The following is an 86,863-nucleotide window of genomic DNA, read 5'->3' as shown; positions in this document are numbered from 1 at the left end:
CCACCTCCCCCCCCCCCCCAAAAACCCCCCCCCCCCCCCCCCCCCCCCCCCCCCCCCCCCCCCCCCCCCCCCCCCCCCCCCCCCGCTGCAGTTTTCGCCCCTGTGCCGGATTGGTTGCGCCGGTTTTCGGCCGCGTGCGGCGGGCTGCGGCGGTCGTGCCGGGGCGCGGCGACGTGCGGTGGGGTTTCATTGGAGTTTCAGCGGATTTCCGGTGCTGTGTCGGCGGGGTCGAGGGTGGCTTGAAATCGACTATGGATCCGCTGAAGGCCCGCGCGCTCAGGCCTTGCCGAGGGCCCGGGTGAGCGCGATCTCGATCACCACGCGCGTGGGCCTCGGGCCCGGCGTGCGCTCGTAGCGCTCCGCGTAGCGCCGTACCGCCTCCGCGATCCGGTCCGGATCGGTCCGCACGAAGGCCCGGCCCTCCAGCGCCGCCCAGCGCCGCCCGGCCACCTGGCAGACGGCCACCGGCGCCCCGTCGGGCCCCGCCGCCCGCACGTGCCGCGCCTTCGCGCTCGACCCGTCCGTGATCACCCGCGCCAGCCGGGCCGCCGGGTCGTAGGTCACCCCCACCGGCACCACGTGCGGGGTGCCGTCCGGACGGAGGGTCGTCAGCGTGCACAGGTGCCGCTCCCGCCAGAAGCTGAGATACGCCTCGTCCGGGGCACCCGGGTCCAGGGAGTACGTCGTCGTGGTGGTCATGGTCCGTCAAGCTAGCCGAGCCCTCGTCTTCACGCCGCCTCCCCTCCCGCACCGACCTTGAGTGGAATAGACTCAAGTTTGTGTACGTTGCCTCAGTCAGCCATGACCCGGGGCGACCGACAGACGCTCACGCAAGGAGGAGAACGGACCCGTGGACGCCGAGCTGACCAACCGGAGCCGGGACGCGATCAACGCGGCCGGCAACCGGGCCGTGACCGAGGGGCACCCCGACCTCACCCCCGCGCACCTGCTCCTGGCTCTGCTCGAGGGGCGGGACAACGAGAACATCACCGACCTGCTCGCCGCCGTCGACGCCGATCAGGCCGCCGTGCGCGCAGGCGCCGAGAAGGTCCTCGCCCAGCTGCCCAGCGTGACCGGGTCCACCGTGGCGCCGCCGCAGCCCAACCGTGAGCTGCTCGCCGTCATCGCGGACGCGCAGTCGCGGGCACGGGAGCTGGGCGACGAGTACCTCTCCACCGAGCACCTGCTGATCGGCGTCGCCGCGAAGGGCGGCGCGTCCGGCGAGGTGCTGGCCCGGCAGGGGGCCACCGACAAGAAGCTGCTGGACGCGTTCCGCAGGGCGAGGGGAGGACGCAGGGTGACGACGGCGGACCCGGAGGGCCAGTACAAGGCCCTGGAGAAGTTCGGCACCGACTTCACCGAGGCGGCGCGCGAGGGCAAACTCGACCCGGTCATCGGGCGGGACCAGGAGATCCGGCGCGTCGTGCAGGTGCTGTCCCGCCGGACCAAGAACAACCCCGTCCTCATCGGCGAGCCCGGCGTCGGCAAGACCGCCGTCGTGGAGGGCCTCGCCCAGCGGATCGTCAAGGGCGACGTGCCGGAGTCGCTGAAGAACAAGCGGCTGGTGGCGCTCGACCTGGGCGCCATGGTCGCCGGGGCCAAGTACCGCGGCGAATTCGAGGAGCGGCTGAAGACCGTCCTCGCCGAGATCAAGGGCTCGGACGGGCAGATCATCACCTTCATCGACGAGCTGCACACCGTCGTCGGCGCGGGCGCCGGCGGCGACTCCGCCATGGACGCGGGCAACATGCTCAAGCCGATGCTGGCCCGCGGCGAGCTGCGCATGGTGGGCGCCACGACCCTGGACGAGTACCGCGAGCGGATCGAGAAGGACCCGGCGCTGGAGCGGCGCTTCCAGCAGGTGCTGGTGGCCGAGCCGTCCGTCGAGGACTCCATCGCGATCCTGCGCGGGCTCAAGGGCCGTTACGAGGCCCACCACAAGGTCCAGATCGCCGACAGCGCGCTGGTCGCCGCGGCGACCCTGTCCGACCGGTACATCACCTCCCGCTTCCTGCCCGACAAGGCCATCGACCTGGTCGACGAGGCCGCTTCCCGGCTGCGCATGGAGATCGACTCCTCCCCGGTCGAGATCGACGAACTCCAGCGCGCCGTCGACCGGTTGCGGATGGAGGAGCTGGCGCTCGCCAAGGAGACGGACGCCGCCTCCCGCGAGCGCCTGGAGAAGCTGCGCCGCGACCTCGCCGACAAGGAGGAGGAGCTGCGGGGCCTGAACGCCCGCTGGGAGAAGGAGAAACAGTCCCTCAACCGGGTCGGCGAGCTGAAGGAGAAGCTGGACGACCTGCGCGGCCAGGCCGAACGCGCCCAGCGCGACGGCGACTTCGACACCGCCTCCAAGCTGCTGTACGGCGAGATCCCGGCCCTGGAGCGGGACCTGGAGGCCGCCTCCGAGGCCGAGGAGGAGGTCGCCCGGGACACCATGGTCAAGGAGGAGGTCGGCGCCGACGACATCGCCGACGTCGTCGCCTCCTGGACCGGCATCCCGGCCGGACGGCTCCTGGAGGGGGAGACGCAGAAGCTGTTGCGCATGGAGGACGAGCTGGGCACGCGGCTGATCGGCCAGACCGAGGCGGTGCGCGCGGTGTCCGACGCGGTGCGCCGCAGCCGGGCCGGGATCGCCGACCCCGACCGGCCGACCGGGTCCTTCCTCTTCCTCGGCCCGACCGGCGTCGGCAAGACCGAACTGGCCAAGGCGCTCGCCGAGTTCCTCTTCGACGACGAGCGGGCGATGGTCCGCATCGACATGTCGGAGTACAGCGAGAAGCACAGCGTGGCCCGGCTGGTGGGCGCCCCGCCCGGTTACGTCGGCTACGAGGAGGGCGGCCAGCTCACCGAGGCGGTGCGGCGGCGGCCGTACTCCGTCGTCCTGCTGGACGAGGTGGAGAAGGCCCACCCGGAGGTCTTCGACATCCTGCTCCAGGTGCTGGACGACGGGCGGCTCACCGACGGACAGGGCCGCACGGTGGACTTCCGCAACACGATCCTGGTGCTGACGTCCAACCTGGGCAGCCAGTTCCTGGTGGACCCCCTCACCACCGAGGCGGAGAAGAAGGAACAGGTCCTGGAGGTGGTCCGCGCCTCCTTCAAGCCCGAGTTCCTCAACCGGCTCGACGACCTGGTCGTCTTCTCCGCGCTGACCAAGCCCGAGCTGGAGCGCATCGCCAGGCTCCAGATCGACCGGCTGGCCAGGCGCCTCGCCGAGCGCCGCCTCACCCTGGACGTCACCCCGGCCGCCCTGGCCTGGCTCGCCGACGAGGGCAACGACCCGGCGTACGGCGCCCGCCCGCTGCGCCGCCTGATCCAGACGGCCGTCGGCGACCGCCTCGCCAAGGAGATCCTGTCCGGCGAGATCAAGGACGGGGACACGGTGCGGGTGGACACGTTCGAGGACGGGCTGATCGTGGGGCCGGCGGCGGGGAAGACGCTGTAGCGCGGGCGGGCGCGGCGCCGGGCGGGGCCGACCGTGCGGCTTGGCACCGGGCGGGCCCGCCTCCGTCCGGCGCCGCGCCGGACGGGCCCGTTCCGGCGACCCGCCGGCGCCCGCGCTCGAGGCCCGTCCGTCCGGCCCGTCCGTCCCCCGACCGGCCGGATCGTGTCACCGGACGGCGGACAGGGTACGCCGGGGGTTGCCACCCCCCTCCCCGCATGGGGGAGGATGGCGGAATCCGTACGAAGGGAAATTCACGGTGACCATCGACCCGTCCTCGATTCCGAACTTCGGGGGCAAGCCCCAGCCGCAGCCCCAGGGCCCGGCAGGCCCCGTCGTCCCGGATCAGGACCTTGTGAAGCAGCTCCTGGACCAGATGGAGCTGAAGTACGTCGTCGACGAGGAGGGGGACCTCGCGGCGCCGTGGGAGCAGTTCCGTACGTACTTCATGTTCCGCGGTGAGGGCGAGCAGCAGGTCTTCTCCGTGCGGACGTTCTACGACCGCCCCCACCCGATCGACGACAAGCCCCAGCTGCTGGAGTCGATCGACGACTGGAACCGCCGCACCCTGTGGCCGAAGGTCTACAGCCACACGCACGACGACGGCACCGTCCGTCTCATCGGCGAGGCGCAGATGCTCATCGGCACCGGCGTCAACCTCGAGTACTTCGTGTCCTCGACGGTGAGCTGGGTGCGCGCGGCGATCGAGTTCGACCGCTGGCTGGTCGAGCAGCTCGGCCTCGAGAAGGAGATCGACGACGCCGACGGCACGGACAAGCCGGAGGGCGACGACGCGTAGCCGTCGCCGCACCCCGAGAGGGCTCCCCGAAGGGGGCGCGGACGGCGGTCAGCCGCCCAGCGCCCCCTTCAGCCGTTTCACCGCCTCGGCCAGCACGGCGGGCTGCTTGCAGAACGCGAACCGCACGAACGGCGCGCCCGCCTCGCGGTGGTCGTAGAAGACGGCGTTCGGGATGGCCACCACGCCCGCGCGCTCCGGCAGCGAGCGGCAGAAGGCGAAGCCGTCGCTCTCGCCGAGCGGGCGGATGTCGGTGGTGACGAAGTACGTGCCCGCCGGTCGGAACACGCCGAAGCCCGCCTCGGCCAGCCCCGCCGCCAGCAGGTCCCGCTTGGCCTGCATGTCCGTGCGGAAGGCGGCGAGGTAGTCGTCGGGCAGCGCGAGCGCCTCCGCGACGGCGTACTGGAACGGCCCCGAGGCGACGTACGTCAGGTACTGCTTCGCCGACCGCACCGCCGTCACCAGCGCCGCCGCCGCGGTGATCCAGCCGACCTTCCAGCCGGTGAACGAGTACGTCTTCCCCGCCGACCCGATCGTCACCGTCCGCTCCCGCATCCCCGGCAGCGTCGCCAGCGGCACGTGCTCGGCGTCGTCGAAGACCAGGTGCTCGTACACCTCGTCCGTCACGACCAGCAGGTCCCGCTCGACGGCCAGCTCCGCGATCGCGGTCAGCTCGGCGCGGGAGAGCACCGTGCCGGTCGGGTTGTGCGGGGTGTTGATCAGCAGCAGCCGGGTCCGGCCGGTGACGGCGGCGCGCAGCTCGTCGAGGTCCAGGCGGAACGCCCCGCCGTCCGGGCGCAGGGTCACCGGCACGCGCGTGCCGCCCGCCATGGCGATGCAGGCCGCGTACGAGTCGTAGTACGGCTCCAGGGCGATCACCTCGTCGCCCGGCTCCACCAGCGCCAGCAGCGCCGCCGCGATCGCCTCCGTCGCGCCCGCGGTCACCAGGACCTCGCTGTCCGGGTCGTACGCGAGCCCGTACCGCCGTTCCTGGTGCGCGGCGACGGCCGCCCGCAGCTCGGGCACGCCCGGACCCGGCGGATACTGGTTGCCCCGGCCCTCGCGCAGCGCCCGCACGGCCGCCTCACGGATCTCCTGGGGGCCGTCCGTGTCGGGGAAGCCCTGGCCCAGGTTGATCGACCCGGTCCGCAGGGCCAGCGCGGACATCTCGGCGAAGATCGTCGTCCCGAACTCGGCGAGGCGGCGGTTGAGGAAGGGGCGCGCGGCAGAGGTCATGACGGCCATCCTGCGCCGAGGGCCGGGGGTTCCTCAACACGCGGGGGTGCCGCGCGCCGTCCGGAGCCGGTCCTTCCCCACAGGTCACGTCCTGTTGCCCGGCCGGAACCCTCTGAAGTTGCTCAACTCTGCTTTCGCCGCGTTCCGCCGCGGGCAATTCCCCGTCACGCTGGACACGAGGCGCCCACGGGGGGCCGCTTCGGGGGACGTTCGGAAGAACGGGAAGGAGGGTGACGCCATGATCCTGGGCATCATTCTGACGGCTGCGGTGATCACGGGTGCGCTCGTCCTGGCGGGACGGGTGAGCGGCGGGGGGTCGCGGACCACGACCGCGCGCCGGCGCCGGGGCGGCGCGGGGAGCAGCGGCTCGGGCGCGGAGTCCGGCAGCTGGTGGGCCGGCGGCGGGGACAGCTCGGGCGGCGGCCACTCCTGCGGAGGCGGATCGTCGTCCTGCGGGGGAGGCGGCGGTGGATGCGGTGGAGGCAGCTGACACGGGGCAGCCGAGCTCCTGAAGGGGGAACCGCATCCTCCTCCGCGGGCGCCCGCCGGTGAAAGAACCGGCGGGCGCTCCGCTTTTTCCGGCCGCCCCCGGCGCACGCCGTTCTCGGACGGGCGTGCGCCCCGGTTGAACAGATGAGCTGAGTAGCCCACCGAGGGATGGAAAGCCCACGAAGTTGGGTAAAAACGCTGTGGTGGGGCCTCAGTTCATGATTCGCTCTCTTCACCAACGCAGCCCTCGGACGTCCTGCGGACCGCTCCTTCGACGGAGCTCCTGACTGGGGCTGACCGGGCAGATTCCCCGGCGTCGACCGGTGCCGACCGGTGGCGACCGGGGTGCGCCGACCTACACCGCCTTAACTTTTGCGTGCCAGCGGAGCCGATCCATGCTCACCACCCTCAAGACCTCCTACACCGATACGCGGGCGGCCGACCTCGCCTGGGCGCTCGGCCGCGAGCCGCTGCCCGCCCTCGCCACCCTTGATCTCGAACTGGCCGGGGCCCGGCTGCAGTTGAGGCTCCTCGGCGCCTCACACCAGGTACTGCTCGAAGAGGAGCAGGGCAGCTGTTCGGAGACGGTGGCGTGCATCGCGGGCAGCAGCACCCCGCTGCCGCTGGGCGTCGCCAAACGCGTCGGGAACTGGGAGTACGAGTTCGCCGCCCGCGTCGAGATGCTCTCGCCCGGCGCCTTCGCGGGCCGCGCATCCGAGCTGCTCGCCCTGGTCTGCGACCACCCCCACGGGCTCGCCGGGGTCTTCCCCGGCAGTCCGCACGCCTTCACCGCCCTGCTCGCCCAGCGCCACGAGGGCCAGTTCCACTGGCGCACCTGGCACGCCTATCCGCAGGACGGCCAGTTGGTGGCGACGCGCACCCGGGTGGGGGTGAGACAGCACGCCGACCGCCCGGGCCTGTTCGCCGGGTCAGGGGCCGGGTGACGGGCCGGGTCAGGGACCGGGTGGGGTCGGAGACGGACCGGGCGCGGGAGCGAACCCCGGGCGGGTGCGGACTCGGGTCACGGGGCGCGTGCGGGGGCGGGGCCTCGGGCGGGTGCGCACTCGGGTCACGGGGCGGGCGCGGACTCGGGTCATGGGGCGCGTGGGGAACGGGTGCGCGGCCAGTCCGGTCGTCGTCGCCGCACCGGCGCTTCGCGCCCTCGACATCACACGTGTGGGGGACAAGGCGTCGTGTTCCGGTGACGTAACGTCGCAGTCGTGATCGAACCGTCCACGCCGGCCCCGCCCCAAGCACCGCCGCCGTGGCGCGGTCCCCGTCCCGCACGGCTTCCGGTCGGTCCGGCCACGGGGCGGTTCCTGGTCCTGGCGGGCGTCTTCGTCTGCGCCGCCTGCGGGCTCGTATACGAACTGGAACTCGTCGCGCTCGCCTCGTACCTGATCGGCGACTCGGTCACCCAGGCGTCCATCGTGCTCTCCGTGATGGTGTTCGCGATGGGCATCGGCTCCCTCGCCGCCAAGCGGCTGCGCCGGCACGCCGCCGCCGGGTTCGCCGCCATCGAGGCGGTGCTCGCCCTGGTCGGCGGCACCAGCGCGATGGCCCTGTACGCCGTCTTCGCCTGGACCGGGCACTGGGGCGGCCTGTGGACCGACGGGCCGCGCTGGCTGCTGGTCGCCTACTCCCTCGCCATCGGGCTGCTGATCGGCGCCGAGGTGCCGCTGCTGATGGAGCTGATCCAGCGGGTGCGCCGGCAGGACGCGGGCGGCGCCGTCGCCGACCTGTTCGCCGCCGACTACGTGGGCGCGCTCGTCGGCGGACTCGCCTTTCCCTTCCTTCTCCTGCCGCTGCTGGGCCAGTTGACGGGGACGCTGCTGACCGGCGCGGTCAACGTCGTGGCGGGCGGCGCCCTCGTCCTCGGCCTGTTCCGCGGCGACCTGTCCCGCCGGGCGCGCCGGCTGCTGCTCGCCGCCAACCTCGCCGTGCTCGGCATGCTCGCCACCGCCGCGGTGCTCGTGGACGACTTCGAGCGGGCGGCGCGCGACGCGGTGTACGGCGGCGACGTCCGGGCGGTGCTGCACACCGACGTGCAGCAGGTGGTGCTCACCGGCGGCGTCGAAGGACGTCCCCTCGGCCTGTTCCTCGACGGACGGCTGCGGGTCGCCGCGGGCGACGAACTCCGGTACCACGAGGCGCTGGTGCACCCGGCGATGACCGGACCCCACGCGCGCGTGCTGATCCTCGGCGGCGGCGACGGGCTGGCCGCGCGGGAGGTGCTGCGCCACCCGGGGGTGCGGCGGGTGGACGTGGTCGAACTCGACGCGGAGCTGGTGCGGTTGGCGCGCGCGGACCGGGCGCTGTCCGCGCTCAACGGGCACGCCCTGGACGACCCGCGGGTGCGCGTGCACACCTCCGACGCGTTCGCCTGGCTGCGCGGGGCGCCGCGGGCGGCGTACGACGTGGTGGTCTCGGACCTGCCCGACCCGGGCATCACGGCGAGCACGAAGCTGTACTCGCAGGAGTTCTACGGCCTGGCCCGCCGGGCGCTGGCCGACGGCGGGCGGCTGGCGGTGCACGCCGGGCCGGTCGACTCCCGGCTGCGCGTCTTCTGGACGGTCGACACCACCGTGCGCGCCGCCGGACTGCACACCGCCCCCTACCGGGTCACCGGCCGCGCCTCCGCCTACACGCCCGGCCCCGACCACAGCACCGACGCCTCCCGCGCACCCCGCGACTGGGGATTCGTGCTGGCCGCCGCGGAACACCGCCCCCGCCTCGCCCTCGCCGCGGACGGCCCCGCCCCGCGCACCCTCACCCCGGCCCGCCTCGCCGCGGGCGCCCGCACGGCGTGGCGCACCCGGATCGCCCCGCTGCCCGCCTCCACGCTGGTGCATCCCCGCTACTGAGCGGCCCGCTGGTTGCCGCAGAGGGGGCGTACTCGCGGGCCGCGCTGGGTAGGCTGCGCTGACATGGAGCATGAGGTGTTCGTTCCGGTTGCGGCCGAGCGGCTCAAGGAGGCGCTCGCCGACCCGACGCGGGTCGCCCGGGCGGTTCCCGGGCTCCAGCAGGACGCCGGCGCCGAGCCCGTCGCCGGGCGGCTGAAGGTGCGCGTCGGCAACCACTCCATCACCTACCGGGGCACGCTGCGGCTGACGCCGGGCGGGGACGGCGGGTACGCCGTCGAGGGCGACGCCGCCGAGACCCGCGGCACGGGCACGGCCAAGCTGGCCCTGAGCGTCTCCGTCCGCCCCGCGTCCGGGCCCGAGGCCGGCTCCACCCTGACCTTCACCGGCACGGCGACGGCGGACGGCCGCATCACGGAGCTGCCCCGGGAGACGGTCGCCTCGTCGCTGACACGCCTGCTGACCCGGTTCGCGGAGAACCTCGGGGAGGGGGAGCGGGAGCGGGCGGCGGCAGCGGAACCGGCCGAGGAAGAGCCGGCGTCCGGGCCGGACGCCCCCGCCCCTTCGGTCTTCGACGCCGAGATCCCCCCGCCCGCCCTCGCCGGGGACCTGGACGAGGACGACGACGGTGACCTCGACCTGGACGCCGACGCGGACGACGGCCTGGTGGACGACATCATCGACGTGGACGACGCCTCGGTCCTGGACGACGCCTCGGTCCTGGACGACGACCTCGACGACGAGCCGCCCGCCGAGGCGGCGCACGCGCGGCGGACCATGATCGGCCGCAGCGCCGAGGAGGTCGACCACGCCCCGCCCCGCGGCCGGTACGCGCCCGTGCCGGCGCCGCAGACCGTCGTCCCCGGCACCACCCTGCGCTGGGCGGCGCCCGCCGCGGCGCTGATCGTGGCCTCCGCGATCCTGGTCGGCCGGGCGCTGCGGCGGCGCAGGTGACCGGAGCGGGTGACCGGACGGCGCTCTTGATCGCCCCAGTAGGGTCGTCCCGTGAGTAACGAAGACATCACGCTGACCGCGGGCGACGCGGAGGTGACCGTGCAGCCGGGCAACGGCGGCCGGGTCGGAGGGCTGCGGGTCGGCGGCATCGAGCTGCTGCGCCAGGGGGAACGGTTCGGCTGCTTCCCGATGGCGCCCTGGTGCGGGCGCATCCGCGACGGACGGTTCCGCGACGGGGCGACCGTGCACCGGATGCCGCTCAACGCCCCGCCCCACGCCATCCACGGCACCGTGCGCGACGACGCCTGGCGCACCGCCCGCGTCAGCGCCGACGAGGCGGTGATGACGTACGACCTGGTCGACCCCTGGCCCTACCCCGGCCGCGTCACCCAGGTCGTCGCCCTCACCCCGGACGCCCTGACGCTGACCATGTCGGTGGAGACGTACGAGTCGTCCTTCCCGGCGCAGCTCGGCTGGCACCCCTGGTTCAACCGCACCCTGCAAGGGGCGTCCGTGGAGCTGGACTTCGCCGCCGCCTGGCAGGAGGAGCGGGGCGCCGACCACCTGCCCACCGGCAACCGCGTCGACCCGAAGCCCGGCCCGTGGGACGACTGCTTCGGCATGCCCGACGGCGTCGACGTCACCCTCACCTGGCCGGGGCTGCTGGAGCTGAAGGTGACCAGCCCCGAGGAGTGGGTCGTGGTCTACGACGAGCAGGAGGCGGCCGTGTGCGTGGAGCCGCAGACCGGCCCGCCCAACGGACTCAACACCCTCCCGCGCCTGGTCACGCCCCTGGAGCCGCTGGAGGCGACGACGACCTGGAGCTGGACGCGCATCTAAGCTGGTCGGCATGACGGACGACGTGCGCGGCGCGCTGCTGCAGCAGATCAAGAACAAGGCCGTGGTGCACGGCAAGGTGACGCTCTCCTCCGGTCTGGAGGCCGACTACTACGTCGACCTGCGCCGCGTCACCCTCGACGGCGAGGCGGCGCCGCTGGTCGGCCAGGTGCTGCTGGACCTGACCGAAGGGCTGGAGTTCGACGCGGTCGGCGGCCTCACCATGGGCGCCGACCCGGTCGCCGCCGCGATGCTGCACGCGGCCGCCGCGCGCGGGAGGCGGCTGGACGCGTTCGTCGTCCGCAAGGCCGCCAAGGCGCACGGGCTGCAGAAGCGCGTGGAGGGCCCGGACATCAAGGGCCGGCGCGTGCTCGTGGTCGAGGACACCTCCACCACCGGCGGTTCGCCGCTCACCGCCGTGGAGGCCGTCCGCGAGGCAGGCGCCGAGGTGGTGGCCGTCGCGACCATCGTGGACCGGGCGACCGGGGCCGCGGAGAAGATCCGGGAGGGCGCGGGGGTGCCGTATCTGTACGCGTTCTCGAAGGACGAACTGGGCCTGGACTGAGGGTCCGCCGAGGGTCCGGGGTCCAGCACTCGGACAACCCCGGGCCGTCTGGAAAGATGGGGCCGACGATGACGTCGCACCCAAGGTCTAGGTCAGGGCCGTAACCGCAGAACACCACCCGCACACCAAGGAGCGGACAGATGCCCATCGCAACCCCCGAGGTCTACAACGAGATGCTCGACCGGGCGAAGGCAGGCAAGTTCGCCTACCCGGCCATCAACGTCACCTCGTCCCAGACCCTGCACGCGGCTCTGCGCGGCTTCGCCGAGGCCGAGAGCGACGGCATCATCCAGATCTCGACCGGCGGCGCCGAGTTCCTGGGCGGCCAGCACAACAAGGACATGGTCACGGGCGCCGTCGCCCTGGCCGAGTTCGCGCACATCGTCGCCAAGAAGTACGACGTGACGGTCGCGCTGCACACCGACCACTGCCCGAAGGACAAGCTCGACGGGTACGTCCGTCCGCTGCTCGCCGTCTCCGAGGAGCGCGTCGCCCGCGGCGAGAACCCGCTGTTCCAGTCCCACATGTGGGACGGCTCCGCGGAGACCCTCGCCGACAACCTCTCCATCGCGCAGGAGCTGCTCGCCCGCGCCGCCGCCGCCAAGATCATCCTGGAGGTGGAGATCACCCCCACCGGCGGCGAGGAGGACGGTGTCACCCACGAGATCAACGACGAGCTGTACACCACCGTGGACGACGCGCTCCGCACCGCCGAGGCTCTCGGCCTGGGCGAGAAGGGCCGCTACCTGCTGGCCGCGTCCTTCGGCAACGTCCACGGCGTCTACAAGCCCGGCAACGTGGTGCTCCGCCCCGAGCTGCTCAAGGAGCTGAACGAGGGCGTCGCCGCGAAGTACGGCCGCCCGGCCGGCGACAAGGTGTTCGACTTCGTCTTCCACGGCGGCTCCGGCTCCACCGAGCAGGAGATCCTCACCGCGCTGGAGAACGGCGTGGTCAAGATGAACATCGACACGGACACGCAGTACGCGTTCACGCGTCCCGTCGTGGACCACATGTTCAGGAACTACGACGGCGTCCTGAAGGTCGACGGCGAGGTCGGCGCGAAGAAGACCTACGACCCGCGCACCTGGGGCAAGCTCGCCGAGGCGGGCATGGCCCAGCGCGTGGCGGAGGCCTGCCAGCACCTGCGCTCGGCGGGCGCGAAGCTGAAGTAGTCCGGCTGGTCGGGCTCGGCCGACGTAGTCCGGCCGAGCCGGAACGGTCCGGCTCAGGCCCGGTTCCACCGGCAGGCCCGGCGCGATCCGCGCCGGGCCTGCCGTGTGTCCGGGCCTGCCGTGTGTCCGGGCCTGCCGTGTGTCCGGTCTGCCGCATTCCCGGTCCGCCGTGCCCCCGGTCCCCTGCCGCCCGCGCATCCCCCAGACTGGACCCATGTCCATTCACGAGAACCTCCTCGGGGGCCCGCCCCCGACGCACCTCCCCGACGACCCCGAGCCGCGCGAACTGCTCGCGGCCGGTACCGCGCCCGCCGAGGTGGCGGCGAAGCACCCCACCTCGTCGCTGGCCTGGGCCCAGCTGGCCGACGACGCCTTCGAGCGGGGCAGCGTCGTGGAGTCGTACGCCTACGCCCGCACCGGCTATCACCGCGGTCTGGACGCGTTGCGCCGCAACGGCTGGAAGGGCCACGGGCCGGTCCCGTGGGAGCACGAGCCGAACCGCGGCTTCCTGCGCGCCCTGCACGCCCTCGCCCGCGCGGCCGGCGCGATCGGCGAGCAGGCGGAGTACGAGCGCTGCACGCAGTTCCTGAAGGACTCCTCGGAGACGGCGGCGCGGACGCTCGGCTGAGACCCTCGCGAGGCCCGCCCGGTGGTGTGACCAGGCGGGCCTTGCGATGTGCGAGGGGATCGCGGAGGATCGAGTGGGGACCGGGGCCCCCGTGTCGACAAGGCAGGGGCGGACCGCTACCCGGAGTAATTGCAGGAGACAGCGATGTCCCACGAGGCTCATGAGCCCGAGACCCCGCATCTCGACTTCCAGGGCACGACGCCGTACGAGGACTACGTCAAGGCGGACGTGCTCACCCACCTCCAGCACACCCTCTCCGACGATCCCGGAGAGATGGTCTTCCTGGTCACGACCCAGGTGATGGAGCTGTGGTTCACCGTCATCGTCCACGAGTGGGAGACGGCCGCGCAGGCGCTGCGCCGGGACGACGTGCCGACGGCGATCGCCGCGCTGAAACGTTCGGTGCGCGAGCTGGAGGCGCTGGACGCCTCCTGGAAGCCGCTCGGCCAGCTCACCCCCGCGCAGTTCAACTCCTACCGCGGCGCCCTCGGCGAGGGATCCGGGTTCCAGTCGGCGATGTACCGGCGGATGGAGTTCCTGCTCGGCGACAAGTCCGCGTCCATGCTCGTTCCGCACCGGGGATCGCCGCGGGTGCACGCGGAACTGGAGAAGGCGCTGCACGAGCCGAGTCTGTACGACGAGGTGCTGCGGCTGCTCGCCCGGCGCGGGCACGCCGTCCCGGAGTCGGTGCTGCGGCGCGACGTGTCACGCAAGTACGAGGAGTCCGAGGCCGTCGAGGCGGTCTGGGCGGCGGTCTACTCTGGCGACGAGAACGACGAACTGGCGCGGCTGGGAGAGGCGTTGACGGACGTGGCGGAACTGGTGTGGCGATGGCGCAACGACCATCTGGTCGCCACCCGGCGGGCGATGGGCGCCAAGCCGGGCACGGGCGGCTCGGCCGGCGTCGCCTGGCTGGAGAAGCGGGCCCGGAAGAACGTCTTCCCCGAGCTGTGGACGGCCCGGTCGCATGTCTGAGCCCACCCCGAAAGAGCCCACCCCGAAAGAGCCCACCCCGAAAGAGTCCGCCCTGAGCGATCCCGCCCTGAGTGATCCCGCCCTGAGCGATCCCGCCCTGAGCGATCCCGCCCTGAGCGATCCGACCCGGAAAGCGAAGGAACTGGACGCCTCCGACGAACTCGCGTCGCTGCGCGAGCGGTTCGTCCTGGACGACGCCGTCTACCTCGACGGCAACTCGCTGGGCGCGCTCCCGGCCGCCGTTCCCGGACGGATCGAGGACGTGGTGCGCCGCCAGTGGGGCGAACTGCGCATCCGGTCCTGGACGGAGAGCGGCTGGTGGACCGCGCCCGAGCGGATCGGCGACCGGATCGCCCCGCTCGTCGGTGCGGCGGCCGGGCAGATCGTCGTGGGCGACTCCACGAGCGTCAACCTCTTCAAGGCGCTGGTGGGCGCGGTGCGGCTCGCCGGGGACGGGCGGGACGAGATCCTCGTCGACGCGACCACGTTCCCGACGGACGGCTACATCGCCGAGTCCGCGGCCCGGATGACGGGCCGGACGCTGCGCCCGGTCACACCGGCCGAGGTGCCCGCGGCGCTGTCGGACCGTACGGCGGCGGTGCTGCTCAACCACGTCGACTACCGCACCGGCCGCCTGCACGACCTGCCCGCGCTGACGGCCGCCGTCCACCGGGCGGGCGCGCTCGCCGTCTGGGACCTGTGCCACAGCGCGGGCGCGCTGCCGGTCGGGCTGGACGAGCACGGCGTCGACCTGGCGGTCGGCTGCACCTACAAGTACCTGAACGGCGGCCCCGGTTCACCGGCGTACCTGTACGTCCGCGCCGGCCTCCAGGACCGCTTCGACTCGCCCCTGCCCGGCTGGAACTCGCACGCCGACCCCTTCGGCATGCGCGCCGACTACGAGCCCGCGGCCGGTGCGGTGCGCGGCCGGGTCGGCACGCCGGACATCCTCTCCATGCTCGCCCTGGAGGCGGCCCTCGAGGTGTGGGACGGGGTGTCGGTCGAGGCGGTGCGCGCCAAGTCGCTGGCCCTGACGGACTTCTTCCTGGAGTGCGTCGAGCGGTACGTCCCCGAGGGCCGCGTCGAGTCGCTGACGCCGGCCGCGCACGCGGAGCGTGGCTCCCAGGTGGCGCTGCGCTGCGCGGACGCCGGGGAGGTCATGGGGCGGCTGATCGAGCGGGGGGTGGTCGGCGACTTCCGGCGCCCGGGCGTGCTGCGGTTCGGCTTCACGCCGCTGTACGTGGGGTTCGCGGACGTGGAGCGGGCGGCTCGGGTGCTGGGGGAGACGTTGGGGGCCTGACGGCGAAGGCGCCCGGTCCCGGGCCGGGCGCCGGTCAGGCGGTGACGTAGACCCCGGCCACCGCCGCCGCGTGGGCCGCACGGGCGGCGCGTTCCGCGGCGGCGGCATCGGGGGCGGCGCCGGTCGTCAGCAGCCCGTAGTACAGGGGCGCCGACACCGCCCGCACGACCGCCGCCGCGTCCGTTCCCCGCGGCAACTCCCCGCGGACCACGCCCTGTTCGACGCACGGCGCCCACTCGGCGACCCGCACCTCGTAGAACCGGCGCAGCGCGTCCGCGGTCCGTTCGTCGCAGGTCGCGGCGGCGATCACCGCCTTGAACAGCGCGCCCTGCCGGGGATCGGCAAGCGTGCGCCGTACCAGGTCGGCGTTGGCGAGCAGGTCGCCGAGCACGGACCCGGTCTCCTCCCTGGGCAGGGACTGCTCGGCCATGTCGGCCAGCAGATCGGCCACCAGCCCCGTCACGGAGCCCCAGCGGCGGTAGACGGTCGTCTTCCCGACCTCCGCGCGGCGGGCGACGTCCGTGAGATCGAGGTGGGCGAACCCGTGCTCCGCCAGCACGTCGCCGGCCGCCCGCAGTACGGCGGCGCGGACACGGGCGGTGCGGCCTCCGGGGCGTACGGTGCCGGGCTCGGCGGACATTTCGGTCTCCTCGGCGCGGGTGCGGGCGGTCCTGCCAGCGTAACGGCACGACAGGACCGTTTGCCCTTCACCCAGCGTGACATCCGCATGTGGGGCGCACGTCATCCGCCTGATACCGTCCCGGCGAACGGCCCCTGTTCCCCCACCTGGTCCGCCGTACCCGCCCTTCCAAACCCGTTTCCCCGCTGAGAGGTTGGAGCATGCCGGACGACGCCGCCGCAGCCAGGGCCGCCGCCGAGGAGCGGTCGGCCTTCTCGCACGCCCCGGTCGCCCCCGACGCCACCGCCGCGTACGGCGAGCACCCCGACCAGGTGATCGACCTCTACGCCCCCCGCGCCGCCGAGCCCGCGGGCCCGACCGCGCAGGCGCCGCTGGTCGCCGTCCTGCACGGGGGTGCGTGGCGGGCGGGGTACGACCGGCGGCACATCAGCCCGTTCGCGGACTTCCTGGCGCGACGGGGGTTCGTGGTGGCGAGCGTGGAGTACCGGCGGGGGGCCGACGGGAAGGCGGCCGGGCGCTGGCCGGACACCCTCGACGACGTGGCCGCCGCGCTGGACGCCCTCCCCGGCCTCGTACGCGGCCTCCTGCCCGCCGCCGATCCGCGCCGCATCGTGATCGGCGGCCACTCGGCGGGCGGCCACCTGGCGCTGTGGGCGGCGTCCCGGCATGTGCTGCCCGCAGGCTGCCCGTGGCGGCTGGACCGGCCCGCACCGCTGCGCGGCGTCGTCGCCCTCGCCCCGATCGCGGACCTCGCCGTCGCCGACAAGCTGGAGGTGTGCGGCGGCGCGGTGCGCCAGTTCCTCGGCGACGACGGCTTCGCCGAGCGGCTGCCGTGGGCCGACCCGGCACTGCTGCTGCCGACGGGCATCGCGACGACCCTGGTCCAGGGCCGCGCCGACACCGTGGTGCCGCAGGCGGTCGCCGAGTCGTACGCGGACGCGGCGGCGAAGGCGGGCGAGGTCGTGGGCCTGACGCTGCTGGAGGACGTCGGCCACTTCCCGCTGATCGACCCGGCGGCGGACGCGTGCGCGGTGGCGGCGGAGGAGATCGCGCAGTTGGCGTGGTGAGTGGGGGCGCCGCCCCTGTGGTGGGGCGTCGTGCCCGTAGTACTTGAGACGGACCCGGTACTCGCGACGGACCCGTGAGGACCCCTCTCACTGCTGACGACCGCCCCCGCCGCCCGGCTCTACCGTTGGCACGTGACCGAGACGACCCGGACCCCACTTCCCCCGGCTCAGGCGCGGAGCCCCGAGTTCCGGCTGGCCATGGACGCCCTGCGGGGCCTGCGGCAGGACCTGCTCCATGACGTGTTCGCCTACCGCCCCCTGCCCCCGATGGGCGTGGACGGCCCGCTGAGCCGCCGGCTGCGGGGCAGGCTGCGGGAGTACGCGGCGTGGACCCCGCACGCGGCGGTGGGTGCGGCGGGGGTGCTGGCGATGCTCGTCGCCTTCGCCGACGAAGGCGGCGGCGTGGTCTCCCTGCTGTGCGGTGTGTTCGTGCTCGGCCCGGTGCTGCTGACCCTCCTCCGTCCGGTCGGTGCGTTCTGGCTGTCGTTCGGGGCGGCGGCGGCCGTCTCGGTGCTGGGCGACCCCTGGGGCGACCGGCCCTGGCCTCCGGGCAGCTTCCTCTCCCACCTGACCGTGGCGACCGTCGTGGCGCTGCGCACCCGGCCCCGCACGGCGGCCTGGATGTGGGTGGCGACGGCGCTGTACGGCTTCTTCGCCGAGGCCGGCTTCGGCGGCTACGGCTACTCCGCCAACACGGGCCCCATGCTGGTCGTCCTGGCCCTGCTGCTGCTCGTCGTCACCGTCTGGCACATACGCCGGGACGCGGAGCAGGAGGTCACTGCCCAGCAGACGGTCACCGAGCACGAGCGCTCCCGGCGCACGCTGCTGGAGGAGCGCACGACGATCGCCCGTGAGCTGCACGACGTCGTCGCCCATCACATGTCGGTCGTCGCGATCCAGGCGGAGGCCGCGCCCTACCGGGTGGAGAACCCGCCGCCGGAGCTGGAGCGCGCCTTCGCGACGATCCGGGAGAACGCGGTGGCGGCCCTGACCGAGCTGCGCCGCGTGCTGGGCGTCGTACGCGCCGAGGACTACGAGGCCCCGGACGCCCCGCAGCCGACCCTGGCCGACTTGGACGCGCTGCTGGCCAACGTCCGGGACGCGGGCCTGGACGTGGACAAGGCGGTCACCGGAGCCGTCCGCGAACTCCCGCAGGGTGTCGAGCTGTCGGCGTACCGGATCGTGCAGGAGGCGCTGAGCAACACCCTGCGTCACGCACCCGGCGCGAACGCCCGCGTGGAGATCGGCTACGTCCTCGGCGGCCTGGGCCTGCGCGTCGTCAACGGACCGCCGCCCGCACCGGCGCCGGCCAAGCCCTCGCCCGGCGCGGGACACGGCCTCACCGGCATGCGCGAGCGCGTCACGATGCTCAACGGCGAGATGACGGCGGGCCCGTCGCCCGACGGCGGCTACGAGGTGACGGTGTTCCTGCCGGTACCGTCGACGCCCGCCGAGACCGAGGACGGGGCATGACGATCCGCGTACTGATCGCCGACGACCAGATGATGGTCCGCGAGGGCTTCTCGGTCCTGCTGAACGCGATGCCGGGCATCGAGGTCGCGGGGGAGGCGGTCAACGGCCGCGATGCGGTCGAGAAGGTCCGCGAACTCGCCCCGGACGTCGTCCTGATGGACATCCGCATGCCCGAGTTGAACGGCATCGAGGCGACACGGGAGATCATCGCGGCGGACGGCGACGCGAAGGTGCTGGTGCTGACCACCTTCGACCTGGACGAGTACGTCTACCAGGCGCTGCGCGCGGGAGCGTCGGGCTTCCTCCTCAAGGACGCCTCGGCCCGCCAACTCGCGGAGGGCGTACGCGTGGTGGCGGCGGGCGAGGCCCTGCTGGCCCCGTCGGTCACCAAGCGCCTGATCACCGAGTTCGCCGGCCTCTCGGACGGCCCCCGACCCCTGCGCGCGGCCCAGTCGGCCTACGGCGACCTGACCGAGCGCGAGACGGAGGTCCTGGTCCTGATCGCCCAGGGCCTGTCGAACGCGGAGATCGCGGAGCGGCTGGTGGTGGCCGAGTCGACGATCAAGACCCACGTCAGCCGCATCCTGGTCAAGCTGGGCCTGCGGGACCGTACGCAGGCGGCGGTGTTCGCGTACGAGGCGCGCCTGGTGACGCCGGGGTGACGACGGCGGCTCCCACCAGCTCGCACCACACGTACTTCCCCCCGTTGCCGTACCGGGAGAGCGCCATAGCGATACGAGATTCGAAGGTCCCTGCTTACGGCAGCATCTCAGTTCCCGCCGCGTCTTTCGCCACCTTCGTCAGAGCGCTGAAGGGCAGCCGCGCCATGCGGTGCCGACCGAAATGAGGCAAGGCGTGCCCGAGGCCATACGCTGGCGAAAGTCCGCCTACTCCGTTCGGGGGTGAGGGTGACACCCGCGTCGAGATAGGCCCTGCCCACGGATCACTGGGCACCGAACAGAGTGCCCCCGCACCCCCCCGGCACCCTGTCGTGCGGGGGCACCGTCGCACGACCTGCTACTTGCAGTACTGGTTCACCCGGGTCACGGACACTCCGTTGACGGAGCCGTAGACGTCCACACAGGATCCCTGCGCGTACGTGTACACAGGGCCCGCGTACGAGGTGTACGTGCCTTCGTCCTTGACCCAGGAGCTTGCCGAGCTCCGCTTGATCCCTGCTCCCAGGGGTACGGGTTTGCCCAGGTCGTTCACCGTGACAGCGCACTTGTAACCGTTGGAAGTGTTGTACGTCAGGTACAGGGTCGCCATGGTGGAACCGCTCTTGGACTTGATGTCCCACGACAGGGCTGTTCCGTATCCGGCGCCGCATGCTCCGTTGTAAGAAGCCGCCGATGCAGGCGACGACGTTGCGAGAACACCAGCAGCGGCGAGTGTGACGGCCGCGAGTCCTGCGGTCGCGACTCTTGCGGTGACGTGCCTTCGTGGTCTCACAGCCACAGCCCTCCCCTTTCGTCGACAGGCCCCGCCCACAGAGACAGCGCCCGACCAGGACATGTCGCGCCGGCACTCGTTCCGGGCGACGGCCTGCCCCCGGACACGGTCCCGGACACGTTCATCACCAGGGTCCCGAGACAGCGCGCCCGGAAAAAGAGGCACATCAGCCAGTTCGCCTCGGAGTCCCCTTTCTGCCTCCCGCGTCACGGGAGGTGCCGGGCGCCCCCGTCCGCATGTCTGCGGATTGACGACACCTGCTCTATTCCACTTCCGCCAGCACACCGTCCCTGTCCATGAACCAGCTTCCACGTTCGACGCCGTACACCTTCTTGCCCTAGAGCCACTTCCAGGACATGTGCTGCAGGGTCTGGGCGGGCTTGCGTTCCCAGACCGGGTTGTGGTCCCAGTCCTGGACGCGGAACATCAGCTTGTCGGCGCCGGGGATCGCGGCGTAGAGCTTCGGGACGGAGAAGTGCAGTACGGGGCCCATCTCCGGTGGCGTGTTGGCCGTCCTGTCCTGGTCGCCGTAGACGATGCACACCGGCACGGTTTTGCCGAGCGTGGGGCCGTGCGGCGCTGTGCTGGTGTTCCAGCCCCACCAGTAGGAGTTGCGCCATCGCATGACGCCCTCGGGTGTCGCGGTCGAGCCGCCCCACTTCCGGCCGACGCCGTCGCAGTCCATGATGAGCCGCCACACGTCCTCGGCCAGCGCCTTGTCGCTGATGCCGCCTTGGACGCCCGCCTTGCTGGTCAGGTTCATCGGGAAGCCGAAAACCGCGGGCGGCTCGGTCACGGGCTTCGTGGGCAGGGGCGTTCCGGGAGGCGGGGCGAAGGGATCGGAGGGCTTGGTCGACCAGCGGCCGTTCGGGGGGAACATGGGCGCGAGAAGGAAAACGCTCGCCACGTCTCCGGGCTTTTGCAGGGCGTACGGGCCCATGACGAACGATGCCGCGGACCAGCCGACGAAGGCGACCTTCTCGTTGTTGCACCGCCCTCTGATGAACTTGACGACTGTCGCCAGTTCGTCCCATTCGCTTTTGGAGTTTCCCAGTTGGGCCGCGTAGTTCGCTCCCGGGCCGCAATTCGCCGTGCCGGGATGGGTTTCCAGGAGTCCGCGCTGAGCCGGGTTGGCGTTGCACGGATCGTCCATCTTCGGGCGGGGGGACAGGCCGGATCCCTGGAGATCCATGAGGTACACGTCGTAGCCCTTGCCCGCCAGCGTCTGCGCCCAGCTCAGGCTGGTGTCCGGGTGCGGGGAGCCGCCCTGCGCGGGGCGCACGAGGTCGAATCCGGGGAGCGCCGGAACACTCCTGCCGTGGAGCATGAGGACCGGCTTGGGGGTGCCGCCGGATCCGGCGGTGTTGTATTCCCGTACGAAGAGCTCGATCTCGTCGCCGAAATTCGCCGGGATGGTTGAGGGGTGCTTCACCTTGTGGTCGGTGGGAGTGAGGTGCGACATGGTTGCTCCGGTGACTGCTCGCCCTGAGTGACTGTTGTCCCGGGGTTGGCCGATACCTCCGCCGTCCCCGGGAGACGGGGAGCGGGACGGGTTCGCAGGCCGGCCTGACGGGCATGTGCGGCGAGCGGCGGCGGCAGATGCGTTCCTGCCCGACCGGCGCGGGTCGTCTCGACGGGCACAGAGCATGGAGTCACACGCGAGCGGCGCGTCCGGCGCCGCGAACCTGGTGAGGGCATGAAGCCCTGCCCTCACCAGCCTTCACCCGTTCGGCGTAGCGGGCAACTTCGGCGGCGGTCCCGGTGGTCCCGGCGGTCCCGGTGGTCCCGGCGGTCCCGGTGGTCCCGACGGTCCCGGTGGTCCCGACGGCGGGCGCTGGGCCGTCCGCGGGTGTCAGTTGCCGACGATGGCTGACCACCCGGCGGATGAAACGAATCAACCTCCGCTCTGGAGAAGTGTGTGCACGAGTCTTGACGTCACCTCCCGGCGGCGGACAGGCTCCCCTCCCATGGAATGCGCTTTCTAGCGGCAGGTTCGACGAGGTTGATGAAACGTTTCATCGCGTCACCTTCTGCGGCCGGTCGGCGGATCCCTGCCCGAACCCCCGTCCCCACCCCACCCCACCCAGAGGAGTACCGATGGCCACGTCACCCGCACGCCGTCCGGCTCGCCGTAGAGGCGCGGCCGTCGGAGCGGTCGCGGTCGTGCTCGCCGCCTGTGCCGCCGGGCTCGCCGGGCCCGCCATGGCCGAGACCGGCGAGAGCACGGACACCGCCGCCTCCGCCGCCACGACGGTGAAGCGCCTCATGGAGCAGCTCGACCGCGCTCCCGTCGCCCTGAAGACGGACGACGGCGTCTTCGTCTCCTGGCGTCTGCTCGGTCTGGACCGGGAGGACGTCGCCTTCCACGTCCTGCGCGACGGAAAGCGGATCACCGACCAGCCGCTGACCGAAGCCACCAGCTTCACCGACCCCGACGGCACGGCCGGCTCCCGGTACCGGATCGAGGAGGTGCGCAAGGGCGAGGTGACCGGGCGCACGCGTGCCTTCGGCGTGGAGGCGCAGCCGTACAAGGACATCCCCGTGGACCGGCCCGAGGGGGGCACGACCCCGGACGGCAAGGCGTACACCTACCACCTCAACGACTCGTCCGTCGGGGACCTGGACGGCGACGGCCGGTACGAGATCGTCCAGAAGTGGTATCCGAGCAACGCCCAGGACAACTCCCGGGCCGGCTACACGGGCAACACCGTCATCGACGCGTACACGATGGACGGCGAGAAGCTGTGGCGCATCGACCTCGGCCGCAACATCCGCTCGGGCGCGCACTACACGCAGTTCATGGTCTACGACCTGGACGGTGACGGCCGTTCCGAGGTGGTCATGAAGACCGCGGACGGCACGGTCGACGGCCAGGGCAGGACCATCGGCGACGCGGACGCGGACTACCGCAACACGCGGGGGTACGTGCTGGAGGGCCCCGAGTACCTGACCGTCTTCGACGGCAGGACCGGTGCGGCCCGCCACACCGTCGACTACGAGCCCGGGCGCGGCAACGTGTGCGACTGGGGCGACTGTTACGGCAACCGCGGCGACCGCTTCCTCGCGGGCGTCGCCTACCTGGACGGCAAGAAGCCCTCCGTCGTCTTCGCCCGCGGCTACTACACGCGCACCGTCCTCGTCGCCTACGACTACGCGGACGGCCGTCTCAAGAAGCGCTGGACGTTCGACTCGAAGGACGCCGGCGCGCAGTGGGCGGGCCAGGGCAACCACCAGCTGTCCGTCGCCGACGTCGACCAGGACGGCAGGGACGAGATCGTCTACGGCTCCATGACCCTGGACGACGACGGCACCGGCCTCTACTCCACCAGGCTGGGCCACGGCGACGCCCTGCACGTGAGCGACCTCGACCCCGCCCGCGAGGGCCTGGAGGTCTTCGCCAGTCACGAGTCGATGAGCGCCTCCGGCAACCGCGGCGGGACGTTCCGCGACGCGCGGACCGGCGAGGTGCTGTGGTCCATGCCGGGCACCCGGGACACCGGCCGAGGCGCGGCGGGCGACATCGACCCGGCCCACCCGGGCGCCGAGTCCTGGGCGGTCACGGCGACCGGCGCGTGGAACTCCCGCGAGGGCGACCTGCGCGCCGCCGACGGCACGCGGATCGGCACCGCCATCCCCTCCGCGAACCACATGATCTGGTGGGACGGCGACCCGCTGCGCGAGATCCTCAACCACGAGTACGACGAGGCCAACCCCGCGCCGGGCGGCGCCCCGTACATCGCCGAGTGGAACCCGGCGACGCAGCGGGAGGAGAAGATCCTCACGCCGCAGGGCGTGTACTCGAACAACGGCACCAAGGGCAACCCGTCCCTCCAGGCCGACCTGCTCGGCGACTGGCGTGAGGAGGTCGTCCTGCGCACGTCGGACGAGTCGGCGCTGCGGATCTTCACCACCACCGCCGAGACCGGCCTGCGCCTGCCCACCCTGATGCACGACCCGGTCTACCGCCTCGGCGTGGCCTGGCAGAACGTCGGCTACAACCAGCCTCCGTGGACCGGCTACTTCATCGGCCAGGACATGGACCGGCCGGCCCGCCCGGCGATCCGCTACGCGGGCGAATGACGCGAATGACGCGAATGACGCGACTGACGGGCTGACGCGACTGACGAGCTGACGGGCGCCGCACCGGGGAGGGGCCGGGACCGCGGCACCGGCACCGGCACCGGCACCCCGAGGATGGCGGCGCGCACGGCGAGATCATCGCCGCGCGCGCCGACATCCGTGCCGTCCGTGCCGTGCGCGCCGTCCAATCGGTCCGTGCCGCGTCCGTTCCCCCTGGTCACACCCCCACCCACCCGGCTAGCGTCCCCCCATGGCAGCCTTCGACCCCTGGGACCCGGCGTTCGTCTCCGACCCGTACCCCGCCTACGCCGAGCTGCGCGCCCGGGGCCGGGTGCACTACTTCGAGCCCACCGACCAGTGGCTGGTCCCGCACCACGCGGACGTCTCGGCGCTGTTGCGCGACCGGCGGCTCGGGCGGACGTATCTGCACCGCTTCTCGCACGACGAGTTCGGGCGGACGCCCCCGCCCCCCGAGCACGAGCCGTTCCACACGCTCAACGACCACGGGATGCTCGACCTCGAACCACCGGACCACACCCGCATCCGGCGTCTGGTGTCCAAGGCGTTCACCCCCCGCACCGTCGAGAGCCTGAAGCCGTACGTCGACGCCCTCGCCGGCGACCTGGTCGACGCGCTGGTCCAGGCGGGCGGCGGGGATCTGCTGACCGACGTCGCCGAGCCGCTGCCCGTCGCCGTGATCGCCGAGATGCTCGGCATCCCGGAGACCGACCGCGCGCCCCTGCGGCCCTGGTCGGCCGACATCTGCGGGATGTACGAGCTGAACCCCTCCGAGGAGACGGCGGCGAAGGCGGTACGGGCGTCGGTCGAGTTCTCCGACTACCTGCGCGAGCTCATCGCCGAACGGCGCAAGCGGCCCGGCGACGACCTGATCTCCGGCCTCATCGCCGCCCACGACGAGGACGACCGCCTCACCGAGCAGGAGATGATCTCCACCTGCGTCCTGCTCCTCAACGCCGGTCACGAGGCCACCGTCAACGCCACGGTCAACGGCTGGGCGGCCCTGTTCCGCAACCCCGGCCAGCTCGCCGCCCTGCGCGCCGACCACTCCCTCGTCCCCACCGCGGTCGAGGAGCTGATGCGCTACGACACCCCGCTCCAGCTGTTCGAGCGCTGGGTGCTGGACGACATCGAGGTCGACGGCGTCACCATCCCGCGCGGCGCCGAGATCGCCCTCCTCTTCGGCTCCGCCAACCACGACGACCGGGTCTTCGCCGACCCCGGCCGACTGGACCTGGCCCGCACGGACAACCCGCACATCTCCTTCAGCGCCGGCATCCACTACTGCATCGGCGCCCCGCTGGCCCGCATCGAGCTGGCCGCCTCCATGCGGGCCCTGCTGGTACGGGCGCCCACCCTGGCCCTCGCGGAGGAACCGGTGCGCAAACCGAACTTCGTCATCCGGGGGATGGAGGGGTTGCGGGTGGAGGTGGGCTGACGGGGGAGTCCGGACACGGGAGCCGGTCAGTCGTCGCCGCCACCGACGAGACGCACAGAGGGCCCGCCGTGAACGAGCAGAGCCGGACAGAGGGGCTGCCTCACGCCCGCCCCGTCGGCAGTACGAGCCCCCACGCCCCCTCCCGCACCGCCCACGTCCGCGTCCCCACCGGCCCCCGCACCGCCGCGTCCGCGCGGTAGCGGAAGTGCGCCCCGGACACCGTCACCGTGCGCCCCTCGGTCAGCAGCGGCGAAGCCTCCGCGCCCACCGACGCCGGCCGCACCTCCACCCGCGCCCGGCCACCGGGACCGCCCGGCGTCACCGACACGCCCTGCACCGGCTGGTCCAGGTCGACGAGGGTCCGCCCGTCCACCTCCACCCGCAGCCGCGAGGGACCGTCGCCCGGGGCGGCGGCGAGGCGGGACGGATGGCGGGCCGGGACCAGGGTGCGGACGAGCGACTGGCAGGTGCGCAGCCAGGGGTGCCCCGCCTCGGCGGACCGCTCCTCCCGGGGCGCCCCCACCGGCGGGATGCGCAGCGCGCCGAGCACCACCCCGTCGCTGTCGTCGACGAGCAGGTCCAGCCGCCGTTCCGCGCCCTCCAGCACGGCCCGCGCCGCCGCCACCGCTCCCGTCGGCACCCCCAGCGACCGGGCGAGGGCGAGCGCGCCGCCCACCGGCACCACCGACAGCGCGCATCCGGCCAGCTCGCGCCGGCGGTGCAGCAGGGACACCGCCCGCAGCAGGGCCCGGTCGTCGCCCACCACGACCGGCCGCCGCGACCCCCGGCGCTCCAGCGCCCGGGCGAATTCCTCCGGCCCCTCCGGCACGCACACCTTGGTCGCCGCACCCGCGCTGAGCACGTCTTTCGCGATTCGGGCGGACTCCCCGTCGGCCCGCAGAGCAACCGGATCGATGATCACGAGCAGCCGTTCGGACGTCCGGGAAGTCGCCACCTCGGTCATGCCTCGCTTCCTCGGGTAGCATCTTTGTGCAAGAGCCCCTTGCGCTATTGCGCCAGGGGCTTCGTCTATTCCGGGGCACCCGGTCCGACGGTTGGCGGCCAATGACGGTCGCGGTGCACGCGGTGGAACGCTCCGCCGCGTACGCCCCCGACCTTGGACATGCCCCGCCCGGAAGGGGTGTACGCGCGTGCCCGCACTTGTGCTGCTCGGTGCTCAGTGGGGTGACGAAGGCAAGGGAAAGGCGACGGACCTGCTCGGTGGATCCGTCGACTACGTGGTGCGTTACCAGGGCGGTAACAACGCCGGCCACACGGTGGTCGTGGGCGATCAGAAGTACGCCCTGCACCTGCTCCCTTCCGGGATCCTGTCCCCCGGCTGCACGCCGGTCATCGGCAACGGAGTCGTCGTCGACCCCTCGGTCCTGCTCTCCGAGCTGAGCGGTCTGAACGAGCGCGGCGTCGACACGTCCAAGCTCCTGATCAGCGGTAACGCCCACATCATCACGCCGTACAACGTGACCGTCGACAAGGTGACGGAACGCTTCCTCGGCAAGCGCAAGATCGGGACCACCGGCCGCGGCATCGGCCCGACCTACGCGGACAAGATCAACCGCGTCGGCATCCGCGTCCAGGACCTGTACGACGAGTCGATCCTCACCCAGAAGGTGGAGGCGGCGCTCGACGTCAAGAACCAGATCCTCACCAAGCTCTACAACCGCCGCGCCATCGCCGTCGGCCAGGTGGTCGAGGAGCTGCTGGCCTACGCCGACAAGCTGGCGCCCTACGTCGCCGACACGGTGCTGGTGCTCAACCAGGCCCTGGAGGACGACAAGGTCGTGCTCTTCGAGGGCGGCCAGGGCACGCTGCTGGACATCGACCACGGCACGTATCCCTTCGTCACCTCCTCCAACCCGACCGCGGGCGGCGCCTGCACGGGCGCGGGCGTGGGACCGACGAAGATCAGCCGGGTCATCGGCATCCTGAAGGCGTACACGACCCGCGTCGGCGCCGGCCCGTTCCCGACCGAGCTGTTCGACGAGGACGGCGAGGCCCTGCGCCGGATCGGCGGCGAGCGCGGCGTCACCACCGGGCGCGACCGGCGCTGCGGCTGGTTCGACGCGGTCATCGCCCGCTACGCGACCCGCGTGAACGGCCTGACCGACTTCTTCCTCACCAAGCTCGACGTCCTCACCGGCTGGGAGCAGATCCCGGTCTGCGTGGCGTACGAGATCGACGGCAGACGCGTCGAGGAACTGCCGTACTCGCAGACCGACTTCCACCACGCGAAGCCGGTCTACGAGATGCTCCCCGGCTGGAGCGAGGACATCAGCAAGGCGAAGTCGTTCTCCGACCTCCCGAAGAACGCCCAGGCCTATGTGAAGGCCCTGGAGGAGATGTCCGGCGCCCCGATCTCCGCGATCGGCGTGGGCCCGGGCCGGGACGAGACGATCCAGATCAACTCGTTCCTGTAGGACGACCATGCCCCGCCCCTCCGGCGGCCGGTCCGCACTGACGGCCGGCCGCCGGAGGGCGTCCGGGGCTTGTGGCGGCGGCGTTCCCGGCCCACGCCGGGCTCACGCCGCTCGTTCGGGTGATCCACTGCGCGAACGGCGGGGTGCGACAGCCCGGGGGCCCGTTCAGCACGGGCGACCTGTGGTCCGCGGGACCCAACACGCTGGCGACCGTCGAGGCCGGAGCGCCTCTCAGGTTCTGGGACGTCCGGGAGAGCAGGCACGTCCACGGCTCCGGGAGCGGCCGGGTCACCTTCGTCCTCGACTTCGACACCGACCGCCGCTACGACCGGATGTGCGCCGCGTACCCGCTGGACGTTCCGGCGGGCCAGGGGGACGCCCTCTTCCCGCACCTGGAGCACCGGCGCTCCTGCGGCCGACCGCCCCTTGCCGACATAACGGGCATATCCTGATCCCGTGCCCTGCGCGTCGTCCGGAAGAGGTGATCGCGATGCGCGTGATGATCAAGGCCAGTCTGGACACGGACCAGTCGAACGAAGTGTTCCGCAGCGGCAAGATGCCCGAACTCATGGGCGAGATCCTCGACCGGATCCAGCCGGAGGCCGCCTACTTCGGGCCCCACGGCGGATGCCGGACCTGTTTCCTCGTCTGCGACATGCAGGACAGCTCGGAGCTGCCCCCCAAGCTGGAGCCCCTCTTCGACCGGCTCGGCGCCGACGTCGAGGTGTTCCCGGTCATGAACCGCGACGATCTGCAGAAGGGAATCTCCCAGCTGCGCTGATCCCCTGCCCCCGCAGTCCTCAACTGAAGACGATCATCGACCCCTGCGCCAGACTCCGCGTCGCCGCCGCGTGCAGACCGAGCCACACATGCCGTTCGCGGGCGAAGGGGCTGGGGTCGTACGGGGGCGGTACGGCGGGCTCCTCCAACTCCGTGGGAGCGGGCGGGGCCTGGGGTGCCGCGGGCGGGTTGGCCGGGTCGATGCCGATCGACGGGGCCACGAACTCCAGCTCCCGCAGCAGCGCCTGGGACGAGCCCAACGGGCCGCCGCCCGCGAGGAGTTCGTCGTCGGCGAGCGGGTGCGGGAAGTCGAGCGGGACGTATGCCCCGGCGTGGTCGTAGTGCCAGACAAGGTGGGAGCGCTGGGCCGTCGCCTCGAACATCTCCAGCAACTGCTCGTAGTCGCCGCCCAGTTCGTCCACCGGCGTCACCGCCAGACCGCACACCTGGAGCAGATACGCGCGCCGCAGGAAGTGCAGCGCGTCGTAGTCGAACCCGGCCACCGGGGCGACCTCGCCGGACAGGCCCGGCATGTACTGGTACACCGGCACCGGCGGCAGCCCGGCCTCGGCGAGCACCTTGTTGTATTGCGCGAGTTCCTCGGCGAAGGGGTTGTCGGGGGTGTGGCACAACACGTCGACGAGCGGTACCAGCCACAGGTCACAGGCCAAAAGGGGGCTCCTCGGGGCGGTCGTCCGGTGATCGCACGATGGTTCTGGGCAGCGTAATGGCTGGGGACCGCACAGGTCCCCTCCCGTGCACCTCCCATACCCACCGGCCGGGCCGGTCAGCCGGAGGCGAGCCGTTCGATCAGTTCGAGGGCGTACGCGTTGTGCCCGGCGACGACCGACCGCGCGGCCTCGGGGTCCCGGCTCATCAGGGCGTCGACCAGCTCCGTGTGCCCGGCCCACAGCCGTCCGCGCAGGTCGGTCATCCGGCGCAGGTGCTGGACCGTGCACGCCCACGTCTGCACCCGCGTCCGGTGCAGGAACTCGGCGAGGTAGGCGTTGCCGTACAGATTGCTCAGCTCGCGCCAGAAGCGCAGGTCGTAGCCGATGAGGACGGTCAGGTCGCCGGCGAGGGCGGCGCGCTGGGCCTCCTCGCCGCGGCGGCGCACCACGGCGAATGCGGCGGCCATGCTCGCCTCCTCGGCCTCCGGGTAGTCCGGGTGCCGTGAGCCGAGGGCCTGGAACATGGCGCCGGTGACCAGGGAGCGGGCCTGGATCAGGTCGCGGAAGTCGTCGACGGAGTACTCGCGGACGCGGAAGCCCCGGTGCTGGTCGGCCTCCAGCAGCCCCTGCGCCGACAGGTCGACCAGCGCCTCGCGCACGGGCGTCGCGGAGACGCCGTACTGGTCGGCGATCTCCTTGACCGTGAACGCCTTCCCCGGCTCCAGCCGCCCGGCCAGCACCTCGTCCCGCAACGCGTCCGCGATCTGCTGCCGCAGGGTGCTACGGGTGACAGCGCCGTTGCCGCCGGTGCCGGGCATGGTCGGGGGACTCCTCTACGCGTATACGACGTGCTCGTACATGTCTACGAGCACGCCACCATACGCGGTCGTATGCCCCCTTGTACTTACGCCGTATGCCCCCCGGTGCTCACTGCGTGTACGCGTCGGCGACCGACAGGGCCGCGTCCAGCGCCGCGAGGCCCTCCTTCAGCTCCGCCTCGCTCGCGTTGCAGGGCGGCACGAAGTGGGTGCGGTTCATGTGGACGAAGGGCCAGACGCCGTGCGCCTTGGCCGCCGCCGCGAACGCGGCCATCGGGGCGTTCGCCTCTCCGGCCGCGTTGTACGGCACCAGCGGCTCGCGGGTGACGCGGTCGCGCACCAGCTCCAGCGCCCAGAACATGCCGACGCCCCGCACCTCGCCCACGCTCGGGTGGCGCGCGGCCAGCTCCCGCAGCCCCGGTCCGACGACGGACGCGCCGAGCCGGGCGGCGTTCTCCACGACGCCCTCCTCGGCCATCACGTTGATCGTGGCGACGGCCGCGGCGCAGGCCAGCGGGTGCCCGGAGTAGGTGAGCCCGCCGGGATACGGCCGCCGGGCGAAGGTCTTCGCGATCTCCTCGGAGACGGCCACGCCGCCCAGCGGGACATAGCCGGAGTTGACGCCCTTGGCGAAGGTCATCAGGTCCGGCACGACCCCGAACAGGTCCGCCGCGAACCACTCGCCGGTCCGCCCGAACCCGGCCATCACCTCGTCCAGCACGAACACGATCCCGTACTTGTCGCAGATCTCCCGCACCCCGGCCAGATAACCGGCCGGCGGCACCATGATCCCCGCCGTCCCCGGCACCGTCTCCAGGATGATCGCGGCGATGGTCGCCGGCCCCTCGAAGGCGATCGTGGTCTCCAGGTGCTCCAGCGCCCGGGCGCACTCCTGCTCCTCGGTCTCCGCGTAGAAGCGGGAGCGGTACAGGAACGGCGTCCAGAAGTGCACGACCCCGGCCGAGGCGCCGTCGGAGGCCCAGCGGCGCGGGTCGCCGGTGATGTTCACGGCCTGCTGGGTGCCGCCGTGGTACGAGCGGTACGCCGACAGCACCTTGGGCCGGCCGGTGTGCAGCCGGGCCATCCGCACCGCGTGCTCGACGGCGTCGGCGCCGCCGTTGGTGAAGAAGATCCGGTCCAGGTCGCCCGGGGTGCGCTCGGCGATCAGCCGGGCCGCCTCGGACCGGGCCTCGACCGCGAACGCGGGCGCGAAGGTCGTCATCCGCGCGGCCTGCTCCTGGATCGCGGCGACGACCTTCGGGTGCTGGTAGCCGATGTTGGTGAAGACGAGCCCGCTGGTGAGGTCGAGGTAGCGCCTGCCGTCGTAGTCCCAGAAGTAGGAGCCCTCCGCGCCGGCGACGGCGAGCGGGTCGATGAGCTCCTGGGCGGACCAGGAGTGGAAGACGTGCGCGCGGTCCGCCGCCTTCACGGCGGCACCGGCCTGCGGGTGGACCTCGTGGACCTGGTGGGCCTGCTGGGGCTGGTGGGGCTGAGGGGTCATGCGGGCGAGCGTAGGCGTCGGGGCGGGGGAGGCGGTATCGGCGTCCTGTCTGCGGTGCGGGGGTTTCCGCGACAGGTTGTCGACGGGCAGGCCCGTCCGAGCCCGCCGACCACTGTTGACAGGAAGCTGTCGAAATGACAGTCTTCTGTCATGAGGGCGATGGTCCTCACCCCCAGGAGGAGCCATGAGCAGCAGCGGCCGTATCGACAAGCCCGTCCATCTCGCCGTCTACGACACGCTCGCCGACTGGGAGACCGGCCACGCGACGGCGTCCCTCGCCCGCGCCGGGTACGACGTGCGCACCGTCGGCCCCTCCGGCGACGAGGTCCGCAGCATCGGCGGACTGCGCATCCGTCCCGACCTCGCGCTGGCCGACCTGCGCCCCGGGGACAGCTCCCTGCTGATCCTGCCGGGCGCCGACCTCTGGGAGGCCGGCGACGACCTCGCCCCCTTCGCCCGCGCGGCCCGCGCCTTCCTGGACGCCGGGGTGCCCGTCGCCGCGATCTGCGGCGCCACCGCCGGGCTCGCCCGCGAGGGCCTGCTCGACGACCGCGACCACACCAGCGCCGTCTCCTTCTACCTCGCGGCGACCGGCTACCGGGGCGGCGAGCGGTACGTCGACGCCGACGCGGTCGCCGACCGCGGTCTGATCACCGCCGGGCCGACCGAGCCGGTCGCCTTCGCCCGGGAGATCCTCGGACTGCTGGGGGTGTACGAGGCAGAGGTGCTCGACGCCTGGTACCGGCTGTTCCACGACTCCGACGCCGAGGCGTACGCCGTCCTGGAGGGGGCCGAGGCGCGGTGAGCCGGGAACGACAGGACCTGTTCAGCCGTGGCGCGCTCGGCGTGTTCCGGCTGAACGGGCAGTTCCTCGCCGTCGCCGAGGAGCTGGCGCGGCCGGCCGGGCTGACGGCGGCCTGGTGGCAGGTGCTCGGCGCGGTGCTGCGCGAGCCGCTGCCGGTGGCCGGGATCGCCCGCGTCATGGGCATCACCCGCCAGAGCGTGCAGCGCGTCGCCGACCTGCTGGTCGACCGGGGACTCGCCGAGTACCGGCCCAACCCGGCCCACCGCCGCGCCAAACTCCTCGCACCGACGCAGGAGGGCCTGGCCGCCGTCGCCCGCATCGGCCCCGGCCACGCCGCCTACGCCGACCGCCTCGCCGAGGCGCTGGGCGACGACGGGCTGGCGGAGGCCGTACGGGCGCTGGAGCGGCTGTCGCGGGCGCTGGAGGAGGCGGGGCTTCCGGCGGAGGCCGCCGGGGACGGGGGCTGACGCCGGGGACGGGGCGGGGACGGAGGCGGGGCGGGGGCTGACGCCGGTCGGGCCGGGAACCGCGGACCCGGTCCCGGCCGACTCTTCATCCGGCGGCATTATGGTCGGGCTGTGGGCGGCGGCGCCCACGCACGGGGAGGATGACGCGGCCATGGAGAAGCTCGGGCCTGGGGATCCGCCGCGCATCGGCGCGTACCGGCTGCTGGCACGGCTCGGCGCCGGCGGGATGGGGCACGTCTATCTCGCGCGGTCGGACCGGGGCCGTACCGTCGCGGTGAAGCTCGTACGCCGGGAACTCGCCGCGCGGGAGGAGTTCCGGGCGCGGTTCCGCCAGGAGGTGCAGGCGGCGCGGCAGGTCGGCGGCCACTGGACGGCGCCCGTGCTCGACGCCGACACCGAGGCGCCGGTGCCCTGGGTGGCCACCGGCTACGTCGCCGGGCCCAGCCTGGAGCGGGTCGTCGCGCGGCAGCACGGGGCGCTGCCCGAGCGGTCGGTGCGCATCCTGGCCGCCGGGCTCGCGCACGCCCTGCGGGACATCCACGCCGCCGGCATCGTCCACCGCGACCTGAAGCCGTCCAACGTGCTGGTGACCATCGACGGGCCGCGCGTCATCGACTTCGGCATCGCGCGGGCCATGGAGACCGTGTCCGAGGGCGGCCTCACCCGCACCGGCGCCCTGGTCGGCTCCCCCGGCTTCATGGCGCCGGAACAGGTGCGCGGGGACCGGATCACGCCGGCGTGCGACGTGTTCTGCCTCGGCTCGGTGCTCGCGTACGCCGCCACCGGCGCGATGCCCTTCGGCGACGCCGACAGCGGGGTGCACGCCCTGATGTTCCGCATCGCCCAGGAGGAACCCGACCTCTCCCGGGTCCCCGAGGGCCTCGCCGACCTCGTACGGGACTGTCTGCGCAAGGACCCGGCCGCCCGGCCGACGCTGGAGCGGATCCTGGAGCGCACCGGCGCGGAGGACACCGTCTCCGACGGACGCTCCCGCGACCCCTGGCTGCCCGGCGCGCTGGTGGCCCAGCTCGGCCGGCACGCCGTTCGGCTGCTGGACACGGAGGACCCGCAGACGGCGAGCCTCACCCTGCCCCGCTCCCCGTCGCCGGAGCACGCCTCCCCCTCGCCGGAACACTCTCCCGCCCCCGACGAGACGCCCGCCGCCACGCCCGGCCGCCCGGCCCCGACGGCCGTGCCCCCCGGGCCCGGCGCCACGCCCCCGTCGCACCCCGCCTACGGCTACCCGCACCAGGCGTACGGCCACCCGCAGCAGCCCCAGGGTCCCGCCGGGCCCGGCGGATACGGGCAGCCGGCGCCCTACAACCCCTACAGCACCGCCGCCACGCCGCCCTACGGTCCTCCGCCCTACGGTCCTCCGCCCGAGGAGTCCCGGCGCAGCGGGCGCGGTACGGCCGCGCTGGTCGCCGTCGCGCTGGTCGTCGCCCTCGGCGCGGGCGGCTCGGTGTACGCCCTGCTCAGCGGCGACGGCGACGACGACGTCAAGGCCGGGCCGACCGCCACCGCCACCGCCGACGGCGACCGCGTGACCTCCGGCCCGACCGGCGCCTCGTCGCCGCCGCCCTCGCCGTCCCCGTCGCCCTCCGCGTCACAGGACGGCGCGATACCCGCCGACTACGTGGGCGCCTGGGCCGCGGACACCGGCGCGGACGGGAGCGACACCCGGCGGCTGACGCTGCGGCAGGGCGAGGTCGGCGACACGGTGCTGACCCTCGTCGCCGACGGACCTGCCGAGGGCGGCGGGCGCTACCACTGCGAGTTCGAGGCGGACCTGGCGGCGGACCCGGGCACGGACGGCCCGGTGCGCATCGGCCCTTCCCGGGTGACGGCCGGTGAGGCGCCCACCTGCGCGCCGGGCCCCGCCACCGAGATCACGCTGCTGCCGGACGGCACGCTGGAACGCGTGAACACCGCGACCGGGGAGACGGTCACCTACAACGAGCAGTGAAGTGACGTACGGGGGAGGTGAGTTGAACGACGGGCCAACCTCCCGGACGGGGAGCTGACGGCCTGTTCGGACAGCCGTACGGTTTCCGGCCGTGGGGGAACTTCTCAGGGCCGAGAACGTCGTCGCCGTGGTCACCGCGCTCCTCGGCATCGTCGCGTCGGGCGTGATGCTCTGGTACGAGCACCGGGTGGGACAGCTGCCCGTACCGGGGCGTCGAGTACGCCTACACCTACGGCGACCCGCCCCCCGGCACCCTCGCGCACAGCTTCCTCGCCCACCTCGACGAGAACACCAGCCGGAAGACGATCAGGGACCACGGCCACATCCCCTGCGGCCAGCGCCGGGACCTCTGCCGCTGACCCGAGCCGAGGAGCCCCGCCCCCGCGCCGCCAGACTTCATCCCCGCGCCTCCGGGGGCCGCTGGCGCGGCATGTTCGGCCGGGCCGGACCCGGGGGGACCGGGAAACGGCCCGGCGGCGGACCCGGCTCCGCCCGCGCGCCGGGCGCCATCGCCGACCGGACGCCGAGCGGAGCGGACCGCGCGCCGAACTCCACCATCCAGTCCGCCGTCTCCGCCCGCACCAGCTCCGCCATGTCCTCCGCGAACCGCCGCAGCACCCCCAGGCACCGCTCCGCCGCCTCCCCTGCCGTGCCCTCCGCCGGGCCCAGCACCTCGCGCACGCTCTCCGCCGCCCACTCGAACTGCAACGCCTGCAACCGCCGCTGCGCCGCCTGCGCGGTCGCCATGTCCCGCATCCAGCCCGACGTCACCCCGAAGAACCGGTCCACCGCCACGCAGGACACCGCCAGCAGCAGCGCCGGACACCCCCACGGGGCCGCCCCGCCCAGCACCCCGGTCAGATCCAGCAGCGGCAGCGCCGCCCCGGTCACCGCCCCGGCCGCCGCCCCGCAGCGCAGCGCCCGCGCCCCGCGCCGCTTGCGCACCCGGTCGGCGAGATACCAGGCCGCCGTGTCCAGCGCCCCGCGCTCCACCCAGCGGTACAGCTCGTCCAGCCGCCGGGCCGGATCGCCCCAGTCGCCGAGCGGAAACGCCCGTCCGGCCAGGTCGCCCGGCCGGGGACCGGCCGGGTCCTCGCGCCGCCCCTCGTCCGGCGGTCTCTCGTCCGGCGGTCCCTCGGGCTGCGTCTCCGGCTGACCCACCCGGCACTCCCTACTGATCACTGCTGATCACGGCTGATCCGATGCGCCGGACCCCTTCCTACCGCCCAATGGGTGGCGAAGCTGCGGGTTTCGTCACTTTTCCGCCCGGAAGAGGGCCTTGATCAGGTATAGGACGGCGCATCGCCTCACTCGAAAGAGTGCTGGGGCGACGGCCGCGCGGACCACGTAGGCTCGTGCTGAACAGCCGTACCGAGCGGTGCCAAGGAGCTGATCGTGATTCCCGGTGGTGGCCAGCCGAACATGCAGCAGCTGCTGCAGCAGGCCCAGAAGATGCAGCAGGACCTGGCGAACGCCCAGGAGGAACTGGCGCGGACCGAGGTCGAGGGACAGGCGGGCGGCGGGCTGGTGAAGGCGACCGTCACCGGCGCCGGAGAGCTGCGCGCCCTGGTGATCGACCCGAAGGCGGTGGACCCGGAGGACACCGAGACCCTCGCCGACCTGGTCGTCGCGGCCGTCCAGGCGGCCAACGAGAACGCCCAGACGCTCCAGCAGCAGAAGCTCGGCCCGCTGGCCCAGGGGCTGGGCGGCGGCGGCATTCCCGGACTGCCCTTCTAAGAAGGCCCGCGGGAAACTACCGTACGAACAGAACGTCATACCCCGGAAGGACGGCAGTCCGTTGTACGAAGGCGTGGTCCAGGACCTCATCGACGAGCTGGGGCGGTTGCCCGGCGTCGGTCCCAAGAGCGCGCAGCGGATCGCCTTCCACGTCCTCCAGGCGGAACCCGCCGACGTACGACGCCTCGCCCACGCCCTGATGGAGGTGAAGGCGAAGGTCCGCTTCTGCGCGGTGTGCGGCAACGTCGCGCAGGAGGAGCGGTGCAACATCTGCCGTGACGCCCGCCGCGACCCCTCGGTGATCTGCGTCGTGGAGGAGCCGAAGGACGTCGTGGCCATCGAGCGGACGCGTGAGTTCCGCGGCCGTTACCACGTCCTGGGCGGGGCGATCAGCCCGATCGAGGGCGTCGGACCCGACGATCTGCGGATCAGGGAGCTGCTGGCCCGCCTCGCGGACGGCACCGTCACCGAGCTGATCCTGGCCACGGACCCGAATCTGGAGGGCGAGGCCACAGCGACGTACCTCGCCCGGATGATCAAGCCCATGGGCCTCAAGGTCACCCGCCTGGCCAGCGGCCTCCCGGTGGGTGGCGACCTGGAATACGCGGACGAGGTCACCCTCGGCCGCGCCTTCGAGGGGAGACGACTCCTAGATGTCTGAGATGTCTGACGCCACGCTGCACGTCGCCACGCGCGACCCCGACGACTTCGCGGTCCAGATCGCCGACCAGATCGAGAGCTTCCTGGTCGCCGTCACCGAGGTCGCCCGGGGCGACGAACCGGACTCGGCCGTTCCCTTCCTCCTGCTGGAGGTCTCCCAGCTGCTGCTGGCCGGCGGCCGGCTGGGCGCACACGAGGACATCCTCCCCGACGAGCGCTACGAGCCCGACCTGGGCCCCGAGCCCGACGTGGACGGCCTGCGCGAGAACCTGGCCCGGCTGCTGGAGCCGATCGACGTCTACTCCGAGGTCTTCGACCCCTACGAACCGCGCCGGGCTCCGGTGCCCGCCCGCATCTCGGACGACCTCGCGGACGTCATGACCGACCTGCGCCACGGCATGGCCCACTACCGGGCCGGCCGCACCACGGAGGCGCTGTGGTGGTGGCAGTTCTCCTACTTCTCCAACTGGGGCGGCACCGCCTCCGCGTGCCTGCGCGCCCTGCAGTCGGTGGTCGCGCACGTCCGCCTCAACCAGCCCCTGGAGGAGCTGGACGGCCTGGACACCGACCAGAGCGTCGGCGACGACACCCTGGAGTTCGAGGCCGGCAAGGTGATGGCGGAGGAGATCGGCGGCCCGCTGGGGCTGCGCCCGGCCACATGAGGCGCCGCGCGTACGCGGTGAGACGGCCCGTACGGCCCGCGTCCCTGTGACCCGGCGCACTTTCCGAGTGGTCCGCGCGCGGCCCGGGCATGAGCCCGCCTGGACGGACGTCCGGCGGAAATCTCACCATGCGGTATCACGGAGGGGTTTTTCGGACGCTCGTTAGACTGAGCCGACCGCACCGCATATGCGTACGTGCGGAAAGAGACGGAATGAGCGAGGAGCGCACGTGGGCCTTGTCGTGCAGAAGTACGGAGGCTCCTCCGTAGCCGATGCCGAGGGCATCAAGCGCGTCGCCAAGCGGATCGTGGAAGCCAAGAAGAACGGCCACCAGGTGGTCGCCGTGGTTTCCGCGATGGGCGACACGACGGACGAGCTGATCGATCTCGCCGAGCAGGTTTCCCCGATCCCTGCCGGGCGCGAGCTCGACATGCTGCTGACCGCCGGAGAGCGTATCTCCATGGCGCTGCTGGCCATGGCGATCAAAAACCTGGGCCACTCCGCCCAGTCGTTCACCGGCAGCCAGGCGGGTGTCATCACCGACTCGGTCCACAACAAAGCCCGGATCATCGACGTCACGCCGGGCCGCATCCGCGACTCGCTCGACGAGGGCAACATCGCCATCGTCGCCGGCTTCCAGGGCGTCAGCCAGGACACCAAGGACATCACCACGCTGGGCCGCGGCGGCTCCGACACCACCGCGGTGGCCCTCGCCGCCGCGCTCGACGCCGAGGTCTGCGAGATCTACACCGACGTCGACGGCGTGTTCACCGCCGACCCGCGCGTGGTGAAGAAGGCCCGGAAGATCGACTGGATCTCGTTCGAGGACATGCTGGAGCTGGCCTCGTCCGGGTCGAAAGTGCTGCTCCACCGGTGCGTGGAGTACGCCCGCCGGTACAACATTCCGATCCACGTCCGCTCCTCCTTCAGCGGGCTCCAGGGCACGTGGGTCAGCAGCGAGCCGATCGAGCAAGGGGACAAGCAGGTGGAGCAGGCCATCATCTCCGGTGTCGCGCACGACACCTCCGAGGCCAAGGTCACGGTCGTCGGCGTGCCGGACAAGCCGGGCGAGGCCGCCGCGATCTTCCGCACGATCGCCGACGCCGAGATCAACATCGACATGATCGTGCAGAACGTGTCCGCGGCCTCCACGGGCCTGACGGACATCTCCTTCACGCTGCCGAAGGCCGAGGGCCGCAAGGCGATCGACGCGCTGGAGAAGAACAAGGGCGGCATCGGCTTCGACTCGCTGCGCTACGACGACCAGATCGGCAAGATCTCCCTCGTCGGCGCCGGCATGAAGACCAACCCGGGCGTCACGGCCGACTTCTTCAAGGCGCTGTCGGACGCGAGCGTGAACATCGAGCTGATCTCGACCTCCGAGATCCGCATCTCGGTCGTCACCCGCGCCGACGACGTGCCCGAGGCGGTGCGCGCCGTGCACACCGCCTTCGGACTCGACTCCGACAGCACCGAGGCCGTCGTCTACGGGGGCACCGGCCGCTGATGGCCTACCGGGCCGAGCGTGCCGGCCGCGCCGGCGGTGTCGGCCGTGCGGGTGGTGCGGACCGTGCTGGCGGTGTCGGCGGTGCCGGTCGTGCCGGTCGTGCCGGTGGTGTCGGCGCTGCAGGTCGTGCCGGTGATGCGGACCGTGCCGGTCGTGACGACCGGGCCGAGCGTGCCGGCCGCGCCGGGCTCGCCCGGCCCGCCGAGCACGCCCGTCCCGTCGCCGGCCGTACCGGCAGGCCGACGCTCGCGGTCGTGGGAGCGACCGGGATCGTCGGCACCGTCATGCTCCAGATCCTGTCCCAGCACGCGGACGTCTGGGGCGAGATCCGGCTGATCGCCTCGCCCCGCTCGGCCGGCCGCAAGCTGGCCGTGCGCGGCGAGCAGGTCGAGGTGGTCGCCCTGTCGGGGGACGCCTTCGACGGGGTCGACATCGCCATGTTCGACGTGCCGGACGCGGTCGCCGCCGAGTGGGCGCCGCGCGCCGCGGCCCGGGGCGCGGTCGTCGTGGACGGCTCGCCCGTCTTCCGGGCCGACCCGGAGGTGCCCCTGGTGGTGCCCGAGGTCAACGCGCACAAGGTCCGCGCCCGTCCGCGCGGGATCGTCGCCGGCCCCGACTGCACCACCCTCTCCATGATCGTCGCCCTGGGCGCGCTGCACGCCGGGTTCGGGCTGCGGGAGCTGGTCGTCTCCTCGTACCAGGCGGTGAGCGGGGCCGGACGCGCGGGCGTGGAGACGCTGCGCCGGCAGCTGTCCCTGGTCGCCGGCACCGAGCTGGGGACCGGTCCGGGGGACGTACGGCGGGCGGTGGGGGACGACACCGGGCCCTTCCCGGAGCCGGTCGCGCTCAACGTCGTGCCGTGGGCCGGACAGCCGCGCGAGGACGGCTGGTCCTCGCAGGAGCTGACGCTGCGCGACGAGACCCGCAAGGTCCTCGGGCTGCCGGGGCTCCCGGTGGCGGTGACGTGCGTACGGGTGCCGGTGGTGACCGCGCACTCCCTGACCGTGCACGCCCGATTCGAGGGCGAGGTGACGGTCGGCCGGGCGCGGGAGATCCTCGCGACGGCGCCCGGCGTGGTGCTCTTCGACGATCCGGCGGCGGGGGAGTTCCCGACGCCCGCGGACGTGGTCGGCACCGATCCGACCTGGGTGGGGCGGGTGCGGCGGGCGCTGGACGACCCCACGGCGCTGGAGCTGTTCGTCTGCGGCGACAATCTGCGCAAGGGGTCCGCGCTCAACACCGCGCAGATCGCGGAACTGATCGCCGCCGAGTGGTCCGGCGAAAACATGTTCCGATCATGAGTCGATCGGTTTGTAGGATCTCCGGAAGAGATGTGAGTCGGACGATGATCCGCAGCTCTTGATCCGCGCCCAGCGACGTTCGAAGATTTTCTCCCCGCCCCCGCAACCGCGCGGAAGGCGGGGCGCGTCTTTGCGGTCGCCCTTCCGGGTGTGGTTGCCAGGCGTGGGGACGCCGAGAGCGGGCAAGGGGACGCCCGCTCGTACGGGACATAGGGGAAGAGCGGGATGTATGAGGGCGAATGAGGCACCGTCGGCCGTGCTGCCTGACGAGGCGCGAGCGAACGTGACGTCCGGCACGTACAACCCTCACCCGGTCGGACGTGTCCAACTGGCGTGGCAGACGTACTCGACTTCCCCGTGGCGGCCCGCGGCACGGCCCTCCGGCCGCCCCGGCGCCCGCCGCACCTCCGTGCGTCCGGCGCGCCCGGCGGCATGCCGGTGATCGCGCCCATGCCCGCAGCGCGGCCCGCCCGCATCCCCAGTCCGCGTGACGGCGCCGACAGCGTCGACGGCGTCGTGGCCGCCGGCACCACCGTCGACCACCTCACCGAGACCTACCGCACCCACTACCGCTCCCTGCTGGGCCTCGCCGCCCTGCTGCTGGACGACACCGCTTCCTGTGAGGACGTCGTCCAGGAGGCCTTCATCCGCGTCCACTCCGCGCGCAAACGCGTCCGCGACCCGGAGAAGACCCTGGCCTATCTGCGCCAGACGGTCGTCAACCTCTCCCGCTCCGCGCTGCGCCGCCGCATCCTCGGCCTCAAGCTGCTGTCGAAGCCGATGCCGGACATGGCGAGCGCGGAGGAGGGCGCGTACGACCAGCTGGAGCGCGACTCCCTGATCAAGGCCATGAAGGGCCTCCAGCGCCGCCAGCGCGAGGTGCTGGTGCTGCGCTACTTCGCGGACATGACCGAGGCCCAGGTCGCCGAGACCCTGGGCATCTCGCTGGGTTCGGTGAAGGCGTACGGCTCGCGCGGCATCGCGGCCCTGCGCGTCGCCATGGGGGCGCCGGCATGACCGACGACGACAAGGGGCGGCGGCACCCGCACGCGCCGCACGAGCCGTACGAGTGGCGCGAGCCGACGCGCGACGGCGAGCCCCGTGCGGGGGACGACCCGGCCGGTCCCGTCCCCGCGGGGGGCGGCCCGGCCCGTCCGGTCGGTGCGGACGACTCCGGTACATTGCGGGAGCCGACCGAGGCGCAAGAGGAACAGCCGAACCATTCGCACGCTGGGAACGGAACTGTGAACCACGGCCCCGACGACCAGGGCCCCGACGGTCAGGGACCCGCCGGGCTCGACTCGGACGAGCTGGCACTGCGCAGGCTGCTGCACCAGGCGGTGCGGGACATCGAGCCTCGCGACGGCACGCTGGACCATCTGCGCCGGGCGGTTCCCGCCCGGAAGGCACGCAAGCGGCAGGCCGCCGTCGGCATGGTCGCCGCGGCGCTGTTCGTCTGCACCGCCGTACCGGCCGCCGTGCAGATCTCCCACTCCTCCGGCTCCGACGCCAACCCCTCGATCGCCGGCCACGGCTCCCAGGCGCAGGGCGGCTCGGGCGACGGCCTCAGCACCGAGGGCGCGCAGCAGACCTCGGGCGGGTCCGGCGAGCAGAAGGACCACGGCGAGGCCGACGGCGGGAGGACCGAGGGCGCGGACGGCGAGAGCGGACGGCCCGTGGACGAGGCGGAGAAGGCCGCCGACGCGTACCCCTCGGCGACCGCGGCCATGACCGCCCCCGTCTGCACGGCCGACCAGCTCGGCTCGGCCACCGCCACCACGGAGGTCCCCGATTCCGCGGGCTCCGTCTACGGCACCTTCCGCATCACCAACGTCTCCGAGGCGGGCTGCACGGTCGGCGGCGCCGGCACGGTCAGCCCGCTCGCCCAGGGCGCGGCCGACCCGACCCGGATCAGCGTGCTCGCCCACACCTCGGGCGACGCGGCGGCCGCACTGCCCGACCCGTCCACCGAGGTTCCCCAGCTGGTCCTCCAGCCGGGCTCCTCCTACGAGGTCAGGTTCGCCTGGGTGCCCTCACAGACCTGCCCCACGGACTCCGGCGAGACCGACGGCGGCGACACGGGCGGCCCCTCGCCCGCCCCGTCGCCCACGCAGAACCCCGGCACCACCACGGACGGCAGCTCCACCGGCGGCGACACCGGGGTGGCCCCGCAGCTGTTCGGGGCGGACGGCACCCAGGACGGCAGCGTCGTCGTCTCCTACACGGCGGAGGCGGGTTCCCCGACGGTCTCGGCGACGGTGACGAACGCCTGCGCGGGGACGGTGTACCGGACCGGGGTGCTGGCGGGCGTTTAGGCCCGGAGGGCCCGGAGGAACCGAGGGCTTGGTGGACCCGGAGGGCCTGGTGGAGCGTTGGAGGGCCGGGGGCTAGGCCTGGACGTCGCTGGGGGCCGGCGTCCGCCGGTCCTCCTGCGGTTCGTGCGACCCCCGGGAGTCCGGCGCTTCCGGGGTTTCCGGGGTTTCCGGGGTTTCCCGGGGATCCTGGGCCTCCTGGGGGAGCAGCCCCATCTCCGCGTCCCGGACGAACTCCGCCTCGCGGCGGAACAGCCGGAACCACATGAAGACGACGAAGCCCGCGAACACGAACCACTCGCCGGTGTAGCCGAGGTTCTGGAACGCCTTGAGGTCGAGGCCCGTGTCGGGCGCCGCGCTCACCGGCACGGCCCGCATCCCCGAGTCGCCCTGGTTGAGGGTGACCCAGGCGTCGTGGACGTCGTAGGGGACGAGGTTCACCAGCGACGCCGCGCTGATCGCGCCGGTCTGCCCGGCCGGCAGACCGCTCTTGGCGGGCACGCCGTTCTCGCCGGGCAGCTCCGAGGCCTGGAGCGCGCCGGTGACGGTGACCTTCCCGGCGGGCGGCGCGGGGGCCTTCGCGCGGTCGGCGGCGCCGGGCAGCCAGCCGCGGACGACGGGGAGGGCCTTGCCGTCGCCGGTGCGCAGCAGGGTCAGGACGTAGAAGCCGCGCTCGCCGTCCAGCTCGCGGTCGGGGACGAGGAGCTGCTCGCCGTAGCGGCCGGTGGCGGTGGTCTGGTCGCCGGAGGTCTTCTTGTCCACGGGCAGCAGCTCGGCGAGCGGCCGGGCGGCCTGTTCCCGGTCGGTGGCGGCCTGCTCGCGGGCGCTCTCGTGGTCGGCGACCCGGTCCTCGAACCGGCTCAGCTGCCAGGACCCCATGAAGACGCAGAAGGGGATGGCGAGGAGCACGAAGACGTTGATCCCCCACCAGCGGGGCGTCAGCAGAAACCGGTACACGCCCTCAACGGTACGGGTCCGGCTGTGGACGGCCGGTCGCGGGGGTGGGGGCGCGGTGGAAGAGCGAGGGAGTTTTCCACAGGCTGGGGAGCGGGCCAGCGGACTGTCGGTGCGGGCAGGCAGTATGGGGCCATGACTGAGAGCAACGGGTCCGCCTCGCGGAACGATCAGATGCCGGACTGGGAGAAGCGGTTCAGGGCGCCGCGGGTGTCGCTGCCCGACTGGGCGTGGGACGCCCCGGACCGCTCCCTGTTCGTCTCGAACGCGACGGGGACGTACGAGTTGTACGCCTGGGACCGCGCGACCGGTGAGCAGCGCCAGGTCACGAACCGGCCGAACGGCACGACGGACGGTGTGCTCTCCCCGGACGGCGCCTGGATCTGGTGGTTCGACGACAAGGACGGCGACGAGTTCGGCATCTGGCGCCGGCAGCCCTTCACCGGCGGCGCGGACGAGCCGGCCGTGCCCGGCCTCGAGCCCTCCTACCCGGCGGGCCTCGCGCTCGGCCGGGACGGGCGGACGGCGGTCGTCGGCCGCTCCACCGACGAGGACGGCACGACGATCCACCTCGCGCGCCTCGGCGAGGGCGAGCCGGTGGAGATCTACCGGCACCGCGAGTCGGCGGGCGTCGGCGACCTGTCCCACGACGGTTCACTGATCGCCGTCGAGCACACCGAGCACGGCGACGCCATGCACTCGGCGCTGCGGGTGCTGCGCCCCGACGGCACGACGGTCGCCGAGCTGGACGACACCAAGGACGGGACGCTGGAGCTGGGCCTGGAGGTGCTCGGTTTCGCGCCGGTCGACGGCGACACGCGGCTGCTCATCGGGCATCAGCGGCGGGGCCGCTGGGAGCCGCTGGTGTGGAACGTGGCCTCGGGCGAGGAGACGGACCTGGCGCTGGAGCTGCCGGGCGACGTCAGCGCCGAGTGGTACCCGGACGGCTCGGCGCTGCTGATCGTCCACAGTCACGAGGCGCGCAGTGAGCTGTTCCGGTTCGACCTGGCCACGCGGGAGCTGGGCCGCATCACGACCCCGCAGGGCACGGTGTCCGGGGCGACGGCCCGCCCGGACGGCACCGTGGAGTACCTGTGGTCGTCGGCCGCGCAGCCGTCCGCGGTGCGCTCGACGGCGGGCGGGGTGGTGCTCGACCCGCCCGGCATGAAGTCGCCGGGGTCGGTGCCGGTGGAGGACGTGTGGGTGGAGGGCCCCGGCGGCCGGATCCACGCGCTGGTGCAGAAGCCGGCGGGGGCGACCGGCCCGCTGCCCACGGTGTTCGACATCCACGGCGGCCCGACCTGGCACGACAGCGACTCCTTCGCCGCCGGCCCGGCTGCCTGGGTGGACCACGGGTACGCGGTCGTCCGCGTCAACTACCGCGGCTCCACCGGCTACGGCCGCGCCTGGACGGACGCCCTCAAGCACCGGGTGGGCCTGATCGAGCTGGAGGACATCGCGGCGGTCCGGGAGTGGGCGGTCGCCTCCGGCCTCGCCGACCCGGCCCGCCTGATCCTCTCGGGCGGCTCCTGGGGCGGCTACCTCACCCTGCTCGGCCTGGGCGTCCAGCCCGAGGCATGGACGCTCGGCATCGCGGCGGTCCCGGTGGCCGACTACGTCACCGCGTACCACGACGAGATGGAGGCCCTGAAGGCCCTCGACCGCACCCTCCTCGGCGGCACCCCCGAGGAGGTGCCGGAGCGCTTCGAGGCGTCGTCCCCGCTGACGTACGTCGACCGGGTCAAGGCGCCGGTGTACATCTCGGCCGGCGTGAACGACCCGCGTTGCCCCATCCGCCAGATCGAGAACTACGTCAAGCGCCTGGAGGCGAGAGGCGCGGTCCACGAGGTGTACCGCTACGACGCGGGCCACGGCTCCCTGGTGGTGGACGAACGCATCAAGCAGGTCCGCCTGGAGCTGGACTTCGCGGAACGGCACCTGAAGGGACTGGCGGTCTGAGGGCAGCCCGTGCCGGGGCCCGGCGGGGGAGCGGCCCGGACTCAGGCCGAGCCTGCTGAGCCTCCTGGGGACGCCGGGACGAGGGTGCCGGGGGTGCGGGACCACGGGTGCGGGCACGCCGGGGCGCGGAACACCGCCGCCGGCATCCCGCGCCCGGCATCCCGCGCCCGGCATCCCGCGCCCGGCATCCCGCGCCCGGCATCCCGCGCCCGGCATCCCGCGCCCGGCATCCCGCGCCCGGCGTTCGTCAGCGGCGGTGACGCCGGTGGTCGGGAGGTGACGCTGCCGGTCCGGCGGCGATCGCCGGCTGGTCCAGCGGGCGGTGACGCCGGTGGTCCGGCGGCTGCGCCCTGGCCGGTGGCTGCGGCCCCGCCGGGTGGCTGGGTTCCGGCCGGTGGGTGGGTTCCGGCCGGGTGGCTGGGTTCCGGCCGGTGGGTGGGTTCCCGCCGGGTGGCTGCGCTCCGGCCGGTGGCTGCGCTCCCGCCGGGTGGCTGTGCCCCGGCCGGTGGCTGCGCTCCCGCCGGGTGGCTACGCCCCCGCCCGCTCGCTTCGCCTGCGGCCCAGCAGTTCCGCCAGGCCCTGCCTGGTCGCCGCCAGGACCACGCGGTCGCCCGGCTTGAGGACGTGGTCGGGGCCCAGGGCCCAGACCGGGGCCGAGCCGGGGGACGTGAGGTCCGGGGCGTCCGGCCGGTGGGCCGCGTCCAGGGCGAGGACGCGCCACGCGCCGGGCTTGAACGCCTCGGCGACGGTCCTGCCCTCCAGTTGGTGCTGGCCCCGGACCTCGAGGGCGACGACGAGGAGGACCCGCCGCTCGACGGGGATCGCGCCGAGGACGTGCCGCCCGTACATCGCCCCGGCGAACGCGGGCGCCGCGAGGTGGGTCACGCTGCGGCTGCGGGTAAGCGCGCCGGGGTGCGCCGCGCGCAGGGTGCGGTAGACGGCGGTGGCGAAGTCGTCGTCGTACAGCCGCAGCACGACCCGCAGGTCGGGCCGCAGCGCGCGGGCGTAGAGGACGGCCTCCAGGTTGGTGGTGTCGGCGCTGGTGAGGGCGAGCAGCGCGTTCGCCCGGTGGATCTTGGCGGATTCCAGGACGCCCTCCTGGGTGACGTCCCCGAGCACCACCGGGACCCGTAAGCGCCGCGCCGTCGCGAGGCCGCGGGCCTCGGGGTCGGACTCGACGCACACCACGGGGATCTGCAGCTCCCGCAGCCGGGTCAGCACCCGGGTGCCGATCTTCCCCAGCCCGAGCAGCACGACGTGCCCGCTCAGCCCGCGCGGCGGCTTGCGCAGGGCGGACGCGGTGCGGAAGGTGCCGAGCGCCTCCAGCACGGCGGCCAGCAGCACGGGCATGAGCAGCAATCCGAGGAGCCCGGTGAGGAGTTGGAGGATCTGCCGCGCGGTGGCCTCCTGTGTGGCGGCCTCGTTGATGGCGAAGAGGTCGAGGAGGGTGAGGTAGGTGGCGCGCAGCGGATGGTCCCCGGTGACCACGGTCAGCGCGACGGACAGCGCGACCACGCACGCCACCAGCCCGGCCAGCGTCCACCGCAGCCGCCGCGAGAAGAGCGAGGCCAGCGGCGGCACCCCGGCGCGCTGGGCGGGCACGGCGGGCCCGGCGTACGACACCTGCTCCAGGACGACGGTCCCGCGCCCGGTGGCGGCCTGCACGGTGGCCGCGTCCGGCAGCAGCTGCGGCCCCTGCGCCCCGCTGCTCTCCGAGCCGTCGGCCCCGGCCGGGTCGTTGCTGGTGGCGGAGAGCAGGGCCAGTGTGACGAGCCCCGGCTCGGCCACCAGCCCGGGCTCCGGGGGCTGCCGTTCCACCGCGCGCAGTATCAGCCCCTGCGTCTGGACGACCTTGCTGGTCCCGGCGAGCGCGGTGGCGGCCAGCGCCGGCGCGGCGGTGTCGGCGTCGGACAGGACGGTGGTGGAGGCGTCGAGCCCGGACGCGGCGGGCGTGCCGTCCGGCCCGGCGACGGCCAGCAGGGAGGCCTGGTCGAGGAGTTCCTCTATGTGCTGGCCCAGCCGGCGGTTGTACAGCCGCAGGACCAGCCGCAGCCGGGGGTTGAGCCGGCGGGCGGTGAGGGCGGCGCGGATGTTGGTCTCGTCGTCGTCGTACACGAGCGCCAGCGCGGCCGCCCGCTCCACACCGGCGTCGGCCAGCACGGACTCGGTCGGCTCGGCGGCCTCGACCACCCGTACGTTCCCCGCGCCCTCCCCGTCCCCGCGGGCGGCGCCGCCGTTGCCGCCGCCCCGCCCCGCGGCGCCCACGACCCGCACCCGGTCCAGGAACGCCGCCGACGCGGCCCGGGCCCGCCCCACCACCGGCTGCCGCACCCGCCGCCCGGACGGCGGCACGACCAGCGTCACCTGCTCCTCGTACACCCCGCGCAACTCGCCCGCGAGCCGGTGCGCGAGCCCGTCGTCCCCGCACACCACCATGTGCGCGGGCGCCCCGCCCGGCAGACCCTGATACGTCACGCTCCCCATGAGGGAGAACACTGCACCGGCGGGGCGGTTGGTTCCACGGCGACGACGGGCCGACGACCGCCCACGAAGGACCGAAGACCGCCGCCGACGACCCGACGACGGCCGAAGTGTGACGTTTGAGGCTGACGTTGCGCTGGGTACAGAGGCGCGGCTCCGTTCGCCGCGCTGCGTCGACGAGTTGGGGGAAGAGTGGCTCCGCGTGCAGCACGTCACCGGCGTTCGATGAAGCGCCGGTTCCTGGCCGGGATGTCCGTCGCGGCGGCGGCCGGCCTGGCGCTGACCGCGACGGTCACCCTGAACGCACAGGCGGCGTGGACCTCGACGTGGAACGTCTCCGCCTCGGGCTGGACGGCCGACGACTCGCCCCGGGTCGCGGTGGACCGGCAGGGCGACGCGCTGCTGACGTGGCGGGCCTGCGACACCTCCACGACCTACTGCCACTACCGCATCCAGACCCGGACCAGGACCGCGAGCGGCACGGCCGGAACCGTCCGCAGCCTCTCCCCGGAGGGCGCCTCGGTGGCCTGGCCAGAAGTCGACTCCGACGACACCGGCGACTCGGCGGTGGTCTGGGAGCAGGACGGCCACGTGGTCGGCCGCCGCGTCGCGGCGAGCGGCACGGTCACCGGCTCGGTCCGGCAGCTGTCCACCTCCGCCCCGGCGACCGGCCCCGTGGTGGCGGTGACACCGGGCGGCACGGCGATGGCGGCGTGGACGGAGATCCGCGACGGCAGCTGGTACGCCGTAGCCCGCCGCCTCATGCTCGACGGCACCGTGGGCGCGCCCATCACCCTCGGCAGCGCCTCGTCCGAGAAACCCGCCATCGGCGTCGGCCGCGACGGCAGGTTCGTCGTGGCGTGGGTGCGCGGCTCGGAGGTGGTGGCCCGCCGGGTCGCCTCCGGCTCGATCTCGTCCACCAAGGTCCTGACGTCGTCCATCGCGTCGTACGGCGGCTTCGGCATGGTGCGGGTCGGGGTGGACCGGGACGGTGACGCGGTCGTCTCGTACCGTTCCGGCGGCGGCGACCGCCCCCAGGTCTGGGCCTCCCGCATGAGCCGTACCAACGCCCTGGCGTCGCCGCTGCGCATCTCGGCGTCGACGGACCGGGCAGGCTTCCACCACGCGCCGGCCACCGACCTCGACGGCGACTCGGTGATCGTCTGGACCCGCTACAACAGCACCGGCAAGCTCGAACTCCTCGGCCGCCGCCTCTCCGCCTCCGGCTCCCGCGGCGCCACCACCGTCCTCGGCCTCGGCGACCGCCCCGACCTGGCCCTGGACGACGACGGCGACGGCATGGTGGCCTTCCACACGGTCGTGCCGACGTCCACGACGCCGTACAGCTACACCAAGGCGACGGCCCGCCCGGTCAGCCGTTCCGGCGCGTTCGGCACGGCGAAGACCGTCACGTCGGACGGCCGGGTCCCCCAGCTCGACACCCGCCCGACCGCACGCTTCACCCTCGTCTGGCAGCGCGCCACCCACCCGTACACGATCAAGTCGGTGACGGGTCCCTGACCTCTTTCCGCCGCACCTCGGACAGCATCCGCACCTCGGACAGCAGCCGCACGTCGGAGCGCAGCCGGTCGAGCGCGCCGCGGTACAACTGCGGCCCCACGGAGACCCGTACGACGCCGATCGTCCGAAGTGCGTCCAGCGTGCCGCCGACCTGCGAGCCGCCGTTGAGTGGGAGACCGGCGTTCAGGGGAGCGCCGGTCGCGGCGGCGACGGCGCGGAGGTCGTCCGGTCCGGCGCCGGGCGGGAAGACGCAGTCCGCGCCGGCCGACCGGTAGGCCGCGGCCCTGGCGATCGCGTCGACGCGCTTGTGGTCGTCGGCCAGGCGCGAGGTGGGGAGGAAGGAGTCGATCCGGGCGTTGACGACCAGCGGCACGCCGATCCGGTCGGCGGCGGCGCGCATTCCCGCGACGTAGGACGCGCGGGCGTCGACGTCGAGCAGACCGCCGTGCGCGTGATCGCTGTCCTCGATGTTGCAGCCGGCGACTCCGATGCCGACGAGCTGTTCGACCAGTTCCTCCGGCGTCATCCCGTAGCCGGCCTCGACGTCGACGGTGACCGGCACGTCGACCGAGGCGGCGATGCGCTGGGCGACGAACATCATCTCGCCGCTCGGGGCCCGTTCGCCGTCTTCGTAGCCGAGGGCGGCGGCGATGGCGTTGCTCGTGGTGGCGACCACGGGGAAGCCCGCGGCGACGACGAGGCGGGCGCCGGCCGCGTCCCAGACGTTCGGCAGCACGAGCGGGTCGCCCGGGACGTGCAGGGAGCGCAGCAGTTCGGCCTTGTCGACCAGATCGGACACAGCGGATCTCCTGTCCTCGTGTTCCTGTGTTCCTGTGTTCCCGCGTTCGGCCGTCGGTCGTTCCGGCCGTCGGGGTGTGCCGGTGGCCGGTTGTTCCGCTGGGCGGGTTGTTCCGGTGGCCGGTTGTCCCGGTCGTCGGGCCGCTGTTCCTGGCGTCAGTCGACGAGTGCGCCGGCGGACAGATTGGCGACGGTCCCGGTCATGGCGCCGGCGCGGTCGGACGCGAGAAACGCGGCGGTCTCCGCGATCTCGCAGAGCGTGGGCAACCGCTTCAGCAGCGTCCCGTCCACCATCCCCCCGTCCGTGAGCATCTCCTCGACCGACTGCCCGCCCGCGGCCGCCATCGGTGCGAAGAGGTCCTTGGTGTACGACCCCGCGGCCGGCCCGTCCACGACGGCGTGCGGCCGGATGCAGATCACCCGAACGTTGGCGGGCGCCAGCTCCGCGGCCAGCACTCGCGAGAAGGCCTCCTTGCCGGCCGCGCTCACGCTGTGCCCCAGGATGCCGCCCACCGCGAGCTTGGAACCCGGCTCGGAGAGGGTCAGGATCACGCCGGGACGCTCCCCGCCCATGTGCCGCGCCACGGCCTTGCTGGTGATGAACAGCGTCCGCAGGAATCCGTCGACCGGCCGCATGAACTCCTCGAGCGACAGGTCGGCCAGCGGGGTCCCCTGGTCGTGCATGACGCTGACGGCGTTGAGGGCGACGTCGATGCCGCCGGCCCGCGCCGCGATGTCGTCGGCGTGCTTCTCGACGGCCTGCTGGTCGAGGACGTCGACCTGCGCGGTCTCGACGGTGCCGCCCGCCGCGGTGATGTCGTGCGCGACGGCGTCGAGCCGGGCCTGCGTCCGCCCGGCGAGGAAGACCCGGGCGCCTTCCCGGGCGAACACCCGCGCCACGGCGCCGCCGATGGCGCCTCCGCCTCCGTAGACCACGGCGTTCTTGCCGTCCAGCAGCAACCCGTTCATGACCGTCCTCGCTGGATCTCTTCGGCGATGCGCTTGATGCGGTTGAGCCGTGCGTCCCATGTCCTGCCGACGTCGTTCAGCTGTCGTACGGCCCGGGCGAGTTGGGCCTCGTCGACTTCGTAGCGCCGCTCGCGGCCCTGCTGCGTCGCGTGCACGAGGCCGACGCGGCCGAGGACGCCGAGGTGTTTGGTGACCGCCTGCCGTGTGATGGGAAGACGGTCGCTCAGGCTGGTCGGCGTGCCGACGCCTTCCGCGAGCAGGATGTCGAGCAGCCGCCGCCGGATCGGGTCCCCGATCGCCGACCAGAGTTCGTCGTCGACGGCGACGCTCATCGCGCCACCACCGAGGCGGCGTACTTCTGCAGCCGGGGCAGGTACAGGTCCCAGCCGCGCTCGTGGTCGTGGAAGGCCTGCTCGAGTACGGCGGCCTCCCAGCCCCTCTCCCGCCAGCCGCTCTCGGTCAGCCGCAGGATCGTGCCGTCGCCGGAGGGCTCCAGCTCGAAGGTGACCAGGAGGGAGTTGCTCGGCTCCGGCGTCTCGCCCTGGGGCGCGACCCAGAGGAAGGCGAAGCTGCGCGGCGGATCCACGTCCACCACGGTGATCGCCTCCACCCCCGCACGGTCCCCCCACACCAGCTCGCCGACCGACCCCGTTACGGGCTCGAACGTCGCGTCGTCGGGCCACCACATCTTCATGTGCTCCGGCCGGCTCACCACCTCGAACACGATCTCCGGCGACGCGTCGATGCGAATCTCGCGCTCCAGCTTTCCGAACTCCCGCTCCATGACGGACCTCCCGTGAGAATTGGGCAACTATCGGTTGCGTATGACTCTAGGCGCCGCCTCGGGGATTCGCAACTTTTCGTTGCGGGTTGCTGGTGGCCGCCCTATCTGGAGTCCGAGGCCTCTTCTTCGCGGGCGGGAGGCGTGAACGGCCCGGTCGCGGGGGCGACGCACTTGTCCACGAGGGTCTCCTCGCCGGCCGCCGAGCCGTCCAGGCAGAGCCGTCCGCCCCGGTCACGCAGGTCGAGGAAGAACCGCGTGGCCGGACCGGACTGCTTGAGGCCGTGGATGCGGTCATCGGGGTAGCCGAGGTCGTTCAGGATCTTCCTGACCTTGACGGGTGTGGGGTCCGCCAGCTTCCAGAGCCCTTGGGCGATGTGCTCCTCGTGGAGGGCGCTCGCGCACCAGTCGCGGGCGTTCAACTCCACCTCCGGCCCCGAGGTCGGGGCGATCGGCTCGACCGCGTCGCCCGGCAGTGTCTCCGCCGAGCCGGACGGCAGCGTCTTCGCCGACGGGCCCGCCGCCGGTGCCTCCGCCGGACCGCTCGGGGGACAGCGCTGTTCGATCCGGCTCTGGATTTCGGCCGAGACCGTGCCGGGGCGGGCCTGGGCGGTGTCGGATGCGGTGCCGGAGGGGGTGCTTCGCGGTCCGCCGGCGTCCGCCTTCTCGGTGCCGCAGGCGGTGAGCGCGAGCCCGAGCGCGGCGAGAGCTGCGGCCGCGAGTGGGCGGTGGGGGCAACGCGTGCGGCGCGGGGGGTGGATAACAGCACTGGTGAGGGCGGGGTTTCGTCTCATGGAGCCAAGTCTGTGATCAAGCCGGCGCCTTGACGTGAGTGCGCGTACTCAGGTGAGTGGGTGTACGTGCTCGGACTTCGATGACGCGGACTGGCCGAACCGGGGATCGGCCACCTCAACCCGCCGCCCGGTTCTTTGAGGGGTACGGCGACCCGCCGGACCCTCGCGCACGAGGTCCCGGCGGGTCCCGGCGGGCCTCGACCAGGGGCCATGACCGGTGCGTGGCGGGCTGGGGGGCGGTGTGGTGGTCCGGCGTGCAACCGGACAGGCCGGCGTCGGACAGGCCGGCGTGCAACCGGGCAGGCCGCGCGGTTCAGCTCTCGACGTCCCGGATGCGTCGTCGGACGTCCGTCGTCAGCTTCTCCAGCAGTCCGATGAGCGAGTCCCGCTCCTGCGCCGACAGATCACTCACGAGTGAGGCCTCGCGGCCGAGGACGGCGTCGACGGACCGCTCGATGAGCGCGTGCCCCTCGGCGGTCAGTGACACCTCCACCGCCCGGCGGCCGGTGGTTCCGGGCGCTCTCCGGACGAGACCCTCCGCCTCGGCCCGGGCGACGCGCTGCGAGATCGCTCCGGCGGTCACCAGAGTCCGCTGCGCGATCTCTCGGGTCGTGAGCGTGTAGGGCGGCCCGGAGCGGCGGATGACGGAGAGCAGGTCGAGGGTGGCGGCGTCGATCCCCGCTTCGCGCAGGACCCGGCCGCGGTCGTCGGCGAACAACTTCGCCAGCCTCCAGATGGGCGTGACGATCTCGATCGACTCGGTCGGGGTGCCGGGGCGTTCCCGCCGCCAGGCCGCGGCGATCTCGGCGGCGGGGTAGGGGGGCGCGGAGTCCGCGGATGCGTCGGCGGCGTCGTCGGCCACGGTGTCGTCCTCTCCCGGGCGTCGGCTACGTTTAGACCTAAACGTAGCAGCGAGGAGGGGGATCCTCATGGCCCGCACCGTGCTCGTCACCGGAGGGACCAGCGGTATCGGCCGTGCCATCGCCGCACGGTTCGCCGCCGACCACGACGACGTCTTCATCACCGGACGCCGTCCCGACACCGTCGATCAGGCCGCCGAACAGCTGGGCGTGCACGGCGTGACCTGCGACGCCACCGACCCCGGCCAGGTCGCTGCACTGGCCGCCCGGTTCAGCGCAGTCGACGTCCTGGTCAACGCGGCCGGCGGCCTGCCCGAGACGGCGCCCGACGACGTACCGGCCCTGGAAGCGGTGCTGGCCCAGTGGCACGCCAACCTCGCCCAGAACCTTCTCACCGCTGTCCTGACCACCACCGCCGTGCGGGACGAGCTCGCCCCGGGCGGCTCCGTCATCAGCATCGGCTCGATCGGCGCCGAGCGCCGGGGCGGCTCGTACGGCGCGGCGAAAGCGGCACTGGCCGCCTGGAACGCCTCCCTGTCCGCCGAACTCGCCCCGCACGGCATCACCAGCAACGTCATCTCCGCGGGCTACATCACCGGCACCGACTTCTTCCGCGGCCGGATGACCGACGAGCGCCACAACGCGCTGGTCCAGGAGACGCACAACAAGCGCGCGGGCACGGTGGAGGACATCGCCGAGATGTCGCACTTCCTCGCCTCCCCGGGCGCCCGGCACGTCACCGGCCAGACCCTTCACGTCAACGGCGGGGCCTTCACGACGCGGTGAGCTTCAGGCCGCCCATGAAGGCTGTCCAGGGGGGGGTGGAGAAGCGCGGTGCGGGGCCGTGGGGGTCTTGCTCCTGCAACGAAGGAGGCAGGCCGAGGCCGAGACTGGAAGGGTGCGATCGAGGGCATCGACCTCACCCTCACCTTCCTCCGCGCGAGGCGCGACGAGACCCAACGCCGAGGTCAGAGACCGGCCTTCCACCTCGGCATCCCCGCACACCGCCGTCCGCAGGAGTCCGAGTGACGCTCTCCGGAGCGATGCCTCGAAGCAACGAGTCGTCAGGGCCTGCGACCGAACCCCAGTCCGCCCGGATCACTCCGTTACGGGCAGGCACTCGGCGAGCAGGTCGACGACGTCCCGCCAGGCTCGCCGCGCGTGCTGAGGGTGATGACCGACCCCGGGAAGCACGATGTGGTCGACCGGTGGGTGATGGAAGGCGTGCAAGGCGCCGCCGTAGACCACGAGGCGCCAGTCGACGCCCGCAGCCTGCATCTCGGCGGTGAACGCGTCCCGTTGCGTGGGCGGCATGATCGGGTCTTCCGACCCGACCCCGGCCCACACCGGGCAGTGAATGCGCGCCGTCTCGCCCGGTCGGCCCGTGGTCAGTCCGTTGACTGTCGCGATCGCGCGCAGGTCGACGCCGTCGCGCCCGAGTTCCAGCGCGATGGCGCCCCCGGTGCCGTAGCCGACGGCGGCGATCCGGTCCGGGTCGGTCCGCGGCTCGGCGCGGAGCACGTCGAGCGCCGCGTGGCCGATGCCTCGCATCCGGTCGGGGTCGGCGAGCAGCGGCATGCAACGGGCCGACATCTCCTCGGGGTCGCCCAAGTAGCGCCCGCCGTGGAGGTCGAAGGCCAGCGCCACGTATCCCAGCTCGGCGAGCGCATCGGCGCGGCGGCGTTCGACGTCGCTGAGCCCCACCCCCTCGGGCCCGACCAGGACCGCGGCCCGGCGGTCGCCACCGGCCGGGAGCGCGAGGTGCCCGATCATCGTCAGGCCGTCGGCCGCGTATTCGATCGTGCGCGTGGCAACTGCCGTCATGAGCCTGGACTGTAGTGATGGCCGAGCCCGGTCGGGCCGGTGTTCTGCCGCTGGCAGAAGGCAGGTCTCTGGCGCGTTCCGGAACCACCCCGCGGTGCCGCCCGGGTGCTCGGGCGCCCCGTGGCGAGGGTCGGCGAGGCCGCCGCCCGCCCTCACCAACTGCTCTTGGTCACCCCCGGCAGCTCCCCCGCGTGCGCCATCTCCCGCACGCGGATGCGGGACAGGCCGAACGTGCGCAGGTGGCCGCGCGGACGGCCGTCCACGGCGTCGCGGTTGCGGACGCGGGTGGCGCTGGCGTCGCGGGGCTGGCGGCGCAGTTCCCGCTGGGCGGCGTCGCGTTCGTCGTCGGAGGTGCGGGGGGAGGCGATGACGGCCTTCAGCGCGGCGCGGCGGGCGGCGTAGCGCGCCACGACGAGACGGCGCTGCTCGTTCTTCGCGATCTTGCTCTTCTTCGCCATCAGACCTTCCCTCCCCGGGCGCGGATGCGCGCGACCGCGGCCTCGACGCCGATGACGTCGACCGTCTTGAGGCCCTTGGCGGAGAGGGTGAGGCGGACGTAGCGGCCCTCACTCGGCAGCCAGTAGCGCTTGCGCTGGATGTTCGGGTCGAAGCGGCGCTTGCTGCGCCGGTGGGAGTGCGAGATCTGGTGCCCGAAGCCGGGCTGCCGGCCGGTGAGTTGGCAGTGGGCGGACATGTTTCCTCCTTCTGGAGCGTGGGGTGCGGTGCGTGGCGGTCAGCACACTACCCCTAGATGAAAATGAAAACCAATAACGTATGCTGCTGCCCATGGCCCGAAACGAACTCCGCCCGATCATCAAACTGAGGTCCACCGTCGGCACCGGTTACACCTACGTCACCCGCAAGAACCGCCGTAACAACCCCGACCGCCTGACGCTGCGCAAGTACGACCCGGTCGCCGGGCGGCACGTCGACTTCCGTGAGGAGCGCTGAGAGCCGTGAAGCGCGGAATCCACCCTGAGTACTGCCCCGTCGTCTTCCGCGACCGGGCCGCCGACTACGCGTTCCTCACGCGGTCGACCCTCACCAGTGACAAGACCGTCGTCTGGGAGGACGGCAACACCTACCCGGTCGTCGACGTCGAGATCTCCTCCGCGAGCCACCCCTTCTACACCGGCACCCAGCGCGTCCTGGACACCGCGGGCCGCGTCGAGCGCTTCGAACGGCGCTACGGAGCCTCCGGCCGGAGTGAGCGGAGTGCGCGGAACGAGCGGAACGAGCCCAGCGACCGGAGCGAGCGCAGCGCACGCAGCGACGGGAGCGAGCGGTGAGCGGCGGCCGTGCGCGGCTGCCCGTCGCGATCGTCGCCGGGCTGCACGCCGACGCCCGCCGGGCCGCCGTCGAGGAGATCCTGCGCACGGTCCCCGGCTCCGTGGCGCTGCACCACGACCTGACGCACGCCGTCGACGGCACGGTCCACCGGACGGTACGCGACGCCGTCGGCCTGCTGGACAGCGGTGAGGCCCCCCTGGTCAACGACTGCGCCTGCTGCGCCCTGCGCGAGGACCTCGTCCCCGAACTGCTGCGCATCGCCGAGGCGGACGGGCACCGGCTGGCCGTCGTGGAACTGTGGGATTCCGTCGAACCGCACTCCATGGCCCCCGTCATCACCGCCGCGGGCGCCCCCCTGGCCCTGACCGGCGTCGCCACCGCCGTCGATCCGGCGCTCGTGCTGCCGTACCTCTCCAACGGCGACGACCTGTCCGACGCCGGCCTCGCCGCCGCCCCGACCGACCGGCGCACCGTCGCGGACACCTTCGCGCGGCAGCTGGAGTACCCGACCGTGATCGCTCTCGCCGAGGACACGGCATACGGGGAGACCGCCGACGGGACCGATCACGCGCTGCTCGCCCAACTCACACCGGGGGCAAGCAAGGTGGGGGTGGCGAGCCCCTTCGGTCCCGCCCTGCTGGCCGGCTTCGACGCGGACGCGGCGGCCGCCCGGGTGCACCCCGCCTCCGCGCTGCTGCCGCAGGAGCGCGACGAGCACGGCGTGACCACCATGGTGTGGCGGCGCGAACGGCCCTTCCACCCGGAGCGTCTCTACGCCGCGCTGGAGGACCTGACCTGCGCCGCGGCCCGCAGCCGCGGACGGTTCTGGCTGGCCGACCGCCCCGACACCCTGCTGTCCTGGGACGCGGCCGGCGGCGCCCTGTGCGTGGAGTCGGCCGGCCCCTGGCTCGCCGCCCTGCCCGACGCGGCCTGGGAGATGGTGCCCGCGGAACGCCGTGCCGCCGCCTCGGTGGACTGGCACCCGGAGCACGGCGACCGCTGCCAGCACCTCACCTTCACGTCCCCCGGCCTCGACCGCGAGGGCCTGCTCGCGCTGCTCGACTCCTGTTTGCTCACCGAGGCCGAGTACGCGGCGGGCAGGGACGACTGGCGCCGACTGCCCCACGCCTTCGACGAGTTGCTCGACCCGGTGCACTGAACGCCGTCGCGACAGGCGACGAAGCCGCACATGTGCCGCACTCATTGCGAAAGGAACGCTTCCCATGCCCCGACGCCCGATCCCCGGCCGACAGGCGGCCAGGCGCCCCCGCGCCAACCCGCTGGACGCCGCCGGCATCACGTACGTCGACTACAAGGACACCGACCTGCTGCGGAAGTTCATCTCCGACCGCGGCAAGATCCGCAGCCGCCGCGTGACCCACGTGACGCGGCAGCAGCAGCGGCAGATCGCGCGAGCCGTCAAGAACGCCCGCGATATGGCGCTGTTGCCGTACGGCTCCCGGTGATCCCGGGCGACGGGAGCAGGGGACGCCGGTCGACTCGCCGCCGAGGACGCCGTGCAGGCGGGCGCCGGACTCGCTCGGGCCGCTGATCCCGACCGTCCTGCCGCGCTCGGCGTTCTCGATCTCGACGGCGTCCGGCGCGGCCACGGACGAAGCGTCCGAGAAATGGACAGCGGACAGGCCGACGACGACCCGGTCGGGATCGGTGGCGTACCGTGACGGACCGACCAGGCCGTCCGACGACGTCCGCGTCCCTGCGCCTGATCGCCGGGTCGCCGGGTTGCCGGGTTGCCGGGTCGGCGAAGGGGGAGCCGGAACGTGTTCGTCCTGCCGGCCCCGGCGGCTCCCTTCGCCGCTCCTTTGTGGCCATCGCCGTGGTGGTCAAGCTGGTGTCCGTGGTCCTGCCGGGCCGACGTCCCGACTGGCGCGTGCGGCTGGCGCGCCGGGGCGCGGGCATGTCGGCGGCGGCCGCGGTCATGCTGCTGGTCATGGCGCTCGGCTCCGTGGAACCTGCCGGCCACGAGTACCGGTCGGGGCGGACTCCTCCCCGGCGCCCGCCTGCCGCGAGGGCGTACCCGACCACATGGTGGAGCGGCTCGAAGGCCACCGTGCCTCGTACCTCCCACCGGCCTTCGACTGCGTCCTGGACGACGGAACGACGTACCCCGCCGACGGCGGCTACGCGTGGTTCAACCGCCTCGTCGTCGCCTTCGCCGCCACGTCGGCCGTGTTGGCGGTGGGGGCCCGGCACGCCACCGGACGGCGGCCGGCGCGGCGGACGCGCACGGCCGATGCCGAGGCGGAGGGACGACCCGACCCTGAACTTCCCGGCCCGGCCCACCCGGCCCACAGGCCCACCCGGCCCGCATGACCTGGCGCGTACGCCCCGGCGCGATCGACCCGGGGCCCGGCCCGACCAGCCCTCGGTCCGGCCGGATCGCCCTCGGTCCGGCCGGACCGCCCCTGGCCCGGCCGGGCCGCTTGCCCTTGGACCAGCGGGCCTGGTTGCCCCCGAGCCCGACTCGACCGAACCACGGCCCGGCCCGGTCGAACCCGGCGCGTACGCCCCGCCCGCCTGACGCCGACCGGCACTGAGCGCCCACCGAAGACTGCCGGAGTCCGGCAATGCGCCGACGGCCGCGCCTTCGGCAGGATAAGGGCGGAGGGGAGCACACGGAGTGCTCCTGATGCCGGGTACCGGCAGGTGCCCGGCATCGAGCCCCCGCCCGCGCGATGGCGGGACGGACCGTCGCCGCGGGCCCCGCACCCGTGATCAGCCATGCCAAGCCATGCCGTGCCACCGGACGGGAGGACCAGCCATGACGCCTTTCCTCATCCCGCCCCTCGCCGCCGCTCTGATCGTCGCGATCACGACAGCCGTGCTCGTCCGTCGGGACAGGCGGCTCATGGGATCGACGGCCGACAGCGGCAGCGAGATGACCGACCCCGGACCTGTGCGATAGGAAGGCAAGGAAGACGATGGCCACGGTCACGAGCACGAGCACGGCGACGGACACGAGCACCGCGACGAGCACGGGCACGATGACGGGCACGGCAAAGGCCGCCGTGACGGTCACGCGGGTCGCACGACGGGGGGCGCACATGGCGGGGCGCGACGTGCCCGAGGAGTACCTGGAGGGGTACGCCCGCATCCTCGCCGACGCCTCGGCGACCGGCCGCCGGCTCACCCGCGACGAACTGGACTCGCGCAGGGCCCTCGGGGAGAAGGCCGCGGAAGCCGGCCTCGGCCTGCGCGCCCTGGTCGGCGCCCACCTTGCCGCGACCCGCTCGCACTGGCCCCGCGGCAACGGCGCCGGCGCCGACGGCGTCCTGGCCGCCGCCGCCCAGGCCGTCGACGCGTTCGCCGAGGGTTACGAACGCGCCCAGCTCCACGCCGTACGCCAGGAGGAGGCGGCACGCCGGGAGTTCATCGACGACCTGCTCTACGGCCGCAGCGACCTGGGCCGGCTCGCCGAGCGCGCGGAACGCTACGGGCTGCGGCTGTCGTACGCGCACGCGGTGGCGGTGGCGCGCGGAGCGGCGGCGTACGACGAGGGAGACCCGGTCCCCCAGGAGGTGGAGCGCGCGCTGATCGGCCGCTTCGGCGACCGCAGCATCCTGCTCACCACCAAGGACGGCCGGCTCGTGTGCATCGCGCCCGGCGACCAGGAGGACGTCCTCACGTACTTCGCCAAGCAGGCGTACGCCGCCACGGACGGGGGCCGGGTGGCCATCGGGCGCCCTCAGTCGGGAGCGGCCGGCGTCGCCCACTCCTACGAGGAGGCCCTGAACACCCTCGACCTGGCCGACCGCCTCGACCTGGACGACCCCGTGCTGCGCGCCGCCGACCTGCTGGTCTACCCCGTACTCGCCCGCGACCGGCAGGCGATGGCCGACCTCGTGGCCAGCGTCCTCGGCCCCCTGCGCCAGGCCCGCGGCGGCGCCGAACCCCTCCTGGCCACGCTCGCCGCCTACTTCGACTCCGGCTGCATCGCCACGGAGGCGGCCCGCCGCCTGTCCCTGAGCGTGCGCGCGTTCACGTACCGCCTCGAACGCATCCACAAACTCACGGGCGCGGACCCTTCGGACCCGGTCCACCGCTACACCCTCCAGACGGCGGTGATCGGCGCCCGCCTGCTGGACTGGCCGTCGAGGCCCTAGAAGCACACCGCCGCCGTCCGACGGGCGGCCCGACTCCTTCCCGGCCGCTCACACCCCCGTGGAACCGATGGCCGAGCGAACGGCCTGATGATCCGGATCGGCGGGACCGGCCTGTTCCGGAACGGCGACGACGGCGACACCGTGCTCGGCCGTGTCCGCGGCGATGAGCGCGCTGGCGGTCGACGGCGGGCCGTCGTCGTCCGACGCGGCGGCCATGAGACGGGCCGCCGACTCCGCGTCCGCCTCGGGCGGGACGACCAACAGGTCCCAGCGGCCGATGCCGTAGGAGAGCAGCAGCAGCTTGTGCGGGTCGATCTCCAGGGTGAACCAGCCGACCTTGACGACGTGGCCGTCCACGGGAACCTTGCGCGGGATGACCGGCCAGTGTGCCGGGTTGACGGCGACGCGGGTGGTGCGGCCCCACAAGGGGTCCAACACGGCGGTCAGAAGCGGAAGTTCGGTGAGCAGATCCCGCGAGCGGGGCCACCAGGCGCCGTCCAGCAGCCCGCGGGAGAGGCCGTCGGTCTTCAGTGCGAGACGCGCCGCGGGAGGTGCGGCGGGCTCGTGGTGCGGAGGGATCGGATGCAAGGTCGCCGGCATGATGCGGACCCGTCTCCGGGCCGCGTCTGAGGCGGCCCGGGTTTCATCGTTCTCCGAGAACGACCCGGCGTGGAAGCCGGTGTGCGAAATGCCCTCGGTGACCCCACACTACTCCGCGCACGTCGGCGGCGCGGGCTCGCGGCCGTCACGCCTAGAGACCGAGCATCCGCTGGGTGAGTTCCCGGTACTGCCGCAGCGCGTGCCGCAGCTCGTCGGACTGCTCCTGCTCGCCCTCCCGTTCCTGCCACCCGGCACGCAGCACCCGCCGCCGCTCCTCCAACGCGCTCACGAGCTGGGCTACGGCCTCGTCATAGGCCGCCTCCGCCTCCTCCAGCGCCTCGCGCGGATCGTCGGCGAAGGTATTGATGGCGTGCCGAAGCCGCGAGGCGACCTCGTCCCGCCGGGCCGCCGGCACCAGCGGCTCGGGCCCCGAAACACGCCGCGGGTCGGCGCTCCGGGGCTGACCGGCGGGCTGCTGGGCGCGTGACTGGTCGTACATGATGGATGCCTTCCGCTGCGCCAGAAGGCGCCGTTGGTCATGTCTGGTCATGTCGACGCTCGCGTGCGGGCGAGGCGAGCACCGCAACTCCGGTACACCGGAGCGCCATGCCCTGCGCCGTGCTGCCAGTCAACGTGCGGGGAGAGGGTGTGTCAACGTGGCACGAAGACGGTTCGCCTGCGTCGGTTACGCCGTGGCCGCTTCCCCACCGGTCCCGGCCGCGAAGTGGTCGATCGGCTCGAGTCCTCTCGTCCAGGGCGGCCGGATCGTCACCGCGGTGAACGCCTACCACTTCACCGGAGGACCCTGCGCCGAACTCGTTCTCATCGGCGCGGCGGCTTCCCTGCCCTATAGGTCATCGTCGGCGCGCCGGTGACCACCTCCGAACCGTCTCGAGCACCGACCTGCTGCCCGACAGCTGCCTCTGGGCCGACCACCAACTCAACGCCGAGGTAGCCGCGCCGCTCACCATGAGCCGCCATCGTCATCCGACAACAGGGCGAACGTTGCCCGATGCGGCACCGGAGTGCTGGAAGGAACCGTACGAGCAGGGGAGGAGAGGGCCGGACAGCGGCGGTGGGGTGGCCGAAGTCATCCGGGGAGAGTGTCCTGCGTCGGCACCCTGGTGCGGTGGGTCCTCAGCGGCGAGTGCATCGGCGCCCTGTCGCCGGAGCAGTTCGCCGCCGCCTGCACGCCCTGGCTGGTCGCCCCGTATGCGCCGCTGAGGCGCTGCGCCACGGCAGAACGTCTACCGGGTCGAATCCGGCACCGCGTGAGGATGGTGCCTACTCGGCATCCTCGGTCGTGGCCTCGGATCCAGTCGATCCGATGGACCCCGTGCCGGCACTCCCGCTCTTCTCGCCCGCCTCGATCGGGGCGTAGCGCCGCCGTTGCAGCTCCTCGCGTTCACCGTCCGGGATCGTCATCGACTCGGCCAGCACGGCGGCAAGCGCTCCCACGCGAAGGTTGTCGATGTCGGTGTGGAAGAGCCACCGGATGTTCTCGTCGCGCGTGATGAGGTCGATCGCCAAGCGCGCGCTTCTGTCGTGCGTGGTCGTTGCTCGGACGTATCGCACTTGATCGATCGGGATGTCCTGTCGGATCTCGGTCTGCTCGAGGAATGCGTTCGCCTTGGCCGTGATGACGCGGCGATCCGTGACGGCGACGAGCGTTTTCGCCGCAGCCTTGTCCCTCGCCGCCGCCAACTTCTCCTTCGCTCCGCCGACGATCGCAGAAAGGGGACCGAGGGCGTCGAGCTGGTCGGGGAAGCCGAGGACGCGTAGCGTCTCGCCGTCTTCGAGGAGCCAGCGCAGGATGCGAAGGTACGGCTTGAGATCCAGCGATTCGGGCGCGCAGACGACGCCCGGAGCCTCGAGCGGAGGGGCCGGCGGATGGAGAGCGTCGGCAAGAGGTTCGATCGCCTCCAGAAGACGCGCGGAGGTCTCGCGGGCCGCTTTCACGTCCTTCCGCTTCCCCGGCAGCGGCCATGCGTCGGGTCCGGGTAGCTCGGCGGTGATCCGCAGCTCCCGCGTCAGCGCGTCGACGAGGCTCGTCGACGCTGCGAGAGTGGAGTCGAACTCCGCTCGGGTGTCGCGCGCGATGACCTCGGCGTACTGCGCCTCGGCGGCGTCCTCGCGTCCAGCAGCTCTGGCCCTTGCGGCGCGCAGCGCGTGATACCCGGTCCATGCCTTGAGGGAGGACAGGAGGGCGTAGGCGTCGAACGCGATCGCCTCGGCGTTCCTGTGCAGATACTCACGGTGGCTGCGTGCGTCGCCCCGACCGATCTGCCGGACGTGGTCGCGGACGTTCCCCTGATAGCGCTCCAACTGCTTCTGCAGCAGCGCTCCACTGCCTGCGACGTCCTCCCACAAGGACGTCGGGACCGCTTCGATCTCTCGCGCCTGGTCGACCGCACGATCGACGGCGGCGACGAGCCCCGTCAGTTCGGCCCACTGGTCCTTGCGGACGGCGGTGAGGACCTCACTTGTCACCGCGAGGTTGGTCCTGACGAGGCCCGAGACCTCACTCAGCATCATCTGAAGGCCGACCATGGCCAGCGCCGGCCCGATCGAGGCCGCGGTCTGCGCCCTGCTCACCGCAGTCACGGGGTAGAAGCGGGCGTGATGCAGGATGCGGCCGGGAACCATCACCGTTCCGAGGTTCCCACCGTCCTTGACGGCGAGCGTCGCGCCGCTGTTCAGCAGGGCCCGTGCCGTGTCGCCGATCCTGTAGAGCCCCTGCACGCCGGCGAACGCGTTTCCGAGATTGCCGGCCACGGTCGCCGCGTTCCCGATCGAGGCCAGAATCGCCGAGATCCGCTCGCGGTCGGCAGCCGGGACGATCCCGAAGTCGATCAGATCGGGCTTCAGCTCCGGCGGGACCTCACCGGCGACGACAGCCACCCCTGGGAGCACCTCCACCAGGACCGTCGACGCCGTCGTCGAGTCGATGTCCGAGTGGGACGTCGGGTCGTCCACGACAGGTGAGCCGGCGGTATCGCTCCGTCCGTTCTCCTCAGGCCCGGCGATCCCCATCGACTCCGAAGGGTCCTGCATGCGACTCTCCTCCCCCGCGCGCAACGGCCGGACATCGTCGGCGTTGACGGCCGAAGTCTACGGCTCAACTCCCCGCCGCTCGGCCCGAATCCACCCGGCTGATTCCGCACCGGCCGGTGCCGGCCGAGCCCTTCAGGGCCCCGCCCCCGAGGAGTGGATCAGCGCAGTCCGGCGAAGAGATCGTCCTCGGGTACGGCCTCGCCGGTGGCGTCCGGGACACGTACGAAGGTCTCCACGGTTCACGCCGTTCAGCGAGGTAGCCGAACCCACTTGTCGAAAACGTGCATCCCGAACACTCCGCACTCCCGGACCGCACGAGACACCGGCCTGATCCGTCCACCGCCGACCCACAGGTCCTGTGTCACGGGGGCGGACGCCGACTTCTCCGGCATGGTTTCCGTCCGGTCACCCAGTCCCCGACGAGGCTGGAGACCCCGACCAAGACCCTCTCCCGGATTCCTCCCGAACGATCTCCGGAAACCCGACAGGGCCTGATCCACTTGATGGATCAGGCCCTGACCTGGTATTTCCCTGTCGGGGTGGCGGGATTTGAACCCACGACCTCTTCGTCCCGAATGAGGTTCGGTTGGTGAGCCTGCCAGCCTCGATCGCGTTTCCGCAGGTCAGAGGGGTGGGCTCGGTTGGTGTCGCGGGGCCTGGAAGGGGTTCGGGGAGCGGGTTGGCTCCCAGATGGCTCCCAGCACCGGCATTCCTACCCTGACCATTTGTCGCGTGTCCCGGGGTGTCCTTACGCCAGACCCGACAAGTCGTTCACCAGAAGGTCAAGGGTGACCTCTTCATGGAGCGCTACCCCAAGAGCGGTCATCGCAGGAGCGAGGCCCGGGTCCCAAGCCGCGCTGACGGGCTGGCCGTCGAGCGGCAACTGAGGGATCCCCTCCGCCTGGCTTCGAGCGGCCAGGTGCTCGTAGTCCTCGGCGCCCATACGCCATGGCTGGGCTCCGTAACGGCGGATGATCCGGTTCCGCCCTCGCGACCAGGAGCCGCCCCCTTGCACCGACCCACGCCCGCGCCCGTCCCCCACAGGCCGTCCGACGCCCCTCCACCCCGCCTCTACCGCCCCGAGGAGATCGCCGACACCCTCGGCTGCTCGGCCTGGTGGGTCAAGGACCGCGCGCGACGGCGCCTGATACCGCACACCCGGGTCGGCCGCGCCTACCGCTTCACCGCCGAGCACCTCGCCGAGACCATCCGCCTCTACGAGGAGCGGCCGGCACAGCCCGCGCAGACAGCCGCCCGGGCGACCGAGCCGCTCTCCGAGCCCGGTACGCAGATCGACTCCGCGCAACGTCGCCGCCCCGCCGTGGCGCCGGCGACTCGCCTGCGGGCCCGCCCGCCGCGTCGACAGCAGCAGTACAGCACTGTCGCGTGACCCGATCGCATCTGCCGTAGCCGAGGACAACCAAGAGGGGACAGCGGGACTTGGGTTTCGCGGAGAAGCGCGGAAACTACTGGCGCGGCCGGTACAAGGTCGCGCCCGGCAAGCACAACACGGTCGTCGATCAGAACGGCAAGGCGATCAGGTTCGCCACCAAGGGCGAGGCCCAACGGGCAGCGGCCGAGGCCGAGAACAAGTACCGTCGCGGCGACTGGCGCGACCTGGCCCTCGGCCAGGAGACCTTCGGCGAGTACGCGAACCGCTGGTACGAGGCCCAAGACCTGGCCGCCTCGACCATGCAGAACTACAAGCGCCACATCGAAGAGCACCTGCTCCCCGAGTTCGAGGACAAGGCGCTCGCCGGCATCCTGCGCACGGACGTCGACCTGTGGGAGAAGAAGGAGAAGGCCCTCTACGCGGCCTCCAGCGTCAAGACCTGGCGCTCGACGCTCCACCTGATCTTCGAGGACGCGATCGACGAGGGCCTGATCACGTCCAACCCGGCTGCTCGGCGGCGGGGACGGGGTAAGCGCGCCGGCCGCTCCCGAGACCGTGGTCCGGAGAAGGTGGTCACCGACGCGCTCGGCATCTTGCTGACCGCCGAGCGCGCCGCCCTGCTCTCCGGCCGTGACGACGAGTTCGTCGCCGTGGTCCTCAAGGGGTACACCGGCATGCGCTGGGGCGAGATCGTCGGCCTGGAGACCGCGTTCGTCCGCCCTGGAGCCGTCCGTGTCGAGTGGCAGCTGTACGAGCTCGACTCGGGGGAGTTGGTGCGCTGCCCGCCGAAGGACGACAGCTACCGCACCATCGACTCGATGGACTGGCTGTCCGCGCTGGTCGCGAACCACATCGCCCGCACGAAGCCCAAGCCGTGCCCCTGTCACGGCAAGACCTACGTCTTCCGAGGACAGGGCGCGGCCCGTACCGGGGGCCACCAGGGCGCGAAGCTCGTCGACGTCGCCCGTCGTGCCGACGTTTCGACCGGCACGGTGTCCAACGTGCTCAACCACCCCGAACGCGTCACCGAGGCCACGCGAGCGAAGGTCGAGCAGGCCATCGCGGACCTCGGGTTCGTGCGGGGCGGCGTCGTGCCGGAGCATGCCGCCCACTGGCGCAGGAACGGTTTCGCAACCTGGCTGTTCACGCCGGCGGTCTCCGGCTGGTACCCGAAGAAGGCGCCGCAGAAGCCACGGCCGGTGCCCTTGCTCGGCGAGCCGTGGCCCGGCGTCCCGGCCCGGGGACGGGGTGCCAGCGATCGGGCTGACGCCTGCTGGCTCCCGATAGCCAAGGGGCTCACGCCCCACGGCCTTCGCCACACCCACCGGACGATGATGGAGGACCTGGGAACCGAGAAGGTGCTCATGGACGAACGCATGGGCCACATCGACGGCTCGGTCTCGGCGCGTTACGCCCACGTCACCCCAGGCATGCGGCAGCGCCTCAAGCTCGGGCTGACCGAGCAATGGGAGTCGGCGCTCGACGCCCGACTGGCGCTGTCTCCGGCGTCGCCGGTGCGCGTGCTCAACGATCTCCTACGCGCTCGCGCGGTCGCCGTTCGGTAGCTACGTTTGCCCCGTAGCATGCCTGCGGTGCAGTGTCATTGCCGCTGGGAGCGGCTTCGGGTCCGGTACCTGCGTTTTAGCTCTTGACCTTCCGGGCTCGCTGCCGGAGATACATGGCATCGGCACGGTGATCCCCGTCAAGGCTCGCCCTTATGAGCCGCTTCCACGTAGTGCTAGCTGTGTGGCTGGACGGCAAGGGCGGCCTGCTAGGGCACAGCGCTGCTCGAAGTCCGGCGGCAGCCAGCCACGGCTGAGCAGGCGTGGATGTGCGGGAAACGCGGTGATCGCGGCGAGCGCGAAGGCGAGCGATGCCCACGGTGTCTGCACACGAACGGTGGTACGAGCGCCCTGCGTGTTCACGAAACTCGTCTGGAAAACATCAGCAGCTACGAGTTCGATGGACCCCAACGCGCGCCATTCAAGGTCCAGTTCACAGGCGTGGTTGGCGAAGTGCAGCCTTTGAAGGGTAAGGGTCACTTCGCCAGCCCCGTCCAGTACCCACCGGGGCTGGGCATCGTGGGCTGCTTGGCGACGGCGAGAGGCATTGCCGATCGCATTCGCTGCGAGGGTTCCGAGCACCACTCCAGGGTTGCCGAAGGCGAAGACATCGTTGCGCCTGTAGCGTCCATTGCCGAGAGCCCGCCAGGTCAGACGCTGTCCAGGTCCAACAGCGACGGCCCGGTCTCCGTGATGCAGTCGCGCCGTCGTGGCTACAACCGGCCGTCTGGCCACTTGCCCTTCGAGAATGTCGGCGAGGATGTCGCAGGTGTGCCAGAGGTACTCGTCCAGCGGAGACCATAAAGGCTGACCGGAGATCTCTGGCGGCGGCGCAAAGGGGTTGACCACTGTTGCTCCAACCTCCCATCGAGGGCCAGGGGCATGATTCGCGATCAAGCCTACTCAGGCCCGCTCTGGGGCGACCGCAGAATCGATAGACGGGGGAGGCGGTTCTGAGTCGATCTCGGTTGCTGCGCCTCGCTCCTGGACCGCCTCTAGCCGTACTGGGCCGGTGTCCGGCCGGTACGATGCGCAGGCTGGGCAGTGGCCACGCGATGGGGGAGGGACAATGAGGATCAAGGACCCGGAGTACCCGGCAGCGGTCGAAGCGGCCGTGGAGATCCTGCGCAAGCGAGCCAGGCAGGGACAGACCATCACGTACGGGGAGCTGAGCGCCGAATTGGCGGCACAGGGCTTCGACTCCATCCCGCCTCACCGCGGAGTCATGACCTACCTGCTCAAGGATGTCTGCCTTCATCACAATGAAGACGGACGAGCACCGATGCTCTCGGCGATCGTGGTCAACAAGGCCAGCCGCGAGCCATCCGACCAGTTTTCCGACCTTGCCAGAAGCCTACCCTTCTCTCGGTCGGCGAACTGGAGCTGGCGGGACGAGCAACAGCAGGTATGCGCTCAGCATCGCGAGGAATGACGTCGACCCTGGTCATTGGCTGAACCTCCCCCCGGCCTCCAGCACCGTTGCCAGTGTCGTCGCCCAGAGCAAGCTCCAACGGTCGGCCGAGTTCGGGGCGCGGGAGCACTCGAATTGGCCGAGGACCGGCGTACCCATGACCCCGGTCCACAACAATGGACCGCTATGCCGCTGACGCGACCTCGATACTCTCCACGATCCGCGGCGGCAGAACGGCACGTGCAGCGCCGCTTTCAGGGGAGGCGAGGTACCGCAAAAGCCCTGCTGGCTGTTCCGGCCGGCCTAGGGGAACGGGTTCGATACGTCGCCACCCTCTGGCGGATGCAGCCTTGATTGCCGTCAAGTACGTGCTCTCACTCATGCGGCCCAGCGTCCGTGCACGCATCAGCAGGGCAGCCAAAGACACCTGCCAACGCCGCTTCAGTTCGAACAGGGTTGACCACTCAACCGTGGTCGGCAGCTGGTCGTAGATGTCCTCGGCGGGCATGAGGAAGGCTGCCGCGAACTGGTGGGCCTGCGTCTCGACCTCTTTGACGCCCCAGATCTGCTCACCATGTAGTACAAGGTGGGCGAGTTCGTGTGCGGCATCGAACCGGGATCGGGCACGGTCGTCCTTGTCGGTGCCCAGAACGACGACAGGGTGGTCGGCGAAGGGTAGAGAGAAGGCATCGACGTCTGCGCTGTCGAGGGGAAGACGGATCACGGCGACCCCGTGTGCTTCCAGTAGCTCAACGACATTCCCGACTGGGCCCGAGGGAAGCTCCCATAGGGACCTGACGCGGGCGGCGGTCTGCTCGATCTCGGCTGCAGGGACGTCCAGCCCGCTAACGGGGATCACGGGTACGTCGCTTGCGCAGAACCGCTGCGCGGCTGAGGCCCGGACGGCCAAGTCGTGTGCGACATGAGCGATCGCTCGGGCGCGGCGGCGGTCAACCACCGATGTTCGGCGCAGCGACCGGAAGAAGCCCTCGTGGCTCTCGGTCATCGCCTCGTGGAAAAACGCGGGGGGTACCGCGAGGATCTCGGCCAGAGTGCCGACAGACTCTGGGCTCGGGCGCGCCGCCCCGCTCTCGAACTGACTGATCGCGGCAGGTGTGAGGCCAGCCTCTCTGGCCAGCTGTGCCTGGGTCAACCCGGCCAGCTCGCGGGCTGTTCGAAGTCGAGTGCGCTCGAACGCCTGCGTGCTCATCTCTCCCCTTGCCTGTCCTTGCTTGATCTCGGCCCCCACATCTTGGCGGATCGCGGAAGCCACACACGCCCCAGGGGGCGCCACCGGCATAAGCACTACGATCTGAGTGTAGAAGGCCGCGCGGAAAGTCTTGCTGTGATATTAAGTACTCTCGAAAGTGAAGATCCGGCTCGGCGGGCCGGATCTTCTGGGAGCCGTGGTGCCGGGGGCGGTTGAACTGACAGAGCGTTTCCAGATCTTGGCCTTGGACGGCGGCGGATTTCGCGGCATGTTCTCCGCAGCGGTCCTGACCCGCTTGGAGGAAGATCTCGGCACCCGGATCGTCGATCACTTCGACCTGATCGCGGGCACCTCTACGGGTGGCATCATCGCGCTGGGTCTCGGCCTCGGGCTGTCGCCCCGGGAGATCCTCACCTTCTACACCGAGCACGGCCCGCGGATCTTCCGGGATCGCAGCCGGATGCGCGGTATCCGGCACCTGGTGCGGGCGAAGTACGACTCCGAGCCTTTGAAGGCAGCGCTCACCGAGGTGTTCGGTGACCGAACCTTCGGGGAGAGCACCAAACGACTCGTGATCACCTCGTACAACGTCGCCGCCGATGACGTTTACCCTTTCCGAACCCCGCATCTGCCCACCCTGAAGCGGGACTGGCGCGAGAAGGCTGTGAACGTCGCACTCGCCACCTCTGCGGCGCCGACCTACCTGCCCGGGATGCCGTTGGACGGAGCGCGCCTCATCGACGGCGGCGTGTGGGCGAACAACCCGACCATGGTCGCGCTCACCGAGGCGGTGGGGCCGCTCTCGGTTCCGCTCAAGGCGATCCGGGTGTTCAGCCTGGGGACCACGATCGACGTCCGCAGCCGCCATCGCCGTTTGGACCGCGGCGGCATGCTCCCTTGGGCTCGCGACGCCGTGGAGGTGCTTATGCGGGCACAGAGCGAGAGCGCAGCCAAACAGGTGAAGCACTTCGTCGGGAAGGCCAATGTGCTCCGCCTCAATCCGACGGTACCGACCGGCGCCGTCGCGCTGGACAAGGTCGACACCGAGACCCTCTACGGGCTCGCCGGCCATGTCAGCCGCGACGCTTCGCCCACCGTCCATCGCATGTTCTGCGATCACCGCGCTGTGGTGTTCGCGCCCTTCTACCCCGCATGTGAGGAATGACGTGGACTCGCTCGATGAGATGCTGTCGATGCTGCTCGACGGCGCGGTGGAGGTGCTCGACATCTCCCCCGAACTGCATGACAACGCTGTTGAACGCTACGAGGAGGTCGGCACCTGGCTCGCCGAGAACGGCAGCCCGGGGTGGCAGATTTATCCCCAGGGTTCCTTCCGCCTGGGCACCGTGGTTCGCCCAGGAACACCCGGTGGCGAGTACGACATCGACTTGGTCTGCCACCTTCCCTTGCGCCCGGAGAGCACTACGCAAGAGCGGCTCAAGCAGCGGGTCGGCGATCAGCTGACTGCCTACCGTAAGTGGAAGCAGGACCGAGGCCACACCGACGGCCCGGAATCCATCGAGTCTCGCCGCCGCTGCTGGACCCTGGGATATCCGGGGTTCCACCTTGATGTCCTGCCCGCCATCCCGGACGAGGACCGCCCGCCCACCGGCATCCGCCTGACGGACAAGGATCTCTGGCAGTGGCAGCGCAGTAACCCCATCGGATACGCGGACTGGTTCCGGCGTCGATCGGAACTGTCCCGCCAAATTCTGGAGAAGCGACACGCCAACGTCGCGGACGTTCCCACCTGGCCAGTTCGCAGTCCGCTGCAACGCGTCGTGCAGATCCTCAAGTGGCACTGCATGATCATGTTCGCGGAGGACATCGACAACCGGCCGCCGTCGATCCTCATCACCACGCTCGCCGGACACGCGTACAGCGGCGAGGATGATCTGTTCACTGCCGTGCGCAGCGTGCTTGACAACATGCTGACCTTCATCGAGAGGCGCGACGGCCAGTGGTGGGTGCCCAACCCGGCGCACAAGGCGGAGAACTTCACCGACAAGTGGAACGAGTACCCCGAGCGCCAGAAGGCTTTTCACGCCTGGTACGACGAGATCGCCACGACCGTGAGTGAACTCGCCGGCATGGAGACGAAGGGCCTGGACGCAGTCTTTGAGCGACTCGCAAAGTCCTTCGACCCCGACCCCGTCCGCCGGTCCTACGAGCGCTATGCCGCCCGCGTGAGTGCAGCCACCAACAACCGAATGGGCCCCACCGGACTGCTCTCCCCGACCACGGTCGGCCCCCGCAAGCCGAAGAACACCTTCTATGGCCAGCATTCCTCACCGCGCAATTAACCTCGGTCGGCAATTGGCCGCGATCAAGGCCGTCCTTCCCGAGGCCAAGGGAACGGTGCGGAGCGGTGAGCTCGTCTGCACGGTCTTCCTCCAACCCACGCCCGCCAGCAGGCGCTACACGGTACGGATCACCTACCGGCACCGACACCGACCGCGCGTGATGGTCATCGACCCGCCCCTGGCTCTGCATCCGCGTGCCACCGCCTTGCCCCATGTCTATGCCGACGGCGACCTGTGCCTGCATCTGCCTGGGGAGTGGAAGGAGGACATGCTCCTTTCACACACGATCCTGCCGTGGGCCTCGGAGTGGCTCCTGCACTACGAGGTGTGGCGGGTCGTGGGGCGCTGGACTGGCAGCGGCCACGACTATGCCGTGCCGCCGCCCGCTGAGCCCGACGATGGGGAGTAGCCGACCGTCGGGCGGCGTGAGCCGACCAGCTCCTGATCTCGAAGAGTGGCCGCCAGGGGAGCCGCATTCGGAAGTCGGCTCCCAAATGGCTCCCAAAGTGGCCCCCGGAACCACTCAGGGGCCCGACCCGCTGAGCGGATCAGGCCCCTGACCTGGTACTTCACTGTCGGGGTGGCGGGATTTGAACCCACGACCTCTTCGTCCCGAAGCAACCTGGGCGGGGGCGCTGCCTTGGGCTGGTGTGGCTCTCACCTGTGCTGATGGTCCACAGGCGTTCGCGGTTGTTCGCCGATGTTCGTAGGCGTTGTCACGCAGTTAGACACTCACGGATGCCGCTCAGGCCAGGTTCGGCCTCGCCCCGTGGCGTTCGTAAAGCCGTCGTACCTGCTTGATCCAGAAGCTGTCCTTCTCATCCTTCGACGCACTCATGGGCAGGAGTTGAAGTTCCTTGGCGAGCTGGTAGAAGCCGGGGCCGGCATCGTTGGCGGTCAGGTAGTTGACGAGAGCCGACAGCATCAGCGGGGGATCAGAGGGTGCGATCTGCTGGTCTCGTTCCACGATCAGACCGAGCAGATGTCCCATAGCTGCTCGTTCGTCGGCACGCTCAAAGTCGAAAAGTCGACAGCCAGTTCGCCTGGCCAAAGTGACGTTGAGCTCGGTGTACGAAGTGAGCTTGCCCAACTTCGCCCGCTCAATGAGGAACTCGCGCCCTGTGTCCACCAGGCAGTCCCACTCGCTGTCCTCGCGACCATATGCAGACATCCCGCCCCCTGTGTGTCGTACCGGTCCGTGCGAACGTACCTTGCTGGCCGCATGCTCACAATCACTCGATGGGCCTACCGAGCCTGTTGCTGAGACTCGGGGTGTCGCAGGCGATCGGGACGGACGTGGAGAGAAACACCCCATCTTGCCGCACCGCCACCCCTGGGAGGAAACGTGTTCGCGGGGAGGGCTTTGACCTGGGGTTGCTGGGCGAGCGCCTGACTGTCGTCTGTCACTGCCGGTCGCCGTCGATCGGCCTCGGGCGCCCTTGGACGGCCCAGAGACGGCCCAGGATCGATCACTCAGGGGACATGACATCCTGCGGCCATGACAGCAGCGGACGTGTACGACGATCTACGGCGCCTGCTCAACGAGTGGGACCCGATCGGCGTGGCCGACTCCGTGGACGACGAGTACGACTGCATGATCGTCCCGGTCCTCGACCGGCTGAGGGGCGGCGCCGACCGGGGGCAGATCCGCGCGTTTCTCCATCATGAGCTGACCGACCACTTCGGATTGAGCCAGCCGTACGACGTGGACGGGATGGCGTACCGCGTCACGGCCTGGTGGACGTCGACGCGTGTGCCCGGGGCTTGATGCCTTCCCCGTTCCCTCCCTACGGGCGCCGATAGGTCGCGGAAGCGACCCACGCGAGGCAGCCCTACCGGTTGATCGGGATCTCGTAGACGATCTCGCAGTGGGCGGCAGGCACAACGATGTCGGCCGTCTCGACTGGCCGCCCCTGATCGCTGTAGTAGGTCCGCTTGATGTGCGTGACGAGTGCTGCCTTCTGGATACCGAGTAGGGACGCCTCCTTGGCGGTCGCCTGCCGGGGTTCGGGCTGCTCCACGGCGTGGCTGACGGTGACGCCGATGGCGGCCATGCGGTTCACGACGCCCGCCCCGGCGTGCGGTCCTCCCTCGGGGAGCACGACGAGGGTGCCGGCGGTGAGGTCGTACGGCTCCCAACTCGTCGACAGCTGCACGGGCCTGCCGTCGGCGAGGAACTCGTACGACGTACGGACGCACAGGTCCCCTTCGGCGATGCCGAGCCGCCCCGCGATGTCGGCGGGCGCCGGCACCTTGGCGTCGGTCCGGCTCTCCCAGTCCCCTTGCCTGCCGACGGCCCTCATGTCCGCCCGGAACGGCGACCCGGTGGGCTGCTCACGCGCCGAGGACCGGACGATCCGCACCCGCTGCCGGGGCTCGGCGACGTAGGTCCCCGATCCGGCCCGCCCCTCCAGCACGCCCTGGGAGATCAGCAACTCCTGCGCCCGCCGCACCACGTTCTCACCCACGCCGCACTCCTGGCCGATCTGGGCGCGAGAAGGCAGGCGGTCTCCCGGCTCCCACACGTGCTCCGCGATCCGCCGCCGGAGTTCGTCGGCGATTCGGAGATAGGGCGGCTGCTCAGGCATATGGAAAATCTAGTCCACTAGCTCTAATCTAGTTAACTAGCTTCACTGAAAGTGATAGCCGGTAACGGAGGCTGCCCTGTGCCTGCTTCAGGTGTGAGCGCGGAGGCCATCGCAGCGCGGCTATCGGCCGCCGGGCTTGCCACGCACGTGGAAGAACACGCCCGGTACACGTCGGTCGAGGCGGAAGTACCGAAGTCCCTCACCACCGAGTCATGGCGGGAGGTCCTGGAAGCGGTGGCCGAAGCGGACCGCTTCGGGCTTCACGTCACCAGCCTGTACGGCCGCACCCTTTGGGCGGTCGTACGCAAAGCGGTCCCCTCGACGGGCGATGCCGGGGGACCGAGCCATCAGCGATAGGAGCTGATCAGCGTGCTCAACCGTATCCGCCGAGCCTTCTCGCTCACCAGAGGGCGGCACACCTCCAGGGGCAGGCACCGCCGCCCCATCATGCCTTCTCCACCGCCGGTCGCCTCTGCCTCTCTTACGTCCGCTGACGCGCCGACGGTCGCTCTACGGCGACCTCTCGACGGCGCGAGCCACCGCTACGGACTCACGGGCGAGGACAACGCGCTCGTCCGCCCTTACGTGCTGGCCTGGGAGAGGCGTACCCGACGACACCCGGCGGTGGTCGTCGCTCCCCACCTGCCGGCCGACGCGCGGTCGCTTCTCCTGGGGGTGCGTTGATGTCCCGTTCCCGATGTACCCCGGGCGTCGCGCCCTACCGATCGACCGCCTGCCGGATCGGCACGCACCGGGAGTGCGCGGTGTCCTCTCCGGCCTTGGCGCCGGTCGACATCCCGCTGATCTACGAAGCCTGCGACTGCTCGTGTCACTCCATGCCTGGCGAACGACAGCCGGCGGAGACAAAGCAGTGAGGGACCGGACGTCCGACGCCGAGGCGACCGAGGAACAGGCGCGAGGATGATGACGCAGGATGAACTGAGGCTTCTCCCTTGGTCAGGACCGGGAGGCAAGCCGTGCTACCTGAGCACCGACGACCGCGACGGCTACGTGTCCCGCCTGGCCGATCACATCGAGGCCCTGCAACTCGGGGCGGCAGACCAACTCCGGGAGGAAGCCCTTGAGATCCTGGAAGACCGAGGAATCGACGACGAGGAGGACATGGCTCTCCTCGCCGCTCGGTTGGCGGGCGCCTTGGGAGACGTGCTGCGCGTAGCGAACAGCCGCGGCCACCGCCTGGCGAAGCTCGAGTCTTCCTGAGGAACAACGACCAGGCACCAGGCGACCAGTGGGAGGCGGCCGGTACATAACCGGGCTGCCTCCTGCTGTAGTGGATGGACCCAGGTCTAAGCGCCAGCCGACGACAGGTAACCACGATGGAGGGGCGCCGACTGATCAGGCGTGTGTGTGCCTTGCTGTACCCTCACCAGCCCCAGCCACGCTATTGGTGCCGTCGACAGAGCCAGCCGCAGCGGCAGGACCCTACCGACGGTGTCGAAGCCCTCAGCTTGGGAAGTTGCGGTTTGTTGCGGCGGGTTGCGGTGCCGACCTGGACGAACGGCAGGGCACGGCCTCCTCGGTCTCGGCTGCATTCACTGTGAGTCCCCGCTGTTCCCGGTTCGATCTGGCGCGCTTGTGGTGTGGTGTGACGTGCTGAGGGAGAGCAGTCCGGGTTCCTGTAACTGTCCCGGCACGGTGGCATGCAACCGCGCCGGCGTGGGCCACATCGATTGAGAAAGCCCATGGCCACTGTGAGCCGCCTGAGAGCCGACTAAGCTGAGGCCATGCCGGATCTGCCTTGGGACGTAGTGGTCCTTGGTGTGCCCGCGTCTGTCCAAGGGTCATCGAGCCGGAGGCGGCGCTGGAAAGCCGAGGTGGCGAACGCGGCGCTAGCCGCTTGGCCAGCCAACGATCCGCCGTTGACTCATAAGGTTCTGGCGACGATCACGTTCTTCCACGTTGATGCCCCACTGGACACTGACAACATGCTGAAGCCGATTCAGGATGCCCTGAACGGCATTGTCTATGTTGACGACGCTCAAATCACCGATATTCGCGCTAGCGTTCGTGATGTCAAGAAGCCGTTCCGAGTTTTCGGACTTAGTGAAGCCCTTGCAGGCGGCTTCATTTCCGGCGGGCCTTTCGTCCATATCAAGATAGAGAATCCGCCGGACGAACAGGAGCTCCCGTGATTATGGAATCCAACGTTCAGGCCCGAATGAAGCTTCGAGAACTAGTTTCCTATTACACGTCCCGCGGCTACTCGGTCGTGCCCGTCAAGGATCTTCCGGAAGGCATTGCCGCACTCCAGCCAGACCTGGTCGTAAGCAAGGGCGACGAAAAAATCGTCATTGAGCTGAAGGGTAGGAATCAACCGTCCGGGTCGGCACATGCTGTTCAGCTGGAAAGGATGGCCGAAGCTTTGGAGGGCCTTGGCCGTTGGAAGCTGGAACTTCATTGGCTTGGCGCTCCCCCTGCCGAGCGGCTTCCACGGGATCAGATTGCCGACATCCTCTCCCGGGCACTGGCGGTCCGACAAGTCGATGCCTCAGCAGCCCTGATGCTTGCATGGGCCGCAGCTGAGGTCGCATTGGACCGCATGATTCGAAAGCAAGAATCCTCGGATGCTAATTCTTCATCTGATCCCTTCAGTAGGCGCACGCCAAGGCAGATGGCATCCCTGGCTCAAAGTCTTGGGTTGATCCCAGAGGATGTTTACGACGTCCTTCTGAGGGCTGGTGACGCAAGAAATCGCATCGCTCACGGATTCCGCATGGAGGGAATCCTTGGCGTCGAAGATCTCACAGACGAACTTCTAGATGCGGTTCGGCGAATCGCTCCTGAGTGGTACGTCTCGCCGGATCAGATGATTGACTGGTTTCGCGAGCACTATGGAGATCCTGTCCGAGATGTTCCTGATCCTGGCCCCGATCGCTGGCCAGCCCAACTCCTACTTGCGGAACATTTTGTGGACTCGGACGATCGGGACATCGCCGAAGCGGCTCGAATCCTGGACCGTGAATCCGATGAGTGGGTGGAGATCAAGCCGATCCGTTAAGCACAGTTAAACAACAGTGGGTGCAGCAATCACCGCTTTAGGAGAGAGGCTGGGGGATCTGCGGGCTGAGCTGCGGCTTCGCCGGCCGAGGCAGCGGGCGGCTACTCGACCGCGGGGCACCGGCGTTGACCGTGGCTGAACCCTGCATCTGGCACGGTTGTGGCACGAACCTCAGCCGACGACAGCCAGCCACGACGGCGGGTGCGTGCGGCCGACCAGGCGCGCGTATGCCTCGCTGCACCCCCACCGGCATTTACCACGTTGCCGGCCGTCGTCGACCAGAGCAATCGACGACGGCCGGCACGTGCTGACATGCCTGAGCCCTCAGCTTGGGAAGCTGCGATCATTCGCGGCTGACTCGACCGCTGACCTGGGCGAACGGCTAAGGCGCGGCCACTCCGGACTGGTCTCCTTCACCGTGGTTCCCCGCTGCTCCCCGTCGTATCTGGTGCGGTAGTGGTGCACGTCGCGACGTCGCCGGCACCTACTCATCATCGGTGTCAGGGGCGGGAAGGATGGCCGCCAGCTCCTCCGAAAGCTCAAGCTTGTAGCGGGCAGCGAGGACACCAAGCTGAATACCGAAAACCGCGCGTAGCTCACCAAGCGCCGCACCGAACGTGGCGCTCTGGAAGCGTCCGCGAACATGCCCCGAGTGGTTGGGACCTACGGCGTCCAGGAACCGCCGGCAAGCGGCTCGCATCGCCTTGAGGTTCTCTGCGAGGTCGTCTCCGGTGTCAGGCTCCATCAGGATCTGGGTCAATGTCTCCCTGATCTGCAGCACCGAGGCGACGCAGTGGTCTGGCTCCTCGACTGCGTGCATAACAGCACGCGACATCGTGAGGACTCTGCGGTCCTCCAGGTAGACGACGACCTTCTCGGCGACGTCCCGCTGGGGGAGCGGCAGGTCCCAGTCCACACCGCCGAGCGGCGTGCTGAAGCCTTTGATCCGTCGCATGATCTCCAGAACCTTCACGCTCGGCATCCTAGGTAGGCCCGTGAGCGGTTGGGCTCGAAACAGGTGGCATGGCTTGAATCAGTACGCGCACTCCTTCCAAGCGTGCTCGCGCCCCGCGCAAGGCCGTACGCAGCCGTTCACCTGCGTCTATGCCGACTCATCGCCTTGAGGATCGCCCAGCAGCGGTACTCATCCGGACGGTGCGGTACGCCAGCGAATGAGACCAGAACTGAGAATAGGGCTAGGACCAGCTTTGCTCGGCGCGGAGATTGAACCCGCTCGACGAGGTGTGCTGACCTGCGGAGCCTCCGTTGCTTGCGACAGTGACCGTGTCATAGGAGGCTCTGTCCTGTGCTCAGGGAACCGAATTAGCTGACGATCGCGGAAGACGGCTCGGTCGTCCTCCCCCTCGGGTTGCTCGCCGAGGCGGGGCTATCGCCCGGGAGCTCCGTGCTGGCCTACAGCAGCGGTGACGGCCGGATCGTCTTGCGCAGGGAAGACGACGCGGTGCAGGACCTCATTCAGTTCGGGCGCCTCGACTAGCCGGTGCAACGGCATCGACTGCCGCGATGATGCGCTCCACAGCCTCCTCAGGAGCCTCGTGCTCCCATATGCGGACGACGGTCCAGCCTGCGGCTGTCAGGGCCTCGTCGGCGGCCCTGTCCCGGGCGACGTTGCGCTCTAGCTTCGGTCCCCAGTAGCCACCGTTAACGCCAGGCTGGCGACCGTGCTCGGGGCAGCAGTGCCAGAAGCACCCGTCTACGAAGACGGCCACTCGTGCGCGCGTGAAGACGATGTCCGGCCGCGGCCGTGCCCCCTCCATTTGAAGACGGAGATCAACGCGGTACCGCTTCCCTGCGGCGTGAAGCAGGGACCGGATCACTCGCTCCGGCTTGGTGTCCCGCCGCTTGATCGCAGCCATGTTGCGTGAGCGGCCGGGAGTCGGCGGCGTCGACGCTTGGGGGTCACTATTGAGGGCCATCAGTCACACCGTAGCCAAGACTGTCAGACCCTCGGTGTTTGATGGGTCAGGATGGTAGACCTGTGCAATCACGACCTGGAGGTACGAGCGTGGCTGATCTGTCAGCCGTGGAGATCTGCGCGGGCGCTGGCGGTCAGTCGCTGGGCCTTGAGCTAGCAGGATTTGACCACGCCCTCGCTGTAGAGCTGGACGAGAACGCGGTCAACACGCTCCGGGAGAACCGGGACTGGGACGTGCGGCACGGTGATGTAGCCGACGACAGCGTGTGGGACCCCAACGAGTACGTTGGCGTCGATTTGCTCGCTGGCGGAGTGCCCTGCCCGCCCTTCTCGATCGCTGGCAAGCAGCTGGGCGCGGCCGACGAGCGAGATCTCTTCGCGTGGGCCGTCGAGCTGACCGGGAAGATGCAGCCTCGGGCTCTGCTTCTAGAAAACGTGCGCGGTCTGTCGATGCCTCGTTTCTCGGCCTATCGCCAGCACGTGAAGGACCGCCTTCGAGATCTTGGCTATTGGTCTGACTGGCAACTCCTGCAAGCAAACGAGTACGGCGTTCCCCAGTTGCGCCCTCGTTTCGTTCTAGTCGCAATGCGGCATGAAGATGCTCAGTGGTTTGAATGGCCGGAGCCCTCGCCTACCGATAAGACGGTAAGCGGTGTGCTGCACAAGATGATGGCCGCGGATGACTGGCCTGGTGCCGACGATTGGGCGAAGGGAGCACAGGCTATTGCGCCAACTATCGTGGGCGGCTCAAAAAAGCATGGCGGTGCTGATCTCGGTCCGACGCGAGCGAAAGCAGCTTGGCGCCTTCTCGGTGTGGACGCGATGGGCGTAGCTGATGCGCCTCCCAATGCGTCGCACCCCGCGAACTTTGTCCCCAAGCTCACCACTGAGATGGTGGCCCGAATCCAGGGTTGGGAAAACGGTTCCGAGTACGAGTGGAACTTCACTGGTCGGAAAACCACGAGGTACCGGCAAATCGGCAATGCGTTTCCCCCTCCTGTGGCACGTGCGGTTGGCTCAGCTATTGCTAACGCTCTGAACCGCAAGGGTCAGCCGAAGGAATTGGCTGACGTGGAGAATGAGGTCATGCATGACCGGCTCTACTTGGCCCTGAAGAGTGCCTCAACCCCACTCACTGAGAAGGAGTTTGGGAAGCTATCCGGGGAAAAGATGGATGCGCGGACCTTTGAGCGCCGTATGGCTATGCTCGCGCGAGACTTCGTGATCGAGGAGGACGAGCAGCTCGGAGGCCGGGCGTACCGACTCGTGGGCTTCAAGGGGTTCGTTGGCCAGGAAGACCACGAGCGGCACGTGCGCTTCGGTGAAATGCGATCGAAGATCAGCTAGTCGGCGACGGAAGAGTCGCCATTTCTCTTCCGTCGTTCGATCTCTGCCCGGATTGACCCCACAGGCCAAGGCTCCCAGTGTGCGGCCCGGTACCAGGTGATGTGCCTACCGGTGCGCGGGTCTTTCCGGCGCTTAAACTCAATCACCCAGTCCAAGTGTCTGAGTTCCCGAGTTCGCTTTTGCCAGTCCTCCTGATAGGTCTGCATGGATGCCACAACTCCGATGAGTTCAGAAGGCACCCAGCCCCCCCTGAATGCCTTAAGTAGTTCGCCTATCCGGGCATGAGGTTCTAGCAGTGATGAGGCGGCCTTGATTTCCTCGGCGTATTCATCGTAGGTTGCGTAGAAGTCCTTCTTGCCACTATTGCATTCTTCGCAAAGCGGCTGGAGGTTGTCGATACTGTCAGACCCGCCCCACTCTCGCGGAACCTTATGGTCTACTACCAGGACCACATTGTGGTCCAGCGGCGTGCGGCCGCATTGAGCGCATCGCTGCGAAGCCAGCACTTGAGCTCTTGTGCGACGGTTGAAGCTAGTCCGTGGATTTTCCTTCTGGTTGTCCGCCCACCCGTCGAGTCGATAGAGAGTGTCCTTTCCTCGCCTGATCTTCAAGACTCTGAAATAGTCATACAGTTCGCGTACGCGGCGGTCGGTCTGCGAAGGAGCCTCTCCCAAGAGGTCGAGCATGTAGGTGCGGATTTCCCGCATCGAAGGGGGGTCGTCCCTGCGCTCGAACAAGTAGGCGTATAGCTGCTGATGATCCGTACGGGGCAGGATAGCTGCGAGTTCGGGTGAGTCCGGCTGGGGAAGAGGTTCGTCTGGGTTGGCCATGGGGGGATCTTGGCCGGCGCACGCGATCTTTGCGGGAGCTTGAGCGAGGAGACCTGCCCTGCGCCCCCGCTACCCCCTACAACGGTGCCGCGCCGAGCTGCCGACACCCTACGGGCCGTGGCCGCCAGTGGATGCTGGCGACTGCGCAGGGGTCGGCGCAGCAACTTTGGCTTGGAGCTGCTAAGAGGACCCGACTGAGGCTCGGCTCGCCCTGCTGGAGACTGGCTCTTGTCTCTGGGCCAGAGAACATGCGTCCTTGGGCGCCCACCAGTTCGGCTCGGGAGCAAGTGACCAGCAGCACACCGTGTCTACTGGCTGGCGACGTCGGAGGTACTAGCGCAGTCGCCCAAGTAACGCAAGTTCAGGGGGATTTGTGGGACAGCATGCTCGCCATGTGCTTACAGTTGTGCCTGGACGTGGTGCGAGGGCGTGCTGCGACGTATGGAGCTGGGGGCTGCCCCGGAAGCTCTGCCGCCGGGGTTACCGGGCCGGTCGAGCTGTTGTCAGTGGTGAGGTACGGCGCAAGGGCGTCTTCACCCCCGCGTGACTACAACCGCGTCGGCTCGGCGTCGCGAGACGTCGCGCGTGGCTAGGGGAGTGCCCACCGCCCTGTTCCATCGGTTTGCCGAGGCATCAGGAAAACAGCCCGGCGTGTGCCGAACATGGCTGACTGCTCTCCCGTACGGAGTTGGTCGCCGTGACCACCGCACCCCTGAAGTCGAGCATCTACTTCGTAGATGACAGCGGCGACGCTCGTCGGATAGCCGTACTTGGCTGGCTTCGTGTCGAGCTCGGTTCCTGCGCCGGTCCCCTCGGGCATTGGCAAGCGCTTCTTTCGGAGCTCTACGCCGACCCTTACCTCGACATCCGCCCGGGCGACAGCCTGCATGCAGTGTCACTCGCCGCAGGACGTGGCCGCCCGGTCTACGGTGTCCGCCGTCTGCCGGGAACTTCTGCGAAGCAGCCATACCGCGAAGTCATTCGTCGAGCACTGGCCGCGATCAGCTTCATGCCGGGAGTTACCGTCGGCAGCGCCTTCCGGACGGGGGAGCCGGGCGTTCACTACGGGCAGCTCAAGCATGATCTGTATGAGGCTTGGATCCGGCGGGTCAATGCCGCGCACACGGCCGCGGGCAGTCACGCTTTCATCGTCTTTGACGGCGACGGATCCGAGACGGGTCTGCGCCGTGCCCACCGCCATCTTGGCGAGCCTCGTCACGTTGTCGGCGATCCATACCTCGTACCGGCTCGCCGCAGCCCGCTGCTTCAGGCTGCGGACCAGGTCGCCTACAGCAGCTTCCAGCAGCTGGTCCGCCAACCACATCGACGGTTCATGTGGGAGTGGCTCCAGGAGCTGATCCCTAAGGTCGAAGGCCCGCTTCAGCTCTGACAAACGAGGTCCGGGCTCCGGCATCACTGCCGGAGCCCGGTATGCGGACCTGGTAGCCCGGTCGTCCGGACCAGGACCGCCAACTACAAGCTTCCCACATCAGCGAGCGAGCAACGGAGGCGTCATGACCAGCTCCACACCTTCTCCCGCCATCTCAGTCGACTGGGAGGGCGAAACCATCATCGTCTCGAACGTTGAGCGAAAGTTGCCGGCGCTATCCACAGGGGACGATCGCACTGAGGTTGTCGCCGCGGGAGCCTCAAATCCCATGACCCCTCTTCCAGCAGACGCTTGGCACGCGGTGGCTCGCGCTCTGGTGACCCCTGCGGCCGTGGCTGCACAGCTCCGGCAGTCCAAGAACGCACCCAGCGGACTGTTGCAGGAAGAGCACGTCGAAGGTGCGACTCTCCGGTCGGTTCTCTGCAGGGCTTGGCTGTTGGAGCTGTTTCCGGGTATCCAGCCACGCACGGGCATGGAGGTCATGGAGACCTCTGACCCACGGGTAGAAGGTGTGACGGAAAGTGGGCAGCCGTCTACGCTGCTGCGCTACACGTATAGGACCCTAGAACATCTCAAAAGCCACGTGTGGCAGACGATTCAGGGCACCTTGACCCTCAACAATTACACGCCTTCAATCCTTAGCCGGAAGGTGACGCGGGCCCTGATCACCCATCCTGTCGAATTTGCCTTTGAGGACGGTACCGAATCAATCTACGGCCTTGTGGTGCGCGACGGAATTACGCGTTTGGCAAGCGCTTGGAAGGTATTGGCGGGTCCCGGCAAGAGCGTGGATGATGCGGCAACAGCGGCGGTGGATGCACTGTTTGGGACGGTTTCCGCGAAGAAGTCAGGGGACAAGCCTTTGACTCAGCGGATGGCAGCAAGTCGGGAAGCTCGGCGTCGTACACTCGCCACGGAATTCACTAAGGACTGGGTCGGCGTTCAGCCAGGGATAAGGGCAATTCAGGTGGCACAAACATGCGCCGTTCCTGTTCAGATCACCGTCGGGGTGCAGAGGCACATGAGTGGACCGGCACTGGCTGCCGAGGACCTCTTCGATGACGCGATGCGCTCCATCCTGGCATCTGTGCATTTGGAGTTCAAAGAATGGGACCCGTTTGCCCAGAACGTTGAAGTCGCTACGCGCGCACTCAAGCGGGTAATGCAGCTTGGGTTGGGAGGCTGGAATAAAGACGATCTGCAAGTAGTGTATGGCCTGGCCGTCGGGCGAACCCCTGTAGAAGACCTGCCGAAGGAGTACGGAAACAGTAAAATCCCAGGTACGGCACTGTGGCGCGCTGTTTATCTCGTGCATGCCCTGACGCATCAAGGTCTCTATGAGCCACTCAAGGAACAGTCCAAGGCTATTAAGGGTGAGCGTCGAATGTCTGAAAAGGGATTCGGTGGCTTGCTTGCGCCCATTGTGGACCTCCCGTGGCGCAGCACAAAGCGCGATGTGCTTAAGCAGGCGCGCAATGCCTGGGCCAACGGCGGCGTTCTCGCCAAGGATCTGCTTGCTAGCGTCTGGGAGCCTGTTCCCACAACTGACTTCACCACGCTGGTCGAGCCCGCCCGGCAGGGTGACGAAAACGCGCGGTTCACGCTGGCAGTCGCCGGTGGTACGGCACTGATTGCCGACAAGTTGCTAACGAGAAACGTTGGTTCTGCCCTTATGGCGCCCAAGGATAAGGGAGGTGTTCCATTCCGTGCGGACGTCAACGATGTTGTGGGAGACCTTGCGCAGGCGGACAACGAAGCCGGATTGTGGATACTCGCTCTAGCGGCGCAGCGATTTGAGGCAGGGCGGCTGCCGCAAAACTCTACAACCACGCGCCAGCTCACACGCAAGCAAGGAACCGCGGCCGAGCCTAACGACTATGTTCACGTTCTAGTGGACCTCCAGGCATCCGACCGGGTTGCGCGGGATGCAGCGGGGAAGCCGATTCCTCTTACCCAGTGGGATGTCGTATGGGCATCCGACGAGACCCGCGCGAACAAAGAGATGGCGCGTAGAGCGCGTTCTAGTTCGCCGGTTCCCCTACCGCCCGCTCCCGCGATCAGCAGTCAGCAGCCGACAGTTGCTGAGCCCGAGAAGGACGAGAATTCGGAAGAAGGGACGGCCCACACTGAGGGCGGGACTGCCGCGGAATCTAGTGCTCCCCGTCCCCTGGCTCAACGCGCTGCAGACGAACGTCGGGTACTCAAGGAGTCGCTGGACGACGCGCGGCACGCGCTCGATGAGCTGATCAAGCTCGAATCTGAGCACACTGGATGGCCGCCACTTTTCACCCTCCACGACCTCAAGCCGATGCATGCTGTTGCCCAGGACATAAAGCATGAGCTGTACCAAAGGCTTAAGGCTGCTGAGGAACGGCAGCGTCAAGAGGATGAAGCAGCGCTGGAGGAGGAGGCTGATGACGGCAACGAAGACTTTTAAGGGCCGAGCTCGCTAGCGGGGCGTGGCGCTGCGGTCAGCCGGTGACGTGAGGTCGGCGGAGCGGCTTTGGGCTGGAGCTGCCTTGGCGCGAGTGATCATGGCCCCGTAAGCTTCCGGCGCGTCGGGCAGTCTGTGGACCTGCCCGGTAAAGCACGACGTTGGGGCCATGATCTTCAAGGCTCGCGCCAAGGTGGCTGCCTAAGAGGTCGTTCTCTTTCCGAACCTCGTGTGTGGTTTCCGCTGGTCAGGCATGAGACAGCGGCTGGCACGGAAGTCTGGGTCCGCTGCTGACCAAGACGTCGTGGGGGTGACGGATGCCGTCGATGCGGGCGGTGTTGGAAGCGCGGCAGAAGGCCGCGGCGGTGCGGGTGGAGGATCTC

At 70.8% G+C, this 86,863-nt stretch carries 86 protein-coding genes and 1 pseudogene; 54 read left to right on the top strand and 33 right to left on the bottom strand.

Annotated elements, in window-relative coordinates:
• Nucleotides 1–276: 276 nt before the first annotated feature.
• Entirely contained in the window at nucleotides 277–699 is a 423-nt protein-coding gene (locus ACZ6KF_RS30005) for a pyridoxamine 5'-phosphate oxidase family protein (protein WP_469241261.1), read from the bottom strand.
• 151 nt (nucleotides 700–850) lie between these two features.
• Between ACZ6KF_RS30005 and clpB the strand changes: the two genes are divergently transcribed.
• Both clpB and ACZ6KF_RS29995 read left to right on the top strand, forming a co-directional pair.
• Nucleotides 851–3,448: an ATP-dependent chaperone ClpB gene (gene clpB / locus ACZ6KF_RS30000; protein WP_356630457.1), complete on the top strand. Its 2,598-nt coding sequence runs from the start codon at nucleotides 851–853 to the stop codon at nucleotides 3,446–3,448.
• A 256-nt stretch (nucleotides 3,449–3,704) separates the two neighbouring features.
• Nucleotides 3,705–4,244, top strand: coding sequence for a type III secretion system chaperone family protein (locus ACZ6KF_RS29995; protein WP_356630459.1), 540 nt, complete (start codon nucleotides 3,705–3,707; stop codon nucleotides 4,242–4,244).
• 48 nt (nucleotides 4,245–4,292) lie between these two features.
• On the opposite strand, the gene ACZ6KF_RS29990 is transcribed toward ACZ6KF_RS29995, so the two are convergent.
• Entirely contained in the window at nucleotides 4,293–5,486 is a 1,194-nt protein-coding gene (locus tag ACZ6KF_RS29990) for a pyridoxal phosphate-dependent aminotransferase (RefSeq protein WP_356630461.1), read from the bottom strand.
• A gap of 875 nt (nucleotides 5,487–6,361) precedes the next feature.
• Between ACZ6KF_RS29990 and ACZ6KF_RS29985 the strand changes: the two genes are divergently transcribed.
• The 9 genes from ACZ6KF_RS29985 to kynU all read left to right on the top strand — a co-directional run bounded on the left by ACZ6KF_RS29985 (nucleotide 6,362) and on the right by kynU (nucleotide 15,258).
• Nucleotides 6,362–6,910: a DUF2617 family protein gene (locus ACZ6KF_RS29985; RefSeq protein ID WP_356630463.1), complete on the top strand. Its 549-nt coding sequence runs from the start codon at nucleotides 6,362–6,364 to the stop codon at nucleotides 6,908–6,910.
• Nucleotides 6,911–7,186: 276 nt separating this feature from the next.
• The gene (locus tag ACZ6KF_RS29980) at nucleotides 7,187–8,830 is read left to right on the top strand and encodes a polyamine aminopropyltransferase (RefSeq protein ID WP_469241258.1); all 1,644 of its coding nucleotides are present in this window, start codon (nucleotides 7,187–7,189) and stop codon (nucleotides 8,828–8,830) included.
• A gap of 63 nt (nucleotides 8,831–8,893) precedes the next feature.
• Complete coding sequence (locus tag ACZ6KF_RS29975; RefSeq protein WP_469241256.1) at nucleotides 8,894–9,781, top strand: SRPBCC domain-containing protein; 888 nt, start codon at nucleotides 8,894–8,896, stop codon at nucleotides 9,779–9,781.
• Nucleotides 9,782–9,832: 51 nt separating this feature from the next.
• The gene (locus tag ACZ6KF_RS29970; RefSeq protein ID WP_469241254.1) at nucleotides 9,833–10,621 is read left to right on the top strand and encodes an aldose epimerase family protein; all 789 of its coding nucleotides are present in this window, start codon (nucleotides 9,833–9,835) and stop codon (nucleotides 10,619–10,621) included.
• Nucleotides 10,622–10,631: 10 nt separating this feature from the next.
• Nucleotides 10,632–11,183, top strand: coding sequence for an orotate phosphoribosyltransferase (gene pyrE / locus ACZ6KF_RS29965; protein WP_356630471.1), 552 nt, complete (start codon nucleotides 10,632–10,634; stop codon nucleotides 11,181–11,183).
• A 140-nt stretch (nucleotides 11,184–11,323) separates the two neighbouring features.
• A complete protein-coding gene (gene fbaA, locus ACZ6KF_RS29960) occupies nucleotides 11,324–12,355 on the top strand; it encodes a class II fructose-bisphosphate aldolase (protein WP_356630473.1) in 1,032 nt (343 codons plus the stop codon).
• Nucleotides 12,356–12,569: 214 nt separating this feature from the next.
• Nucleotides 12,570–12,983 carry a DUF3151 domain-containing protein gene (locus tag ACZ6KF_RS29955; protein WP_356630475.1) on the top strand — a complete coding sequence of 138 codons (414 nt, stop codon included), beginning with the start codon at nucleotides 12,570–12,572 and terminating at the stop codon, nucleotides 12,981–12,983.
• 144 nt (nucleotides 12,984–13,127) lie between these two features.
• On the top strand, nucleotides 13,128–13,958 hold the full coding sequence (locus tag ACZ6KF_RS29950; RefSeq protein WP_469177726.1) for a tryptophan 2,3-dioxygenase family protein: 831 nt from the start codon (nucleotides 13,128–13,130) through the stop codon (nucleotides 13,956–13,958).
• Nucleotides 13,951–15,258, top strand: coding sequence for a kynureninase (kynU, locus tag ACZ6KF_RS29945; protein WP_469241252.1), 1,308 nt, complete (start codon nucleotides 13,951–13,953; stop codon nucleotides 15,256–15,258). The genes ACZ6KF_RS29950 and kynU overlap by 8 nt, the downstream gene beginning before the upstream one ends.
• 34 nt (nucleotides 15,259–15,292) lie before the next feature.
• Here kynU and ACZ6KF_RS29940 read toward each other — a convergent pair whose 3' ends face one another.
• Nucleotides 15,293–15,898 (bottom strand): TetR/AcrR family transcriptional regulator, encoded by a 606-nt coding sequence (locus tag ACZ6KF_RS29940; protein ID WP_469241250.1) that lies wholly within the window; start codon nucleotides 15,896–15,898, stop codon nucleotides 15,293–15,295.
• A gap of 200 nt (nucleotides 15,899–16,098) precedes the next feature.
• Here ACZ6KF_RS29940 and ACZ6KF_RS29935 point away from each other — a divergent pair, with 200 nt between their 5' ends.
• The 3 genes from ACZ6KF_RS29935 to ACZ6KF_RS29925 all read left to right on the top strand — a co-directional run bounded on the left by ACZ6KF_RS29935 (nucleotide 16,099) and on the right by ACZ6KF_RS29925 (nucleotide 19,100).
• Nucleotides 16,099–16,965, top strand: coding sequence for an alpha/beta hydrolase (locus ACZ6KF_RS29935; protein WP_469241248.1), 867 nt, complete (start codon nucleotides 16,099–16,101; stop codon nucleotides 16,963–16,965).
• Nucleotides 16,966–17,097: 132 nt separating this feature from the next.
• Nucleotides 17,098–18,438 carry a sensor histidine kinase gene (locus ACZ6KF_RS29930; RefSeq protein WP_469177722.1) on the top strand — a complete coding sequence of 447 codons (1,341 nt, stop codon included), beginning with the start codon at nucleotides 17,098–17,100 and terminating at the stop codon, nucleotides 18,436–18,438.
• A complete protein-coding gene (locus ACZ6KF_RS29925) occupies nucleotides 18,435–19,100 on the top strand; it encodes a response regulator transcription factor (protein ID WP_356630485.1) in 666 nt (221 codons plus the stop codon). Before ACZ6KF_RS29930 ends, ACZ6KF_RS29925 begins: the two co-directional genes overlap by 4 nt.
• Before the next feature lie 355 nt (nucleotides 19,101–19,455).
• On the opposite strand, the gene ACZ6KF_RS29920 is transcribed toward ACZ6KF_RS29925, so the two are convergent.
• Together ACZ6KF_RS29920 and ACZ6KF_RS29915 are read right to left on the bottom strand one after the other, a co-directional pair.
• Complete coding sequence (locus tag ACZ6KF_RS29920) at nucleotides 19,456–19,707, bottom strand: hypothetical protein (RefSeq protein ID WP_356630487.1); 252 nt, start codon at nucleotides 19,705–19,707, stop codon at nucleotides 19,456–19,458.
• Between the two features lie 520 nt (nucleotides 19,708–20,227).
• Complete coding sequence (locus ACZ6KF_RS29915) at nucleotides 20,228–21,352, bottom strand: alpha/beta fold hydrolase (protein ID WP_469241245.1); 1,125 nt, start codon at nucleotides 21,350–21,352, stop codon at nucleotides 20,228–20,230.
• 635 nt (nucleotides 21,353–21,987) lie between these two features.
• Here ACZ6KF_RS29915 and ACZ6KF_RS29910 point away from each other — a divergent pair.
• Together ACZ6KF_RS29910 and ACZ6KF_RS29905 are read left to right on the top strand one after the other, a co-directional pair.
• Nucleotides 21,988–23,970 carry a rhamnogalacturonan lyase gene (locus ACZ6KF_RS29910; RefSeq protein WP_469241244.1) on the top strand — a complete coding sequence of 661 codons (1,983 nt, stop codon included), beginning with the start codon at nucleotides 21,988–21,990 and terminating at the stop codon, nucleotides 23,968–23,970.
• Nucleotides 23,971–24,220: 250 nt separating this feature from the next.
• A complete protein-coding gene (locus ACZ6KF_RS29905; protein ID WP_469241243.1) occupies nucleotides 24,221–25,426 on the top strand; it encodes a cytochrome P450 in 1,206 nt (401 codons plus the stop codon).
• A gap of 100 nt (nucleotides 25,427–25,526) precedes the next feature.
• On the opposite strand, the gene ACZ6KF_RS29900 is transcribed toward ACZ6KF_RS29905, so the two are convergent.
• Nucleotides 25,527–26,390 carry a diacylglycerol kinase family protein gene (locus tag ACZ6KF_RS29900; protein ID WP_469159478.1) on the bottom strand — a complete coding sequence of 288 codons (864 nt, stop codon included), beginning with the start codon at nucleotides 26,388–26,390 and terminating at the stop codon, nucleotides 25,527–25,529.
• Nucleotides 26,391–26,577: 187 nt separating this feature from the next.
• Here ACZ6KF_RS29900 and ACZ6KF_RS29895 point away from each other — a divergent pair, with 187 nt between their 5' ends.
• The 3 genes from ACZ6KF_RS29895 (at nucleotide 26,578) to ACZ6KF_RS29885 (ending at nucleotide 28,642) form a co-directional block, all read left to right on the top strand.
• Entirely contained in the window at nucleotides 26,578–27,861 is a 1,284-nt protein-coding gene (locus tag ACZ6KF_RS29895; RefSeq protein ID WP_356630497.1) for an adenylosuccinate synthase, read from the top strand.
• A gap of 143 nt (nucleotides 27,862–28,004) precedes the next feature.
• Complete coding sequence (locus tag ACZ6KF_RS29890; RefSeq protein WP_469241242.1) at nucleotides 28,005–28,313, top strand: hypothetical protein; 309 nt, start codon at nucleotides 28,005–28,007, stop codon at nucleotides 28,311–28,313.
• 38 nt (nucleotides 28,314–28,351) lie between these two features.
• Nucleotides 28,352–28,642 carry a hypothetical protein gene (locus ACZ6KF_RS29885; protein ID WP_356630501.1) on the top strand — a complete coding sequence of 97 codons (291 nt, stop codon included), beginning with the start codon at nucleotides 28,352–28,354 and terminating at the stop codon, nucleotides 28,640–28,642.
• Between the two features lie 19 nt (nucleotides 28,643–28,661).
• On the opposite strand, the gene ACZ6KF_RS29880 is transcribed toward ACZ6KF_RS29885, so the two are convergent.
• The 3 genes from ACZ6KF_RS29880 to ACZ6KF_RS29870 form a co-directional block, all read right to left on the bottom strand.
• Nucleotides 28,662–29,312, bottom strand: coding sequence for a hypothetical protein (locus ACZ6KF_RS29880; RefSeq protein ID WP_469159480.1), 651 nt, complete (start codon nucleotides 29,310–29,312; stop codon nucleotides 28,662–28,664).
• Between the two features lie 116 nt (nucleotides 29,313–29,428).
• The gene (locus ACZ6KF_RS29875; protein ID WP_356630505.1) at nucleotides 29,429–30,130 is read right to left on the bottom strand and encodes a GntR family transcriptional regulator; all 702 of its coding nucleotides are present in this window, start codon (nucleotides 30,128–30,130) and stop codon (nucleotides 29,429–29,431) included.
• Nucleotides 30,131–30,239: 109 nt separating this feature from the next.
• Nucleotides 30,240–31,631, bottom strand: a complete 1,392-nt coding sequence (locus ACZ6KF_RS29870; RefSeq protein ID WP_469241241.1) for an aminotransferase class III-fold pyridoxal phosphate-dependent enzyme — start codon at nucleotides 31,629–31,631, stop codon at nucleotides 30,240–30,242.
• Nucleotides 31,632–31,815: 184 nt separating this feature from the next.
• On the opposite strand from ACZ6KF_RS29870, the gene ACZ6KF_RS29865 reads away from it, so the two are divergent.
• From ACZ6KF_RS29865 to ACZ6KF_RS29855, 3 genes are all read left to right on the top strand, one after another.
• On the top strand, nucleotides 31,816–32,436 hold the full coding sequence (locus ACZ6KF_RS29865) for a DJ-1/PfpI family protein (RefSeq protein ID WP_356630509.1): 621 nt from the start codon (nucleotides 31,816–31,818) through the stop codon (nucleotides 32,434–32,436).
• Complete coding sequence (locus ACZ6KF_RS29860) at nucleotides 32,433–32,903, top strand: MarR family winged helix-turn-helix transcriptional regulator (RefSeq protein ID WP_356630511.1); 471 nt, start codon at nucleotides 32,433–32,435, stop codon at nucleotides 32,901–32,903. Before ACZ6KF_RS29865 ends, ACZ6KF_RS29860 begins: the two co-directional genes overlap by 4 nt.
• Before the next feature lie 151 nt (nucleotides 32,904–33,054).
• Entirely contained in the window at nucleotides 33,055–34,869 is a 1,815-nt protein-coding gene (locus tag ACZ6KF_RS29855; protein ID WP_469159482.1) for a serine/threonine-protein kinase, read from the top strand.
• Between the two features lie 396 nt (nucleotides 34,870–35,265).
• Here ACZ6KF_RS29855 and ACZ6KF_RS29850 read toward each other — a convergent pair whose 3' ends face one another.
• Nucleotides 35,266–36,030, bottom strand: a complete 765-nt coding sequence (locus ACZ6KF_RS29850) for an SLATT domain-containing protein (protein WP_469241239.1) — start codon at nucleotides 36,028–36,030, stop codon at nucleotides 35,266–35,268.
• Nucleotides 36,031–36,264: 234 nt separating this feature from the next.
• Between ACZ6KF_RS29850 and ACZ6KF_RS29845 the strand changes: the two genes are divergently transcribed.
• The 4 genes from ACZ6KF_RS29845 to ACZ6KF_RS29830 all read left to right on the top strand — a co-directional run bounded on the left by ACZ6KF_RS29845 (nucleotide 36,265) and on the right by ACZ6KF_RS29830 (nucleotide 39,435).
• A complete protein-coding gene (locus tag ACZ6KF_RS29845; protein ID WP_356630517.1) occupies nucleotides 36,265–36,606 on the top strand; it encodes a YbaB/EbfC family nucleoid-associated protein in 342 nt (113 codons plus the stop codon).
• A gap of 61 nt (nucleotides 36,607–36,667) precedes the next feature.
• Nucleotides 36,668–37,267: a recombination mediator RecR gene (recR, locus tag ACZ6KF_RS29840; protein ID WP_356630519.1), complete on the top strand. Its 600-nt coding sequence runs from the start codon at nucleotides 36,668–36,670 to the stop codon at nucleotides 37,265–37,267.
• Nucleotide 37,268: 1 nt separating this feature from the next.
• The gene (locus tag ACZ6KF_RS29835; protein ID WP_356630711.1) at nucleotides 37,269–37,928 is read left to right on the top strand and encodes a DUF5063 domain-containing protein; all 660 of its coding nucleotides are present in this window, start codon (nucleotides 37,269–37,271) and stop codon (nucleotides 37,926–37,928) included.
• 229 nt (nucleotides 37,929–38,157) lie between these two features.
• Nucleotides 38,158–39,435, top strand: coding sequence for an aspartate kinase (locus ACZ6KF_RS29830; RefSeq protein WP_469159483.1), 1,278 nt, complete (start codon nucleotides 38,158–38,160; stop codon nucleotides 39,433–39,435).
• Here ACZ6KF_RS29830 and ACZ6KF_RS29825 read toward each other — a convergent pair.
• A complete protein-coding gene (locus tag ACZ6KF_RS29825; RefSeq protein ID WP_469177702.1) occupies nucleotides 39,414–39,644 on the bottom strand; it encodes a hypothetical protein in 231 nt (76 codons plus the stop codon). The genes ACZ6KF_RS29830 and ACZ6KF_RS29825 overlap by 22 nt on opposite strands.
• A 75-nt stretch (nucleotides 39,645–39,719) precedes the next feature.
• On the opposite strand from ACZ6KF_RS29825, the gene ACZ6KF_RS29820 reads away from it, so the two are divergent.
• The 3 genes from ACZ6KF_RS29820 to ACZ6KF_RS29810 all read left to right on the top strand — a co-directional run bounded on the left by ACZ6KF_RS29820 (nucleotide 39,720) and on the right by ACZ6KF_RS29810 (nucleotide 43,051).
• Entirely contained in the window at nucleotides 39,720–40,736 is a 1,017-nt protein-coding gene (locus tag ACZ6KF_RS29820) for an aspartate-semialdehyde dehydrogenase (protein ID WP_469241270.1), read from the top strand.
• A gap of 333 nt (nucleotides 40,737–41,069) precedes the next feature.
• The gene (locus ACZ6KF_RS29815) at nucleotides 41,070–41,753 is read left to right on the top strand and encodes a SigE family RNA polymerase sigma factor (protein ID WP_356630527.1); all 684 of its coding nucleotides are present in this window, start codon (nucleotides 41,070–41,072) and stop codon (nucleotides 41,751–41,753) included.
• The gene (locus tag ACZ6KF_RS29810; protein WP_356630529.1) at nucleotides 41,750–43,051 is read left to right on the top strand and encodes a hypothetical protein; all 1,302 of its coding nucleotides are present in this window, start codon (nucleotides 41,750–41,752) and stop codon (nucleotides 43,049–43,051) included. Before ACZ6KF_RS29815 ends, ACZ6KF_RS29810 begins: the two co-directional genes overlap by 4 nt.
• 72 nt (nucleotides 43,052–43,123) lie before the next feature.
• On the opposite strand, the gene ACZ6KF_RS29805 is transcribed toward ACZ6KF_RS29810, so the two are convergent.
• Nucleotides 43,124–44,005, bottom strand: coding sequence for an SURF1 family protein (locus ACZ6KF_RS29805; RefSeq protein WP_469241236.1), 882 nt, complete (start codon nucleotides 44,003–44,005; stop codon nucleotides 43,124–43,126).
• A gap of 132 nt (nucleotides 44,006–44,137) precedes the next feature.
• Between ACZ6KF_RS29805 and ACZ6KF_RS29800 the strand changes: the two genes are divergently transcribed.
• Nucleotides 44,138–45,961 (top strand): S9 family peptidase, encoded by a 1,824-nt coding sequence (locus tag ACZ6KF_RS29800; RefSeq protein ID WP_356630533.1) that lies wholly within the window; start codon nucleotides 44,138–44,140, stop codon nucleotides 45,959–45,961.
• A 528-nt stretch (nucleotides 45,962–46,489) separates the two neighbouring features.
• On the opposite strand, the gene ACZ6KF_RS29795 is transcribed toward ACZ6KF_RS29800, so the two are convergent.
• Entirely contained in the window at nucleotides 46,490–48,397 is a 1,908-nt protein-coding gene (locus ACZ6KF_RS29795; RefSeq protein WP_356630713.1) for an NAD-binding protein, read from the bottom strand.
• 270 nt (nucleotides 48,398–48,667) lie between these two features.
• Between ACZ6KF_RS29795 and ACZ6KF_RS29790 the strand changes: the two genes are divergently transcribed.
• Entirely contained in the window at nucleotides 48,668–49,963 is a 1,296-nt protein-coding gene (locus ACZ6KF_RS29790; protein WP_469241234.1) for a hypothetical protein, read from the top strand.
• On the opposite strand, the gene ACZ6KF_RS29785 is transcribed toward ACZ6KF_RS29790, so the two are convergent.
• From ACZ6KF_RS29785 to ACZ6KF_RS29760, 6 genes are all read right to left on the bottom strand, one after another.
• Complete coding sequence (locus ACZ6KF_RS29785; protein ID WP_469241232.1) at nucleotides 49,941–50,762, bottom strand: isocitrate lyase/PEP mutase family protein; 822 nt, start codon at nucleotides 50,760–50,762, stop codon at nucleotides 49,941–49,943. The genes ACZ6KF_RS29790 and ACZ6KF_RS29785 overlap by 23 nt on opposite strands.
• Nucleotides 50,763–50,917: 155 nt before the next feature.
• Nucleotides 50,918–51,730, bottom strand: coding sequence for an SDR family NAD(P)-dependent oxidoreductase (locus tag ACZ6KF_RS29780; RefSeq protein WP_356630539.1), 813 nt, complete (start codon nucleotides 51,728–51,730; stop codon nucleotides 50,918–50,920).
• The gene (locus ACZ6KF_RS29775) at nucleotides 51,727–52,062 is read right to left on the bottom strand and encodes an ArsR/SmtB family transcription factor (RefSeq protein ID WP_356630541.1); all 336 of its coding nucleotides are present in this window, start codon (nucleotides 52,060–52,062) and stop codon (nucleotides 51,727–51,729) included. The genes ACZ6KF_RS29780 and ACZ6KF_RS29775 overlap by 4 nt, the downstream gene beginning before the upstream one ends.
• A complete protein-coding gene (locus ACZ6KF_RS29770; RefSeq protein ID WP_356630543.1) occupies nucleotides 52,059–52,514 on the bottom strand; it encodes an SRPBCC domain-containing protein in 456 nt (151 codons plus the stop codon). The genes ACZ6KF_RS29775 and ACZ6KF_RS29770 overlap by 4 nt, the downstream gene beginning before the upstream one ends.
• Before the next feature lie 101 nt (nucleotides 52,515–52,615).
• The gene (locus tag ACZ6KF_RS29765) at nucleotides 52,616–53,305 is read right to left on the bottom strand and encodes a hypothetical protein (RefSeq protein WP_469241229.1); all 690 of its coding nucleotides are present in this window, start codon (nucleotides 53,303–53,305) and stop codon (nucleotides 52,616–52,618) included.
• 313 nt (nucleotides 53,306–53,618) lie between these two features.
• Nucleotides 53,619–54,167, bottom strand: a complete 549-nt coding sequence (locus ACZ6KF_RS29760; RefSeq protein WP_469241227.1) for a MarR family winged helix-turn-helix transcriptional regulator — start codon at nucleotides 54,165–54,167, stop codon at nucleotides 53,619–53,621.
• 67 nt (nucleotides 54,168–54,234) lie between these two features.
• Here ACZ6KF_RS29760 and ACZ6KF_RS29755 point away from each other — a divergent pair, with 67 nt between their 5' ends.
• Nucleotides 54,235–54,951, top strand: a complete 717-nt coding sequence (locus tag ACZ6KF_RS29755; RefSeq protein WP_469241225.1) for an SDR family NAD(P)-dependent oxidoreductase — start codon at nucleotides 54,235–54,237, stop codon at nucleotides 54,949–54,951.
• 312 nt (nucleotides 54,952–55,263) lie between these two features.
• Here the strand turns inward: ACZ6KF_RS29755 and ACZ6KF_RS29750 are convergent, their stop codons facing one another.
• The 3 genes from ACZ6KF_RS29750 to rpmB form a co-directional block, all read right to left on the bottom strand.
• Nucleotides 55,264–55,989, bottom strand: a complete 726-nt coding sequence (locus ACZ6KF_RS29750; RefSeq protein ID WP_356630551.1) for a dienelactone hydrolase family protein — start codon at nucleotides 55,987–55,989, stop codon at nucleotides 55,264–55,266.
• A 152-nt stretch (nucleotides 55,990–56,141) separates the two neighbouring features.
• Nucleotides 56,142–56,447, bottom strand: a complete 306-nt coding sequence (gene rpsN / locus ACZ6KF_RS29745; protein WP_356630553.1) for a 30S ribosomal protein S14 — start codon at nucleotides 56,445–56,447, stop codon at nucleotides 56,142–56,144.
• Complete coding sequence (rpmB, locus tag ACZ6KF_RS29740; RefSeq protein WP_356630555.1) at nucleotides 56,447–56,683, bottom strand: 50S ribosomal protein L28; 237 nt, start codon at nucleotides 56,681–56,683, stop codon at nucleotides 56,447–56,449. Before rpmB ends, rpsN begins: the two co-directional genes overlap by 1 nt.
• A 92-nt stretch (nucleotides 56,684–56,775) precedes the next feature.
• On the opposite strand from rpmB, the gene rpmG reads away from it, so the two are divergent.
• The 7 genes and pseudogenes from rpmG to ACZ6KF_RS29705 all read left to right on the top strand — a co-directional run bounded on the left by rpmG (nucleotide 56,776) and on the right by ACZ6KF_RS29705 (nucleotide 61,403).
• Entirely contained in the window at nucleotides 56,776–56,940 is a 165-nt protein-coding gene (rpmG, locus tag ACZ6KF_RS29735; protein ID WP_356630557.1) for a 50S ribosomal protein L33, read from the top strand.
• Nucleotides 56,941–56,945: 5 nt separating this feature from the next.
• Nucleotides 56,946–57,191: pseudogene (locus ACZ6KF_RS29730) on the top strand (type B 50S ribosomal protein L31); the annotation flags it as partial.
• An 83-nt stretch (nucleotides 57,192–57,274) separates the two neighbouring features.
• Nucleotides 57,275–58,438 carry a GTP-binding protein gene (locus ACZ6KF_RS29725; protein WP_469241222.1) on the top strand — a complete coding sequence of 388 codons (1,164 nt, stop codon included), beginning with the start codon at nucleotides 57,275–57,277 and terminating at the stop codon, nucleotides 58,436–58,438.
• Nucleotides 58,439–58,502: 64 nt separating this feature from the next.
• Entirely contained in the window at nucleotides 58,503–58,745 is a 243-nt protein-coding gene (gene rpsR / locus ACZ6KF_RS29720; protein ID WP_469241220.1) for a 30S ribosomal protein S18, read from the top strand.
• 580 nt (nucleotides 58,746–59,325) lie between these two features.
• Nucleotides 59,326–59,613, top strand: a complete 288-nt coding sequence (locus tag ACZ6KF_RS29715) for a hypothetical protein (protein WP_469241218.1) — start codon at nucleotides 59,326–59,328, stop codon at nucleotides 59,611–59,613.
• 448 nt (nucleotides 59,614–60,061) lie between these two features.
• Nucleotides 60,062–60,205, top strand: coding sequence for a hypothetical protein (locus tag ACZ6KF_RS29710; protein WP_356630565.1), 144 nt, complete (start codon nucleotides 60,062–60,064; stop codon nucleotides 60,203–60,205).
• A gap of 139 nt (nucleotides 60,206–60,344) precedes the next feature.
• On the top strand, nucleotides 60,345–61,403 hold the full coding sequence (locus ACZ6KF_RS29705; RefSeq protein ID WP_356630717.1) for a PucR family transcriptional regulator: 1,059 nt from the start codon (nucleotides 60,345–60,347) through the stop codon (nucleotides 61,401–61,403).
• 48 nt (nucleotides 61,404–61,451) lie between these two features.
• On the opposite strand, the gene ACZ6KF_RS29700 is transcribed toward ACZ6KF_RS29705, so the two are convergent.
• Nucleotides 61,452–62,003, bottom strand: coding sequence for a DUF5994 family protein (locus tag ACZ6KF_RS29700; protein WP_469241216.1), 552 nt, complete (start codon nucleotides 62,001–62,003; stop codon nucleotides 61,452–61,454).
• Nucleotides 62,004–62,154: 151 nt separating this feature from the next.
• Nucleotides 62,155–62,502 (bottom strand): hypothetical protein, encoded by a 348-nt coding sequence (locus tag ACZ6KF_RS29695; RefSeq protein ID WP_356630569.1) that lies wholly within the window; start codon nucleotides 62,500–62,502, stop codon nucleotides 62,155–62,157.
• Nucleotides 62,503–62,659: 157 nt separating this feature from the next.
• On the opposite strand from ACZ6KF_RS29695, the gene ACZ6KF_RS29690 reads away from it, so the two are divergent.
• Complete coding sequence (locus ACZ6KF_RS29690; protein ID WP_469241214.1) at nucleotides 62,660–62,878, top strand: hypothetical protein; 219 nt, start codon at nucleotides 62,660–62,662, stop codon at nucleotides 62,876–62,878.
• Between the two features lie 409 nt (nucleotides 62,879–63,287).
• Here ACZ6KF_RS29690 and ACZ6KF_RS29685 read toward each other — a convergent pair whose 3' ends face one another.
• Both ACZ6KF_RS29685 and ACZ6KF_RS29680 read right to left on the bottom strand, forming a co-directional pair.
• A complete protein-coding gene (locus ACZ6KF_RS29685; RefSeq protein ID WP_469241212.1) occupies nucleotides 63,288–65,057 on the bottom strand; it encodes a hypothetical protein in 1,770 nt (589 codons plus the stop codon).
• A 748-nt stretch (nucleotides 65,058–65,805) separates the two neighbouring features.
• Nucleotides 65,806–66,072, bottom strand: coding sequence for a DUF2399 domain-containing protein (locus ACZ6KF_RS29680; RefSeq protein ID WP_469241210.1), 267 nt, complete (start codon nucleotides 66,070–66,072; stop codon nucleotides 65,806–65,808).
• On the opposite strand from ACZ6KF_RS29680, the gene ACZ6KF_RS29675 reads away from it, so the two are divergent.
• Both ACZ6KF_RS29675 and ACZ6KF_RS29670 read left to right on the top strand, forming a co-directional pair.
• Nucleotides 66,067–66,447 carry a helix-turn-helix domain-containing protein gene (locus ACZ6KF_RS29675; protein ID WP_469241208.1) on the top strand — a complete coding sequence of 127 codons (381 nt, stop codon included), beginning with the start codon at nucleotides 66,067–66,069 and terminating at the stop codon, nucleotides 66,445–66,447. The genes ACZ6KF_RS29680 and ACZ6KF_RS29675 overlap by 6 nt on opposite strands.
• Nucleotides 66,448–66,497: 50 nt before the next feature.
• Complete coding sequence (locus ACZ6KF_RS29670) at nucleotides 66,498–68,015, top strand: LacI family DNA-binding transcriptional regulator (protein WP_469241206.1); 1,518 nt, start codon at nucleotides 66,498–66,500, stop codon at nucleotides 68,013–68,015.
• A gap of 150 nt (nucleotides 68,016–68,165) precedes the next feature.
• On the opposite strand, the gene ACZ6KF_RS29665 is transcribed toward ACZ6KF_RS29670, so the two are convergent.
• Nucleotides 68,166–68,861 (bottom strand): hypothetical protein, encoded by a 696-nt coding sequence (locus ACZ6KF_RS29665; protein WP_469241204.1) that lies wholly within the window; start codon nucleotides 68,859–68,861, stop codon nucleotides 68,166–68,168.
• Nucleotides 68,862–69,081: 220 nt separating this feature from the next.
• Here ACZ6KF_RS29665 and ACZ6KF_RS29660 point away from each other — a divergent pair, with 220 nt between their 5' ends.
• A complete protein-coding gene (locus ACZ6KF_RS29660; RefSeq protein WP_469241202.1) occupies nucleotides 69,082–69,444 on the top strand; it encodes a hypothetical protein in 363 nt (120 codons plus the stop codon).
• A gap of 163 nt (nucleotides 69,445–69,607) precedes the next feature.
• Here ACZ6KF_RS29660 and ACZ6KF_RS29655 read toward each other — a convergent pair whose 3' ends face one another.
• Nucleotides 69,608–70,633, bottom strand: a complete 1,026-nt coding sequence (locus tag ACZ6KF_RS29655; protein ID WP_389828193.1) for a helix-turn-helix domain-containing protein — start codon at nucleotides 70,631–70,633, stop codon at nucleotides 69,608–69,610.
• Between the two features lie 157 nt (nucleotides 70,634–70,790).
• Between ACZ6KF_RS29655 and ACZ6KF_RS29650 the strand changes: the two genes are divergently transcribed.
• The 3 genes from ACZ6KF_RS29650 to ACZ6KF_RS29640 are packed head-to-tail and all read left to right on the top strand — an operon-like array spanning nucleotide 70,791 to nucleotide 73,345.
• The gene (locus ACZ6KF_RS29650) at nucleotides 70,791–71,798 is read left to right on the top strand and encodes a CBASS cGAMP-activated phospholipase (protein ID WP_469241200.1); all 1,008 of its coding nucleotides are present in this window, start codon (nucleotides 70,791–70,793) and stop codon (nucleotides 71,796–71,798) included.
• A gap of 1 nt (nucleotide 71,799) precedes the next feature.
• Nucleotides 71,800–72,936, top strand: a complete 1,137-nt coding sequence (locus ACZ6KF_RS29645) for a nucleotidyltransferase domain-containing protein (protein ID WP_266399289.1) — start codon at nucleotides 71,800–71,802, stop codon at nucleotides 72,934–72,936.
• Complete coding sequence (locus ACZ6KF_RS29640) at nucleotides 72,908–73,345, top strand: type II CBASS E2 protein (protein WP_384201948.1); 438 nt, start codon at nucleotides 72,908–72,910, stop codon at nucleotides 73,343–73,345. Before ACZ6KF_RS29645 ends, ACZ6KF_RS29640 begins: the two co-directional genes overlap by 29 nt.
• A 336-nt stretch (nucleotides 73,346–73,681) precedes the next feature.
• Here the strand turns inward: ACZ6KF_RS29640 and ACZ6KF_RS29635 are convergent, their stop codons facing one another.
• Nucleotides 73,682–74,107 carry a hypothetical protein gene (locus ACZ6KF_RS29635; RefSeq protein ID WP_469241198.1) on the bottom strand — a complete coding sequence of 142 codons (426 nt, stop codon included), beginning with the start codon at nucleotides 74,105–74,107 and terminating at the stop codon, nucleotides 73,682–73,684.
• A 327-nt stretch (nucleotides 74,108–74,434) separates the two neighbouring features.
• On the opposite strand from ACZ6KF_RS29635, the gene ACZ6KF_RS29630 reads away from it, so the two are divergent.
• Nucleotides 74,435–74,704, top strand: coding sequence for a hypothetical protein (locus ACZ6KF_RS29630; protein ID WP_469241196.1), 270 nt, complete (start codon nucleotides 74,435–74,437; stop codon nucleotides 74,702–74,704).
• A 64-nt stretch (nucleotides 74,705–74,768) separates the two neighbouring features.
• Here the strand turns inward: ACZ6KF_RS29630 and ACZ6KF_RS29625 are convergent, their stop codons facing one another.
• Nucleotides 74,769–75,524: a GntR family transcriptional regulator gene (locus tag ACZ6KF_RS29625; RefSeq protein ID WP_469241194.1), complete on the bottom strand. Its 756-nt coding sequence runs from the start codon at nucleotides 75,522–75,524 to the stop codon at nucleotides 74,769–74,771.
• 78 nt (nucleotides 75,525–75,602) lie between these two features.
• On the opposite strand from ACZ6KF_RS29625, the gene ACZ6KF_RS29620 reads away from it, so the two are divergent.
• The 4 genes from ACZ6KF_RS29620 to ACZ6KF_RS29605 all read left to right on the top strand — a co-directional run bounded on the left by ACZ6KF_RS29620 (nucleotide 75,603) and on the right by ACZ6KF_RS29605 (nucleotide 78,543).
• A complete protein-coding gene (locus tag ACZ6KF_RS29620; protein ID WP_469241192.1) occupies nucleotides 75,603–75,881 on the top strand; it encodes a hypothetical protein in 279 nt (92 codons plus the stop codon).
• A 564-nt stretch (nucleotides 75,882–76,445) separates the two neighbouring features.
• The gene (locus ACZ6KF_RS29615) at nucleotides 76,446–76,745 is read left to right on the top strand and encodes a hypothetical protein (RefSeq protein WP_469241190.1); all 300 of its coding nucleotides are present in this window, start codon (nucleotides 76,446–76,448) and stop codon (nucleotides 76,743–76,745) included.
• A gap of 524 nt (nucleotides 76,746–77,269) precedes the next feature.
• Nucleotides 77,270–77,677, top strand: a complete 408-nt coding sequence (locus ACZ6KF_RS29610) for a RusA family crossover junction endodeoxyribonuclease (protein ID WP_469241188.1) — start codon at nucleotides 77,270–77,272, stop codon at nucleotides 77,675–77,677.
• 2 nt (nucleotides 77,678–77,679) lie between these two features.
• Nucleotides 77,680–78,543 carry a hypothetical protein gene (locus tag ACZ6KF_RS29605; RefSeq protein WP_469241268.1) on the top strand — a complete coding sequence of 288 codons (864 nt, stop codon included), beginning with the start codon at nucleotides 77,680–77,682 and terminating at the stop codon, nucleotides 78,541–78,543.
• A gap of 484 nt (nucleotides 78,544–79,027) precedes the next feature.
• Here ACZ6KF_RS29605 and ACZ6KF_RS29600 read toward each other — a convergent pair whose 3' ends face one another.
• Together ACZ6KF_RS29600 and ACZ6KF_RS29595 are read right to left on the bottom strand one after the other, a co-directional pair.
• On the bottom strand, nucleotides 79,028–79,516 hold the full coding sequence (locus ACZ6KF_RS29600; RefSeq protein WP_469241187.1) for a DUF6650 family protein: 489 nt from the start codon (nucleotides 79,514–79,516) through the stop codon (nucleotides 79,028–79,030).
• Between the two features lie 499 nt (nucleotides 79,517–80,015).
• Nucleotides 80,016–80,480: a very short patch repair endonuclease gene (locus ACZ6KF_RS29595; protein ID WP_469241186.1), complete on the bottom strand. Its 465-nt coding sequence runs from the start codon at nucleotides 80,478–80,480 to the stop codon at nucleotides 80,016–80,018.
• A gap of 89 nt (nucleotides 80,481–80,569) precedes the next feature.
• Here ACZ6KF_RS29595 and ACZ6KF_RS29590 point away from each other — a divergent pair, with 89 nt between their 5' ends.
• The gene (locus ACZ6KF_RS29590; RefSeq protein ID WP_469241185.1) at nucleotides 80,570–81,826 is read left to right on the top strand and encodes a DNA cytosine methyltransferase; all 1,257 of its coding nucleotides are present in this window, start codon (nucleotides 80,570–80,572) and stop codon (nucleotides 81,824–81,826) included.
• Here the strand turns inward: ACZ6KF_RS29590 and ACZ6KF_RS29585 are convergent.
• Nucleotides 81,823–82,656, bottom strand: a complete 834-nt coding sequence (locus ACZ6KF_RS29585; RefSeq protein WP_469241184.1) for an HNH endonuclease — start codon at nucleotides 82,654–82,656, stop codon at nucleotides 81,823–81,825. The genes ACZ6KF_RS29590 and ACZ6KF_RS29585 overlap by 4 nt on opposite strands.
• Nucleotides 82,657–83,353: 697 nt before the next feature.
• On the opposite strand from ACZ6KF_RS29585, the gene ACZ6KF_RS29580 reads away from it, so the two are divergent.
• Together ACZ6KF_RS29580 and ACZ6KF_RS29575 are read left to right on the top strand one after the other, a co-directional pair.
• The gene (locus tag ACZ6KF_RS29580) at nucleotides 83,354–84,046 is read left to right on the top strand and encodes a hypothetical protein (RefSeq protein ID WP_469241183.1); all 693 of its coding nucleotides are present in this window, start codon (nucleotides 83,354–83,356) and stop codon (nucleotides 84,044–84,046) included.
• A 331-nt stretch (nucleotides 84,047–84,377) separates the two neighbouring features.
• Entirely contained in the window at nucleotides 84,378–86,483 is a 2,106-nt protein-coding gene (locus ACZ6KF_RS29575) for a hypothetical protein (RefSeq protein ID WP_469241181.1), read from the top strand.
• Nucleotides 86,484–86,863 lie beyond the last annotated feature (380 nt).

The sequence above is a fragment of the Streptomyces sp. NPDC046379 genome (genome assembly GCF_055587785.1).
Note: the sequence above shows the minus strand (reverse complement) of the source record. Positions and strands in the feature narration are given on the sequence as shown.

Bases quoted from the DNA above. Each gene is read 5' to 3' on its own strand.
- rpmB (WP_356630555.1), bottom strand. From the start codon at position 56,683: ATGTCCGCCCACTGCCAACTCACCGGCCGGCAGCCCGGCTTCGGGCAC.
- ACZ6KF_RS29855 (WP_469159482.1), top strand. From the start codon at position 33,055: ATGGAGAAGCTCGGGCCTGGGGATCCGCCGCGCATCGGCGCGTACCGG.
- rpmG (WP_356630557.1), top strand. From the start codon at position 56,776: ATGGCCCGAAACGAACTCCGCCCGATCATCAAACTGAGGTCCACCGTC.
- ACZ6KF_RS29635 (WP_469241198.1), bottom strand. From the start codon at position 74,107: ATGTCTGCATATGGTCGCGAGGACAGCGAGTGGGACTGCCTGGTGGAC.
- rpsN (WP_356630553.1), bottom strand. From the start codon at position 56,447: ATGGCGAAGAAGAGCAAGATCGCGAAGAACGAGCAGCGCCGTCTCGTC.
- ACZ6KF_RS29875 (WP_356630505.1), bottom strand. From the start codon at position 30,130: ATGCCCGGCACCGGCGGCAACGGCGCTGTCACCCGTAGCACCCTGCGG.
- ACZ6KF_RS29615 (WP_469241190.1), top strand. From the start codon at position 76,446: ATGATGACGCAGGATGAACTGAGGCTTCTCCCTTGGTCAGGACCGGGA.
- ACZ6KF_RS29660 (WP_469241202.1), top strand. From the start codon at position 69,082: ATGAGGATCAAGGACCCGGAGTACCCGGCAGCGGTCGAAGCGGCCGTG.
- ACZ6KF_RS29835 (WP_356630711.1), top strand. From the start codon at position 37,269: ATGTCTGACGCCACGCTGCACGTCGCCACGCGCGACCCCGACGACTTC.
- ACZ6KF_RS29955 (WP_356630475.1), top strand. From the start codon at position 12,570: ATGTCCATTCACGAGAACCTCCTCGGGGGCCCGCCCCCGACGCACCTC.
- ACZ6KF_RS29605 (WP_469241268.1), top strand. From the start codon at position 77,680: ATGGAATCCAACGTTCAGGCCCGAATGAAGCTTCGAGAACTAGTTTCC.
- ACZ6KF_RS29900 (WP_469159478.1), bottom strand. From the start codon at position 26,390: ATGACCGAGGTGGCGACTTCCCGGACGTCCGAACGGCTGCTCGTGATC.
- ACZ6KF_RS29990 (WP_356630461.1), bottom strand. From the start codon at position 5,486: ATGGCCGTCATGACCTCTGCCGCGCGCCCCTTCCTCAACCGCCGCCTC.
- ACZ6KF_RS29925 (WP_356630485.1), top strand. From the start codon at position 18,435: ATGACGATCCGCGTACTGATCGCCGACGACCAGATGATGGTCCGCGAG.
- ACZ6KF_RS29755 (WP_469241225.1), top strand. From the start codon at position 54,235: ATGGCCCGCACCGTGCTCGTCACCGGAGGGACCAGCGGTATCGGCCGT.
- ACZ6KF_RS29810 (WP_356630529.1), top strand. From the start codon at position 41,750: ATGACCGACGACGACAAGGGGCGGCGGCACCCGCACGCGCCGCACGAG.
- ACZ6KF_RS29870 (WP_469241241.1), bottom strand. From the start codon at position 31,631: ATGACCCCTCAGCCCCACCAGCCCCAGCAGGCCCACCAGGTCCACGAG.
- fbaA (WP_356630473.1), top strand. From the start codon at position 11,324: ATGCCCATCGCAACCCCCGAGGTCTACAACGAGATGCTCGACCGGGCG.
- ACZ6KF_RS29775 (WP_356630541.1), bottom strand. From the start codon at position 52,062: ATGAGCGTCGCCGTCGACGACGAACTCTGGTCGGCGATCGGGGACCCG.
- rpsR (WP_469241220.1), top strand. From the start codon at position 58,503: ATGCCCCGACGCCCGATCCCCGGCCGACAGGCGGCCAGGCGCCCCCGC.
- ACZ6KF_RS29750 (WP_356630551.1), bottom strand. From the start codon at position 55,989: ATGACGGCAGTTGCCACGCGCACGATCGAATACGCGGCCGACGGCCTG.
- ACZ6KF_RS29630 (WP_469241196.1), top strand. From the start codon at position 74,435: ATGACAGCAGCGGACGTGTACGACGATCTACGGCGCCTGCTCAACGAG.
- ACZ6KF_RS29885 (WP_356630501.1), top strand. From the start codon at position 28,352: ATGCGCGTGATGATCAAGGCCAGTCTGGACACGGACCAGTCGAACGAA.
- ACZ6KF_RS29935 (WP_469241248.1), top strand. From the start codon at position 16,099: ATGCCGGACGACGCCGCCGCAGCCAGGGCCGCCGCCGAGGAGCGGTCG.
- ACZ6KF_RS29910 (WP_469241244.1), top strand. From the start codon at position 21,988: ATGGCCACGTCACCCGCACGCCGTCCGGCTCGCCGTAGAGGCGCGGCC.
- ACZ6KF_RS29820 (WP_469241270.1), top strand. From the start codon at position 39,720: ATGCTCCAGATCCTGTCCCAGCACGCGGACGTCTGGGGCGAGATCCGG.
- pyrE (WP_356630471.1), top strand. From the start codon at position 10,632: ATGACGGACGACGTGCGCGGCGCGCTGCTGCAGCAGATCAAGAACAAG.
- ACZ6KF_RS29975 (WP_469241256.1), top strand. From the start codon at position 8,894: ATGGAGCATGAGGTGTTCGTTCCGGTTGCGGCCGAGCGGCTCAAGGAG.
- ACZ6KF_RS30005 (WP_469241261.1), bottom strand. From the start codon at position 699: ATGACCACCACGACGACGTACTCCCTGGACCCGGGTGCCCCGGACGAG.
- ACZ6KF_RS29920 (WP_356630487.1), bottom strand. From the start codon at position 19,707: ATGGCGACCCTGTACCTGACGTACAACACTTCCAACGGTTACAAGTGC.
- ACZ6KF_RS29595 (WP_469241186.1), bottom strand. From the start codon at position 80,480: ATGGCCCTCAATAGTGACCCCCAAGCGTCGACGCCGCCGACTCCCGGC.
- kynU (WP_469241252.1), top strand. From the start codon at position 13,951: ATGTCTGAGCCCACCCCGAAAGAGCCCACCCCGAAAGAGCCCACCCCG.
- ACZ6KF_RS29770 (WP_356630543.1), bottom strand. From the start codon at position 52,514: ATGGAGCGGGAGTTCGGAAAGCTGGAGCGCGAGATTCGCATCGACGCG.
- ACZ6KF_RS29790 (WP_469241234.1), top strand. From the start codon at position 48,668: ATGAAGCGCCGGTTCCTGGCCGGGATGTCCGTCGCGGCGGCGGCCGGC.
- ACZ6KF_RS29780 (WP_356630539.1), bottom strand. From the start codon at position 51,730: ATGAACGGGTTGCTGCTGGACGGCAAGAACGCCGTGGTCTACGGAGGC.
- ACZ6KF_RS29800 (WP_356630533.1), top strand. From the start codon at position 44,138: ATGACTGAGAGCAACGGGTCCGCCTCGCGGAACGATCAGATGCCGGAC.
- ACZ6KF_RS29950 (WP_469177726.1), top strand. From the start codon at position 13,128: ATGTCCCACGAGGCTCATGAGCCCGAGACCCCGCATCTCGACTTCCAG.
- ACZ6KF_RS29585 (WP_469241184.1), bottom strand. From the start codon at position 82,656: ATGGCCAACCCAGACGAACCTCTTCCCCAGCCGGACTCACCCGAACTC.
- ACZ6KF_RS29865 (WP_356630509.1), top strand. From the start codon at position 31,816: ATGAGCAGCAGCGGCCGTATCGACAAGCCCGTCCATCTCGCCGTCTAC.
- ACZ6KF_RS29625 (WP_469241194.1), bottom strand. From the start codon at position 75,524: ATGCCTGAGCAGCCGCCCTATCTCCGAATCGCCGACGAACTCCGGCGG.
- ACZ6KF_RS29905 (WP_469241243.1), top strand. From the start codon at position 24,221: ATGGCAGCCTTCGACCCCTGGGACCCGGCGTTCGTCTCCGACCCGTAC.
- ACZ6KF_RS29695 (WP_356630569.1), bottom strand. From the start codon at position 62,502: ATGTACGACCAGTCACGCGCCCAGCAGCCCGCCGGTCAGCCCCGGAGC.
- ACZ6KF_RS29795 (WP_356630713.1), bottom strand. From the start codon at position 48,397: ATGGTGGTGTGCGGGGACGACGGGCTCGCGCACCGGCTCGCGGGCGAG.
- ACZ6KF_RS29940 (WP_469241250.1), bottom strand. From the start codon at position 15,898: ATGTCCGCCGAGCCCGGCACCGTACGCCCCGGAGGCCGCACCGCCCGT.
- ACZ6KF_RS29610 (WP_469241188.1), top strand. From the start codon at position 77,270: ATGCCGGATCTGCCTTGGGACGTAGTGGTCCTTGGTGTGCCCGCGTCT.
- ACZ6KF_RS29985 (WP_356630463.1), top strand. From the start codon at position 6,362: ATGCTCACCACCCTCAAGACCTCCTACACCGATACGCGGGCGGCCGAC.
- ACZ6KF_RS29685 (WP_469241212.1), bottom strand. From the start codon at position 65,057: ATGCAGGACCCTTCGGAGTCGATGGGGATCGCCGGGCCTGAGGAGAAC.
- ACZ6KF_RS29915 (WP_469241245.1), bottom strand. From the start codon at position 21,352: ATGTCGCACCTCACTCCCACCGACCACAAGGTGAAGCACCCCTCAACC.
- ACZ6KF_RS29715 (WP_469241218.1), top strand. From the start codon at position 59,326: ATGGTGGAGCGGCTCGAAGGCCACCGTGCCTCGTACCTCCCACCGGCC.
- ACZ6KF_RS29640 (WP_384201948.1), top strand. From the start codon at position 72,908: ATGGCCAGCATTCCTCACCGCGCAATTAACCTCGGTCGGCAATTGGCC.
- ACZ6KF_RS29765 (WP_469241229.1), bottom strand. From the start codon at position 53,305: ATGAGACGAAACCCCGCCCTCACCAGTGCTGTTATCCACCCCCCGCGC.
- ACZ6KF_RS29710 (WP_356630565.1), top strand. From the start codon at position 60,062: ATGACGCCTTTCCTCATCCCGCCCCTCGCCGCCGCTCTGATCGTCGCG.
- ACZ6KF_RS29700 (WP_469241216.1), bottom strand. From the start codon at position 62,003: ATGCCGGCGACCTTGCATCCGATCCCTCCGCACCACGAGCCCGCCGCA.
- ACZ6KF_RS29705 (WP_356630717.1), top strand. From the start codon at position 60,345: ATGGCGGGGCGCGACGTGCCCGAGGAGTACCTGGAGGGGTACGCCCGC.
- ACZ6KF_RS29655 (WP_389828193.1), bottom strand. From the start codon at position 70,633: ATGAGCACGCAGGCGTTCGAGCGCACTCGACTTCGAACAGCCCGCGAG.